The sequence below is a fragment of the Variovorax saccharolyticus genome, assembly GCF_030316765.1.
GTDB classification, from domain to species: domain Bacteria; phylum Pseudomonadota; class Gammaproteobacteria; order Burkholderiales; family Burkholderiaceae_C; genus Variovorax; species Variovorax saccharolyticus.
Map to the genome: position 1 here is coordinate 163,332 of NZ_JASZYT010000011.1, position 106,468 is coordinate 269,799.

At 68.9% G+C, this 106,468-nt stretch carries 100 protein-coding genes, 3 pseudogenes and 1 riboswitch (1 of these 104 running past the window's edge); of the genes and pseudogenes, 56 read left to right on the top strand and 47 right to left on the bottom strand.

The genetic code is table 11. The features are described 5' to 3' along the window. The 4 genes from boxC to QTI45_RS29040 form a co-directional block, all read left to right on the top strand. On the top strand, nt 1–264 hold the 3' end of the coding sequence (gene boxC / locus QTI45_RS29025; RefSeq protein ID WP_286656814.1) for a 2,3-epoxybenzoyl-CoA dihydrolase. The gene continues 1,404 nt to the left of window position 1, outside the view; only the last 264 of its 1,668 coding nucleotides appear in the window; its start codon lies off the left edge, out of view; it ends in the stop codon at nt 262–264. 35 nt (nt 265–299) lie between these two features. Then, nucleotides 300–1,727: a benzoyl-CoA 2,3-epoxidase subunit BoxB gene (gene boxB, locus QTI45_RS29030; RefSeq protein ID WP_286372212.1), complete on the top strand. Its 1,428-nt coding sequence runs from the start codon at nt 300–302 to the stop codon at nt 1,725–1,727. A 129-nt stretch (nt 1,728–1,856) separates the two neighbouring features. After that, nucleotides 1,857–3,134: a benzoyl-CoA 2,3-epoxidase subunit BoxA gene (gene boxA / locus QTI45_RS29035; protein WP_286656815.1), complete on the top strand. Its 1,278-nt coding sequence runs from the start codon at nt 1,857–1,859 to the stop codon at nt 3,132–3,134. Beyond that, nucleotides 3,134–3,574, top strand: a complete 441-nt coding sequence (locus tag QTI45_RS29040) for a MaoC family dehydratase (RefSeq protein WP_286372210.1) — start codon at nt 3,134–3,136, stop codon at nt 3,572–3,574. The genes boxA and QTI45_RS29040 overlap by 1 nt, the downstream gene beginning before the upstream one ends. Before the next feature lie 17 nt (nt 3,575–3,591). Here the strand turns inward: QTI45_RS29040 and QTI45_RS29045 are convergent, their stop codons facing one another. The 13 genes from QTI45_RS29045 to QTI45_RS29105 form a co-directional block, all read right to left on the bottom strand. Then, nucleotides 3,592–4,407 (bottom strand): class I SAM-dependent methyltransferase, encoded by an 816-nt coding sequence (locus QTI45_RS29045; protein WP_286372209.1) that lies wholly within the window; start codon nt 4,405–4,407, stop codon nt 3,592–3,594. Nucleotides 4,408–4,488: 81 nt separating this feature from the next. Beyond that, nucleotides 4,489–5,475, bottom strand: coding sequence for a tripartite tricarboxylate transporter substrate-binding protein (locus QTI45_RS29050; RefSeq protein WP_286372208.1), 987 nt, complete (start codon nt 5,473–5,475; stop codon nt 4,489–4,491). A gap of 53 nt (nt 5,476–5,528) precedes the next feature. Further along, on the bottom strand, nt 5,529–6,287 hold the full coding sequence (gene cnbZ / locus QTI45_RS29055) for a 2-amino-5-chloromuconate deaminase CnbZ (protein ID WP_286372207.1): 759 nt from the start codon (nt 6,285–6,287) through the stop codon (nt 5,529–5,531). Between the two features lie 93 nt (nt 6,288–6,380). Next, complete coding sequence (locus QTI45_RS29060) at nt 6,381–6,812, bottom strand: MarR family winged helix-turn-helix transcriptional regulator (protein ID WP_286372206.1); 432 nt, start codon at nt 6,810–6,812, stop codon at nt 6,381–6,383. Nucleotides 6,813–6,849: 37 nt separating this feature from the next. Next, nucleotides 6,850–8,481: a mechanosensitive ion channel family protein gene (locus QTI45_RS29065; RefSeq protein ID WP_286372205.1), complete on the bottom strand. Its 1,632-nt coding sequence runs from the start codon at nt 8,479–8,481 to the stop codon at nt 6,850–6,852. Nucleotides 8,482–8,501: 20 nt separating this feature from the next. Beyond that, on the bottom strand, nt 8,502–8,654 hold the full coding sequence (locus QTI45_RS29070; RefSeq protein WP_286372204.1) for a hypothetical protein: 153 nt from the start codon (nt 8,652–8,654) through the stop codon (nt 8,502–8,504). Between the two features lie 68 nt (nt 8,655–8,722). Continuing rightward, nucleotides 8,723–10,048, bottom strand: a complete 1,326-nt coding sequence (gene fahA / locus QTI45_RS29075; protein WP_286372203.1) for a fumarylacetoacetase — start codon at nt 10,046–10,048, stop codon at nt 8,723–8,725. An 8-nt stretch (nt 10,049–10,056) separates the two neighbouring features. Then, nucleotides 10,057–10,863 carry a cyclase family protein gene (locus QTI45_RS29080; protein ID WP_286372202.1) on the bottom strand — a complete coding sequence of 269 codons (807 nt, stop codon included), beginning with the start codon at nt 10,861–10,863 and terminating at the stop codon, nt 10,057–10,059. Nucleotides 10,864–10,944: 81 nt separating this feature from the next. Beyond that, the gene (locus tag QTI45_RS29085; RefSeq protein ID WP_286372201.1) at nt 10,945–11,700 is read right to left on the bottom strand and encodes an ABC transporter permease; all 756 of its coding nucleotides are present in this window, start codon (nt 11,698–11,700) and stop codon (nt 10,945–10,947) included. Then, complete coding sequence (locus tag QTI45_RS29090) at nt 11,697–12,416, bottom strand: ABC transporter permease (protein ID WP_286372350.1); 720 nt, start codon at nt 12,414–12,416, stop codon at nt 11,697–11,699. Before QTI45_RS29090 ends, QTI45_RS29085 begins: the two co-directional genes overlap by 4 nt. Nucleotides 12,417–12,549: 133 nt before the next feature. Next, nucleotides 12,550–13,344, bottom strand: coding sequence for an ABC transporter ATP-binding protein (locus QTI45_RS29095; protein WP_444813193.1), 795 nt, complete (start codon nt 13,342–13,344; stop codon nt 12,550–12,552). Further along, entirely contained in the window at nt 13,341–14,285 is a 945-nt protein-coding gene (locus QTI45_RS29100) for an ABC transporter substrate-binding protein (protein ID WP_286372200.1), read from the bottom strand. The genes QTI45_RS29095 and QTI45_RS29100 overlap by 4 nt, the downstream gene beginning before the upstream one ends. Continuing rightward, nucleotides 14,282–15,004 (bottom strand): TetR/AcrR family transcriptional regulator, encoded by a 723-nt coding sequence (locus QTI45_RS29105; protein ID WP_286372199.1) that lies wholly within the window; start codon nt 15,002–15,004, stop codon nt 14,282–14,284. The genes QTI45_RS29100 and QTI45_RS29105 overlap by 4 nt, the downstream gene beginning before the upstream one ends. 99 nt (nt 15,005–15,103) lie before the next feature. On the opposite strand from QTI45_RS29105, the gene QTI45_RS29110 reads away from it, so the two are divergent. Beyond that, nucleotides 15,104–17,128, top strand: coding sequence for an acetoacetate--CoA ligase (locus QTI45_RS29110; protein ID WP_286656816.1), 2,025 nt, complete (start codon nt 15,104–15,106; stop codon nt 17,126–17,128). A gap of 243 nt (nt 17,129–17,371) precedes the next feature. On the opposite strand, the gene QTI45_RS29115 is transcribed toward QTI45_RS29110, so the two are convergent. The 6 genes from QTI45_RS29115 to QTI45_RS29140 all read right to left on the bottom strand — a co-directional run bounded on the left by QTI45_RS29115 (nt 17,372) and on the right by QTI45_RS29140 (nt 22,432). Continuing rightward, nucleotides 17,372–17,770 carry a phage holin family protein gene (locus QTI45_RS29115; RefSeq protein WP_286372197.1) on the bottom strand — a complete coding sequence of 133 codons (399 nt, stop codon included), beginning with the start codon at nt 17,768–17,770 and terminating at the stop codon, nt 17,372–17,374. Nucleotides 17,771–17,835: 65 nt separating this feature from the next. Further along, nucleotides 17,836–18,117, bottom strand: coding sequence for a hypothetical protein (locus QTI45_RS29120; RefSeq protein WP_286656817.1), 282 nt, complete (start codon nt 18,115–18,117; stop codon nt 17,836–17,838). A 108-nt stretch (nt 18,118–18,225) separates the two neighbouring features. Further along, nucleotides 18,226–18,498 (bottom strand): hypothetical protein, encoded by a 273-nt coding sequence (locus QTI45_RS29125; protein WP_286372195.1) that lies wholly within the window; start codon nt 18,496–18,498, stop codon nt 18,226–18,228. Between the two features lie 63 nt (nt 18,499–18,561). Next, complete coding sequence (locus QTI45_RS29130) at nt 18,562–19,980, bottom strand: 8-oxoguanine deaminase (RefSeq protein WP_286372194.1); 1,419 nt, start codon at nt 19,978–19,980, stop codon at nt 18,562–18,564. Nucleotide 19,981: 1 nt separating this feature from the next. After that, nucleotides 19,982–21,397 carry a nucleobase:cation symporter-2 family protein gene (locus tag QTI45_RS29135; RefSeq protein ID WP_286372193.1) on the bottom strand — a complete coding sequence of 472 codons (1,416 nt, stop codon included), beginning with the start codon at nt 21,395–21,397 and terminating at the stop codon, nt 19,982–19,984. Nucleotides 21,398–21,529: 132 nt separating this feature from the next. Beyond that, the gene (locus QTI45_RS29140; protein ID WP_286372191.1) at nt 21,530–22,432 is read right to left on the bottom strand and encodes a LysR family transcriptional regulator; all 903 of its coding nucleotides are present in this window, start codon (nt 22,430–22,432) and stop codon (nt 21,530–21,532) included. An 87-nt stretch (nt 22,433–22,519) separates the two neighbouring features. Between QTI45_RS29140 and QTI45_RS29145 the strand changes: the two genes are divergently transcribed. Continuing rightward, nucleotides 22,520–23,167: a hypothetical protein gene (locus QTI45_RS29145; protein ID WP_286372190.1), complete on the top strand. Its 648-nt coding sequence runs from the start codon at nt 22,520–22,522 to the stop codon at nt 23,165–23,167. Between the two features lie 19 nt (nt 23,168–23,186). Here the strand turns inward: QTI45_RS29145 and QTI45_RS29150 are convergent, their stop codons facing one another. Next, complete coding sequence (locus QTI45_RS29150) at nt 23,187–23,771, bottom strand: hypothetical protein (protein WP_286372189.1); 585 nt, start codon at nt 23,769–23,771, stop codon at nt 23,187–23,189. Between the two features lie 111 nt (nt 23,772–23,882). Next, a complete protein-coding gene (locus QTI45_RS29155) occupies nt 23,883–24,251 on the bottom strand; it encodes a hypothetical protein (RefSeq protein ID WP_286372188.1) in 369 nt (122 codons plus the stop codon). Nucleotides 24,252–24,400: 149 nt separating this feature from the next. Here QTI45_RS29155 and QTI45_RS29160 point away from each other — a divergent pair, with 149 nt between their 5' ends. Beyond that, the gene (locus QTI45_RS29160; RefSeq protein WP_353621339.1) at nt 24,401–25,093 is read left to right on the top strand and encodes a TetR/AcrR family transcriptional regulator; all 693 of its coding nucleotides are present in this window, start codon (nt 24,401–24,403) and stop codon (nt 25,091–25,093) included. Here the strand turns inward: QTI45_RS29160 and QTI45_RS29165 are convergent. Beyond that, nucleotides 24,987–25,949: a LysR substrate-binding domain-containing protein gene (locus QTI45_RS29165; RefSeq protein ID WP_286372186.1), complete on the bottom strand. Its 963-nt coding sequence runs from the start codon at nt 25,947–25,949 to the stop codon at nt 24,987–24,989. The genes QTI45_RS29160 and QTI45_RS29165 overlap by 107 nt on opposite strands. A 173-nt stretch (nt 25,950–26,122) precedes the next feature. On the opposite strand from QTI45_RS29165, the gene QTI45_RS29170 reads away from it, so the two are divergent. From QTI45_RS29170 to treF, 3 genes are read left to right on the top strand one after another with little or no spacing between them, the layout of a single operon-like run. After that, on the top strand, nt 26,123–27,322 hold the full coding sequence (locus tag QTI45_RS29170; protein WP_286372185.1) for an acyl-CoA dehydrogenase: 1,200 nt from the start codon (nt 26,123–26,125) through the stop codon (nt 27,320–27,322). Beyond that, entirely contained in the window at nt 27,322–28,569 is a 1,248-nt protein-coding gene (locus tag QTI45_RS29175) for a CaiB/BaiF CoA transferase family protein (protein WP_286372184.1), read from the top strand. The genes QTI45_RS29170 and QTI45_RS29175 overlap by 1 nt, the downstream gene beginning before the upstream one ends. Further along, on the top strand, nt 28,566–30,233 hold the full coding sequence (gene treF / locus QTI45_RS29180) for an alpha,alpha-trehalase TreF (RefSeq protein ID WP_286372183.1): 1,668 nt from the start codon (nt 28,566–28,568) through the stop codon (nt 30,231–30,233). Before QTI45_RS29175 ends, treF begins: the two co-directional genes overlap by 4 nt. Here the strand turns inward: treF and QTI45_RS29185 are convergent. Continuing rightward, nucleotides 30,151–30,420 (bottom strand): YjiS-like domain-containing protein, encoded by a 270-nt coding sequence (locus QTI45_RS29185; RefSeq protein WP_353621340.1) that lies wholly within the window; start codon nt 30,418–30,420, stop codon nt 30,151–30,153. The genes treF and QTI45_RS29185 overlap by 83 nt on opposite strands. Nucleotides 30,421–30,482: 62 nt before the next feature. Between QTI45_RS29185 and QTI45_RS29190 the strand changes: the two genes are divergently transcribed. Continuing rightward, complete coding sequence (locus QTI45_RS29190; protein WP_286372181.1) at nt 30,483–31,373, top strand: LysR family transcriptional regulator; 891 nt, start codon at nt 30,483–30,485, stop codon at nt 31,371–31,373. A 12-nt stretch (nt 31,374–31,385) separates the two neighbouring features. Here the strand turns inward: QTI45_RS29190 and QTI45_RS29195 are convergent, their stop codons facing one another. From QTI45_RS29195 to QTI45_RS29220, 6 genes are all read right to left on the bottom strand, one after another. Beyond that, nucleotides 31,386–31,850: a CopD family protein gene (locus QTI45_RS29195; protein ID WP_286372180.1), complete on the bottom strand. Its 465-nt coding sequence runs from the start codon at nt 31,848–31,850 to the stop codon at nt 31,386–31,388. Nucleotides 31,851–31,887: 37 nt separating this feature from the next. After that, a complete protein-coding gene (locus tag QTI45_RS29200) occupies nt 31,888–32,370 on the bottom strand; it encodes a hypothetical protein (RefSeq protein ID WP_286372179.1) in 483 nt (160 codons plus the stop codon). A gap of 8 nt (nt 32,371–32,378) precedes the next feature. Continuing rightward, nucleotides 32,379–33,293: a glutaminase gene (locus QTI45_RS29205; RefSeq protein ID WP_286372178.1), complete on the bottom strand. Its 915-nt coding sequence runs from the start codon at nt 33,291–33,293 to the stop codon at nt 32,379–32,381. After that, nucleotides 33,290–34,192, bottom strand: a complete 903-nt coding sequence (locus QTI45_RS29210) for a DMT family transporter (protein WP_286372177.1) — start codon at nt 34,190–34,192, stop codon at nt 33,290–33,292. The genes QTI45_RS29205 and QTI45_RS29210 overlap by 4 nt, the downstream gene beginning before the upstream one ends. 133 nt (nt 34,193–34,325) lie before the next feature. Beyond that, nucleotides 34,326–34,862, bottom strand: a complete 537-nt coding sequence (locus QTI45_RS29215) for a flavin reductase family protein (RefSeq protein ID WP_286372176.1) — start codon at nt 34,860–34,862, stop codon at nt 34,326–34,328. 44 nt (nt 34,863–34,906) lie between these two features. Then, nucleotides 34,907–36,136, bottom strand: coding sequence for a spore maturation protein (locus QTI45_RS29220; protein ID WP_286372175.1), 1,230 nt, complete (start codon nt 36,134–36,136; stop codon nt 34,907–34,909). 55 nt (nt 36,137–36,191) lie between these two features. On the opposite strand from QTI45_RS29220, the gene QTI45_RS29225 reads away from it, so the two are divergent. Beyond that, nucleotides 36,192–37,739 carry an alkaline phosphatase D family protein gene (locus tag QTI45_RS29225; RefSeq protein ID WP_286372174.1) on the top strand — a complete coding sequence of 516 codons (1,548 nt, stop codon included), beginning with the start codon at nt 36,192–36,194 and terminating at the stop codon, nt 37,737–37,739. A 27-nt stretch (nt 37,740–37,766) separates the two neighbouring features. On the opposite strand, the gene QTI45_RS29230 is transcribed toward QTI45_RS29225, so the two are convergent. Then, entirely contained in the window at nt 37,767–38,585 is an 819-nt protein-coding gene (locus QTI45_RS29230) for a metallophosphoesterase (protein WP_286372173.1), read from the bottom strand. Nucleotides 38,586–38,706: 121 nt separating this feature from the next. On the opposite strand from QTI45_RS29230, the gene QTI45_RS29235 reads away from it, so the two are divergent. Continuing rightward, nucleotides 38,707–38,880 carry a hypothetical protein gene (locus tag QTI45_RS29235; RefSeq protein ID WP_286372172.1) on the top strand — a complete coding sequence of 58 codons (174 nt, stop codon included), beginning with the start codon at nt 38,707–38,709 and terminating at the stop codon, nt 38,878–38,880. 3 nt (nt 38,881–38,883) lie between these two features. Here the strand turns inward: QTI45_RS29235 and QTI45_RS29240 are convergent, their stop codons facing one another. Continuing rightward, nucleotides 38,884–39,858 (bottom strand): LysR family transcriptional regulator, encoded by a 975-nt coding sequence (locus QTI45_RS29240; RefSeq protein ID WP_286372171.1) that lies wholly within the window; start codon nt 39,856–39,858, stop codon nt 38,884–38,886. 107 nt (nt 39,859–39,965) lie between these two features. Here QTI45_RS29240 and QTI45_RS29245 point away from each other — a divergent pair, with 107 nt between their 5' ends. Beyond that, nucleotides 39,966–40,511 carry a hypothetical protein gene (locus tag QTI45_RS29245; RefSeq protein WP_286372170.1) on the top strand — a complete coding sequence of 182 codons (546 nt, stop codon included), beginning with the start codon at nt 39,966–39,968 and terminating at the stop codon, nt 40,509–40,511. Between the two features lie 66 nt (nt 40,512–40,577). Here the strand turns inward: QTI45_RS29245 and QTI45_RS29250 are convergent, their stop codons facing one another. After that, complete coding sequence (locus tag QTI45_RS29250; protein WP_286372169.1) at nt 40,578–42,425, bottom strand: phosphoenolpyruvate carboxykinase (GTP); 1,848 nt, start codon at nt 42,423–42,425, stop codon at nt 40,578–40,580. Nucleotides 42,426–42,639: 214 nt separating this feature from the next. Continuing rightward, nucleotides 42,640–42,792: a hypothetical protein gene (locus tag QTI45_RS29255; RefSeq protein ID WP_286372168.1), complete on the bottom strand. Its 153-nt coding sequence runs from the start codon at nt 42,790–42,792 to the stop codon at nt 42,640–42,642. 285 nt (nt 42,793–43,077) lie between these two features. Here QTI45_RS29255 and QTI45_RS29260 point away from each other — a divergent pair, with 285 nt between their 5' ends. Next, complete coding sequence (locus QTI45_RS29260) at nt 43,078–43,422, top strand: hypothetical protein (protein ID WP_286372167.1); 345 nt, start codon at nt 43,078–43,080, stop codon at nt 43,420–43,422. A 545-nt stretch (nt 43,423–43,967) separates the two neighbouring features. On the opposite strand, the gene QTI45_RS29270 is transcribed toward QTI45_RS29260, so the two are convergent. Then, nucleotides 43,968–44,549, bottom strand: coding sequence for a KpsE/RkpR family capsule polysaccharide export protein (locus tag QTI45_RS29270; protein ID WP_286372356.1), 582 nt, complete (start codon nt 44,547–44,549; stop codon nt 43,968–43,970). Between the two features lie 83 nt (nt 44,550–44,632). On the opposite strand from QTI45_RS29270, the gene QTI45_RS29275 reads away from it, so the two are divergent. From QTI45_RS29275 to QTI45_RS29310, 7 genes are all read left to right on the top strand, one after another. Continuing rightward, nucleotides 44,633–45,439 (top strand): helix-hairpin-helix domain-containing protein, encoded by an 807-nt coding sequence (locus tag QTI45_RS29275; protein WP_286372166.1) that lies wholly within the window; start codon nt 44,633–44,635, stop codon nt 45,437–45,439. A 628-nt stretch (nt 45,440–46,067) separates the two neighbouring features. Next, on the top strand, nt 46,068–47,444 hold the full coding sequence (locus QTI45_RS29280) for an AAA family ATPase (RefSeq protein ID WP_286372165.1): 1,377 nt from the start codon (nt 46,068–46,070) through the stop codon (nt 47,442–47,444). A gap of 5 nt (nt 47,445–47,449) precedes the next feature. Continuing rightward, nucleotides 47,450–47,950 carry a hypothetical protein gene (locus tag QTI45_RS29285; RefSeq protein ID WP_286372164.1) on the top strand — a complete coding sequence of 167 codons (501 nt, stop codon included), beginning with the start codon at nt 47,450–47,452 and terminating at the stop codon, nt 47,948–47,950. Then, entirely contained in the window at nt 47,947–48,792 is an 846-nt protein-coding gene (locus tag QTI45_RS29290) for a metallophosphoesterase (RefSeq protein ID WP_286372163.1), read from the top strand. The genes QTI45_RS29285 and QTI45_RS29290 overlap by 4 nt, the downstream gene beginning before the upstream one ends. Continuing rightward, nucleotides 48,789–49,199: a helix-turn-helix domain-containing protein gene (locus tag QTI45_RS29295; RefSeq protein WP_286372162.1), complete on the top strand. Its 411-nt coding sequence runs from the start codon at nt 48,789–48,791 to the stop codon at nt 49,197–49,199. Before QTI45_RS29290 ends, QTI45_RS29295 begins: the two co-directional genes overlap by 4 nt. Before the next feature lie 6 nt (nt 49,200–49,205). After that, nucleotides 49,206–50,243, top strand: coding sequence for a metallophosphoesterase (locus QTI45_RS29300; RefSeq protein WP_353621341.1), 1,038 nt, complete (start codon nt 49,206–49,208; stop codon nt 50,241–50,243). A gap of 162 nt (nt 50,244–50,405) precedes the next feature. After that, entirely contained in the window at nt 50,406–50,663 is a 258-nt protein-coding gene (locus QTI45_RS29310; RefSeq protein WP_286372161.1) for a hypothetical protein, read from the top strand. Nucleotides 50,664–50,725: 62 nt separating this feature from the next. On the opposite strand, the pseudogene QTI45_RS29315 reads toward QTI45_RS29310, so the two are convergent. Then, nucleotides 50,726–51,190, bottom strand: a pseudogene (locus tag QTI45_RS29315) (ATP-dependent DNA ligase); the annotation flags it as partial. Nucleotides 51,191–51,348: 158 nt separating this feature from the next. Then, nucleotides 51,349–52,053, bottom strand: a complete 705-nt coding sequence (locus tag QTI45_RS29320) for an NYN domain-containing protein (RefSeq protein ID WP_286372160.1) — start codon at nt 52,051–52,053, stop codon at nt 51,349–51,351. Nucleotides 52,054–52,341: 288 nt separating this feature from the next. Here QTI45_RS29320 and QTI45_RS29325 point away from each other — a divergent pair, with 288 nt between their 5' ends. After that, nucleotides 52,342–53,031: a YfbU family protein gene (locus QTI45_RS29325; protein ID WP_286372159.1), complete on the top strand. Its 690-nt coding sequence runs from the start codon at nt 52,342–52,344 to the stop codon at nt 53,029–53,031. Here the strand turns inward: QTI45_RS29325 and QTI45_RS29330 are convergent. The 3 genes and pseudogenes from QTI45_RS29330 to QTI45_RS29340 all read right to left on the bottom strand — a co-directional run bounded on the left by QTI45_RS29330 (nt 53,032) and on the right by QTI45_RS29340 (nt 56,625). Further along, nucleotides 53,032–53,965, bottom strand: a pseudogene (locus QTI45_RS29330) (IS481 family transposase). A 639-nt stretch (nt 53,966–54,604) separates the two neighbouring features. After that, entirely contained in the window at nt 54,605–55,141 is a 537-nt protein-coding gene (locus QTI45_RS29335; RefSeq protein ID WP_286372158.1) for a capsular polysaccharide export protein, LipB/KpsS family, read from the bottom strand. Between the two features lie 113 nt (nt 55,142–55,254). Next, nucleotides 55,255–56,625: a threonine ammonia-lyase gene (locus tag QTI45_RS29340; RefSeq protein ID WP_444813192.1), complete on the bottom strand. Its 1,371-nt coding sequence runs from the start codon at nt 56,623–56,625 to the stop codon at nt 55,255–55,257. On the opposite strand from QTI45_RS29340, the gene QTI45_RS29345 reads away from it, so the two are divergent. Both QTI45_RS29345 and QTI45_RS29350 read left to right on the top strand, forming a co-directional pair. Further along, nucleotides 56,575–58,896 (top strand): ATP-binding protein, encoded by a 2,322-nt coding sequence (locus QTI45_RS29345; protein WP_286372157.1) that lies wholly within the window; start codon nt 56,575–56,577, stop codon nt 58,894–58,896. The genes QTI45_RS29340 and QTI45_RS29345 overlap by 51 nt on opposite strands. A 50-nt stretch (nt 58,897–58,946) precedes the next feature. After that, the gene (locus tag QTI45_RS29350; RefSeq protein WP_286372156.1) at nt 58,947–60,509 is read left to right on the top strand and encodes a S41 family peptidase; all 1,563 of its coding nucleotides are present in this window, start codon (nt 58,947–58,949) and stop codon (nt 60,507–60,509) included. Between the two features lie 41 nt (nt 60,510–60,550). On the opposite strand, the gene recQ is transcribed toward QTI45_RS29350, so the two are convergent. Continuing rightward, entirely contained in the window at nt 60,551–62,581 is a 2,031-nt protein-coding gene (recQ, locus tag QTI45_RS29355) for a DNA helicase RecQ (RefSeq protein ID WP_444813321.1), read from the bottom strand. A gap of 223 nt (nt 62,582–62,804) precedes the next feature. Here recQ and QTI45_RS29360 point away from each other — a divergent pair, with 223 nt between their 5' ends. The 13 genes from QTI45_RS29360 (at nt 62,805) to QTI45_RS29420 (ending at nt 77,020) form a co-directional block, all read left to right on the top strand. Next, entirely contained in the window at nt 62,805–63,761 is a 957-nt protein-coding gene (locus QTI45_RS29360) for an ABC transporter substrate-binding protein (RefSeq protein WP_286372155.1), read from the top strand. A gap of 34 nt (nt 63,762–63,795) precedes the next feature. Continuing rightward, nucleotides 63,796–64,638, top strand: coding sequence for an ABC transporter permease (locus QTI45_RS29365; protein WP_286372154.1), 843 nt, complete (start codon nt 63,796–63,798; stop codon nt 64,636–64,638). Beyond that, nucleotides 64,638–65,417 carry an ABC transporter ATP-binding protein gene (locus QTI45_RS29370; RefSeq protein ID WP_286372153.1) on the top strand — a complete coding sequence of 260 codons (780 nt, stop codon included), beginning with the start codon at nt 64,638–64,640 and terminating at the stop codon, nt 65,415–65,417. The genes QTI45_RS29365 and QTI45_RS29370 overlap by 1 nt, the downstream gene beginning before the upstream one ends. A 21-nt stretch (nt 65,418–65,438) precedes the next feature. After that, the gene (hutC, locus tag QTI45_RS29375; RefSeq protein ID WP_286372152.1) at nt 65,439–66,239 is read left to right on the top strand and encodes a histidine utilization transcriptional repressor HutC; all 801 of its coding nucleotides are present in this window, start codon (nt 65,439–65,441) and stop codon (nt 66,237–66,239) included. Between the two features lie 57 nt (nt 66,240–66,296). Beyond that, on the top strand, nt 66,297–67,850 hold the full coding sequence (gene hutH, locus QTI45_RS29380; RefSeq protein WP_286372151.1) for a histidine ammonia-lyase: 1,554 nt from the start codon (nt 66,297–66,299) through the stop codon (nt 67,848–67,850). A gap of 38 nt (nt 67,851–67,888) precedes the next feature. Continuing rightward, nucleotides 67,889–69,607, top strand: coding sequence for a urocanate hydratase (gene hutU / locus QTI45_RS29385; protein WP_286372150.1), 1,719 nt, complete (start codon nt 67,889–67,891; stop codon nt 69,605–69,607). Between the two features lie 25 nt (nt 69,608–69,632). Beyond that, on the top strand, nt 69,633–70,217 hold the full coding sequence (locus QTI45_RS29390) for a HutD/Ves family protein (protein WP_286372345.1): 585 nt from the start codon (nt 69,633–69,635) through the stop codon (nt 70,215–70,217). Between the two features lie 5 nt (nt 70,218–70,222). After that, on the top strand, nt 70,223–71,467 hold the full coding sequence (gene hutI, locus QTI45_RS29395) for an imidazolonepropionase (protein ID WP_286656818.1): 1,245 nt from the start codon (nt 70,223–70,225) through the stop codon (nt 71,465–71,467). A gap of 12 nt (nt 71,468–71,479) precedes the next feature. Beyond that, entirely contained in the window at nt 71,480–72,880 is a 1,401-nt protein-coding gene (locus QTI45_RS29400) for a formimidoylglutamate deiminase (protein WP_286372148.1), read from the top strand. A gap of 5 nt (nt 72,881–72,885) precedes the next feature. Further along, nucleotides 72,886–73,704: an N-formylglutamate deformylase gene (gene hutG, locus QTI45_RS29405; RefSeq protein ID WP_286372147.1), complete on the top strand. Its 819-nt coding sequence runs from the start codon at nt 72,886–72,888 to the stop codon at nt 73,702–73,704. A gap of 38 nt (nt 73,705–73,742) precedes the next feature. After that, nucleotides 73,743–74,873: a histidinol-phosphate transaminase gene (locus QTI45_RS29410; protein ID WP_286372146.1), complete on the top strand. Its 1,131-nt coding sequence runs from the start codon at nt 73,743–73,745 to the stop codon at nt 74,871–74,873. 63 nt (nt 74,874–74,936) lie between these two features. Beyond that, a complete protein-coding gene (locus QTI45_RS29415) occupies nt 74,937–75,983 on the top strand; it encodes a homocysteine S-methyltransferase family protein (RefSeq protein WP_286372145.1) in 1,047 nt (348 codons plus the stop codon). Between the two features lie 155 nt (nt 75,984–76,138). Next, nucleotides 76,139–77,020, top strand: coding sequence for an SH3 domain-containing protein (locus QTI45_RS29420; RefSeq protein ID WP_286372144.1), 882 nt, complete (start codon nt 76,139–76,141; stop codon nt 77,018–77,020). 19 nt (nt 77,021–77,039) lie between these two features. Here the strand turns inward: QTI45_RS29420 and QTI45_RS29425 are convergent, their stop codons facing one another. Continuing rightward, nucleotides 77,040–77,927: a LysR family transcriptional regulator gene (locus QTI45_RS29425; RefSeq protein WP_286372143.1), complete on the bottom strand. Its 888-nt coding sequence runs from the start codon at nt 77,925–77,927 to the stop codon at nt 77,040–77,042. Nucleotides 77,928–78,029: 102 nt separating this feature from the next. Here QTI45_RS29425 and QTI45_RS29430 point away from each other — a divergent pair, with 102 nt between their 5' ends. The 5 genes from QTI45_RS29430 (at nt 78,030) to QTI45_RS29450 (ending at nt 84,546) form a co-directional block, all read left to right on the top strand. Next, nucleotides 78,030–78,467, top strand: coding sequence for a PACE efflux transporter (locus QTI45_RS29430; protein ID WP_286372142.1), 438 nt, complete (start codon nt 78,030–78,032; stop codon nt 78,465–78,467). An 8-nt stretch (nt 78,468–78,475) separates the two neighbouring features. Continuing rightward, a riboswitch (S-adenosyl-L-homocysteine riboswitch) is annotated at nt 78,476–78,568 on the top strand. A 60-nt stretch (nt 78,569–78,628) separates the two neighbouring features. Then, nucleotides 78,629–81,343 carry a methionine synthase gene (gene metH / locus QTI45_RS29435; protein WP_286372141.1) on the top strand — a complete coding sequence of 905 codons (2,715 nt, stop codon included), beginning with the start codon at nt 78,629–78,631 and terminating at the stop codon, nt 81,341–81,343. Between the two features lie 56 nt (nt 81,344–81,399). Beyond that, the gene (locus QTI45_RS29440; protein WP_286372140.1) at nt 81,400–83,211 is read left to right on the top strand and encodes an ArnT family glycosyltransferase; all 1,812 of its coding nucleotides are present in this window, start codon (nt 81,400–81,402) and stop codon (nt 83,209–83,211) included. Then, entirely contained in the window at nt 83,192–84,157 is a 966-nt protein-coding gene (locus QTI45_RS29445) for a glycosyltransferase family 2 protein (RefSeq protein ID WP_286372139.1), read from the top strand. The genes QTI45_RS29440 and QTI45_RS29445 overlap by 20 nt, the downstream gene beginning before the upstream one ends. Next, nucleotides 84,154–84,546 carry a GtrA family protein gene (locus QTI45_RS29450; RefSeq protein WP_286372138.1) on the top strand — a complete coding sequence of 131 codons (393 nt, stop codon included), beginning with the start codon at nt 84,154–84,156 and terminating at the stop codon, nt 84,544–84,546. The genes QTI45_RS29445 and QTI45_RS29450 overlap by 4 nt, the downstream gene beginning before the upstream one ends. 16 nt (nt 84,547–84,562) lie before the next feature. Here QTI45_RS29450 and QTI45_RS29455 read toward each other — a convergent pair whose 3' ends face one another. From QTI45_RS29455 to QTI45_RS29465, 3 genes are read right to left on the bottom strand one after another with little or no spacing between them, the layout of a single operon-like run. Beyond that, a complete protein-coding gene (locus tag QTI45_RS29455; RefSeq protein WP_286372137.1) occupies nt 84,563–85,762 on the bottom strand; it encodes an amidohydrolase family protein in 1,200 nt (399 codons plus the stop codon). Then, nucleotides 85,708–86,484, bottom strand: a complete 777-nt coding sequence (locus QTI45_RS29460; protein ID WP_286372136.1) for a TetR/AcrR family transcriptional regulator — start codon at nt 86,482–86,484, stop codon at nt 85,708–85,710. Before QTI45_RS29460 ends, QTI45_RS29455 begins: the two co-directional genes overlap by 55 nt. Before the next feature lie 13 nt (nt 86,485–86,497). Then, on the bottom strand, nt 86,498–87,271 hold the full coding sequence (locus QTI45_RS29465) for a ferredoxin--NADP reductase (RefSeq protein WP_286372135.1): 774 nt from the start codon (nt 87,269–87,271) through the stop codon (nt 86,498–86,500). A 249-nt stretch (nt 87,272–87,520) separates the two neighbouring features. On the opposite strand from QTI45_RS29465, the gene QTI45_RS29470 reads away from it, so the two are divergent. From QTI45_RS29470 to QTI45_RS29525, 12 genes are read left to right on the top strand one after another with little or no spacing between them, the layout of a single operon-like run. After that, entirely contained in the window at nt 87,521–89,146 is a 1,626-nt protein-coding gene (locus QTI45_RS29470; RefSeq protein WP_286372134.1) for a 6-hydroxynicotinate reductase, read from the top strand. 4 nt (nt 89,147–89,150) lie between these two features. After that, nucleotides 89,151–90,074: a UPF0280 family protein gene (locus QTI45_RS29475; RefSeq protein WP_286372133.1), complete on the top strand. Its 924-nt coding sequence runs from the start codon at nt 89,151–89,153 to the stop codon at nt 90,072–90,074. Between the two features lie 21 nt (nt 90,075–90,095). Beyond that, a complete protein-coding gene (locus tag QTI45_RS29480) occupies nt 90,096–90,737 on the top strand; it encodes an amino acid synthesis family protein (protein WP_286372132.1) in 642 nt (213 codons plus the stop codon). A 33-nt stretch (nt 90,738–90,770) separates the two neighbouring features. Next, nucleotides 90,771–91,355, top strand: coding sequence for an amino acid synthesis family protein (locus QTI45_RS29485; RefSeq protein WP_286372131.1), 585 nt, complete (start codon nt 90,771–90,773; stop codon nt 91,353–91,355). Nucleotides 91,356–91,401: 46 nt separating this feature from the next. Then, complete coding sequence (locus QTI45_RS29490; RefSeq protein WP_286372130.1) at nt 91,402–92,613, top strand: ABC transporter substrate-binding protein; 1,212 nt, start codon at nt 91,402–91,404, stop codon at nt 92,611–92,613. Between the two features lie 19 nt (nt 92,614–92,632). Then, a complete protein-coding gene (locus QTI45_RS29495) occupies nt 92,633–94,549 on the top strand; it encodes an ABC transporter permease (protein ID WP_286372129.1) in 1,917 nt (638 codons plus the stop codon). Beyond that, entirely contained in the window at nt 94,546–95,349 is an 804-nt protein-coding gene (locus QTI45_RS29500) for an ABC transporter ATP-binding protein (RefSeq protein WP_286372128.1), read from the top strand. Before QTI45_RS29495 ends, QTI45_RS29500 begins: the two co-directional genes overlap by 4 nt. Further along, the gene (locus QTI45_RS29505) at nt 95,346–96,080 is read left to right on the top strand and encodes an ABC transporter ATP-binding protein (RefSeq protein ID WP_286372127.1); all 735 of its coding nucleotides are present in this window, start codon (nt 95,346–95,348) and stop codon (nt 96,078–96,080) included. Before QTI45_RS29500 ends, QTI45_RS29505 begins: the two co-directional genes overlap by 4 nt. Before the next feature lie 25 nt (nt 96,081–96,105). Continuing rightward, complete coding sequence (pncA, locus tag QTI45_RS29510) at nt 96,106–96,822, top strand: bifunctional nicotinamidase/pyrazinamidase (protein WP_286372126.1); 717 nt, start codon at nt 96,106–96,108, stop codon at nt 96,820–96,822. Nucleotides 96,823–96,835: 13 nt separating this feature from the next. Beyond that, complete coding sequence (locus QTI45_RS29515) at nt 96,836–97,315, top strand: (2Fe-2S)-binding protein (protein WP_286372125.1); 480 nt, start codon at nt 96,836–96,838, stop codon at nt 97,313–97,315. Then, the gene (locus QTI45_RS29520; protein ID WP_286656819.1) at nt 97,312–101,013 is read left to right on the top strand and encodes a molybdopterin cofactor-binding domain-containing protein; all 3,702 of its coding nucleotides are present in this window, start codon (nt 97,312–97,314) and stop codon (nt 101,011–101,013) included. The genes QTI45_RS29515 and QTI45_RS29520 overlap by 4 nt, the downstream gene beginning before the upstream one ends. A gap of 58 nt (nt 101,014–101,071) precedes the next feature. Then, nucleotides 101,072–102,256 (top strand): fumarylacetoacetate hydrolase family protein, encoded by a 1,185-nt coding sequence (locus QTI45_RS29525; protein WP_286372123.1) that lies wholly within the window; start codon nt 101,072–101,074, stop codon nt 102,254–102,256. A 105-nt stretch (nt 102,257–102,361) separates the two neighbouring features. Here the strand turns inward: QTI45_RS29525 and QTI45_RS29530 are convergent, their stop codons facing one another. From QTI45_RS29530 to QTI45_RS29540, 3 genes are all read right to left on the bottom strand, one after another. Continuing rightward, a complete protein-coding gene (locus tag QTI45_RS29530; RefSeq protein WP_286372122.1) occupies nt 102,362–103,579 on the bottom strand; it encodes an MFS transporter in 1,218 nt (405 codons plus the stop codon). A 46-nt stretch (nt 103,580–103,625) separates the two neighbouring features. After that, complete coding sequence (aqpZ, locus tag QTI45_RS29535) at nt 103,626–104,369, bottom strand: aquaporin Z (protein ID WP_286656820.1); 744 nt, start codon at nt 104,367–104,369, stop codon at nt 103,626–103,628. A gap of 233 nt (nt 104,370–104,602) precedes the next feature. Next, nucleotides 104,603–106,150 (bottom strand): YifB family Mg chelatase-like AAA ATPase, encoded by a 1,548-nt coding sequence (locus tag QTI45_RS29540; protein ID WP_286656821.1) that lies wholly within the window; start codon nt 106,148–106,150, stop codon nt 104,603–104,605. A 163-nt stretch (nt 106,151–106,313) separates the two neighbouring features. Between QTI45_RS29540 and QTI45_RS35540 the strand changes: the two are divergent. Further along, nucleotides 106,314–106,468 (top strand): annotated as a pseudogene (locus tag QTI45_RS35540) (TorF family putative porin); the annotation flags it as partial.

Genomic DNA, 106,468 nt, shown 5'->3' on the forward strand with positions numbered 1-106,468 from the left:
ACCGCCGCACCCGACGACATCGACTGGAACGACGAGATCCGCATGGCGATCGAGGAGCGCGCCGCCATGTCGCCCGACGCGCTGACCGGCCTCGAAGCCAACCTGCGCTTCGCCAGCAAGGAGAACATGAACACCCGCATCTTCGGCCGCCTCACCGCCTGGCAGAACTGGATCTTCAACCGCCCCAACGCGGTCGGTCCCAAGGGCGCGCTGAAGGTCTACGGCTCCGGCGAGAAGGCCGGCTTCGACTTGAACCGCGTCTGATCCCACCCGCTTCGCAACGAACCAAGGACAACCAAATGAGCACGGTCAACTACAGCGAAAAGATCCCCAACAACGTCAACCTCGGCGAAGACCGCACCCTGCAGCGCGCGCTCGAAGGCTGGCAGCCGAACTTCGTCAACTGGTGGGACGATGTCGGCCCGGACGGCTCGACCGCCTACGAGGTCTACCTGCGTACCGCGGTCAGCGTCGACCCGCAGGGCTGGGCCCAGTTCGGCCACGTCAAGATGCGCGACTACCGCTGGGGCATCTTCCTGAACCCAGGCGACGCCAACCGCGAGATCCACTTCGGCGACCACAAGGGCGAGAAGGCCTGGCAGGATGTGCCCGGCGAACACCGCGCCAACCTGCGCCGCATCATCGTGACGCAGGGCGACACCGAGCCGGCCTCGGTCGAGCAGCAGCGCCACCTGGGCCTGACCGCGCCCAGCATGTACGACCTGCGCAACCTCTACCAGATCAACGTGGAAGAGGGCCGCCACCTGTGGGCGATGGTCTACCTGCTGCACAAGCACTTCGGCCGCGATGGCCGCGAAGAAGCCGAGGCGCTGCTGCAGCGCCAGTCGGGCGACCAGGACAACCCGCGCATCCTCGGCGCCTTCAACGAGAAGACGCCCGACTGGCTGGCCTTCTTCATGTTCACCTACTTCACCGACCGCGACGGCAAGTTCCAGCTGTCGGCCCTGGCCGAGAGCGCTTTCGATCCGCTGGCGCGCACCACCAAGTTCATGCTGACCGAAGAGGCCCACCACATGTTCGTGGGCGAGAGCGGCGTCTCGCGCGTGCTGCAGCGCACCGCGCAGGTCATGAACGAGCTCAAGACCGATGATCCGCAGAAGGTGCGTGCGGCCGGCGCCATCGACCTCGGCACCATCCAGCGCTACCTGAACTTCCACTACAGCGTGACCATCGACCTGTTCGGCGCCGACCAGTCGAGCAACGCCGCGATCTTCTACAGCTCGGGCCTCAAGGGCCGCTACGAAGAGGGCAAGCGCACCGACGACCACGTGCTCAAGGGCCAGACCTACAAGGTGCTCGAGGTGGTCAACGGCCAGCTGGTCGAAAAAGACGTGCCGATGCTCAACGCGCTCAACGAAGTGCTGCGCGACGACTTCATCAAGGACTCGGTGGCCGGCGTGCAGCGCTGGAACAAGGTGCTCGAGAAGGCCGGCATCCCGACCCGCCTGACCGTGCCGCACAAGGCCTTCAATCGCCAGATCGGCGCCCTCGCCGGCATCAAGATGTCGCCGGACGGCCGCGTGGTGAACGAGGCCGAATGGGCGGCGAAGAAGAACGAATGGCTGCCGACCCCCGACGACTTCGCTTTCGTGGCATCGTTGATGGGCCGCGTGGTCGATCCGGGCAAGTTCGCCGGCTGGATCGCGCCGCCGGTGATGGGCATCAACCGCCAGCCGGTCGATTTCGAATACGTAAGGTTTGGCTGAATTGTCATAACGCGCCACCAGGAATACCGCGGAACCGGCATTGCCGGGCCGCTGGTATTGCCCCCGGTAGGGGGTGGGCGCTCCGACACGAAGTGCGGAGCAACCTGGGGGCGAGCAAGGAGACTCACGATGGACATGGCAGTCGACGTTTCTGTGATCAGGCAGCACCTGATCGACCCCGAGATCTGCATTCGCTGCAACACCTGCGAAGCCACCTGCCCGGTCAATGCGATCACGCATGACGACCGCAACTACGTCGTCCGCGCCGATGTCTGCAACGGCTGCATGGCCTGCATCTCGCCGTGCCCGACCGGCTCGATCGACAACTGGCGCACCATGCCCGTGGTGCGCGCCTACTCGATCGAGGAGCAGCTGACCTGGGACGAACTCCCGGCCGAGCTCACGCCCGAGCAGTTGGAAGCCGAGGGCGTGGGCGAGCCGCAGGAGGCGCTGCAGCAGGTGCCCGCGGCCTCGCCGCAGCCGCCCGCCGCACCCGGCGAAACCGCCTTCAATTCGGCCCAGTACGGCGCCACCGTGCCGCCCTGGTCGGCGGCCCATGCCTACACCAACCTGCATCCGCCGAAGAGCCCGACCACCGCCACCGTGGTCGGCAACTTCAACTGCACCGAGGCCGGCTACGAGAACCAGACCCACCACATCGTGCTGGACTTCGGCGCCATGCCCTTCCCGGTGCTCGAAGGCCAGTCGATCGGCATCATCCCGCCCGGCACCGATGCCAACGGCAAGGCGCATTTCGCGCGCCAGTACTCGATCGCCAGTCCGCGCAACGGTGAGCGGCCCGGCTACAACAACATCTCGCTGACCGTGAAGCGGGTGTTGCAAGACCACCAGGGCAAGCCGGTGCGCGGCGTCGCCAGCAACTACGTGTGCGACCTCAAGGTCGGCGACAAGGTGCAGGTGATCGGGCCCTTCGGATCGTCGTTCCTGATGCCGAACCACCCGAAGTCGCACATCGTCATGATCTGCACCGGCACCGGCAGCGCACCGATGCGCGCGATGACCGAATGGCGCCGGCGCCTGCGCAAGAGCGGCAAGTTCGAGGGCGGCAAGCTGATGTTGTTCTTCGGCGCCCGCACCCAGCAGGAGCTGCCTTACTTCGGTCCGCTGCAGACCTTGCCGAAGGACTTCATCGACATCAACTTCGCCTTCTCGCGCACGCAGGGCCAGCCCAAGCGCTACGTGCAGGACCTGATGCGCGAACGCGCCGCCGACCTGGCCGAGCTGCTGAAGGATGGCCAGACGCACTTCTACGTCTGCGGCCTGAAGAGCATGGAGGAGGGCGTGGTGCTGGCGCTGCGCGATGTCGCGACCGAGGCCGGGCTGGATTGGGACACGGTCGGCGCTGGGCTCAAGCGCGAAGGGCGCCTGCACCTGGAAACCTACTGATGAAATTCGCGGACTTCCATGAGGGCCAGACCATCGAGGCCGGGCCGTACCTCGTCACCGAGGCGGAAGTCCTGCAGTTCGCCCGGGCCTACGACCCGCAGTGGTTCCACACCGATGCCGAGGCCGCGGCCGAGGGCCCTTTCGGCGGCCTGATCGCGAGCGGCTGGCACACCAGCGCGATCGCGATGCGCCTGGTCACCGATGCCGCGCTGGCGGGCTCCGAGTCCTTCGCTTCGCCCGGGCTGGCCTTCCTCAAGTGGCCGAACCCGGTGCGCCCCGGCGACAGCCTGCGGCTGGTGGCCGACGTCATCGAGGCGCGCCGTTCGGAGAAGCGGCAGCACCTGGGCATCCTGCGCTGGCGCTGGCGCCTGTTCAACCAGCGGGAGCTGCCGGTGCTGGACCTGGAGGCGACCAGCCTGTTCAAGCTGCCGCAGGCCTAGCCGCCGGTCGCCTGCACTCACGGCCTGGTCGCCGCCGTGAGAACCGCGGGCATCGGCACTTCGTAGCCCAGCCCCTTCCTGAACGGCTCCAGCGCCGCGAGGATGGCGTCGTCGATGGCATCACGCACCTCGGCCTGCTGGCGTTGCAGCGCGCCGCGCATGCGCACCGTGCCGGTCTTGACGGTGAGCAGGATCTGCTCGCCCGACGAAGGCCGCCAGGTCTGCGGAACCCGCGTCACGGCGATGTCCTGGAAGCCGGCGCGGGCCATGGCCTGCAGGCTCGACGCTGCATCGGCGAAGAGGAACATGTCGGGGCCGCCCGGCAATCCCACGTCCAGGTCGCCATGGGCGTCGATCGCGCTGAGCACGGCACCGAAGAGCCTGGCCTCGTCGGGGCGCCCCCAGACCGTGAAGGCCAGCCGGCCGCCGTGCTTCAGCACGCGGAAGGCCTCGCGAAGGAAGGCCTCCGGTTCCGGGAAGTGAAGCACGCCGTAGTTGGCCACGACCGCATCGAATGCCGCGCTCGCGAACGGCAGACTGGCGGCGTCGCCTTCGACCAGCGTCGCGGCGGGGAAGCGTTGCCTGGCCAGCCGCACCTGTTCCGCCGAGAAGTCGGTGCCCGTCACCACCGCGCCGCGGGCGAGGGCGGCGCCGGCGGCGTAGCCGGCACCCGTTGCCACGTCCAGCACCAGGCTTCCAGCCTTGACGCCGGCCGCATCCAGCATGGGCGCGATCGATTGGGTCGTGAGGCTCGACAACAAGTCGTCGTAGCTCGCGCAGACGGCGGGGTCGGTCCACCCGTCGTGTTCGAAGTCCCTGAACGCTGAGGCCATGGCGTCCTCCTGCCGATGATCCGTGCGGCCAGAGGATGATCCTTTCGCGGCGCGGCCACAAGCCCTGCGCGGGCGCCCGGCCTACTGCCTGACCCAGTCCGAGGCCGCGATGATCGGCCCCCAGTGCTTGGTCTCGGCGGCAATGCGCTCGCTCAACTCGGCCGGTGTCGAAGCCCTGGGCTCGAACACCAGCCCGGCCATGCGCTGCTGCACCTTGGGCGCGGCCAGCGCCTTGTTCAGCACCGCGTTGAGGCGCTCGACCGTGGGCTTGGGCGTGCCCGCTGGCGCGAACATGCCGACCCAGAAATCGATCCGCATCGGATAGCCCAGCTCGGATGCGGTCGGCACCTCGGGCAGGACGGCCGAACGCCGGTCGCCAACCATCGCGATGACCTTGAGCTTGCCGGCGCGATGGAATTCCAGGAAGTCGCCGAGCGCCGTGATGCCGGCCGTGAGGTGTCCGCCCGCGAGGTCCTGCACCATCGGCACCGAACCGCGGAAGGGCACGCTGGCCAGCGGCACGCCTTGCTTGCGAGCGAGCGCGTCGAGCTGGAACTGCGGCTTGCTGCCGGCGGCCGAGACACCGACGTTTCCTGCCTTGGCGTCGGCCTTGGCCGCGGCCAGCAGCCCCGACATGTCCTTGATGCCGCTGGCCTGGCTGACCGCCAGTGCGCCCGCATAGTTGGCGACCAGTCCGATCGGCGCGAAGTCGCTCGCGACATCGAAGCCCGGCTGGGCCAGCGTGAGCGGGATGATCACGGCCGTGTGGTCGGGCGCGAGCATCAGCGTGCGGCCGTCGGGCGCAGCGCGCTTGAGCGCCTGGGCCGCGAGCTGGCCGCCGGCGCCGGTCGGGTTCTCGACCGTCACGGGCACGCCGAGTTCCTCCCGCATCTGCTCCGCCACCTGGCGCGCCACCACGTCGATGGTGCCGCCGGCCGGAAAGCCGACCAGGATGCGGATCGGGCCGGAGGGAAAGTCGCCGGCGGCCGATGCCGGTGAAGCGGCGGCCGCGAGGGCGAAGGCGACGAGGCCGAACATCCGGCGCCGCATCGTGCTGAAGACTGTCATGGAACGCTCCTGGGAGGGGATGGAAAGTCGGTGCCGGGATGTCGTCGCAAGCCTCAGGCCGGCAGCAGGATCTCGCGCGACACGCTGCGCGCATCGACCTCGATCTCGAGGTCCTGGACCGGCGGGCGCACCCAGTGCCAGCCGAGGCCGCCGGCCAGGGCGCCGCGCTCGGCAAGCTCCCGCTGCATCGCGTGGTGCAGGTCGTGCACGGTGTACAGGCGGGTGTCCGCCACGTCGGCCCAGCCCACGCCCATCAGCGCGAAGCGCGACTCCAGGTCGCCGAGGGCGAAGCGAAGCTTGTCGACGAGCGCGTCGGGCGAGCTTTCGCCCAGGCGCACGATGTTGTCGCGATAGCCGGGGCGGTCCGGGCATTCGGCGGCGCCCGAGGTCACGAAGTCCGCGGCGCCGCGCATCGATGCCGAAGGCAGGGTGTAGCTGAAGGCGTGGAAGCCGGCCTGGCGCGGGGCGTCGAAGGCGGGCACCAGGTTGCATCGCGCGACCGGATTGACGTCGTCCTCGAACAGCCCCCATTCGCCGAGCGGCCCCACGTAGGCGCGGTTGAAGGCGATGAAGGCGGCTTCGTCCATCGGCGCGGGAGAGCGCAGTTCGCAGGCGCACAGCGCAGTCGGCGGCCGGCCGAGCGCGGCCAGATGGGCCCGGATGCGCTCGAAGCCTTCGGCCAGGGGCACCGGCCGCAGGAAGCGCGCGCGCTCGATGACGTGGCCGGGATCGGCGACGACCGCGGCCGAGTACTGGAAGCCGCCGGGCAGATAGCGGTACTGGCCGGCCGGGAAATGGAGGAGCTGAGTCATTGGAAAACCTCAGTTAGTACGTATTCGTAGTATTTAAAAGCGAAACCCCTACGCTCGTTCATGGGGTTTTCCCTTGCAGGGAAGGCGAGGCCGCTAGCGGTCGAAACCCAGCATCTTGCGCAGCAGGCCGATCAGCTGTTCACGCTCGGATGCGCTCAGCCGGCGCGCGACCGCGTCCCGGTACTCGACCGCCTTGCCGGTGCTGTCGACCAGTGCCCGCTCGCCGTCGTCCGTCAGGAAGAGGCAGAAACTGCGTCCATCGACGCTCGAACGCTCGCGCTTGAGCAGGCCCTTCGAGGCGGTGCGCTGCACCAGGTCGCTGCAGGTGTTGAGGTCGAGCCCGATGTCCTGCGCCACCTGGCTCTGGGAGCCGCCGGGCCGCTGGGCGACCGCCACCAGCAGCGCCAGCTGGCGCGAAGTCAGTCCATCCCCGTAGATCGACGGGAACAGGGCGTCGGCTTCGAAGTGGGCCCGTCGCAGCAGGTGGGGCAGGTGCTGCAGCAGCTGGAATTTCGAGATCGTCATGGCCTCGACAGTAGCGCCGAAATCGCGCGTTCGCGGCTCACTCGGCTGGCGCCGGCCGCCAGTCTTCCCGGGCCACCAGCACCGGCGTGGCCGGCTGCAGCACGAAGTTCGGCGACATGATCTGCACGCCGTACTCGTTGAAGACATCCTGGATGTGGCCGTGCAGGATGTTCAGCACGTCGTACTTGGGGGCGCCTGCGCGCATGAAGACATTGAGCTCGTACTCGACGTAGAAGTCCTGCAGCCTCACCTGGCGCACCGTGGGCCGCGGTTCGGCCAGCAGGTCGGGGGTGCGGCCGGCGGCCATCACGAGCATCGCCTGCACCTGCCGCCAGGGGCTGTCGTAGCCGATCGTGACCGAGGTCGACACCGCGATGCCGCCGCCGCTGGTCTTGGTGGTGTCGCTCGAGTTGAGGATCCGGGTCCCGACGACCACCGAATTGGGCAGCGTGACCTCCTGGTCGAGCCGGTTGCGCAGCTTGGTCGACAGCGTCCCGAGCTCCACCACATAGCCTTCGGACTCGCCGATCTGCACGTAGTCGCCCGGCCGCAGCGCGCGCGAATAGATCAGCACGAAGCCCGACATGATCTGCGACACCAGGCCCGAGGAGCCGAGCGTCACGAGCACGCCGAAGAACACGCTCAGGCCCTTGAACGCGTTGGAGTCGGACCCCGGGATGAACGGGTAGGCCACCACCAGCGCAAACAGCCAGACCAGCACCACGGTCAGGCGCCGCGTCGCACCGATGGTGTCGCTCTGCAGCGCCGCCATCTTCACGCCGGTGGCGTGCGCGGCGTTGAAAAGCGCGTGCAGGCCGCGGACCCCCAGGTGCGCCAGCAGGAAGATGAACGCGACCATGGCGAGATCGGGCAGCGCGTGCAGAACGGCGACCGCGACCCGCGAGGCCACGGCGATCAACGAGGCGTCGAGCGTTTCGCCCCAGGGCCGGGTGTAGGGGAAGCGGGTCAGCACGTAGGCCAGCCAGACGTAGACCGCCATCAGCATCAGGGCGAACTTGAACCACTGGACCGCACGGCCCAGCGCCGCCACGCCGATGCGCCGGGGGTCGAAAAGCGGCCGCGCCGCCGCCCGCGAACGCAAGCCCTGCATGCGGGCCTCGACGCGCCGTCCGACCGCCTGCAGTGCCAACAGCACCGCGACCAGCAGGCCGGAGGCGAGCGCCACCCAGCCGAGCGAGCTTGCGAACTGGCGCGTGCTGCTTTGCGACTTCCGGGCCAGCAGCGCCTGATGCAGCCGCGCTGCGGCCTGCCCGGCCACCTGCGCCAGCGCCGGATCGCCGGGCTCCAGGTCGCTGGCGAAGATCGCGAACAGCGTGGCGCCCTCGAGCATCACTGCATAGCCCGGCAGGCCTTCGTGAGCGAAGCTCGCAACCTCGACCGGCGCGCCGAGGCTGGCCGCCGGAATGTCACCGATGCGCTCGGCGGCACGCTGGGCGCGCTGCTGCGGCGAAAGGCCGAACATCGGCACCCGGAAGACGAAGACCGGGCGATTCCAGACCTTGAGGGCGGCGCCGGTGTCCGGAGTCGAAGGCTCCTGGGCCGCGGCGCCTCCAGCCGCCACAGTGAGCAGCAGGGCCAGCAGGCAGGCACCCCGTTGCAGGGTCGACCCGAAAAGCGCGAAGAATCGAAGGAAGCGAAGAAAAACCATCCCGGGGTGCCGCACCAGGCTCAAGCTGCCGGACGTGCCGCGCCCACGGGCGTGGCCAGCTGCAGGGGCGCCGCCTGCGCCTGCGCCTTGGGTTCCTTCGGCTTGGGTTCGCAACCCGCGAGCGCCGCCGCCACGCAGACCAGCGCCAGTGCCAGGCTTCGATATGAGTTCATGCTTGCTCCTTTCAGCTGCGGCCGTCGGAAAGTACACCACGATCGGCAAGCTCAGACAAGGCGCGGATTCAGCCTGGCAGGCGGCAGGCAAGCACCGTGCCGCGGCTCTCGCCGAAGCCGATCCGCGCCGCGCCGGGCTTCTCGCACCAGCCGCGCAGCATCACGGCGTCGCCGTCCTGCAGGAAGCCGCGCGATTCGCCGTTCGCGAGCGCGATCGGCGCCTGTCCGCCGCGCGTCAGCTCGATCATCGCGCCCGCTTCTCCAGGGCCGGGGCCCGAGATGGTGCCGCTGCCGAACAGGTCGCCCGGATTCAGGCTGCAGCCGCCGGCGGTATGGTGCGCGACCATCTGGGCGATGCTCCAGTACTGGTGGCGGAAGCTGGTGCCCGACAGCCGGGTCGGGCCATCCGCTTCGTCGCGGTCGCGCTGGCTCTCCAGCCAGACCTCGAGCCGGATGTCGATCGCGCCGTGCTCCCGATTGCCCTGGCTGTCGAGATAGGGCAATGGCTGCGGATGCTCGGCCGGCCGTGTCCAGGCGCTGCGATAGGGCGCCAGCGCATCCATCGTGACGATCCAGGGCGACACCGTGGTGGCGAAGTTCTTCGCCAGGAAGGGGCCGAGCGGCGCCATCTCCCAGAACTGGATGTCGCGCGCCGACCAGTCGTTGAGCAGGCAGATGCCGAAGACGTGGTCTTCGGCGCGCTCGAGCGGGATGGCTTCGCCCGCCGCGTTGCCCCGGCCGATGTAGATGCCGAGTTCGAGTTCGTAGTCCAGGCGCGCGCAGGGGCCGTAGCTGGGTGCCTTCGCACCCGGCGCCAGGGTCTGCCCCATCGGCCGATGGAACGCCTGTCCGCTGACGCCGAGTGTCGAGACCCGCCCGTGATAGGCGATCGGGATCCACTGGAAGTTCGGCGTGATCGGATCGTCGGGCTTGAGCAGGCGGCCGATGTTCAGCGCGTGATCGATCGACGTGTAGAAGTCGGTGTAGTCGCCGACGCGTGCCGGCAGCGCGAATTCGATCGCCGCCTGGGGCCGCAGGCAGGCGCGCACCGCATCGGCGTCGGCGGCGGGCGCGTCCTCGTTCAGGGCCGCGAACAGGGCATGGCGCAGCGCCCGCCAGGCGGCGGGGCCGAGCGCGAAGAAGTCGTTGAGCACCGGTTGCGCGCAGGCGCGTGCGGCCTGCAGCGCCGGGCCATCGAGCGTTCCGGCAGCGGCCAGCGCCGCGAGGTCCACGACCTGGTCGCCGATCGCCACGCCGCCGCGAAAGGCCTCCTGCGTGCCTGCGAGGCGGAACTCCGCGAACGGCAGGTTCTGGATCGGGAAATCGCAGCCCCCGGCCTGCGCCGAGGCGAGCCAGCTGCGGGCGGCGGGGTCGTGCGTGTGATCGAGCGCCATGGCGGCCTTCACTCGCTGGCCATCAGCGCATCGTCGAAGATCGCGACCGCGCGCGTCCAGCCGGCCGAGGCGCCGCGGATCTTGTGCGGGAAGCAGCTGATGAAGAAGCCGTCGGGCGGCAGCGCCTCGAGGTTGTGCAGCTTCTCGATGTGGCAGTAGCCGATGTCGCGTCCGGCCTTGTGGCCCTCCCAGATCAGCGAGGCGTCCTGGGTCTCGCCGTATTTCTTCGCGGTGTGCACGAAAGGCGCGTCCCAGCTCCAGGCATCGGTGCCGGTCAGGCGAACGCCGCGTTCCAGCAGGTACATCGTCGCCTCGTAGCCCATGCCGGCGCCCGCCGACACGTAGTCGTTGTGGCCGTAGCGCGAGCCGGCGCGGGTATTGACCACCACGATCTCGAGCGGCTTGAGCGTGTGGCCGATGCGCTTGAGCTCGGACTCGACGTCGTTCGCGGTCACCACGTAGCCATCCTCGAAGTGGCGGAAGTCGAGCTTCACGGCCGGCTGGAAGCACCACTCGAGCGGCACCTCGTGGATCGCGATCGCCGGCTTCTTGTGGCCCAGCGCGCGGTCCATGGTGGAGTGGAAGTGGTAGGGGGCGTCGAGGTGCGTGCCGTTGTGGGTCGACAGCTGCACCAGCTCGACGGCCCAGCCTTCGCCGTCGGGCAGGTCCTCTTTCTTCAGGCCGGGGAAGAAGGGCTCGATCTGCTCGTAGGTCTGCTCGTGCGTGAAGTACTGGATCTTCGGCGCGAAGGCGGGCGGGTCGGACATCACGTCGTTCTCGAGGAAGATGGACAGGTCGACGAATTTGCGGGTCATGGGGGCTCCTTCTTAAGGTCTCAGCAAGTTGAGGACAGAGCAAAGATGACTGCGACATTTCCTGGTCTGTCCCGCAAGGTTTCACGAGGACTGCCAGCGCAGCAATCTCTTCTCCGCGAATGCCAGCAGCGCGTTGCTGGCGAAGCCGATCAGGCCCAGCAGCGCGATGCCGGCGAACAGGTCGCTGGCGCGGAAGGCGCGCGCCGCCAGCAGGATGGCCTGGCCCAGTCCGCTCTGCGAGGCGATCATCTCGCCGACCACGGCGACGATCAGCGAGATCGTCATCGACAGGCGCATGCCGGCGAGGATGTCGGGCAGCGCGTTGGGCAGGCCGATCTTCCAGACGAAGGCGGCGCGCGGCAGCTGCAGGCAACGCGCCACTTCGGCCAGGCGCGGCTCGACCGCCGCGAAGCCGTGCACGGTCGCCAGCAGCACCGGCCACATGGCGCCGAAGGCCACCACGAACAGCACCATGCCGGGATTCAGGCCGAAGATCGAGATCGCCAACGGCAGAAGCGCCGAGGCCGGCAGCGGGCGGATGAATTCGAGCGTCGGCTGGACCCAGGCGCGCACCGAAGGCGAAACGCCGATCGCGGCACCCAACACCACGCCGAAGACCGAGGCCAGCAGCCAGCCTTCGAACATGCGGCGCACGGTCGCCAGCGTGTAGCCGAGCAGGTCGCCGCGCAGGCCTTCGGCCAGGCTCGCCGCCGTGGCCTCGGGCGTCGGCAGGAACACACGGCTGACCCAACCCGCGTTGCTGGCGGTCCACCACAGTGCGACCAGCGCCGCGAGCACGGCGGCCGAGCCGAGCCAGCTGCCTGGACGTCCGTTCATGGCGAGGCTCCCATGCGCCGCGCCACGCGCCGCTGCAGCCGCTGCATCGCGGCGTTGATCGCATAGCCGACGATGCCGATCCAGCCCAGCCAGGCCAGCATCAGCGCCGGGTCGAAGCTCTGCTGCGCGATCATCATCGCGTAGCCCATGCCGTTGGGATTGGCCGCGATCTCGACCGTCACCGCGACCACCAGCGCCACCGCCACGCCCAGCCGCAGCGCCACGAACAGCCGCGGCACGATCGCCGGCAGCACGATCTTGAAGGCCCGGTCGCGGCGCGACAGGCCCAGCACCCGGCTGACTTCGAGCAGCCGCGGGTCGACCTGCCGCACCGCCGCCTGCACCAGGATCAGCATCGGCCAGAAGGTGGCGAAGGCGACGATCGCCAGTTCCATGCGCACGCCGAAGCCGAACATCAGCATCGCCAGCGGGATCAGCGCGACCGAGGGCACCGGCCGCAGCACCTCGATCGACAGCAGGCCGAGATCGGCGGCGCGGCGCGAGAGCCCGAGCACGATGCCGCCCCCGATGCCGAGCACGGCGCCGAGCAGCAAGCCGAGCGCCGCGGTGCCGAGCGTGAAGGCGGTGGCCTGCCACAGCGAGCCGTCGAGCGCCGCCGCCACGAAGGCCCGGGCCGCGGCGCTCGGCGGTGCCAGCGCATCGCTGCCCAAAGCGGCGGCGCGGCGCGCGTACCACTCGAAGGCCGCCAGCAGCATTGCGGGCAGCACCCAGGGGCGCAGCACGAAGAAGATGCTGGGACGCTCAGGCCGGCGCCGGGCCGCCCCAAGGCGGCCTGCGGCCCCCTCGGGGGGCAGCGACCCACACGCAGTGGGGGAGCGTGGGGGCCTTTCAGTCATGGCCATGAGCGATGAAGGAGAACAGTTCCCGCCGCAGCCGCAGGAACTCGGGGTGCTCCTTGGTCGTGAGCTGGTCGCGCGGACGCGGGATGTCGACCTCGATCATCCGCGCCAGGCTGGGCCGCCCAGGCCCGGGATCGGCCTGCAGCGCGATCACGCGATCACCGAGGTAGATCGCCTCCTCGAGGTCGTGGGTGACGAAGAGCACCGTGAGCCCGTCCTCGCGCACCAGGCGGGCCAGCTCGTCCTGCAGACCCTGGCGCGTGAGCGCGTCCAGCGCGCCGAAGGGCTCGTCCATCATCATCAGTTCGGGCTTCTGCGCCAGGCAGCGCGCGATCTGCGCCCGCTGCTGCATGCCGCCCGAGAGCTGCATCGGGAACTTGCCGGCATGGCGGGTCAAGCCGACCTTGGCCAGCGCCTCGGCGATGCGCGGCGGCCGCAGTCCCGCGGGCACGCCGGCAGCTTCCAGCGCCAGGCTCACGTTGCCCTCGACTGTGCGCCAGGGCAGCAGCGCGCGGCCGTAGTCCTGGAACACGAAGGCGACCTCGCGCGACGGACCGCTCATCGGCAGGCCGTGGCGCCGCACCTCGCCGGCACTGGCCGCGACCAGTCCGCTGGCGGCGCGCAGCAAGGTCGTCTTGCCGCAGCCGCTGGGGCCGACGATGCACACGAACTCGCCGCGTGCCACCGAGAAAGAGGTCGGCGACAGCACCTCGCGGCCGTCGTAGCGGATGGCGACGCGGTCGACGCAGAGCAGGTCCGCGGCCTGGATGTCGCGTGCGTTCACTTCACGACCAGCTTCGCGACCTCGATCGGGGTCCTGAGCATCTCCTGCTCCTTCATGAGCCCGACCCAGTAGGCGAGCTGCTTCTCGCTCACCACGGCGCCGGGCGGAGAGATCTGCACCTTGGCCAGAACCTCCGGCGGCAGCTTGATGAACTTGCCGATGCTGGCGCGAACCCGGGCATCGTTCCTGGGCTGCTGCATGAAGGCCGCACCCTCCTGCACCGCCTCGCGGAAGCCGCGCGCCGCGGCCGGGTTCTGCTGCGCCCACTCGCGCTTTGCGGCGTGCACGATGGTCTGGTTGCCCTCGGGCAGGAAGGTCGAGTAGTACGAGGCCACGTAGCCGGCGCCGCTGTCGGTGATGCGGCTCATGAACGGGTCCGCCGACACCACGGCATCGACCGAGCCGCCGCGCAGCAGGTCGCCGTGCTGCGGAAACGCGGCCTCGACGAAGTTCACCTTGCGGTAGTCGACGCCGTTGTCCTTCAGGTAGGCGCGGAAGGTCACGTGCAGGAAGGCACCGAGGCCGGGCACGCCGATCTTCTTGCCCACGCAGTCCTGCGCGGTCTTGATGCCCGAGCCCGCGCGCGCCACCAGCCCGAAGCCGGTGATGGTCTTCGACGTCAGGCCGCCGCCCGACACCACCACCAGGTCGAGCCCGCCGTCGACCGCCTGCAGGAACACCGATGGCGTCGGCCCGCCGATCTGCAGCGAGTCGGACTGCAGCGCAGCCGGAATGGTCGAGTTCAGCGGAATGAACTTGAGCTCCACGTCGAGGTTGCGCTTCTTGAAGTAGCCCTCCTCGGCGGCCACGAAGACCGAGGCGAAGTCGGTCACGGCGGTGTAGCCGAACACGATCCGGGTGGCGGCTTGTGCGCGTGCGGGCAGGGCGGCGCCGAGGCCGGCGGCGCCCAGCGCCGACAGCAGGCTGCGTCGTTTCATCATGTCTGTCTCCTGGTGGGGGTTTTCTTCTGGGGGATCCGGGGGCGCGGCAGCGCGGCGCGCAGTCCGCCGACGATGAAGCTCACGAGCATCGGCGCGGCGGCCGGATCGGCGCGCCGGTTCTGGCCGTGCGACAGCCGTTCGATGCGGCTGTCGTTGAGGTGGTGCAGCAGCGCACCCAGCGCGAACTGGTAGCCCCAGGCGACCTGGCCGCGCGTGGCATGGGGCAGGGCGACGTGCAGCGCATCGATGTAGGCCTCGGCCAGGGGGTCGAAGTACCCTCGCAGCACGCGGTCGGCCTCCTCGGTCGCGTGGTAGAGCTCGCGCGCCACCAGCAGCGCGTAGTACTCGCCCTCGGCGCTGGCGCGCAGGGCCAGCACCGGCGCCGTGAAGGCCTCGATGATGCGCGGCAGCGTGCGCGCATCGGCGGGGTCGTTGCGCACCGCGCGCAGGCGCTCGAGCCGCTCCTCGATGGTGTGGCTCCAGTGCGCGAAGATGGCGTGGAAGAGCTCGTGCTTGGGCCCGAAGTAATAGCCCACCAGCGCCAGCGGCACCCCGGCTTCGTCGGCGATCTGGCGGATCGAGACCACGTGGTAGCCGTGCTGGGCGAACAGCTTTTCGGCCGCCAGCAGGATCGCCTGCCGGCGGTCGGGGCGCGGGTCCTCGGGCGCCGCGGCGCTGCGGCGAGGCGATCGGCGAGCAGGCGCGACGCGTTGGACCATGGCGCGATTGAACGAGCGTACAAACTTGTTGAACACTCGTACAAACCCTGTGCTAACCCGCATTGATGCCGAGCGGCCTGCGGGGTTAGGCTATCGAGGGTGAAGACCTCGACACCCGCCCCCTTCGTTCCGCAGATCCGCATCTATCAAGACTGGCTGCAGGCACAGCGCGGGCTGGCCTTCGGCAGCTACGACGCGCTGTGGCGCTGGTCCGTCACCGACCTGCCCGCCTTCTGGCAGAGCATCTGGGACTTCAGCGGCATGCACTCGCCGACGCCCGCCAGCGCGGTGCTGGCCGATGCCCGCATGCCCGGCACCCGCTGGTTCCCGGGCGCCCAGGTGAACTATGCGCGAGAGGTGCTGCGCCATGCCGATGCAGCGCACGCCGCCGGCATGCCGGCCATCGTCAGCGACAACGAGCTCGGCGAAGTGCGCGAGATGTCGTGGCCCGAGCTGCGGCGCCAGGTCCATGCCTTCGCGCTGACGCTGCGCGGGCTCGGCGTCGAGCGCGGCGACCGCGTCGCGGCCTACCTGCCCAACGTCACCGAGACGATGATCGCCTTCCTCGGTTGTTCCAGCATCGGCGCGATCTGGAGCGTCTGCGCGCCCGACATGGGCACCGCCGCGGTGGTCGACCGCTTCCGCCAGATCGAGCCCAAGCTGCTGATCGCCGCCGACGGCGTGCACTACGGCGGCAAGCCCCTGGACCGCAGCACGGTGGTGCAGGAACTGCGCGCCTCCCTGCCCAGCGTGCGCAAGCTGGTGCTGCTCAGGACGCCGTTCGCCAGCCATGCCGTCGAGGCGGATTCCGACTGGACTGCCGCGGTGGCGCGCGACGATGCCGCGGTCGCGGCCTTCGAGCCCGAATGGCTGCCCTTCGACCACCCGATCTGGATCGTCTATTCGAGCGGCACCACCGGGCTGCCGAAGCCGATCGTCCACGGGCAGGGCGGCATCCTCGTCAACATGTATGCCTGCGGCCTGCACCACGACCTCGGCCCGAGCTATGGAGCCAACAATTTCGGCGAGCGCTACCACTGGTACAGCTCGACCGGCTGGGTGATGTGGAACTCGCAGCTCTCGGGGCTGGCCTTCGGCTCGACCATCTGCATCTACGACGGCCACCCGGCCGGCAGCCGCGAGAAGCCCGACTGGGGCGTGCTGTGGCGCTTCGCCGCGCGGCACCGCGTGACCTTCTTCGGCGCCGGCGCAGCCTATTTCACCAACTGCATGAAGGCCGGCCTGGAAGCGAAGGACTGCGGCGACCTCGCGCGCGTGCGGGCGCTCGGCAGCACCGGATCGCCCCTGCCCGAGGAGGTGCAGCGCTGGGGCACGGCTCAGCTGCTGGCGGCCGGCGCCCGCTCGGTCTGGTGGTACAACATTTCGGGCGGCACCGATTTCTGCGGCGGTTTCGTCGGCGGCAACCGCGAACTGCCCGAAGTGCCGGGCCAGATGCAGTGCCGCTACCTCGGTGCCGCGGTCGAGGCCTGGAACGAGGCCGGCGAGCCGGTCGTCGGCGAGGTCGGCGAACTGGTCTGCACGCGGCCGATCCCGTCGATGCCGCTCTATTTCTGGGGTGACGAAGGCAACGCGCGCTACCTGTCGAGCTACTTCGACACCTACCCGGGCGTCTGGCGGCACGGCGACTGGATCAGGATCGGCGCCGACGGCGGCTGCGTGATCTACGGCCGCAGCGATGCCACCATCAACCGCCAGGGCCTGCGCATGGGCACCAGCGAGATCTACAACGCGGTCGAGGCCCTGCCCGAGGTGCTCGACTCGATGGTGGTCGACCTCGAGTACCTGGGCCGCGAGAGCTACATGCCGCTGTTCGTCGTGCTGCGTGCGGGCGCCGTGCTCGACGACGCGATGCGCAGCCGGATCAACAACGCGATCCGCACTTCGCTGTCGCCGCGTTTCCTGCCCGACGACATCTTCCTGGTGGCGGAGATCCCGCGCACGCTGTCGGGCAAGAAGCAGGAGCTGCCGATCAAGAAGCTGCTGCTCGGCCAGCCGATCGACAAGGTGGTGAACCGCGAAGCGATGGCCAATCCGGCCAGCCTCGACTGGTACGTGGCCTTCGTGGAACGACGCTCGCCCCCAGGTCGGGCTCACTGCGTGTAGCCCTCCCACCCCCTGCCGGGGGCGCAGTCAGCGGCCCGGCGAAGCCGGTTCCGCGACTGCTCACCAACAGGCGTGCGCTGCGCGCCGCCGTGGAGCAGCACTCGACCGTTCGCTATTGGCCGGCGCAGCCAGGCCCGTTGCTGAAACACCGCGGAACCGGCTTCGCCGGGCCGCTGGTGTTGCCCCCGGCAGGGGGTGGGCGGCCGGACACGCAGTGCCGGACAACCTGGGGGCGAGCAACAATCACAACCAGTTGCCTGTGCTCGGCATCTGGATCGCGTCGGGGCCGCTGGTGTCGACCAGCGCACCGAGGAATACGCTCAGCAGCGAGATGAAGATGCTCGCGAACAGCGCGGTCCAGAAACCCGAGACCTTGAAGCCGCGCACCAGCGCCGACACCAGCAGGATCATCAGCGCGTTGATCACCAGCAGGAACAGGCCGAAGGTCAGCAAGGTCAGCGGCAGGGTCAGGATGATCAGCAGCGGCTTGACCACCGCGTTGGCGAAGCCCAGCAGCAGCGCGGAGATCACCAGCGAGCCGGTGCTTTCGAACTTGAGTCCCCGGAAGATGTAGCTTGCGACCCAGAGCGAGAGGGCGGTGATGGCCCAGTGCAGCAGGAAGGGCGCCAGGGAATTCAGCATGTCGATGCTCGCGGTTCAGATGGAGCCGCCGATCTTATCGGTGGCGATCGGGGCGCGCCTCGGCCTCAGGCAGGTTGACGCCGGTTCGACAGCTTGGTGAGCAGTTCGTCCGCGACCTCGAGCGCGCGGTGCTCCATCACCGCCACCGGATAGCTGCCGATCCGCATGCGGTCGACGATCACGGTCGCGAAGCGGAACTCGGCGCCGAGTGCGGCCGCCGCATCCTGCAGGCAATCGGCCACCGACGCCAGTCCCTCGCGCGCGTAGCGCCGGGTGCCGTTGCCGATGCCGACGTAAGCGTCGAACTGGCCGTCCTCGCGTTGGATGATCTCGACCTCAGGCTGCATGTCCTACTCTTCCAGGTGGCGTCATTCTTCGGGTCCGCTGGGCGGAACCCTCGAAGATACAAAGAGTGGAGCGCGAGCGCCATCACCGAAAACCGTGAGCGGGCGCTGCTAGAGGTCGGCGAAGCCCGAGCTGCCGCTGTGATCCCTGGACTGCCATTCGGCCAGCCAGAGTTCCACGCGCGTCGCCACCCGGTCGAGCGCCACCTTGCGGTCGCGGTCCAGGTTGGACAGCAGCATGCGGCAGCGCAGGACCCCGTTCTCGTGCAGTTCCGCGACGCCGCCGTGCGCCAGGTCGTCCCCGCGCCTGAGCTGGAGGCTGAAGGTCCAGCCCTCGGGCAGGGTCAGCGAGAGTTCGAGGCTGCAGTCATCTGGTTCGTCCATCATGGTTCCGGTCCGCCCGGGGCGGAACCGGAAAGGATACGCCTTCGGGGACGGAGGCAGCGGTCAATTCACATGCGGGTGGCGCGCCTGCTCGTACAGCGTGCGCGCCAGTTCGCGGTGACGCGCGAGAAGGGGCGCGAGCTCCAGATCGGCGAAGCGGCCGTCCCGGATCCGCACCCGGCCATCGATCACGCTCAGCGCGGCGGCGCCCGGCTGGCAGAACACCAGCGCGGCGACCGGGTCGTGGCCGGCGCCCGCATGCCCGACCCCGCGCAGGTCGAAGGCCACGATGTCGGCCGACATGCCCGGCGCCAGCGCGCCGATGTCGTCGCGCCCGAGCACGCGGGCGCCGCCCAGGGTGGCGATCTCGAGCGCCTCGCGGGCGGTCATCGCGGCCGGGCCGAAGCCCACGCGCTGCAGCAGCATGGCCTGGCGCGCTTCGCCGAGCAGGTGGGCGCCGTCGTTCGAGGCGCTGCCGTCGACGCCGAGCCCGACCGGCACGCCGGCCCGCCGCATCGCGCCGATCGGCGCGATGCCCGAGGCCAGCCGCATGTTCGAGCACGGGCAGTGCGCCACGCCGGTGCCGGTGCGCCCGAACAGCGCGATGCCGGCCTCGTCCAGCTTGACGCAGTGGGCATGCCAGACGTCGCGGCCGACCCAGCCCAGGTCTTCGGCGTACTCGGCCGGCGTCATGCCGAATTTCTCGCGCGAGTAGGCGATGTCGTTGTCGTTCTCGGCCAGGTGGGTGTGGAGCGAGACGCCGCGCTCGCGCGCCAGTTCGGCCGACAGCCGCATCAGGTCGCGCGAGACCGAGAAGGGCGAGCAGGGCGCCAGCACGATGCGGCGCATCGCGTGGCGCGAGGGATCGTGCCAGCGGTCGATCAGGCGCTCGCTGTCGCGCAGGATCGCCTCCTCGGTCTCGACCACCTCGTCGGGCGGCAGGCCGCCCAGGCTCCTGCCCACGCTCATGCTGCCGCGCGCCGCATGGAAGCGCATGCCCATGGCGTCGGCGGCCTCGATCGAGTCGTCGAGCCGTGAGCCGTTCGGGAACAGGTAGAGATGGTCGCTGGTCGTTGTGCAGCCCGACAGCATCAGCTCGGCCATCGCGGTCCGGGTCGAGACCCGGATCATCTCGGGCGTGATGCGGGCCCACAGCAGGTAGAGGTTCGTGAGCCAGCCGAACAGCTCGGCGTCCTGGGCCTCGGGCACGGCGCGGGTCAGGCTCTGGTACATGTGGTGGTGGGTGTTGACCAGCCCGGGCATCGCCACGTGGCCGCGCAGGTCGATTGCCTCCGCCTGGCCGCGTGCCAGGGCCTCGGCGTAGACCGCCGGCAGCTCGGCCGTGGCGCCGACCCAGGCGACGGCCGGGCCCTCGGTCACGACCGCGCCGTCGGGGATCTCGCGCCGGGCGGCGTCCATGGTGACCAGCACGTCGGCGTGCCGGAGGATCAGCGGGCGGGGGGGCGTCGCGGGAGAGCTCATGTCATTCGGTTCCATGTGAAGTGCCGGCGGCCAGCGCGAGGGCGCGCTCCTTCGGCAGCACGCCGTTGTAGAAGAGGTTCAGCAGCACGGCCACGCAAGTTCCGAGCACGATACCGCTGTGCGTGAAGGGATGCGTCCAGGCCGGGAAATGCTGGAAGAAGTTGGGCGACAGCGTCGGCACCAGGCCGAGGCCGATCGAGATCGCGATCACGTGGAGCGCATGGCGGTTCTGGCTGTAGTCGATCGAGCCGAGGATGCGCACCCCGGTCGCCGCCACCATGCCGAACATCACGATGCCCGCGCCACCGAGCACGAAGGTGGGCACCGAGGCCACGATGTGCGCCACCTTCGGCAGCAGCGCCAGCGCGATCAGGAACAGCCCCGCCAGCGCCGCGACGTAGCGCGAACGCACGCCGGTGACGGTCACCAGCCCGACGTTCTGCGAGAAGGAGGTGTAGGGGAAGGTGTTGAAGACGCCGCCGATCACGGTGCCGAGCCCGTCGGCGCGCAGGCCGCGCGTCAGCGCGTCGGGGGTGATGCGACGCCCGGTGATGGCGCCGAGCGCCAGGAACATCCCGGTCGATTCGACCAGCGTGATCATCATGACGATGCACATCGAGACGATGGCGCCGAACTCGAAGCGCGGCAGGCCGAAGTGGAAGGGCGTCGTGATCGCCAGCCAGCCGGCTTCCTCGATGCCGTCGAAGCGCATGCGGCCGAGCGCCAGCGACAGCGCGACGCCGGCCACGATGCCGAGCAGCACCGAGATGTTGGCCACCAGCCCGCGGCCGAAGCGCGACAGGACGATCACCACCGCCAGCACCACGGCGGCGATCGCCAGGTTGGCCGGATCGCCGTAGGCCGGGTTGGCCACCGAATGGCGGACGCCGTCGATCACCGTCGACTGCGTCGGCTGGCCGCCGGCGGCCCAGTGGATCGCCACGCCCATCAGCGAGACGCCGATCAGCGTGATGACGGTGCCGGTCACCAGCGGCGGGAAGACGCCGAGCAGCCGGCCCATCAGCGGCGCCACCGCGATGCCGAAGAGGCCGGCCGCGATGGTCGCGCCGTAGATCGCCGGCAGGCCGAGCGAGGGGTCGACGCCGATCGCGATCATCGGCCCGACCGCCGCGAAGGTGACGCCCATCATCACCGGCAGGCGGATGCCGAAGCACCAGAAGCCCAGCGCCTGCACCAGCGTGGCGATGCCGGCGGCGAGCAGGTCGGCGTTGACGAGAAAGGCGATGTCCGACTTCGACAGCCCCAGCGCGCTGCCGACGATCAGCGGCACGGCGATGGTGCCGGCGTACATCACGAGCACGTGCTGCAGGCTCAGTGCGGCACAGCGGGGAAGCGGGATCTTCTGGTCGACCGCGTCGCTGTCGGGGGCTCGGGTCGTGAATGGCGTGGCAGGCATCAGGGGACCTTTCTGAGGGCGTCGAAGGGCAAGGACGGCCGCAGTCTAGGCAGCGAGGGTGTGCACACGCAAAGTCATTGTTTGGCCCATGGCGTCCACAAAAAGTGGACAGGCCGCGCGGCGAACCGGGCCTCAGGGCGCCAGCAGATCGTCGAGGCAGCGGATCACCAGCTCCGCCAGCAGGGTCGCGGCCGGCTCGGGCTCGCCGCCGGCGCGCATCACGAGCTTGAGCGTCTGCGGCGACAGGCCGGCGTCGCGCAGCGGCACGAAGACCAGCGAGCCGGCGCGGCGCTCCTCGTCGATGTCGAGCCGGTTCAGCAGCGTGATGCCGACGCCCTGCACCACCAGCCGGCGCATCAGCGCGGTCGAGGTGGTCTCGATGATCGGCGCGACGCTGATCGCCGACCGCCGGAAGGCGCCATCGAGGATCGGGCGCAGCGACAGCGACGCCGCCGGCAGGATCAGCGGGTGGCCGACGCATTCCGAGAGCACCGTCGTCGCCTGCGCGGTCAGCGGATGGCCGGGAGGCACGACCGCGCCGATCGGCCATTCGCTGGTGAACAGGGTCCGGAAGCCGGCGCTGTCGGGCACGTCGTAGGCCAGCCCGAGGTCGGCATCGCCGTCGCGCACGCTGCGCAGCACCTCGGCGATCGGCAGGTCGAGCAGCGTCAGCCGGATCCCCGGATGGGCGGCGCGGAAGCGCTGCGTCACGGTGGGAAGGAAGGCGCCGGCCAGGCCGGCCATCGTCGCCAGCGAGGCTTCGCCTTCGCGCAGGCCGCGCACTTCCTCGATGCGCTGGCGCACGGCGTCGAAGTCGCGCAGCGTGCTGCGGGCATGGGCCAGCACGATCTCCCCGACCGGCGTCAGCTTGAGGGTGTTGTGGATGCGCTCGAACAGCGGCGCTCCCAGTTCCTCTTCGAGATTGAGGATCTGCCGATTGACCGCCGTCGGCACCACGTGCAGCTGCTCGGCCGCCTTGCGGATCGAGCCGGCGCGGACCACCTCGACGAAATAGCGGACGACCTTGGCATGCATGCTGGCGCGGATTCTGCACGAGCCGTGCGCGCAGGATTTTTTCGGTCACCCCCTGTTCAGGCCTGCCGCCGCTGCCGATAGATTGGGGTGGACACACGGACGATCCCTCCCACCGGCGAGCCGGGCTATCGCATCCTGATGCGCGAAGGGTGCCGGCTCGTCTATGGCCACATGCCGCTGCCCGAGTTCCTGGCGCTGATGAAGCAGGCCCACGACACCGAGCTGCTGCATGCGGGCATGGCGCGCATGCTGGACGCGACCGCGGTCATCGGCACGCCCGGGGCGCTGGCGCGGCTGCGCCTGCGCGAGACGCCGGCCGCGATCGAGCGCATGCGCGCGCAGCTGGGCCGGGCCGCGCTGCGGCTCGATCCGCAATCGCTGCGCTGGCTGGCGGCCGGCGAGCAGGGGCCGGCCAGCCTGTCGCTGTTCGTCCTGCTGACCGGCGTGCGGCCGCGCCACCATCGCCATCCCGCCCCGCAGCTGCCGCGCGATGCCGGTGCCTTCCGGCGCTGTCGGCTGCTGATCGAGCAGGTGCCCGCGCTGCGCCATGCGCTGCCCCTGCTGGCGCAGCGGGTCGCGGAGCCCGGCGTGGCGGAGTGGGCGGCGCTCGCGCAGGCCTGGGATGACCTCTGCGCCCAGATGGACCACGAAGCGCCGGACTGGCGGCAGGGGGTGGCCGGGGCGGCGGGCCTCACCGCGATGCTGGCCTGCTTCCGGGAGCTCGAGACCGCGTAGGGCGTGCGAACCCGCCGGGTCAGCGCCGTGGCCAGCGGGCGCCGCCGGCGGACGGGCGGCGGGCGAAGAACCAGCGCCGCTTGCGCGTCGGCCGGGGGGCGGCCGCGCGCTCGTCGAAAGCGGCCCATTCGAGCTCCAGCGTCCGGATCAGCGCCGCCAGGTTGGCCTGCTTGTATTGCCAGACGCCAGCCACCACGAAATGACCCATGCGCCGGGTGTCGGGCATCGGCGTGATCAGGATGTGCTCGGCCCCGATCGCCTGCAGCATCGCGGAGCGCTCGGCCGCCAGACGGAATCCTTCGGAGTAGCCTTCGATGTCGCGTGCCAGCGAGATCTGGATCAAGGTCACGCTCGAGAAGTGCTCGGCGATGTAGGCGACCAGTTCGAGCAGCACGACGCGGCCGATCTTGAGCTTCTGCAGGCGCCGGCCGGCTTCGGTGCCGGCCGCCGTGAAATGCTCGATGCGCACCTCGGTGCCGCCCCGGCTGATCGGCACCGGATCGAGCGTCCCGATGAAGGTCTCGCCGTAGTGGGCGAGCATCGGTTCACCCAGAACGCAGGGCCCCATCTCGGGTCCCGTGAAGCGCAGGCTGTGGATGCTCATGGCCGATTGTCGGCCGGCTGCCGCCGTCGGCATCGGTCGAACAGCGATGCATTGGCCGTTCAGTTCGCGGTTGCGCGGTTGCGCGGCTGCGCGGTCCGCGTCGGCCGGCTGCTAGCCGAGGTCGAAGGCCTGGCGGAAGGCGGCACAGAATTCCGGCGTTCCGCTGATCGACAGGCTGACCGTGTGCCGGGCCATGCCGGGCGGTCCCGCCTGCACCCGAAGCTGCGCCGTGGAGGGGTCGAAGTCGATGGCCTCGGGCCGGCTGGTCTCCTGCACGCCCTGCAGGTCGTAGTCCCAGTCGCCGCCGTCGCCGACCGCCGCCCCAGGCTCGCCGAAGCCGGCGTGCGCCCAGGCCAGCACCTGCGCGATCTCGGCATGCACCGCGGCGACCTGGGGCGCGCCGGTGCTCGCCATCGCGTCGAAGACGCCGACGCCCTCGGTGTCCTCGCTGTAGTCGAAATCCAGATAGTCCAATGTCATGCGCGCCTCGCGGGTTTCAGCCGGCCATCATCCCCGATCCCGCAGGCGCTCAAGTAGACTCGCGCCTGCGAATCCAAATTTAAATTCAAACTTCAGCCGCCTCGGCCCACCCTCAGAGCATGCTTGCGCCAGCCAAGAAGAAGTCCCCCGTGCCCGCTGCGCGTTCGCCGCGCCCCGACGGCGATGCCACGCGCGCACTGCTGCTCGAGACGGCCGGACAGGTGTTCGCCGAGCGAGGTTTCGCCGACGGCACCAGCAAGGAGATCTGTGCGCGCGCCGGCACGCCGATGGCCTCGGTGAACTACCACTTCGGCAGCCGCGACGCCTTGTACGAGGCGGTGCTGATCGAGGCTCATCGGCAGGTGATGGCGCTGGACGACCTGCTGGCGCTGACGCAGGGGCAGGGCGACCCGAAGCAGAAGTTGCGCGCGCTGCTCGCGCACCTGATCGGTCTGTCGGCGCGCGGCGCCGCGCCCTGGGGCTTCCGGGTCATGCTGCGCGAGGTGTTGACGCCCTCGGCCGCGGTGCCGGCGCTGATCGAGCAGGCGATGCGGCCCAAGTCCAGGCTGCTGCTGGGGCTGTTGGGCGAGGTTCTGGGCCTGCCGCTGGACCATCCGGCGACCCAGCGCGGCCTGATGTTCGCGCTGCTGCCCTGTCTGGTCATCCTCGTGGCGCCCAAGGAGGTGCCGGCCCGGCTGCTGCCGGCGCTCACCGGCGAGGGCCTGGCCGAAGAGTTCATCCGCTACGCGCTGGCCGGGCTCGAGGCGATGGCGAAGGCGCATCGTGCGGATCAGCCGCCGGGCCCGAAGCCTGCGCGAGCAGCCACTCGCGAAAGAGCCTGAGCGCCGGCCGCTCGTCCTGCGCCGCCGGCGAGACCAGGAAATAGCTGCGCTCTCCGCGCAGCGGCCGGTCGCAAGCCACCACCAGCTCGCCCCGGGCCAGCTCGGCCTCGATCAGCATGCGCGGCATCAGCGCCACCCCGAGCCCGTGCGCCGCGGCGGTCGCGAGCATCGAGAACAGCTCGTAGCGCGGACCGCTGTGCGCGCGCGGCGCATCGACCTGCTGGGCATCGAACCACTGGCGCCAGCCCTCGGGGCGGGTGCTCTGCTGGAGCAGCGGCAATCGGGCCACCGCTGCCGGCGAGAGCTGTGTGCGCGGCGCGATCAGGGCCGGGCTGCAGACCGGCAGCACGTCCTCGTTGAGCAGCGCGGTCGACCGCGTGCCGGCCCAGTTGGCCGCCTGCGCCGGGGTCCCGGTATAGAGCGCGGCGTCGAACGGCGTCTCGTTGAACAGGAAGGGGCGCGTGCGGGTCTCGATATGGACCGTGATGTCGGGGTGGCGGGCCGCGAAATCGGGCAGCCGCGGGATCAGCCAGACCGTCGCGAAGGTCGGCACCGCCGCCAGCTGCAGCGAGCCGCCGAGGCCCTGGCGGGCCATGGCGTCGAGCGTGTCGCGCTCCATCGTGTCGAGCTGCCGGGCGATCTGCCGCGCATAGTCGGCGCCGGCCGGCGTCAGCGCCACGCCATGCCGCGTGCGGCGAAACAGCGCCATGCCCAGGAAGTCCTCGAGGGCGGTGATCTGGCGCGACACCGCGCTCTGGGTCAGGGCGAGCTCCTGCGCGGCACGCGTGTAGCTCTCGTGGCGGGCGGCGGCCTCGAAGCAGATCAGGGCCTGGGTGGAGGGGATCTTTCGGCGCATGGTATGCGGTCGCTACATAGTTGAGGTGGGCCTTGTTCAAGTGATGGCTCCCAGGCACATTGTGCTTTGAAGTGCGTCAAACGCATAACTGGGTGTCGAATCGTCGTTTGCACTGGCTTCCTCCGAAGCTTACGATCACGCCCAACCTCAGCACCTATCCACGGAGACCTCACATGGCCAAGCACGCCGCATTCCAATGGGACGACCCCCTCCTGCTCGACCAGCAGCTCACCGACGACGAGCGCATGGTGCGCGATGCCGCCAACGCCTACTGCCAGGAGCGCCTGGCGCCGCGCGTGATCGAAGGCTTCCGCACCGGTGAAACCGACCCGGCCATCTTCCGCGAGATGGGCGCCCTGGGCCTGTTGGGCCCGACCATCCCCGAGCAGTACGGCGGCCCCGGCCTCAACTACGTCTGCTACGGCCTGATCGCCCGTGAAGTCGAGCGCGTCGACTCCGGCTACCGCTCGATGGCCAGCGTCCAGAGCTCGCTGGTGATGGTCCCGATCAACGAATTCGGCACCGAGGCGCAAAAGCAGAAGTACCTGCCCAAGCTGGCCACCGGCGAATGGATCGGCTGCTTCGGCCTGACCGAGCCCGACCACGGCTCCGACCCCGGCAGCATGGTCACCCGCGCCAAGAAGGTGCCGGGCGGCTACGCGCTCACCGGCGCCAAGATGTGGATCAGCAACAGCCCGATCGCCGACGTCTTCGTGGTCTGGGCCAAGGAAGTCAGCGAAAGCGGCACGGTCGGCCCGATCCGCGGCTTCGTGCTCGAGAAGGGTTTCAAGGGCCTGAGCGCCCCGGCGATCCACGGCAAGGTCGGCCTGCGCGCCTCCATCACCGGCGAGATCGTCATGGACAACGTGTTCTGCCCGGAAGAAAACGCCTTCCCCGAAGTGCAGGGCTTGAAGGGCCCGTTCACCTGCCTCAACAGCGCCCGCTACGGCATCTCCTGGGGTGCGCTCGGCGCCGCAGAGGACTGCTGGCACCGCGCCCGCCAGTACACGCTCGACCGCAAGCAGTTCGGCCGCCCGCTGGCCGCCAACCAGCTGATCCAGAAGAAGCTGGCCGACATGCAGACCGAGATCACGCTGGGCCTGCAGGGCTGCCTGCGCCTGGGCCGCATGAAGGACGAAGGCACGGCCTCGGTCGAGGTGACCTCGCTGCTGAAGCGCAACTCCTGCGGCAAGGCGCTCGACATCGCCCGCCTGGCGCGCGACATGATGGGCGGCAACGGCATCAGCGACGAGTTCGGCGTGGCCCGCCACCTGGTGAACCTCGAGGTGGTCAACACCTACGAAGGCACGCACGACATCCACGCGCTCATCCTGGGCCGCGCGCAGACCGGCATCGCCGCCTTCGCGAACTGATGACCGCCCCCGCCGCCACGCAAGGCGCCCTCGCGGGCCTCAAGGTCCTCGACCTGTCCCGCGTGCTCGCGGGACCGTGGTGCACCCAGATCCTCGCCGACCTGGGCGCCGACGTGATCAAGATCGAGCGGCCGGGGGTCGGCGACGACACCCGCGGCTGGGGCCCGCCCTTCCTGAAGGACGCGGACGGCAACGACACCCACCAGGCCACCTACTTCACGGCCTGCAACCGCAACAAGCGCTCGGTCACGATCGACATGGCGACGCCCGACGGCCAGGCGCTGCTCAAGCGGATGGCGGCCGAGAGCGACATCCTGGTCGAGAACTTCAAGACCGGCGGCCTCAAGCAGTACGGCCTCGACCACGAGAGCCTGCGGGCCGCCAATCCGCGCCTCATCTACTGCAGCGTGACCGGCTTCGGCCACGACGGCCCGCACGCCATGCGCGCCGGCTACGACCTGATGATCCAGGCCACCACCGGCATGATGAGCATCACCGGCCGCCCCGACGACGTGCCCGGCGGCGGACCGCTGCGGGTCGGCGTCGCGCTCACCGACCTGTTCACCGGCGTCTACGCCAGCACCGCGATCCTGGCCGCGATCGAAGTGCGCCACCGCACCGGGGAAGGCCAGCACATCGACATGGCGCTGCTCGACGTCGGCATGGCGATCCTGGCCAACCAGGCCAGCGCCTTCCTCAACACCGGCGTGGCGCCGCAGCGCCAGGGCAACAGCCATCCGAGCCTGGCGCCGTACCAGGACTTCCGCACCGCCGATGGCGCGATGCTGCTGGCGATCGGCAACAACGGCCAGTTCACGCGCTTCTGCGAAGCCGCCGGCCATCCCGAATGGGCCACCGACCCGCGCTTCGCCACCAACACGCTGCGCGTCAAGTACCGCGAGCTGTTGATCCCGCAGATGGAAGCCGTGACCCGTACCCGCAGCACCGCGCAATGGATCGCGCTGCTCGAGGACAAGGCCGTGCCCTGCGGCCCGATCAACGACATCGCCCAGGCCTTCGAGGACGACCAGGTGAAGGCGCGCGGCCTGGCCGTGACCCTGCCGCGGGATGCCGGCGACGGCATCGAACAGATCGTCGGCGTTGCCAGTCCGCTGCGGCTGTCGGCCACGCCGCCGGTGCTGCGCCGCGCGCCGCCGGCGCTGGGCCAGCACACCGACGAGGTGCTGGCCGAACTCGGCATCGACGCCGCGCAGCGCGCGGCATGGCGGGCGGCAGGCGTGCTTTGACCGATCCGGGCACGGCCGCCGCGAAGCGCTCGACGCGCGCGGCGGCCGCGCCCGCACCCGACACGCTGACGCCGGCGGACCGCTACCAGGAGCTGTTCGTCGCGGTCCAGTCGGGCCACGTGTTCGCCGACAGCAAGACCTTCGTCGACTGCGCGCCGCTCGGCGACCCGGACGCCATCGTGGCCGCCTACCGGGCGCGGAGCGCGCAGCCGGGCTTCGATCTCGCCGCCTTCGTGCAGGCGAACTTCCAGCTTTCCGAACCGGCGCCCAGCGACTACGTCTCGGTGCCCGGACAGCCGATCGCCGCGCACATCGAGGATCTCTGGCCGGTGCTGACGCGGCATCCCCAGTCGCATCCGTCGCTGTGCTCGCTGCTGCAACTGCCGCACCCGTACCTGGTGCCCGGCGGCCGCTTCCGCGAGCTCTACTACTGGGACTCCTATTTCACGCTGCTGGGGCTGGCCGCCGAAGACCACCGCCCGCTGGTGCGCGGCATGGTGGAGAACTTCGCCTACCTGATCGACACCTACGGTCACGTGCCCAACGGCACGCGCAGCTACTACCTGGGCCGGTCGCAGCCGCCGGTGTTCGCGCTGATGGTCGAACTCGGGCAGCGCTTCGGCGCGCTCGACGCGGTCGAGTTCCTGCCGCAGCTGCGCCGCGAGCATGCCTGGTGGATGAGCGGCGGCGAGGCGCTGGCCGCGGGCGAGGCAAGCCGGCACGTGGTGCGGCTGCCGGGCGGCGCACGCCTGAATCGCCACTGGGACGAGCGCGACACGCCGCGCGAGGAGTCGTGGATCGAGGACGTGGCCACCGCGCGTGCCTGCACACGTGCGCCGGCCGAGATCTACCGCGAGATCCGCGCCGCCTGCGAGTCCGGATGGGACTTCAGCAGCCGCTGGATGCGCGAAGCGCCGCCGCGCGAATCGCAGCAGCGCGGCCATGTGCGCGCGGCAACGGCCGCGTCGCTCGCTTCGCTGTGCACCACCGACATCCTGCCGGTGGACCTCAACGCCTTTCTGTACAAGCTCGAAAGCACGATCGCCGCCTTGAGCGCGCAGGCCGGCGACGCCCAAGCTGCGCAGGCGTTCGAGCGCCAGGCGAATGCGCGCGGGGCCGCGATCCGCGAACTGTTCTGGGATCCGCAGCAGGGCGCCTTCTTCGACCACGACTGGCGCCTGGGCGCTCGCCGCAGCTGCCTGACAGCGGCCAGCGTCGTGCCCTTGTTCGTCGGGGTCGCGACGCCTGCCCAGGCCGAGGCCTTGGCGCGGACCGTGTCGCAGCGCCTGCTGGCGCACGGCGGCCTCTCGACCACCGAGTGCGGCAGCGACCAGCAATGGGACCGGCCCAACGGCTGGGCGGCGCTGCAGTGGATGGCGGTGCGTGGATTTGCCGACTACGGCCACGAGGCGCTGTCGCGCAGCATCGCCAGGCGCTGGCTCGCGACCGTCGCCGCGCTCTACGAGCGTGAGGGCAAGCTGGTCGAGAAATACGCGCTGCGGCGGGTCGAGCAGGACGACACCGAAGGCGGCGCCGGCGGCGAGTACCCGCTCCAGGACGGCTTCGGCTGGACCAACGGCGTCACCGCAGCACTGCTGGCGGAACACCGCCAGCACACGGCCCATGGCTGCGTCGCGCATGCGGCGGTGCCCCAGCATCGCTGAGCGGCTCCAGCAGCGCCGGGATCTGGCTGCGACCCACACCCAGGTCGCACAAGTCGCGATCGCTCATCGCCCGCAGCAGGCGCTGGTCGCGTCGGCGATGGCCGGCCAGCCGAACCGCCTCCGACAGGCGAATGACGAAGGCGGGCTTTCTCGATGGCATGGCATGGCTCCTTGAACGGGAGTCCATCTTGCAAGCGCGCGTGCTATTGTGGAAGTTGAGAATCCTGTCACTTCCGATCAGCTTTCCTGATGAGACAACTCAACCTCGATCAATTGCGCACGCTGGTCTCGATCGCCGACCTCGGCAGCTTCTCCGCCGCGGCCCGGGCCCTGCACCTCGCGCAGCCGACGGTCAGCCTGCACATCAGCGAACTCGAATCGCGCCTCGGTGCCCGCCTGGTCATGCGCGGAAGTCGCCGGGTCACGCCGACGGCGGCCGGCGCCGCGCTGGTCGAGCGCGCCCGCCAGCTGCTGCGCGACGCCGACGAGGCGGTCGACGCGGTGCGGCGGCAGGCCGAGGGCCGCGTCGGGCGGGTGCGCCTGGGCACCTCCACCGGCGTGGTGGTCGACCTGCTGCCGCAGGTGCTCGAGGCGCTCGAGCAGAGCCATGCCGGCATCGATGTCGAGGTCAGCATCCTGGGCTCCAACGAAGCGATGGCGCGGCTCGCCATGGGCACGATCGACATCGGGCTGGTGGCGATGCCGCAGCCGCCCCTGCGCGATCTGGTCGTGACGCGCTGGCGCAACCAGCCGATGATGGCTTTCGTGCCGCGCAAGTGGAAGTCGCCGCAACGGGCGACACCGAAGTGGCTGGCGCAGCAGCCGCTGATCGCCAACGACAGCAGCACCCACATGTACCGGCTCACGACCGAGTGGTTCGCGGCCGCGGGCGAGGCGCCGCGGCCGCGCATCGAGCTCAACTACGACGCCGCGATGCGCAGCCTGGTGGCCGCGGGCTACGGCGCCGCGGTGCTGCCGGTGCTGCCGGCCAGTGACGATCCGCACGACGAGCGCATGCGCATGCTGCCGCTGCGGCCGCCGCTGGTGCGGCGGCTGGGCATCGCGCATCGGCCGCGCGCGGCGCTCGATGGCGCGACCGAGAGCGTGCTACGGGTGCTGGAGACCTTCAGCCAGCGCTGAGCCGGCGTGCCGTCAAAGCGCGCGGCCGAGCACCGCGATGGCAAAGACGAGCACGCCCAGCACCAAGTTCACGGAGACCAGCTTGCGGACCGTGTTCAGGTTCGCCGCCGCCACCGGCCACTCGCGCGCCGCGACCGCGCGCACCAGGCGTGGGTAGGGCGCGAATCGCAGGTGCAGGAACAGCGCCATCATCACCAGGCCGAGCGTGAACATCGCGTGCACGCTCCAGTGGACCCGCGCGAAGCCGCCATGCAGCCAGACCAGCCCGAGGCCAGTGGCCAGCAGCACGGCGATCGCGGTCGAGACGCCGACGAAGAAGCGCGACAACGCCGCCGCCATGAAGGGCAGGCGCAGCGGCGGCTCCAGGCTGGCGACGGCAGCCGGACGCACCGCGAAGTGCATGGTCGCCATGCCGCCGACCCAGAAGGCGGCGGCGAGCAGGTGGAGGAACAACAGGAGGGCGGGCAGTAGGGGCATGGCGTAGCGTAGACCAGAACGCCGATGACCCGCGGCTTCAGCGGGGCTTCTCGAAGCCGCTTTCGATCCAGGCCTCGGCGCTGGCGGCGCTGAGCCTGAAGTCGGGCTTCACGCGCAGCTCGGCGAGTTCGCTGCCGGATTCGTCGTGCGCCCTCAGCATCGCGTGCGGGTTGTCCTCGTCGGGCACGATCTGCAGCGACACGCGGATGCGTTCCGAACCGGCGCCCACGCTGACGCTCTTGTTCAACTGCGCGTGCAGCTGCTGCTCATGGCGGCGCAGCACTTCGGACGCCGTCTTCACCAGCGTGTGGAAGGCCGGCGCGTCGAGCGGCTTGGGGTTCTTCTTGTCGCGGCCCATGGTCCAGGGGCCGACCAGCGCCGGCTCGGGGTCGCCCTGGCGGGTCATGGCGACGGCCCAGCCGTCGTCGTCTTCGTTCTTGATCACGCGGGCGGTCCAGAGCTCGTCGCTCCAGAGGGTGGCTTCCTGGATCGGGGGGGCGGTGTCTGAGGGTTCTGTCATGGGTGCAATCAAAAGATGGAAAGGCCGGTGCGGGTCGCGAACAGCTCGAGCGCCTTCAGGCCCAGCAGCGAGTTGCCGTTGGCATCGAGCGCCGGCGACCAGACGCACAGCGTCAGCTGGTCGGGAACCACCGCGACGATGCCGCCGCCGACGCCGCTCTTGCAGGGCAGGCCGATCGAGAAGGCGACGTCGCCGGCAGCGTCGTAGGTGCCGCAGGTCAGCATCAGCGCGTTGATGCGGCGCGTATGGCGTTCGGTCGTGACCTCGGGTTCGCCGTCGCTCGGGTGCGCGCCGTCGCGGCACAGGAAGGCGGCGGCGCGCGCCAGCTGGCGGCAGTTCATGCGGATCGCGCACTGGTGGAAGTAGAGGCTCAGCACTTCGCGCACGTCGTTGTCGATCTTGCCGAAGCTCTTCATGAAATTCGCCAGCGCGATGTTGCGGAAGCCGGTCACGGCTTCGGAGGCGGCCACTTCCTCGTCGTAGGCGATCGCCTCGCCGCACAGATCCGACATCAGCGCCAGCAGGTCGGCCTTGGCATGGCCCAGGCTCACGAGTCGGTCGGCGACCGCGATCGCGCCTGCATTGATGAAGGGGTTGCGCGGCACGCCGTGCTCGTGCTCCAGCTGCACCAGCGAGTTGAAGGGATTGCCCGAGGGCTCGCGGCCGATGCGCTCCCACAGCGCATCGCCGAGGCGGCGCATGGCGAGCGTCAGCGTGAACAGCTTCGAGATGCTCTGGATCGAGAACGGCGTGTCGGCGTCGCCGGCGGCCGCTTCATGGCCGTCGCAGGTCCGCAGCGCGATGCCGAACTGCGCTGCCGGCACGCGCGCGAGCGCCGGGATGTAGCTGGCCACCTGGCCCTCGGCGCCGAGCAGCGGGCGAAGCTCGGCGTCGATGGCGTCGAGCACGGGCTGGAAGTTCATGGCTTGGCTCCGGGTCGACGATTCACCAGCACGAGGCCGAACGCCACGCCGGCCAGTGCCAGCACCAGTTGCAGCGTCAGCGGTTCCGACAGCAGCACGACGCCGAACACCAGTGCGAACAGCGGCGTGAGGAAGGTGAAGGACGAGATGCGGGTGGCCGGGTAATGGCGCAGCAGCCACATCCAGGCCAGATAGCTCGCGAAGGCGCCGATCGCGGTCTGCAGCCCGATCGAGAACCAGGCATAGCCCGAATACGCGAAGCCCCAGCGCTCGCCGAGCAGCAGCGACAGCAGCGGCGAGACCGCCGCGGTCACCGCGATCTGATAGAAGAGCGTCTTCTCGGCGCTGGCGGTGGCCAGGCGCGTGGTGCGGATGGTCAGGGTGGTCAGCCCCCACAGCACGCCCGCGGCGAGCGCCAGCGCATCGCCGCGCAATTGCGCCGAGGTGCTGTGGCCGAAGCTCTCGCTGAAGGCCAGCACCACGCCCGCGAAGGCCAGCGCCAGGCCGATCCATTGCAGGCCGCGCAGGCGCTCCGCCGGGACCCAGCGCGGCAGCAGCAGCGCGACCACGAAGGGCGAGGTGTAGAGGAACACCGTAAGCCGCGAGGCGGTCGTCAGCTGCAGGCCGAGGTAGATGCAGGTGAACTCCCCGGCGAACAGCGCACCCGCCAGCAGGCCGCCCGGCAGCGTGCCGTCGCGGTCGAACAGCGGCACGCCGCGCCGCACGCACCAGGCCCACAGCAGCACGACCGCGCCGGTCATGCGGATCGAGGCCTGCCACAGCGGCGGCACTTCGGCCACCGTGGTCTTGATGAGGATCTGCTGCAGGCCCCAGAAGGCGCAGCAGGCGAGCAGCAGGGCGGTCGCGCGGGAGTCGAGGTGTTCCTTGCGTTCGATCATTCGTTGTCTCTGTTCTTCTTGTGTTGCGGCCCGGGGGCCGGGCAAAAGCGATCAGTCGCGTGCGACTGCATGGGGCGGCTGGCCGCGGGTGACGATCATCAGTTCGACGCCAGCAGCACCGCCGGCGTCGCCTTCAAAGCGGATGCTCCGTGTAGAAGCGTCCGCCGTGGAACAGCAGCGGCGACGCGCCCGCGCGGTGCGAGCAGCGCTCGACCTCGCCGACGAAGATCACGTGGTCGCCCTCGTCATAGCGGCTGCGGTTGAAGCACTCGAAGCTGGCCGCCGCGCCCACCAGCACCGGCGCGCCGCCGATGCCCTCGGTGTAGGCGACATCGCGCCAGCGATCGACGTTCTTGGTCGCGAACCGCTCTGCGAGGCTCTTCTGGTCGGCGGCGAGGATGTTGACCGCGTAGTGCGAGCCGGTGCGCAGGGCCGCCATCGAGGCGGCACTGCGCGCCAGGCTCCACAGCACCAGCGGCGGATCGAGCGAGACCGAATTGAAGGAGTTGGCCGTCAGGCCCACCAGCGTGCCGTTGGCGGCCCGTGCGGTGACGATGGTCACGCCGGTCGCGAACATGCCGAGCGATGCGCGGAATTCGCCGATGGAGAAGGAAGGCGGTTGCGCCTGGACGGGAGCGGTCACGGGAAAGCAGTGCAGTTGGAGGCCCATTTTGGCCGATCGGCCGCGCGCCGGTCTGTCGCCGGCTCCGACGCTCAGCCGAAGAACCAGTAGCCGACCCCGATCGCGGCCACGACGCCGGCCAATTCCGCCAGCAGCGCACAGCCCACCGCATGGCGCGCCCGCTGGATGCCGACCGCGCCGAAGTACACGGCCAGCACGTAGAAAGTGGTTTCGGTGCTGCCCTGGATGATGGCCGCCACCAGCGCGGCGAAGCTGTCGACGCCCTGGCTCTGCATGGTCTCGATCAGCATCGCGCGCGCCGCGCTGCCCGAGAAGGGCTTGACCAGCGCGGTCGGCAGCGCGTCGACGAATCGGGTGTCCCAACCGGTCAGCGCCACGGTCCAGCGGATCCCTTCGAGCGCCAGGTCGAGCGCGCCGGAGGCCCGCAGCACGCCGACCGCGCACAGCATCGCGATCAGGTAGGGCAGCAGGTTCTTCGCGACGTCGAAACCTTCTTTCGCGCCCTCGATGAAGCACTCGTAGACCTTGATCCTGCGGATCGCGCCGACCAGCAGGAAGCCGACGATCAGGCCGAACAGCGTCAGGTTGCCGAGCAGCGAAGAGAGCGTGGCCAGCGCCGCGGCCGACAGCGTCGCCAGCAGCGCCATGAAGCCGCCGAGCAGCAGCGCGCCGGGCAGCAGGTAGGCCAGCACCACCGGTTCCCACAGCCGCAGCCGCTGCATGAAGGCCACCGACAGCAGCCCGACCAGCGTCGAGGCGCTGGTCGCCAGCAGGATCGGCAGGAACACCAGCGTCGGATCGGCCGCGCCCTGCTGTGCGCGGTACATGAAGATCGTCACCGGCAGCAGCGTCAGCGAGGAGGCATTGAGCACCAGGAACAGGATCTGCGCGTTGCTGGCCGTGTCCTTGCTCGGGTTGAGGGTCTGCAGCTCGCGCATCGCCTTGAGCCCGATCGGCGTCGCGGCGTTGTCCAGGCCGAGCGCGTTGGCGGCGAAATTGAGCGTGATCAGCCCGAGCGCCGGATGCCCGGCCGGCACCTCGGGCATCAGGCGGCGGAACAGCGGCCCCAGCAGCCGCGCCAGCCGGTCGACGATGCCCGCAGCCTCGGCGATGCGCAGGAAGCCGAGCCACAGCGTGAGCGTGCCGAACAAGAGCACCATCACCTCGACCGAGAGCTTGGCCATCGCGAACAGGCTCTCGACCATGGCGGCGAACACGCTGGCGTCGCCGCCCAGCAGCCAGCGGCCCAGCGCCGCCGCCGCCGCGGTCAGAAAGAAGCCAAGCCACAGTCCGTTGAGCACGCCGATCCCCTGGTTGCGAATGCGCGCCGATCATAGGGGGCGCGACAATGCGCCCATGAATTTGCGTCGCAGGGAGTTGAATCGCGCAGCCTTGTGGCTGGCGCTCGGGGCCTGGGCCGTGCCGCTGACCGGGCGCGCGCAGCCGGCTGGGCGCTGGCGGGCCGATCCCTTCACGCTCGGTGTCGCGAGCGGCCAGCCGCGCCCCGACGGCGTGGTGCTGTGGACCCGCCTGGCGCCCGACGCGGAGGACCTGGACCGCATCGCCGGCACCACCTGCGTCGTGCAGTACGAGATCGCGACCGATGCGGCGCTCCAGCGCGTCGTCGCCCGCGGCGACATCGCGACCGATGCAGCGCGCGGCTTCAGCGTGCACGTCGCCGCGCAAGGCCTGCAGCCGCAGCGCGACTACTGGTATCGCTTTCGCTGCGGCGATGCAGCGAGCGCGGTCGGCCATACCCGCACCGCGCCGGCACCGGACGCGGACGTGCGCCGCCTGCGGCTCGCTCTCGCCTCCTGCCAGCACTACGAACAGGGCTTCTTCGCCGCGCACCGCGATATCGCGGGGCGCGATCTCGACTTCGTGCTTTTCGTCGGCGACTACATCTACGAAGGCAGCAATCCCGCCTATACGCTGCGCCAGCACGGCGCGCCGACGCCGCACACGCTGGCGGCCTACCGCGAGCGGCATGCGCTCTACAAGCGCGACCCCGACCTGCAGGCCGCCCATGCCGCGCATCCGTGGATCCTGACCTGGGACGACCACGAGGTGGTCAACGACTACACCGGCGACCGCGAGCCGGCGCACGACGACGCGGCGCGATTCCTTCGCCGCCGTGCCGCGGCCTACCAGGCCTATTTCGAGCACATGCCGCTGGCCGTGCCGCCGCAGGGTGCCGCCATGCGCATCCACGAGCGCTTCGCCTGGGGCCGGCTGGCCGAGCTGTGGACCCTCGATTGCCGCCAGCATCGCAGCCACCATGCCTGCCCCGATCCGGCGCACGACGCCGGGCGCAGCGTGACTGGCTGCGCCGAGCTGGCCGATCCCGCGCGGACGATGCTCGGCGCCGGGCAGGAGCGCTGGCTGGCCGATGGCTTGGCCGGCGCCAAGCGGCGCTGGAACCTGCTCGGCCAGTCCAGCCAGATGAGCGCCACCGGCATCGACTCGCCCGAGGGACGCCGGACCTGGACCGACGGCTGGGACGGCTACCCCGAAGCGCGACGCCGGCTGCTGCAGGGCGCGGTCGATGCCGGCGTGGGCAACCTCGTGGTGCTGGGCGGCGACGTCCATCGCCACGTGGCGGCCGACTTGCGGGTGCGACCCAACGACCCGGACTCGCCGGTCATGGCCAGCGAATTCGTGGGCGGGTCGGTCACTTCGCGCGGCGCCGGCGCGGCCGCCATGGCCCGCCTGCGGCGAGACAATCCCGATGTGATCCACGCGCGCGGCGACCGCCGCGGCCATGCGCTGATCGAGCTCACGCCCGCCGCGCTGCGCTGCGAATTCCGCACCACCGCCCACCCGGTGCCGGCCGAGGCGCGCTTCGAGACCGAGGTCCGTTTCGAGGTCGAGGCCGGCCGCGCCGGCGTGCACCCGGCGGGGTGAAAGCCCGGCGGAACCTGTGCCCCTGCGTCAGCGCCGTCGGGGGGGTACCTCGATGAGCAAGTCCGGATCGAAGTCGTCCTGCTCCCCCTTGCCCAGGTAGCCCAGCGGATTGGCGACCACGCGGCAGCCGTCCTTCACATAGTCGAACTGGCAGTGCAGGTGGCCGTGCAGCCAGAGATCGGCCTGCGGCAGCAGATCGTCGAGGCTGTTGCAGAAGCCCGCCGTCCCCGGGCTCAGGCCGTAGCGCGGATCGGCGCTCGCCAGGGTCGGCGCGAAGTGCGTGATCGCCACGGTCGTGCCTTCGAAGGGCTGGGCCAGTGCCTCGCGCAGCCAAGCCTGACATGTCAGTGAGTGCTCCCTCAGTTCTTCGGCCAGGAAGATCTTGCCAGCGCGCTGGGTGGCGGCTTTCTGCAAGTAGAAGTTGGCGGCGCGCATCGCCTTGCCGCGCTTCCTGAGCGCGTCGGCCAGGCCGTCGCCAGCCTCGACCAGGGCGTCGAAGTCGGCCCACAGCGTGGTGCCGACGAAGCGCACGCCGTCGATGACGAGGGTCTCGCGCTCCAGCCATTGAATGTCCAGCACCTCGCAGGTCTCGCGCAGCCGGTGGTGCACCGCGTCGAAATCGGCGTTGTCGTACTCGTGGTTTCCCGGCACATAGATCACGGGCGTCGGCCAGCCGCGGCGCGGCGAGAAGCGGGCCAGCCCGAAATCCGGCTCGACCAGCGACGACCCCTCCTGGTAGGAGCCGATGTCGCCCGCCAGCACCAGCAGGTCGGCGCCGGCCGCGGGTGCGATCTGAAGGTGCGGATGCACCTCGATATGGAGGTCCGAAAGCAGTTGAAGCTTCATGGATGCAGTCTAGAGGATACGGTTATGCCTTTTGTGCATGACGTCTCGCTTGAAAGATTGGGGAAAACCCTTAATCTTGGTGCATCGTCACTCCGCGCCGCCTCGTGGGCAGCGCACCATCATGTTTCACCTCATCGCCCTCGTGGCCCGCTTTTTCCGCCCGACCGACAAGGCCATCGATGCCAGCCCGGCCGCCATCCTGATGCAGAACGCCGACAGCCGTGCCGGCCTCGACGCCCACCACGCCCAGGAACTGCGCGCCGCCGCCAGCGCCTGGCTGTCGGTCGTCCGCTGATCCTCAGGCTGCCGGCTCCGGCAGCGATACCGCGAACGCCTCTTCGGCCGATCGCAGCAAGGCCTGCCGCAGCCAGCCGTGCGCATGCGCATGCTGGGCGCGCCGATGCCAGAGCGCATCCACGTGCACCAGCGGCTGGTCGAACGGAAGCTCGCGCAGCACCAGGTGGTCGTCGATGCCGGTCACGCGCGCGAAATGCCGCGGCATCACGGTCAGCAGGTCCGAATTGGCGACCACCCGGCCGGCCGTGAAGAACTGGTTCACCGTGATCACGATGCGCCGCTCCCGGCCCAGGGCGCCCAGCGTCTGGTCGATGAAGCCGTAGGGCCGGCCCGAGAAGCTCACCAGCAGGTGCCGCGCGGCGCAGAAGCTGTCGAGCGTCAGCGGCGCGTCCGCCAGCGGATGGCCGCGGCGCATCACGCACACGTACTGCCCCACATACAGCCGCTGGGTCTCGAAGGGTTCGCCGACGCCGGACTGTCCGCGCGCCGCCAGGCTCGCGATCACGGCCGGAAAGTAGCCGATCGCGACATCGACCTCTTCCTGTTCCAGCATGCGGCGCGGATCCCGCGTGGTCAGCGGCAACACCCGCAGCGAGACGGCACGGGCCTCCCGCTCGACGATCCGGATCAGGCCCGGCATCAATTCGGCCGCGGTGGCATCGGCCATGGCCAGCAGGAAGGTGGTGTCGGCGATCCCGGCATCGAACTCGCCCGGTGCCAGCGTGTGCTGGAGCTGCCGCAACGCGTCGCGCACGGTGGGCCAGAGCGCCAGCGCCCGCGGCGTCGGTTCCACGCCGGCCCCGGCCCGGCGCACCAGCTCGTCGCCGAGCACTTCGCGCAGCCGCCGCAGCGCATTGCTCACCCCCGGCTGCGTGATCGACAGGTTCCGGGCGGCTCGCGTGAGGTTGCGCTCCGCCATCACCTCGTCGAAGACGCGGAGCAGGTTCAGGTCGAGCGTGCGAAAGTTGACATCCATAAGTCCTGTGAATGATAAACATCAGTAAGATAAAGTGGCAAAACACTAGGGTAACCCCTAATATCACCCCATCGGCTTCGGCCACTTGTCCTTTCAGGAGGAACACCATGACCAGTTTCATCCACGTTGAAAAGCCCGTCACCCACCCCGGCATCGTTCGTGCCGAGGCCGTGATCGATCGCGTCCGCGCCGCCCGCCGCGGTCTGGATGGCGCCCGTGGCCTGGCAGCGTTGCTGCTGGCAGCCATCGTGTCGTCCCTGCTCGTCGTCGCCGACCGGCTGATGTCGAACATCGACGAAGGCGGCCTGCTGCTCGCCTGGGTCGTGCTGTGGGGCGTGGCCTTTGTCGGCCTGGCGCTGTTCGCCGGTACCGCGCGCTCGCTGGCTGTCCGTGCCGCGGCGTCTGCCCGCAATGTCGCCAAGCGCCGCGCGGCTGCTCGCGCTGACGAGAAGTTCCTGGCCTATGCCAAGTACGACCCGCGCATCATGAACGAGCTCAGCATCATCGCCACGCACCAGCAAGTGGCCGACGCCGAGCCGCAGGTCACTGCCAAGGAACAGTCGCTGGCGCTGGTCGCGAAGCGCACCGCCGACGTCCGCATCCCGACGGTCTACGAAGCGATGCGCCGCGTCAACCTCGGCCAGTACTATTGATCCTGCCCTCGGGCATGACGCAAAAAAGCCGCCCTCGGGCGGCTTTTTCGTGGGCGCTCGCCGGGCTCAGGCCGCGAGGCGCTTCTCGATCGCTGCCTTCGTCGCCGGCAACTCCTGCGGCAGCCGGTGCGACAGTTGCTCGAACAGCTCCGCGTGCAGCTTGAGCTCGGCCTGCCAGGCGGCCTTGTCGATGCTGGTCACGGTGTCGAACTGCTTGGCGCTGAAATCGAGGCCCGTCCAGTTGAGGTCCTCGTAGCGCGGGCTGACGCCGAACACGTGCTCGGTGCCATCGGCCTTCTGCTCGATGCGGTCGATCATCCACTTGAGCACGCGCATGTTCTCGCCGTAGCCGGGCCAGACGAACTTGCCGTCCTCGCCCTTGCGGAACCAGTTGGTGGTGTAGATCTTCGGCAGCTTCGCGCCCGAGGCCTCGAGCTTCTTGCCGAGGTCCAGCCAGTGCTGGAAGTAGTCGCTCATGTTGTAGCCGGCGAAGGGCAGCATCGCGAACGGATCGCGTCGCACCACGCCCTGCTGGCCGCCGGCCGCAGCGGTGGTTTCCGAGCCCATGGTCGCGGCCATGTAGACGCCTTCCACCCAGTTGCGGGCTTCGGTCACCAGCGGCACGGTGGTCGAGCGGCGGCCGCCGAAGATGAAGGCATCGATGGCCACGCCCTTCGGGTCGTCCCAGGCGTCGTCGAGCGCCGGGTTGTTGGTGGCACCGACCGTGAAGCGGGCATTCGGGTGCGCGGCCTTGGCGCCGGTCTCCTTGGCGATCGCCGGCGTCCAGTCCTTGCCTTGCCAGTCGATCGCGTGCGCCGGCGCGTCGCCCATGCCTTCCCACCAGACGTCGCCATCGTCGGTCAGCGCGACGTTGGTGAAGATCACGTCGCGGTCGAGGCTGGCCATGCAGTTCGGGTTGGTCTGCATGTTGGTGCCGGGCGCCACGCCGAAGTAGCCGGCCTCGGGGTTGATGGCGTGAAGCTTGCCGTCGGCACCGGGCTTGATCCAGGCGATGTCGTCGCCGATGGTCGTGACCTTCCAGCCGTCGAAGCCGGCCGGCGGGATCAGCATCGCGAAATTGGTCTTGCCGCAGGCGCTCGGGAAGGCGGCCGCCACGTGGTACTTCTTGCCGGCCGGGTTGGTCACGCCGAGGATCAGCATGTGCTCGGCCAGCCAGCCTTCGTCGCGGCCCATGTTGGACGCGATGCGCAGGGCGAAGCACTTCTTGCCCAGCAGCGCGTTGCCGCCGTAGCCCGAGCCGTAGCTCCAGATCTCGCGCGTCTCGGGGTAGTGGACGATGTACTTGGTCTTGTTGCAGGGCCAGGCGACATCCTTCTGGCCGGCTTCCAGCGGCGCGCCGACCGTGTGGACGCAGGGCACGAACTCGCCGTCGTCGCCGAGCACGTCGAACACCGCACGGCCCATGCGGGTCATGATCTTCATGTTGACCGCCACGTACGGGCTGTCGGACAGTTCGATGCCGATATGGGCGATCGGCGAGCCCAGCGGGCCCATGCTGAAGGGGACGACGTACATCGTGCGGCCCTTCATGCAGCCGTCGAACAGGGGCTGCAGCGTGGCGCGCATCTCGGCCGGTGCCATCCAGTTGTTGGTCGGGCCGGCTTCGTCCTTGCTGGCGGAGCAGATGTAGGTGCGGTCTTCGACGCGGGCGACGTCGCTCGGGTCGGAGGTGGCGAGGAAGGAGTTGGGGCGCTTGGCCGGATTGAGCTTCTTGAAGGTGCCGGCGTCGACCATCAACTGGCAGAGGCGGTCGTATTCTTCCTGGCTGCCGTCGCACCAGTAGATGCGTTCGGGCTTGCACAGAGCGGCCATCTCGGCCACCCACGCGATCAGTTTCGCGTTCTTGACGTAGGAGGGCGCCTGCATGGCGAGACCCTTCAGCGGTGCGTTCATCGTTCTATCTCCTAAGTTGAAAACCGTCTTTTCGAACGGGACGCGACGCCGGGAGGCGGTCGAGATCCGTTGGAGAAAACGCTTCCGTATAGGGATGAGGTCGGATGGAAGCCCGTTTGAACCGGGAGGAGGTCGTCGTGGCGACGACCGGCTCGGGCGTGGCAGGTCACGACCCGCAGGCGGCACGCAGTGCGCCCACGGTCGAGATGCCGGTTCAGGCCATGTAGATGGCGATCGAAGCCAGGAGGAGCATGAGCACCCCGCCGACCAGCGGCAGCACCAGGGGCATCAGGGGAACGATCGACTCGACCGCGTCTTGTTCGACGGCGGCGGCATGGCCGGGTTCGATGGGGGTGGGGTTGGACATGGGAATTCCTTGGGTTCGCAAGACTGGGGCCATTTTACCGGCTGGTACGCAGGCTGCGGTCTAGGGGGTTGCCAGAGCCTCGGGCCCGTCCGCCGGAATCCTGCGGGGCATCGATCATGGACGAAGATGTGGTGCGCCAGAGACATGGCCCGGCGCATCGGAAGTTTCGTCATCAATTCCGGAAATGGCCCATCGGTTGGGGCGGGCGCGGACGACATACAGAAGCCGGGGCGCGACCTAACCTCGCCTCCCATGAGTTACTTAGACAACGGTCGGGCGGAAACCATGAGTATCACCGAGGCTGGCGAAGCCGCCCCGGCGTGCGCGCGCGCCCGCGGCCAGGCACCCGCCGCCGGTGCCGCCAAGCGACGCAAGATCCTCAACTACCCGGGCCCCGGCTTCCTGCACATGACCAAGGAAGAGTGGCGCCGGCTGCCGCGCAACTGCAAGGGGTCTTGGCTCGAAGGCCTGGGCGTGCCGGGCCATGCCGCGCACCGGGTGCGCATCGCCGTGGCGGACAGCGCATCGCTGTCGCCGGTCTACATCGTCGACGCGACTCGCATCGATCCGTCCTGGCCTCCTGCGCGAGCCTCATCCCTCCCGACTCCATCGCTCACCACGCAACACTGACCCTGCCCTTGCCACTGCGCTCCGGTTCGGGCTCGATGTCCGCTCCCTGAGCGACAGACACGGCTCCCGAATCGCCTGGACCCAGAGATCCAGGGCGGCCTCCCGCGGAGAGTGCCGAGGCGCTACCAATCCCGTCCCCCCATGCCCGACTGCCCGATCAGCTCGCGCATCGGATGCGAACGGCCCCGCCACCGATGCCTTTCCCTTGATGAACTTCGTGCTTAGTTTTCGCCGTTTGGCCGTCTTGGCCCTGCTGGCAGTTTCTTTCCCGGGGCTTGCCTCCGCGCAAGGTTTGAACCGGAGTGCCGCTGCCGCTGGTTCGACCGACTTCGCCGGCGACTCCGTCATCTTCGACGCGGTCGAGCCATGCAGAGTGCGGCGCCGGCCCGCGGCCCCACGGCCGCTGCGCCAGCCCCGGTCCCGCAGGTGGTGCCGACCACTCCGCAGGGTCTGGACTATCGCGCCAATCTCCAGAGCGACGTCTTCGGGACGCAGCTCTTTACCGGGGCCTTCGCCAATGCGGGCGCCACCCAGTTCAATCCCGACTACCTGGTGGCCGGCGGCGACAGCCTGCAGGTGCGCCTGTGGGGCGCCTTCGAGTTCGATTCGGCGCTCACCGTCGATCCGCAGGGGAACAGGCTCGGGCTCTGCAGCACCGAGATCTTCTTGAGCGTGCGGCCCACCTCGATGCGCCCTTTCTCCAGCCCGACCAGTGAAGTCCGGTACACGTCCTGCGCGAACGTCGACTCGAGTTCCAGCCGCTGGTACTCCTCGACCCTGCTGTTCAGCGTGCTGCCCTGGGGCGCCGCGAGCCGCTTCTGCTCCGCGCCAAGTTGCCGCTCGAGAGCGCCGATCTGAAGATCGATCTGCGCCACGTCAGGCGCCTGCGGGCTGAGGTAGCCGAGCATTGCGGCCTTGCGTGCCTTGAGCTCGGAAATCTGCCCCTCGAGGCGCGCCCCGATCGCGACCAGGCTCCCGGCCTTCGCTTGGGGGGAGATCAGGCCGGTCTTGTTCTGGAAGTCCAGCAGCGCGCGCCGCGCGACCAGGGCGCGCTCGCCGCTTTGCGCAACCTGCTGTTCGAGAAACGCGACTTGCTCGCGCGCCAGGCGGTGGCCCATCTCGTTCATGAAGGCCTCTCCTTCCTCGAGCAGGGCCTTGGCGATGGCCTGCGCGGTGGACGGGTCGAACGCCTGGGGTCGTCGTGCGCCCGGTGGACGTGACGATCAGCGAATGGGACTCGACCTTGGAGGAGCCCGTGCAGGGCGCAGCCTCGGCTCGCTGGGACAGCACCTACGAGCAACCGCTGCGCGCGGTACGCCTGGGCTTGGGTCGAATCAACGGCATGCGTGAGGAGGCGGTGCAGCGCATCGTCGCGGCGCGTGTGCAGAAGTCTTTCGCTAGCGTCGAGGACCTGGCGATGCGTGCGCAACTCGATGCCCACGACCTCAAGTGCCTGTCGAGCGCAGATGCGCTGCTCGGCTTGGCCGGTCGCCAGCCCGACGCGGTGTGGGCCGCCAAGGGCGTGGACACGCGGCCGACCAAGATGCTGCGCCAAGCGCGCACCTTCGAAGAGGAGATTCAGTTCCCGACGCCCGAGGAGGGGTCCGAGATCGCCGACGACTACGGATCCGTGGGTCTGAGCCTGCGCCGGCATCCGCTTGCGATCATTCGGCCCCAGCTCACCGAATGGGGCATCAAGAGCTCTGAGGACTTGCGGGTTCGCGCGAAGGATCGCCAGAAGGTGCGCGCCAGCGGGATCGTCACGCACCGGCAACGGCCGAGCACGGCCAATGGCGTCGTCTTCGCCACGCTCGAGGACGAGACCGGCACGGTCAACATCATCGTGTGGCCACAGGTAGCGGAAGAACAGCGCACGGTCCTGCTCGGCGCCAAGCTCCTGAGCGTCGAGGGCACCTGGCAGAGCGAGAAGGGCGTCCAGTCGCTGGTGGCCACGAAGCTGGTCGACCACACGTCGTTGCTCGGGACGCTTCGGACATCCAGCAGAGACTTTCGCTGACCTTCGAGAGGTTGCGACGGTCCTGCCTCTACCCCCTTCACGCACTCCGAAGTACCCAGTGGCGCCGCGCCGAGATGATGCTTCACACTATGACGATGCAAAGCACAAACCACCTTCGCCAAATTTCGCTTAGCGTCGATGAGCCGGAACCCGGTTTGTTCCATTGGATTTTGATGGAGTCAACCGAGGACGCCAGCGTATGGGGAGAACTCGACGCATCAGAGCAGTCCTTCAGCACTTGGACCGCTGCGTTCGAGGCGGGGTGCGCCGCTCTCTCTACAGGCTCGTCCCTGATGAACGCGTTGGCCCTCGGACTCAGGGTGATACCGCAGACGTTACGCGAACCTAGACCGAGTGTTGGCTTTTGCCGACGTTGGAAGTTGCCGCGCCCAGATGCTCAGCGATAAGATTGTTTGGCAATCCAAGCCCTTAAGACCTTCGTCATGTTGAGCTCAACCGCCACCACCATTCGCGTCGCTATCGACGCGCGCATGGCTGTGCGCATGACGATTTGCACCGGTTCGTCGACCCGTGCCTCGAATCAGGCAGTAGCGGCGACATCGCCTCTCCTCCACCTCGTTTCCCCGTCTTAAGGAGCTGACCGATCGGCTCCGCCAAGGAGTCCAGAATGGTCAGCAAGAAGAGCGAAAAGAGAAAAATCAACGCCCCCGCCGGGTACGGCATTCACGCCGATCACGGCGACGTCGCCGGCGAGTTTTGCAAGCCGTTCCTTCTTCCAAACTCGCTCCTCGAGCAACTCGAGGTTGAAACGCTCGAACGCGAGCGACTGGCGTTCGAAGAGGCTGAGCGCAAGAGAGCCGAAGACGACGCTGCCTACAGAGCGCGGGTGAAGGCGGCGGAAGAGGAGCGCCTGTCGAAGCCCGCACCTCCACCTCCGCCCATCACTCGCAGTTTCCAGACGCCATTGCAGGCTGCGCAGGCCCTGACCGTCCCGGACGAGTTGCCGCCGGCGCCGCCGGGCACAGTCGCAGTCTTCGACTGGGATGCAGCACGCAAGCGGTTTGAGTCGCTGAAGAAGAACCCGGCGACGGCGGACAAAGAGATCATCACGCGAGATCTGCGGCACTTTGCCAAGGCGATGGGCAACGGACCGTGGCGCTCGATCGCGAGGCCGCGGGCGTGGAGGGAAGATCTGCAGCAGCTCGCCGCGGAAATGCCTCACTTCGCTATGGTTGTCGACACAATTCAGCGTGCCATGGCACTAGCCGACCTCTCAGGTCGACCGCCGACGCTGCAGCCGATCTTGCTGTTGGGCGCGCCGGGTGTTGGCAAGACGCACTTCACGCATCGCCTAGCGGAGATTCTCCAGACGGCGATCCATCGGCAGTCGTTCGACAACGCACAGTCCAATTCTCCCCTTAGAGGTTCGGACCGGCACTGGGCCAACTCGTCCGTGGGCGCCCTGTGGGAACTCATCGTCCTGGGGGAAAGGGCAAACCCCGTTGTCCTGCTAGATGAGGTCGACAAATGCGCCAATGAAGGCAGTCACCGTCCGGTAGACGCGTTGCTCTCCTTGCTCGAGCCGGTGACGGCATCGAGGGTCAAGGACGTCAGCATCGACTTTGAGTTCGACGCGAGCCACGTGGTGTACATAGCCACGGCAAACGACGCTGGCCGGATTGCCGCACCGGTGCGCTCGCGCTTTCTTGAGTTCTTCATCGAGGAGCCGGACATCGACGGGCGCCTGGTGCTTGCGCACAGCATTTTTCAGTCGACGCTCGAACGGATGCTGCCGTCGGAGGAGGTGCGCGCGACGTTCGCACGTCCGACGGACCTCCAGATCTGCCGTCTGGCATGGATGACGCCGCGCCAGATTCGCATGGCCACCGAGCGGGCCCTGGGCGCAGCCGCCTACGAGGGGCGTCGTCATTTCGAGGATCGTGACTTCGATGCGCCGAAGCCGCACGCGCAGGTTGCGACGACGTCCCGCCAGCCGAAAGACGGCGGCGGTGACGAGATTTCCGTCTTCGTGGTCAGGAGCTGATGGAGATGAACGCCAGCACGCCACCCGTCCTGCGGCGAATGAAGCCTCTCGCGCTCATCGTGACGGGCTCCGGTCCGTTGATCACCCTGGCCGCCGGCGCAGCGCTCGACGCCCTTTTTATCCCCGGCTTGCCGGTGATCATTCCCGATATGGTCCAGTTCGAGGTCATTCGTGACCTCGACAAGCCGGGCGCACGAGAGGTGACCGACTGGATCCGCGCAAACGAACTTCGCGTGCGGATCGCGAGCACCGAAGTGTTCGAGGAGTTCGAGGGTCTGCGCGGGGCGAACCCTCTGGCCAAAACGAAGGATCGCGGCGAGCAAGCGGCCGCAGAGGTTCTGGCTCGGGAGCTTGAGAATGCTGACTTCGGCGTCCTCCTCGTGTTCGAGGACAGCATGGCTCGCAAGCAGAACTTCCTGGTTCCATTGCCCGAGGGCGTCGTGGTCACATCGACGTCGGAGCTTCTCGACGGTTTCAACGGCCCAGCCGCTCAAGTGAAGCCATGAAGTTGCTGATCCTGTCCGACCTGCACCTCGAGTTCGAGCCCTTCGAACCGCCGCAGGCGCTCGAATTCGACGTCGTGGTCCTCGCCGGAGACATCCATTCTCCTGGCCGGCGCGCCGTCCAGTGGGCCGAGGCGCGTTTCGCCGGCAGGCCGGTGATCTACGTGCCTGGCAATCATGAGTACTACGACAGTCGGATGGACCTGGCCCTGTCCGAGGCACGCGCCGCGGCCGTTGGTGGCCAGGTGCGTCTACTCGATGGCGACGAACTGGTGATCGACGGTGTGCGTTTCCTCGGCGCGACGCTCTGGACCGATTTCGAGCTCGCAATTGACACACCAGGTGGTCGGCGTAGCGACGCAGCTGTGAGCATGGGGAAGGCAACGAACCTCATGAATGACTACGCTCTGATCCGAGCTGCCGACGAGCTCGCAGAGCCAGATACTTGGCGCGCTCGCCACGGACGAAAGCTCAAGGCCGAGGAGACGCGCCAAATTCACCTGAACCAGCGCAGATGGCTGAGCCAGAAGCTCTCAGAGCCGTTCGATGGGCCCACTGTGGTCGTCACCCACCATGCGCCGCATCGCGGCTCGCTCGCGCAGCGATACGCCAACGACTGGGTGTCGGGCGCCTTCGTGAACGAGCTGCCGGAGGCGTTCTTCGATGTGCCGGTGCTTTGGGTGCACGGCCACACGCACCAGAGTTTTGACTATCGGGTGGGTTCTTGCCGCGTCGTGAGCAACCCCCGCGGCTACGTGAACTGGAGCGGCAGAACGGAAAACCAGACATTTGATCCTGGTCTGGTGCTCCAATTGCCAGATTGCAAAGATGGACTTGTGGCATGACCAAGGATCTCTACGGCACGGTCGCAGAGACTGCAGCTTTGCTTCGTGAGGGCGAAAAGTACCGCCACGAACGCCTCCGAGCGGCCGACATGATCTCCGTCTCTGAGGCTGCCTCGCTCCTGAACGTGGATGCTTCGACGATCGCCACGTGGATCAGTGGCGGCCGGTGTATTGGCATTGCCGGCCCCGACGGAACGCTGAGGATTCCCCGTTGGCAGTTTGAGCCGTCTGCCTGGTCAGCAATTCAGCTCGTCGGCAGAGCTCTGGGCACGCAGGAGCCGTGGCTGATCCTCGTCTTCCTTGAGACGCCGGCAGCCGCACTGGACGGCTTGACACCGCGAGTGGCGCTCGAACGAGGTACGGCGATAGAGCGTGTCCTCGCCGCAGCCATCAGCGACGCGCACTGATCGAAGATGAAGCTCCTGATCCTTTCTGACCTTCATGCCGAATTCGAGACCTTCGAGCTACCGAAGGGCCTGGACTACGACGTGGCCATCCTGGCGGGCGACATCGTCGCGCCTGGCCGATTGATCGCGCGCTGGCTTCGAAACCCAGAGCGTTTTGGCGACAAACCCATCGTTCACGTCGCCGGCAATCATGAGTACTACGAGTCCGTGCTGGATCAGGAAGAGGCGGAGATGCGCCGCCAGGCGAAGGAGCAGGGTGTTCACTTCCTTGATTGCGATGAGGTCGTGATCGCCGGCGTGCGCTTCCTGGGCTGCACGTTGTGGACCGACTTCAGCCTGCGCATCGACAACCCCGGCTTTGCTGGGCAGCCAGTGCGCCTGCTGTCGGACCGATATCGCTCGATGACCGAAAGCGCGCGCTACCTGGCCGACTACTCTGCCATCCGCGTCGAGGACCCGAACACCTCGAATTCGCGTGGCACGCGGCGCCTGGTGCCGATGGACACACTCCAAATCCACCGGCGGCACCGCTCCTGGCTGCGCAGGAAGCTCGCTGAGCCGTTCGATGGGCCCACGGTGGTGGTGACCCACCACGCGCCGCATCGGAAGTCCCTGGCGCCCCGATTCGCTGAGGACTGGTCCTCTGGCGGCTTCGTCAACGAGATGCTTCCTGAGTTCTTCAAGGTGCCGGTCCTGTGGGTGCACGGGCACACACATAACAGCTTCGACTACCAGGTGGACGGCTGTCGCGTGCTCTCCAATCCGCGCGGCTACATGAACTGGCACGGGGAGTTCGAGAACAAGGATTTCAACGCTGGACTGGTGGTACAGATCGGGACGTCGGCACCGGAGATCGACCTGGATAAGTTAGAGCAGGACTTGCCGACGCTTGCTGCTCAGGTGTTCGGAGCACATGCGCAGATGTGGTTGAGCAAGCCGCATGAGCTTCTTCAAGGCCAATCGCCAGCAGAGTTCGCTGCCCGGGGTGGGTTGGAGAAGGTACGCTCGATTCTCAACATGATTCGACACGGCGGTGTTGCCTGATGGGGGCTGCCAAGGCGTTCATGGAAGGGGTGTGGGACCGTCCCACACCCCCTTTGAGTCCTCCGACTCGGATAGCGTGATGACCCGCGACCACGAAGAGATCCTCTGGAAAGCTCGGTTGCAACGCTATGCACCACGCCTCCCTGTGGGAAACTGGGAACCATGACAGACGTTGCCACCAAGCCCTCGCAGGTCAAGCGCAAGCTGCCGACGACGTCGCGAGCTTCCGCCTCCCCCCCGAAAGTCAAAGGCTTGGTGCTCTCATCCTCTGGCGTCTTTGCGGCGGCGCGCGACAAGTTGAACAACTCCACGGCACCATCCCAGGGCGCTCGCAAGATCACGCCAGCTGATGTGGTCAAGGCTGCAAAACGCGCTGGGATCTTTACGGCCACTGGGAACCTGTCCCGCAAGTACAAGTGAGCGGCGGGTGCTGATGGACCGTCCATCACCCCTATAGAGAGCTGGGAAGCGGCCTGCTGCAACTAGCGGCCCTTGCGCTTGAAGCGCTCCGGCGGCACGGCACCCTTGCGCTTCACCTTCACCCAGTCGGCTGACCTCACGCCCGGTACGTAAAGGCTGTCGACTCGCTTGGCGACCAGGCCCTCCAGCTTCAGGCCGAGGACGGCCTCATTGAAGACGCGTTCGATGTCGACTTCGAAGTAGCCGACCGCCAGGACGTTGTCGGGACATGGGTCGAGCCGCTCGGCCAGGAGCGCCTTGCGCTGCAGGAGCGTCTGACCTGTGACATCTATGCCGTGATCGACCATCAGGTCGAAGATGGCGTAACCGACGGGGTCGCCGCCGTCGACCCAGCGTCTGCGCTGCGCCCGGGTCTGGAGTCGGTCGAAGTCGCTGCGCCCGAGGTCATCGAAAACGCAAACCTCCCCGTCGGTGATGTAGGGACCACCCGGGACGCGGGCCAGACTTTTGCTTACCTCTGGGAACCACCGGGTCGCATCGGCGCCCCCGCAGCGACGTCTTCTTTGGAGGGCGCCAGGGGCATCCCCCGGGGGGACCTCAGTGCCTCCCGGGGAGGGCTAGAAAGGCGCCAGGGGGAGGCCCAAAGGGCCCCCGGTCTCCCCGATTTTTTGCATTTTCCACCAGATCACCAGTGCTCGGGCTTGCGGATCGGCTTCTTCTTCGTCGGCACGCGCGGCGGCAGCTGCGCAGCCTCGAGCTCGCCGTCGAGCAGGTACCGACGCGTCCAGTGCGCATGCTTCGAGAGCGAGGCGCTGACGCCGCGGGGCGCGCCCTTCGCAGGATCTGGCGGCGGTACCGGGGTGACGACGCCAATCAGTAAATCTGGGAAGTCCTCCCGCAGGGCCTTGAGCACTGGCTCGGCGTCCGAGTCGTTCGAGCAGAGCACGACATGGTCATAGAGGCCTTTGGCGGCATCGCGGTACATCGCCATGGCCAAGTTCACGTCGGTCTGCTTCTCTTCGATCTTCCAGACCCGGACCCGATCGTTTCGGTTGTAGGGCACGCCAGGCCGAACGGCCGGCAACAGTGCGCCTGTCCTGTCCATGCTGTGGGTGCCAAGGGTGATGGCGAAGCGATCGGGATAGAGCGTCTCCAGAGCCCGGTGGTAGCTCTGCTGCGCGGTGATCGATGCCTCCCCGTGTGACGCGAAGCGGGCGAGGGCGTGAGCGCTGAAGAACTTGACCATCTGGACGGGCGGCACGCCGTCTTGGATCCTCAGGAGGTCTTCGAACAGCCGCACCAGGTCCAGCCACTTGTACGCGGTCCCTCGCAGCCGGCCGTAATAGAGGTTGTAGCCATCGATGTAGACGGCTGTTTTCTTGGTCTCCACGGCGGTCCTGGAAAGCGAGCGGGCATGAAAAAACCGCCCTGGGGCGGTCTTTTCGTCCAAAGCCGGGAGCCAACTTAATGACGCGGCAGAGGAGGAGTGGTGACGCATATGGTACCTGAAAACCAGGTACCGAGCAACCGACCGGAGTGAGGCTGGCTGCTTCCCGGCTCTATCCGATAGGGGGTGATGGACGGTCCATCACCTTCCTCGATCACTTGACGAACATAGCCGTACTACCGTACATTTGTACGTAAGTCCGGTATTTCACCGGATACCCGGGGATTTACCATGGCAAAAGCCGAACGACTTGAACTGCGACTCGACGACGAACTCGTCGATCGCATCGACACCTGGATGAATGAGACGGGGCAAGCCAGCTCCCGCTCCGACGCTGTTCGCCAGCTAGTAGACATCGGGCTCGGCACGGTGACGGGCAAGAGCATTCAGCTCACGGACGGCGACAAGCTGAACTTCATGATGCTGCGAGACATCATGAAGCACCTGAAGATCAAGGACGCCGAAACGGATGTCGATTTGGTCGCCGAGACCATCTACGGCGGTCACTACTGGGCTCCGACGTGGGAGATGCAGGGTCTCTTCCATAAGCACGCAGACCGCCCCGCAGACGTCAATCTGGTGGTCGACACGCTGGAAATGTGGGACTTCATCGAAGGATGCATCGAGAAGCTGAAGCCCGAAGAGAGCGAGCGCCTGAAGGAGGCGAACCATGGCTACCTGCCCAAGTTCGCGGGCTTCGACGGCAACAACGAGAGCTCGTTGATGAGCATCGCCCGCTTCATTGTCGAGAAGATGGATCGCTTCTCCCGCTTCAAGAAGCGCGACTTCAACTCGCACGCCCCGACCGCGGCGCGCTATCGCCGCATGACCACGGCGTTCGAGCCGATCCGGGCGACCCTGGGCCTCGGCCGCGACCTCGGTGTTGACCAGATCATCGAGTTGCTCAAGGTCGAGCGCTGATTAGGTGTTGAGTTGCAATAGGTTGTTCCCGGCGAGCCGGGATGCTGGCGGCTGGTAGCCCAGGGCCGAGTGAGGCCGGCGGGCGTTGTAGTAGGCCAAGAACGTGGGTAACCAGGTGGTTCGCTCTTCGCTGTGGGCCCAGATGCGTCCATAGGCCCATTCGCGTAGGCAAGTTTGGATGAAGCGTTCTGCCTTGCCGTTGGTCTGCGGTCGATAGTGGCGGGTGAACGTGTGCTTGATGCCCAAGGCTTGGCAGGTGCGCGCGAACAGCTGCGATCGATAGGCTGGGCCGTTGTCGGTGATCAAGCGCTTGATTGTCACGCCCAAGGCCTTGTAGTGCGCCACGGTGGCCTCCAGGAAGGCCCGAGGGCCTCTTCTCGTCCGGGTGCATCTGCACGAATCCCACGCGCGAGTGGTCGTCGATGGCCACGTGCGCCACCTCCCAGCCGACCCCGCGGGTGTGGTCGCGAGGATCTCCCGTGACGCGATGGCCTGGCGCGGCGATACGCCCGAGCTTTTTCATGTCCATGTGCAGCAGATCGCCAGGCGCCTCGTGTTCGTAGCGCACCACGGGCTCCTTGGGGTCGAGCGCCTTGAGGCTCGACAGGCCCAGTTGTGCGAGCACACGGCTGATGGTGGCGACGCTGCGGCCCACGACCTGGGCGATGCGGCGCATGGGCATGCGTTTACGCCGCAGCCGTTCGATACGTTGAGCCAACTCGGCATCGACAGTGCTGCGCGTGCGCACAGGCCGGGAAGTCCGATCGATCAAACCCTCGAACCCGAGCAGTTCAAAGCGATTGCACCACTTGTTGGCTGTTCGGCGGCTGATGCCTGCGGCCTCGGCCGCAGGCATCAGCCCCATGACCGCTATGCGTTCAATCAGCAGCTTTCGCCCTTCGAAGGTGAGTCTGGCATTCTTATGGCTGTTCATCCGGCGGGATTCCTCTGTGATCCTGAAGCGTGGTAACTCCAGTTTCCCAGACCTGTCCGGGTGAACAACCTATTGAAACATCACAATTAGGGCCACCGAGCAAGCCCGCCCACGTGCGGGCCTGCATCGGTATTGACGTCTGCACCCTAACCAGTACCTCTCGAACATTCCGGACTGGGTTTGCATACAGCCAACTGCTATCATGTAAACAACGACTGAGCGCATACGCATTGGAGTCGCCCGTCCATGTGGAGGCGGTGCTGCCGATAAAGCTCAGAAGTCGAGCCCTCTGCAAGGAGGGCTTTGGCGGTGGAGGGGTTGGGTGCGCCTAAGTCCCTCCCATCAGCCAAGTTCCTCTGCTGACATTTGCTAATTCGGATCGCACAAGCTGCTGAGCTTGTCGCCCCAAACTCCGCGCCGACTCGGCGCTTCATACACCGACCCCTGCGATATAGCTTCAACATGGGAGGTTGATCTGCCCTAGACGGCGGCCTTTGATGCTTAAGCCTCGCTCGCCCTGAATGCTCTGGCCCGCCATGTGCGGGCCTTTTCATTTCTGATTTCATGCTTGTCCGCAACGACAAGCCCCAGCCGGTTGACTCGCAAGAGCAGCCGGCTTTTTTTTGCCCGGAAGGGCTTCTAACCCTCGACACACCATGCGCAAGCTTCAAAAGCTGCTGGAGTGGATCTTCGTGATGATCGACCTCTACGGTCTGATCGACATTCCTCGCGGTGCCGGCTGAACATCACGCCCACCTGGTCGCGTTTGAGGCCGACAGCATCGCGCACGTAGGCCAGATCGACGGTGGCCCCTTGGGCTGCGTTGACGGTGGTCGCGTAGCCTTCCTCGAACACGCCGACTTCCAGCCCGCGCTTCGCCGCCACTTGTCGCGCCGCCGCGTGGATCGGCCGGCAGTCGCCGAACAGCAGCAGCACATCGATGTCCAGCCGCTCGAGCAGGGCTTCGAGCCAGGCCGGCCATTCGGCCATCGTGCCCTTGAACGAGAAGGCGGGCCGCCGGTAGAACAGGCAGTCCCCGGCATTGAAATTGACCTTGAACACGGTGGCCCCCGCCAATTCGAGGTCGTGTGCGAGACGGCTGAAAAAAGGCCCTACCGGGCCTTGCAACAAGAGGACGCCTTTTCCTCGGAAGGCGTGGATGCCGCGTTCGATCATGAGGGCCGCGAGGCTAATGCCGAACCGGCCCCGAACAGCCGGGCTCCCTGCGAGGCAGCCCGTTCCGGCTGCCAAGATAGAAACGCCCTACAGATGGAAGCGAAAGGCCGCGCTCAGCGCTGCTCCACAGCCTCGAAGCCCGCCCCCCGCAAGGCCTCCAGCACCGCCGCCAGGTGTTCCCGCCCGCGCGTCTGCAGGACGAGCTCCACATCCACGTTCTGCGCCGCCAGCATGGTGAAGGCGCGCTGGTGGTGCACCTCGTCGATGTTGGCGCCCGCTTCCGCCACGGTGGCCGTGATATGGGCCAGCGAGCCGGGCACGTCGCGTGCGCTCACCCGCACGCGGGCCAGCCGGCCGGCGCGCACCATGCCGCGCTCGATGATCGCCGCCAGCAGCAGCGGATCGATGTTGCCGCCCGACAGCACGAGCCCGACGCGCTGGCCCCGGAACTGCTCGGGATGCCGGATCAGCGCCGCGAGCCCGGCCGCGCCCGCGCCTTCGACCAGGGTCTTCTCGATCTCGAGCAGCATCAGCACCGCCTGCTCGATGTCGCCTTCGTCCACCAGCAGCAGGTCGTCGACTTCGCGGGCGATGATCTCGCGGGTCAGCACGCCCGGCGTGCCGACGGCGATGCCTTCGGCGATCGTGCTCGTGCCCTGGGGATGGTGGGTGCCCTGCACCGCGTTCACCATGGCCGGAAAACGCGAGGTCTGGACTCCGACGATGCGAATGTCCGGCTTGCGCGCCTTGGCGGCGATCGCCATGCCGGCGATCAGCCCGCCGCCGCCGACCGACACCACCAGCACGTCGAGGTCGGGCACCGCATCCAGCATCTCGAGCGCCACCGTGCCCTGCCCGGCGATGATCGCCTCGTCATCGTAAGGGTGAACGAAGGCCAGCCCCTCTCGTTCCGCCAGCGCCAGGGCATGCGCGCGGGCGGCATCGAGGGTGTCGCCGTGGAGCACCACTTCGGCGCCGAAGCCGCGCGTGCGTTCGATCTTCACGCCCGGCGTGAAGCGCGGCATGACGATCGTCGCCCGCAGCCCCAGGCGCTGGGCGTGGTAGGCGACGCCCTGGGCGTGGTTGCCGGCCGACATGGCGATCACGCCATGGGCGCCGCCCTCGGAAAGATCGACGAGTTTGTTACATGCGCCGCGTTCCTTGAACGAGGCGGTGAACTGCAGGTTCTCGAACTTGAGGAAAACCTGGGCGCCGACGATCTCGGACAGAGTGCGCGATTCGACGCAGGGGGTGTCCAGCAGTTGCCCGCGGAGGCGCTCGGCAGCGCGTTCGATAGCTTCGATTCCAATCATCGGCGGGATTGTGGACGGATTTGCAACATCCAGGTATTTCGTGTCCGCAGGCTTCCCGAAGCCAAAACTCTGCGTTATGGTCGCTTCCAGTTTCACCTTCTCATACCTGGGGGTTGTCCGATGGTCAAGCGTTCCGGTGTCGATGCAATGGCTGCGGCTTCCCGCGGCCATGCACTGCCATCGCCCGGACTCAAGGAAGCGCCGGTGCTCGAGCTCATGTGTTCGCACTTCGTGCTGACGCTGGCGGCCAAGCAGGGCCCGCGCTTCAACGTGCGCCGCGACCTCAACGGACTGCTGTCGCTGACCGGGCGCCACCTGGTCTGGCCGCTGCCGGTATTGCAACGGTTGCGCGAGTTTCTTGCCCGGCGTTGTCTCGGCAACGAGGTCTGGAAGGGCGTCGAGGACTTCGATGGCCGCACGCTGCTCGATCGCCACGGCATCTGGCGCGGCCCCTACGAGGAAGGCACGCTGTTCTTCTACCTGGATGAATACGCCAAGGACCAGCCCAAGGACCTGCTGTCGGTGCTGTCCGTCACGCGCGACTGGCTCACCCATGCGCTGCGCAAGCAGTCGACCCTGGTCGAGAAGAACATCGAAGCGCTGGCCGGCCTGCTGCAGCTCAACAAGGCCGAGCGCGCGCTGCTGCTCTACGGCACGCTGGCACGCTACCAGCGCGACCTGCGCTCGCTGCTGGTGGAGTTCAAGGTCAACAACGCGCCCGAGGCCTATGCCGCGATCGCCGAGGTGGCCGGCGTCAACGCCAGCGAGGTCGGCGAGGCGCTGCGTGCCGGCTCGCGCCTCGAGCGCATCGGGCTGGTCGAGAACCTGATCTCCGAGCACAACATCACCGACCTGGCCGACCTCATGAAGGTCAGCGAGAAGCTGCCGCCGGTGCTGATGCGCGAGTACCGCGACCGCAACGAATTGATGGCCGTCTTCACGCGGCCGTCCGCCAAGAGCAACCTGTCGGTGCAGGACTTCTCCTTTGTCGAGGACGATGCCCAGATGCTGGTGACGCTGCTGCGTGCGGCGGTGGCGCGCAAGGAGCCGGGCGTCAACGTGCTGCTCTACGGCCCGCCCGGCACCGGCAAGACCGAACTCGCCAAGGTGGTGGCGCAGGCCGCGGGCCTGGAATTGTTCGAGGTCGAATATGCCGACCGCGACGGCAACTCGCTGTCGGGCCGCGACCGCTATCGTTCGCTGCAGATCGCCCAGGTGTTCCTGAAGGGCAGCGAGCAGTCGGCGCTGCTGTTCGATGAGGTCGAGGACGTGTTCCCGCCGATCAGCACCGAGGCGGCCCAGTTGATGGCACGCGCCGAGCAGATTCCGTCGCCCGCCAGCGGCAGCGTGAGCGGCAAGGCCTGGGTCAACCAGATTCTCGAATCGAACGCGGTGCCGACCTTGTGGGTCACCAATCGCATCGAGCAGATCGACCCGGCGTTCCGGCGCCGCTTCGCCTATCACCTCGAACTCAAGTCGCCGCCTCCCGGTGCGCGCGAGCAGCTGGTGCGCAAGACGCTCGAAGGCGTTTCGGTGTCGGAGGCCTTCACCGCCAAGCTGGCCGGGCGCAAGGGCCTGACGCCGGCGCAGATCCGCACCGCGGTGCGCTTCGCCGAGCTGGCCATGACCGAGGGCGGCTCGGTCGAGAGCCTGATCGAGCGGCAGCTCAAGAACGCCGATCTCGCGCTCGGCACGCCCGACGGCCCGGGCGCACGCCGCAGCGTCACGACCTACGACCTCGACATGCTCAATGTCGAGACCCGATTCGAGATCCCGCGCATCGTCGAGGCGCTGAAGGCGCGCGGCCACGGCACCCTGTGTTTCTACGGCGCACCGGGCACCGGCAAGACCGCGCTGGCCGAGCACATCGCCAAGGCCATCGGCCGACCGCTGATCGTCAAGCAGGCGAGCGACCTGATGAGCAAGTACGTCGGCGAGACCGAGCAGAACATGGCGGCCATGTTCAAGGAGGCCGAGGCCGAGAAGGCGGTGCTGCTGCTCGACGAGGCCGACAGCTTCCTGCAGGATCGCCGCGGCGCCCAGCGCACCTACGAGGTGACCGAAGTCAACGAGATGCTGCAAGGCATGGAGCGTTTCGACGGCATCTTCGTGTGCACCACCAACCTGCTCGACCGGCTCGACCAGGCGGCGCTGCGCCGCTTCACCTTCAAGATCAAGTTCATGCCGCTGACCGCGCAGCAGCGCGAGCGGATGTTCGTCACAGAGGCGCTGGCCGGCGATGCCGGCTTGCTGACCCCCGAGATCACGCAGCGCCTGGTACGGCTGCCGCAGTTGTGTCCGGGGGACTTCGCTGCCGTCAAGCGCCAGACCGACATCCTGGCGGTCGAGTTCTCGGCCGCCGAGTTTCTCGATCAGCTCGAAGCAGAGCACCGGATCAAGCCCGAAGTGCGCGAATCGCGCGGCATCGGCTTCGTCCAGTAACAACCCACACAAGAAGAGCGCGGCTGGCCGCGCGCGAGGGAGAGCGTTCGATGAGGAGTGTCCGGCAGAAGGGCGCGGCGCGGTGCGCCCTGGGCTTTGCGGCTGCGGCGGCGCTGTGCGTGCTGGCCGCGTGCGGCGGGGGTGGTGGCGGCGGCGGTGGTGCGGCATTGCCGCTGGGCGCGGTGCCGGCGCTGCCCGCGGCGCCTGGGGGCGAGCCGATCGGCTCGTCTGCCAGCCTTGCCGGCCGATGCGCTTCGCCGCGCCTGGGCGTCGATCCGGACACCGGGGCCGCGTTCCCCGACCAGGTCGGCTCGGTGGCAGCGGAGAAGAACTGGGTCCGGGCCTGGATCGACGAGTCCTACCTCTGGTACTCCGAAGTGCCGGTGCTGTCGGCTGCCGACTACGCCACCCCGATCGCGTACTTCGACGTGCTCAAGACACCGAAGCTGACCGCGTCGGGCCGGCCCAAGGACCGCTTTCACTTCGCCGCCGATACCTCGGCCTACCGCGAGCAGTCGCAGGCCGGCACCCAGGTCGGCTACGGTGTCGAATTCGCCTTCCTGAGCGCTGCGCCGCCGCGCGATATTCGCGTCGCCTACACCGAGCCGGGCTCGCCGGCCGCGCAAGCCGCGCTCGATCGCGGGCTGAAGCTGATCGGGATCGACGGCATCGATGTCGTGGCCGGCACCGAGGTCGCCGCACTCAATGCCGCCCTGGCGCCGACGCGGGCCGGGCAGACGCACAGCTTCAGGCTGCAGTCCGGCGACGGCAGCGTGCGCGCCGTCACCCTGAGCTCGACCCAGGTCGCGCGCATGCCGGTGCAGAACGTGAAGACCATCGCCACGGCCACCGGTGCCGTCGGCTACCTCTTGTTCAACGACCATGTGGGCGCGGCGGAAGGGCCATTGATCGCGGCGGTCAATGCGCTCAAGGCGGCGTCCGTCAGCGACCTCGTGATCGACATGCGCTACAACGGCGGCGGCCTGCTCGAAGTGGCGAGCGAGCTGGCCTTCATGGTCGCCACGCCCGAGGCCACGAACGGCACCGTGTTCGAGCGGTTGAAGTTCAACGACAGGAACCCGTTCGGCCTCAGGAACAACGAGATGAACCTGCCCTTCTACGGGACCACGCGCGGCTACACCACGACCGCAGGGGACCCGCTGCCCCAGCTGGGCCTGTCGCGCGTCACGGTGCTGGCCGGGCCGGACACCTGCTCGGCCAGCGAATCGGTCGTCAACGGACTGCGCGGCGTCGGCATCACCGTGAACCTGGTCGGCGCCGGCACCTGCGGCAAGCCCTACGGATTCTTTCCGCAGGACAACTGCGGAACGACCTATTTCGCGATCCAGTTCCAGGGCGTGAACCAGCTGGGCTTCGGCGACTACGGCGATGGCTTCGCGCCGACCTGCGCGGTGGCCGATGACTTCGATCATGCGCTGGGCGATCCGGCCGAGGCCCGGCTGGCTGCGGCGCTGGCGCTGCGCAGCACCGGCGCCTGCCCGGCGGCCCCGGTGAGCAAGTCGGCACAGGCGCTCGGCAAGGCCGAGGCCGCCGGCATCGGCTACCTGCTGCGTCCGCCGGCGCGGGAGAGCCGCATCCTCGCCCGCCCCTAGTGCGGTTCGGTGCGGTCCGGCGGCGAGGCGCTGCGGGGCCGCTAGAACGCGCTGCAGACGCGCAGCACGTCGTCGCCGTAGGCGTCGAGCTTCTTGCTGCCGATGCCGCTGATGCCCTGCAGGTCTTCGAGCGTCGCCGGGCCGCGCTCGGCGATCGCGGCCAGCGTGGCGTCGTGGAAGATCACGTAGGCCGGCAGGTTGTGCTCGCGCGCGACTTCGGCGCGCCAGGCCTTGAGCGCCGTGAAGCGGGCCTGGCCGACGGCGTCGAGCGCCGCAGCGGCCGGCGAGGGTGCGCCGCGTGCGGTCTTCTCGCGGCGTGACTTGCGATCGGCCGGGGAAGAGACCGACTCGCGCAGCATCACCTGCACCTCGCCCTTGAGCACCGCGCGCGAGCCGTCGGTGAGCTGCAGCGTGTTGTACGCCTGGGCGTCGACCGCCAGCGCGCCGATGGCGATCAACTGGCGCAGCACGCCGCGCAGCTGCGCCTCGCTGAAGTCCGCGCCGATGCCGAAGGTGCTGAGCGAGGCATGGCCGAACTGCGTGACCTTCTCGGTCGTCTTGCCGCGCAGGATGTCCATGATGTGGCCGGCGCCGAAGCTGATGCCGCTCAGCTGCTGCACGCGGTAGATGGTGGAGAGCAGCTTGCGCGCGGCGTCGGTGCCGTCCCATACCTGCGGCGGCGTGATGCAGTTGTCGCAGTTGCCGCAGGCCGAGCTCTGCTCGCCGAAGTAGCCCAGCAGCCGCACGCGCCGGCAATCGCTGGCCTCGGCCAGCGACAGCAGGGCGTCGAGCTTGCCGCGCATCACCTGCTTGAACTCCTCGCCGGCGGGGCTTTCGTCGATCATGCGGCGCTGGTTGACGACGTCCTGCAGGCCGTAGGCCATCCAGGCGTCGGCCGCTGCGCCGTCGCGGCCGGCGCGGCCGGTTTCCTGGTAGTAGCCCTCGATGTTCTTCGGCATGTCGAGGTGGGCGACGAAGCGCACGTCGGGCTTGTCGATGCCCATGCCGAAGGCGATGGTGGCGACCATCACGATGCCTTCGTCGCGCAGGAAGCGGTCCTGGTGCTTCTGGCGCACCGCGGCATCGAGGCCCGCGTGATAGGGCAGGGCGTTGATGCCGGCGTCGCGCAGCGTCTGCGCCACGTCCTCGACCCGCTTGCGCGACTGGCAATAGACCACGCCCGCATCGCCCTCGTGCTCGCGCTCGATGAAGCGCAGCAGCTGCGTGGTGGCTTCCTTCTTCTCGACGATGGTGTAGCGGATGTTCGGCCGGTCGAAGCTGGAGACGAACTGGCGCGCCTCCTCGAGCTGCAGGCGCTCGACGATGTCGGCCCGCGTGAGGGCATCGGCCGTGGCGGTGAGTGCGATGCGCGGCACGCCGGCATAGCGCTCGTGCAGCACCGTGAGCGCGCGGTATTCGGGGCGGAAGTCGTGGCCCCACTGGCTCACGCAATGGGCCTCGTCGATCGCGAACAGCGCCAGCTTGCCGCGCTCCCTGAGCGAATCGAGCTGCGACAGGAAGCGCGGCGTGTTGACGCGCTCGGGCGCCGCATACAGCAGCGTGATCTCGCCGCGCAGCATGCGGCGCTCGACCTCCTGGGTCTGCTCCCAGTCGAGCGTCGAATTGAGGAAGGCGGCGTCGACGCCGGCCTCGTGCAGGGCGCCGACCTGGTCGTGCATCAGCGCGATCAGCGGCGACACCACCACCGTCACGCCATGGCCGGCGCGCTGGCGGGCGATGGCGGGGATCTGGTAGCACAGCGACTTGCCGCCGCCGGTGGGCATCAGCACCAGCGCATCGCCGCCGGCCACGACGTGATCGACGATCGCCTGCTGGGGACCGCGGAACTGCGGGTAGCCGAAGATCTCGTGAAGGATCTGCGCCGGCGCAGTGGCGAGGGATTCGGAGGGCTGGGCTGACAAGGGAATTGCTCTGGTTTTGGGAATGCGCCGCAGCCCGCCATCGGTCCAGCCGCCGCCGTTCTGCCGGGACGCAGCGCGCACCTCCCGTGCGCGCGACGGCCATTGTCTCCGAAGGCGGCGGCGCGGGCTGGCACAGCGCTTGCAACTCATACGTTTCGTTGCGAGATTCCCTGTATAGACATCTTTTTGGTGCAGAAAACCCCTTGGCGCGCATCGGCGCAGGGCGAGAAGCACTTGATCCGGGACCGTGTTCCGGGTTAACCTGTATATACAGGACTAACGCTGCGATTGAAACTCGGCGCCGTGCTGGATCCCGCACTTCACGCGGACTGGCGAGCCGAGAACTTCTTTGAAACGCAACAGGAGAACCTTGATGGTCAAGACGGTAGCAAGAATCGCCTCGCTGGCAGTCGCAGGCGCGTGCATCGCGGCGAGCGCCCACGCCCAGGAAACCAAGATCACCCTCGGCATGTCCGGCTGGACGGGCTTCGCGCCGCTGACGCTGGCCGACAAGGCCGGCATCTTCAAGAAGAACGGCCTCGAGGTCGACCTGCGCATGATCCCGCAGAAGGACCGCCACCTGGCGCTGGCCTCGGGCGCGATCCAGTGCGCGGCCACCACGGTGGAGACCCATGTCGCCTGGAACGCCAACGGCGTGCCGATCGTGCAGATCTTCCAGATGGACAAGTCCTACGGCGCCGACGGCATCGCAGTGCGCAACGACATCAAGAACTTCGCCGACCTCAAGGGCAAGTCGATCGGCGTCAGCGCCCCGGGCACCGCGCCGTACTTCGGCCTGGCCTGGATGCTCAGCAAGAACGGCATGGGCATGAAGGACGTCAAGCTGGTCTCGCTCGAGCCGCAGCCCGCCGCACAGGCCTTCGTGGCCGGCCAGAACGACGCCGCCATGACCTACGAACCCTATCTGTCGACCGTGCGCGCCAACCCTGCCGCCGGCAAGATCCTCGCCACCACGCTCGACTACCCGATGGTGATGGACACCGTGGGCTGCGCGCCGACCTGGCTCAAGGCCAACGCCAAGGCCGCCCAGGCGCTGACCAATTCGTACTTCGAGGCGCTCGAGATGATCAAGGCCGACCCGGCCAAGGCGAACGAGATCATGGGCGCGGCGGTCAAGCAGACCGGCGAGCAGTTCGCCAAGTCGTCGTCCAACCTGCGCTGGTCGGACAAGGCGGCCAACCAGAAGTTCTTCGCCAACGACCTCGTGCCCTTCATGAAGGACGCGCAGGTGATCCTGCTGGAGTCGGGCGTGATCCGCAAGGCGCCGGACGACCTGAACGCGACCTTCGACACCAGCTTCATCAAGTAAGCAGAGCGAGATCACCATGAGCGCGACGCCTGTCATGACCTCATCCAAGCCGGTGCAAGCAGCGGTGCCGGCCGCATCGACGGCGCCGCGGCGGCGCCGTGCGCTGGCGCCGCTGGAGCCCGTCGGCGCGCGGGCGCGCTGGCTGCTCGGCGTCGGTTTCTTCGTGCTGTTCGTCGCGGTCTGGGCCTTCTTCACGCTCGGCGGCTTCGTGTCGCCGACCTTCCTGGCCAGCCCGGTCACGATGGTCAAGGAAGCGGTGCTGCTCTTCACCGAGTACAACTTCAGCCACGACATCGGCATGACCGTCTGGCGGGTGTTCGGCGGCTTCGTGCTGGCCACCGTGGTGGCGGTGCCGCTGGGCATCGCGATGGGCACCTGGAAGGGCGTCGAGGCCTTCTTCGAGCCCTTCGTCTCGTTCTGCCGCTACCTGCCGGCCTCGGCCTTCATTCCGCTGCTGATCCTGTGGGCCGGCATCGGCGAGACGCAGAAGCTGCTGGTGATCTTCATCGGCTCGGTGTTCCAGATCACGCTGATGGTGGCGGTCACGGTGGGCAGCGCGCGGCGCGACCTGGTCGAGGCCGCCTACACGCTGGGGGCCAACAGCCGCGGCATCGTGCTGCGGGTGCTGATCCCGGGCGCCGCCCCGGGCATCGCCGAGACTCTGCGCCTGGTGCTGGGCTGGGCCTGGACCTATGTGATCGTGGCCGAGCTGATCGGCTCGTCGTCGGGCATCGGCCACATGATCACCGACAGCCAGGCGCTGCTCAATACCGGCCAGATCATCTTCGGCATCATCGTCATCGGCATCATCGGGCTGATCTCCGACTTTGCCTTCAAGGCGCTCAACCGCCGACTCTTCGCCTGGAGCACGATCTGATGAACCAGCTTTCCATTCGCGGCGTCTCGCGCACCTTCACCGGCACCCGCGGCCAGACCACGCAGGCGCTGCTGCCGATCGACTTCGAGGTGCGCGAGAACGACTTCGTCACCATCCTCGGCCCCTCGGGCTGCGGCAAGTCGACCTTGCTGCGCATCGTCGCCGGCCTCGACTACCCGACCGAAGGCCGCGTGCTGCTCGACGGCCAGACCGTCGAGGGCCCGGGCGCGGACCGCGGCGTGGTGTTCCAGAGCTACACGCTGTTCCCCTGGCTCACGATCGCGCAGAACATCCGCTTCGGCCTGCGCGAGCGCGGCATGAGCGAGGCCGACCAGAAGGAGCGCAGCGATTTCTTCATCGCCAAGGTCGGCCTGCGCGGCTTCGAGAACCATTTCCCCAAGCAGCTGTCGGGCGGCATGCAGCAGCGCACCGCGATTGCGCGCGCCCTGGCCAACGACCCCAAGATGCTGCTGCTCGACGAGCCCTTCGGCGCGCTCGACAACCAGACCCGCGTGCTGATGCAGGAGCTTCTGCTCGGCATCTGGGAGTCGGCCCGCAAGACGGTGCTGTTCGTCACGCACGACATCGACGAGGCGATCTTCATGGCCAACCGCGTGGCGGTGTTCAGCGCCCGGCCGGGCCGCATCAAGACCGAGATCCCGGTCGACTTCGGCCATCCGCGCCACTACACGATCAAGACCTCGCCCGAGTTCATGGACATCAAGGCGCGCCTCACGGAAGAGATCCGCGCCGAATCCATGGCCGCCGCCGAACACTGACCCGCACACCCGAAAGACCGCATGACCGCCGCCTCCCTTCGCAAAGCCTCCGACGTCCGCCCGCCCGTCTTCAAGACGGCGGCGCCGGCGGGCGGCGCTCCGGCGCTGGCGCTCTACGAGCAGGTCAAGGTCTTCATCACCCACAAGATCCAGGACGGCTCCTGGCCGGCCGGCCACAAGCTGCCGTCGGAGAGCGAACTGGTGGCGCAGTTCGGCGTGGCCCGCATGACGGTCAACCGCGCGCTGCGCGAACTGGTGGAGCAGGGACGCATCGTGCGCGCGGCCGGCGTCGGCAGCTTCGTCGCCGAGGACAAGCCGCAGTCGACGCTGCTGCAGATCGCCAACATCGCGAGCGAGATCCGCGCGCGCGGCCACGACTACCGCTGCGAGTTCCTGGTGGCCGAGCGGGTCGCGGCCTCGCCCGATGTCGCGGTGTGGCTCGACCTCCGGCCCGGCGAGTCGGTGTTCCACGCGGTCTGCCTGCACCTGGAGAACGAAGTCCCGGTGCAGCTCGAAGACCGCTACGTCAATCCACGCGTGGTGCCCGACTTCCTCGACCAGGATTTCTCCGTGCTGCCGCCCAGCGAGTACCTGGTGCGCAACGTTCCCTTCGACCAGATCGAGCACGTGGTCGACGCGGTGCTGCCCAGCGCCGAGCAGGCCGAGCGGCTCGACATGGCGGCGAGCGACCCCTGCCTGCTCCTGACCCGCCGCACCTGGACCCGCGGCGTGCCGGTGACCGTGGTGCGCTGCCTGCACCCCGCCTCGCGCTACCGACTGGGCAGCCGCTTCCGATCCGACGGCAACCCCACCTTTGGCTGAGCGCACGAGGCGCCCCCGATTTTCGACGGACCTACTTGTATAGACAGGATGACTGACATGAGCCACGCAACTTCCACCTCCGACGCACCCCTCGTGCTCACGCCGGGCGAGGTCGATCTCGCGGCGCTGCGCCGCGTGCACGCGGGCGGCGTGCAACTGGCGCTGGACCCCGCCTCGCGTGCCGGCCTGCTGGCCGCCCAGGCCACGGTGCGCCGCATCGTCGATGCCGGCGCGGTGGTCTACGGCATCAACACCGGCTTCGGCAAGCTGGCCCAGACCACGATCCCGGCCGAACGTCTGGCCGAACTGCAGCGCAACCTGGTGCTGTCGCACAGCGCCGGCACCGGCGAGCCGCTGCCAGCCGGCGTCGTGCGGCTGGTGCTGGCGACCAAGGCCGTGAGCCTGGCGCGCGGCCATTCCGGCGTGCGGCCCGAGCTGGTCGAAACGCTGCTGGCGCTGCACAACGCCGGGCTGCTGCCGCGCATTCCCTCCAAGGGCTCGGTCGGCGCCTCTGGCGACCTCGCGCCGCTCGCCCACCTGGCCTGCGTGCTGATCGGCGAGGGCGAGGTCACGGCGCCCGACGGCGAGGTCATCGGCGGCGCTGACGCGCTGCGCCGCATCGGCCTCGAGCCCTTCGTGCTCGGTCCCAAGGAAGGGCTGGCGCTGTTGAACGGCACGCAGGTGTCGACCGCGCTGGCGCTGGCCGGCCTGTTCGGCGCCGAGGACGTGTTCGCGGCCGGCCTCATGGCGGGTGCGCTGTCGCTCGAGGCGATCCAGGGCTCGATCAAGCCCTTCGATGCCCGCATCCACGCGGCGCGCGGCCAGCCGGGGCAGATCGCGGTGGCCGGTGCGGTGCGCGAGCTGCTGGAGGGCAGCGAGATCGTTCCCTCGCATGCCGACTGCGGCCGCGTGCAGGACCCGTACTCGATCCGCTGCGTGCCGCAGGTGATGGGCGCCTGCCTCGACAACCTCGCGCATGCCGCGCGCGTGCTGCGCATCGAGGCCAACGCGGCCTCCGACAACCCGCTGGTCTTCGACAACGGCGACGTCATTTCCGGCGGCAACTTCCACGCCGAGCCGGTGGCCTTCGCGGCCGACATCATCGCGCTGTCGATCAGCGAGATCGGCGCGATCTCCGAACGCCGCATGGCGCTGCTGCTCGACAGCGGCCTGTCGGGCCTGCCGCCCTTCCTGGTGCGCGACGGCGGCGTCAACTCCGGCTTCATGATCGCGCAGGTCACGGCCGCGGCGCTGGCGTCGGAGAACAAGTCGCTGGCCCATCCGGCCAGCGTCGACAGCCTGCCGACATCCGCCAACCAGGAGGACCATGTGTCGATGGCCACCTTCGCGGGCCGGCGCCTGGCCGAGATGGTCGAGAACACCGCGGTGGTCGTGGGCATCGAGGCGATGGCGGCCGCGCAAGGCATCGAACTCAAGCGCGGCCCGAAGAGCTCGAAAACCCTGGAAGCCGAATTCGCCGCCATCCGCGAGCGCGTTCCCTTCATCGATCAGGACATCTTCTTCGCACCGACCATCGAAGCCATGCGCACCTGGGCGCGCCAGAGCCGGTGGCCCGATGCCGTGCGATCCATCCTCCCCAGCCACGCCTGATTCAACGATCAAGTTCCGACATCGAAAGGACACTCGCCATGAACGCACCCGACAAATTCCTCGCCGCCAAGAACGACCCCCGCCATGACGCGAGCCGTGTGATCCGCTCGCCCCGCGGCAGCACGCTGACCTGCAAGAGCTGGCTCACCGAGGCGCCGTTCCGCATGCTGCAGAACAACCTCGATCCCGAGGTGGCGGAGCGCCCGCAGGATCTGGTGGTGTACGGCGGCATCGGCCGCGCGGCGCGCGACTGGGCCTGCTTCGACCAGATCCTCGCCTCGCTCAAGGAACTCGAAGACGACGAGACGCTGCTCATCCAGTCGGGCAAGCCCGTGGGTGTCTTCAAGACGCACGAGAACGCGCCGCGCGTGCTGCTCGCGAACTCGAACCTCGTGCCCAAGTGGGCCACCTGGGAGCACTTCAGCGAACTCGACCGCAAGGGCCTGATGATGTACGGCCAGATGACCGCGGGAAGCTGGATCTACATCGGCAGCCAGGGCATCGTGCAGGGCACCTTCGAGACCTTCGTCGAGGCCGGCCGCCAGCACTACGGCAACGACCTCGCGGGCAAGTGGATCCTGACCGCCGGCCTCGGCGGCATGGGCGGTGCACAGCCGCTCGCGGCCACGCTCGCGGGTGCGGTGTCGCTCAACATCGAATGCCAGCAGGCCAGCATCGACTTCCGCCTGCGCACGCGCTACCTCGACAAGCAGGCCAAGGACATCGACGACGCGATCGCGCTGATCAAGCAGCACACGGACGCCAAGGAAGCGGTGTCGATCGGCCTGCTGGGCAACGCGGCCGAGATCCTTCCCGAACTGGTGAAGCGCGCCAAGGCTGGCGGCATCAAGCCCGACCTCGTGACCGACCAGACCTCCGCGCACGACCTCGCCAGCGGCTACCTGCCGATCGGCTGGACGCTGGCGCAATGGGAAGCCGCGAAGGCCGACACGACGCAGCATCCGACATTGCGCCGCGCGGCGGCCAAGTCCTGCGCGGTGCACGTGCAGGCCATGCTCGACTTCCAGGCGATGGGCATCCCGACCGTCGACTACGGCAACAACATCCGCCAGGTCGCGTTCGACGAGGGCGTGAAGAACGCCTTCGACTTCCCCGGCTTCGTGCCGGCCTACATCCGCCCGCTGTTCTGCGAAGGCAAGGGCCCGTTCCGCTGGGTGGCGCTGTCGGGCGATCCGGAAGACATCTACAAGACCGACGCCAAGATCAAGGAGCTGTTCCCCGAGAACAAGCACACGCACCGCTGGCTCGACATGGCGCGCGAGCGCATCGCCTTCCAGGGCCTGCCGGCGCGCATCTGCTGGCTGGGCCTGGGCGAGCGCCACAAGGCCGGTCTGGCGTTCAACGAGATGGTGAAGAACGGCGAACTGAAGGGCCCGATCGTGATCGGCCGCGACCACCTGGACACCGGCTCGGTTGCCAGCCCCAACCGCGAGACCGAGTCGATGAAGGACGGCAGCGACGCCGTCTCCGACTGGCCGCTGCTCAACGCGCTGCTGAACACCGCGGGCGGCGCGACCTGGGTCAGCCTGCACCACGGCGGCGGCGTCGGCATGGGCTATTCGCAGCACTCCGGCGTGGTGATCGTCTGCGACGGCACCGATGCGGCAGCCAAGCGCGTCGAACGCGTGCTGTGGAACGATCCGGCCACCGGCGTGATGCGCCATGCCGATGCCGGCTACGACATCGCGGTGGCGACGGCGAAGAAGCAGGGCCTGAACCTGCCGATGATCAAGTAGGCCGCGCGAGGCGCCGGAAGTGACATTGCATCGCTTCGACATCGTCTCGCTGTCCGCCGCCCCGTGGAAGAACGGTGGCGGCGTGACGCGCGAGATCGTCTGCTCGCCGCCGGGCGCGGGCATGGACGGCTTCGACTGGCGCGTCAGCATCGCGACCATCGACAAGCCCGGGCCGTTCTCGGCCTTTGCCGGCGTGGACCGCGTGATCATGCTGCTGGACGGCGCCGGCGTCCGTCTTCGTTCGCAGGACGGGCGCATCGACCACCGGCTCGAAGTCCCGCATGCGCCCTTCGCCTTCGGCGGCGATGTGGCGCTGGATTGCGAACTGCTCGGCGGCCCGTCGACGGACTTCAATGTGATGTCGCGACACGGCCGCCTGCGCGCCGACCTGCGCGTGCTGCACGAGGGCGGGGACATCGCGCCGGTCGAGCGCGGCCTGCTGCTGGCACTGCACGGCCGCTGGCAATTGAACGGCATCGATTGCGCGCCGGCCACCGGCCTCTGGTGGGACGGCGAGACACGGGCATGGCAAGCGACCACCCTCGACACCGGCGCTGCCTTGGTCGCGGTGCGGCTCGAACCCTCGACAAACACAAGCTGCGGCGACTGAAGACCATGACTCATTCCGAACTCCCCTCCGCCGACGGTGTCTGGGAACACCTGCGCATCGCTCCCGGTGCCTTGGCCGACGATCGCGCGATCGATGCCGATGCGGCGATCGTCGTGGCCGATGGAAGGATTGCATGGATCGGCGCCGGCGTTGCCTTGCCGGGCGACTTCGCCGGGCTGCCGCGCTTCGACGGCGCGGATGCGCTCGCGACGCCGGGCCTCGTCGATTGCCACACGCACCTGGTCTACGGCGGCCAGCGCGCCAACGAGTTCGCGATGCGGCTGGCCGGCGCGACCTATGAAGAAGTCGCGAAAGCGGGCGGCGGCATCGTCTCGTCGGTGCGCGCCACGCGCGATGCGGACGAAGACACGCTCTACGCGCAAGCCGCTCGGCGCCTCGAACAGCTGCTGGCCGACGGCGTGTGCGCCATCGAGATCAAGTCCGGCTACGGCCTCGCGCTCGAACACGAGCGCAAGCAGTTGCGCGTGGCGCGGCGGCTGGGCGAGACGCATGGCGTCACGGTGCGCACCACCTTCCTCGGCGCGCACGCCCTGCCGCCCGAATACGCGGGCCGCAGCGGCGACTACATCGACCTCGTCTGCAACGAGATGCTGCCCGCGCTGGCCGCCGAAAGGCTGGTCGATGCGGTCGACGTGTTCTGCGAGCGCATCGCCTTCTCGCTGGCCGAGACCGAGCGCGTGTTCCAGGCCGCCGGGGCCCTCGGCCTGCCGGTGAAGCTCCACGCCGAGCAACTCTCGGACATGGGCGGCGCGGCGCTGGCGGCGCGCTACGGTGCGCTGTCCTGCGATCACATCGAGCACCTCTCGGCCGAAGGCATCGCCGCGATGCGCGAGGCCGGCACGGTGGCGGTGCTGCTGCCCGGCGCCTACTACACGCTGCGCGACACGCACCTGCCGCCGATCGAGGCGCTGCGCGCGGCGGGCGTGCCGATGGCCGTGTCCACCGACCACAACCCCGGCACCTCGCCCGCGCTGAGCCTGCTGCTGATGGTCAACATGGCCTGCACGCTGTTCCGCCTGACGGTGCCCGAGGCGCTGGCCGGCGTGACCCGCCATGCCGCACGTGCGCTGGACCTGCAGGACACGCACGGCACGCTGGCCGTCGGCCGGCCCGCTGACTTCGTGCTGTGGCAGCTTCGCGAGAGCGCCGAGCTGGCGTACTGGTTTGGCCAGCGGCCGGCGCGCACCATCGTCCGGCAGGGGCGCATCGCATCCATGTCCCAACCCTGAGCCGTGCGAACCATGCCATTGCCCGATACCCGTCAATCCCTTTTCGCTGCCGATGCCTTGCTGCCCGCAGGCTGGGCCCGCAACGTGCTGCTCGAGTGGAATGCTGCGGGCCAGCTGACCGCGGTGACGCCCGACAGCCAGCCAGCCGGCGACACGCCGCGCGCCGCCGGGCCCGTGCTGCCCGGCATGCCCAACCTGCATTCGCACGCCTTCCAGCGCGCCTTCGGCGGCCTGACCGAATTCCGCGGCGCGGCGCAGGACAGCTTCTGGAGCTGGCGCACGCTCATGTACCGCTTCGCCGCGAAGATCTCGCCCGAGCAGCTCGAAGCGATCGCGACCTGGCTCTACATCGAGATGCTCGAAGCCGGCTACACCTCGGTGTGCGAGTTCCACTACCTCCACCACGACGCCGACGGAACGCCCTATGCGGACGACGCGACGCTGGCGCTGGCCCTGCTGCGCGCCGCGCGGCGTGCCGGCATCGGCATCACGCTGCTGCCGGTGCTCTACCAGAGCAGCGGCTTCGGCGCGCTGCCGCCCGGCGAGGGCCAGCGGCGCTTCATCCGGTCGACCGATTCGATGCTGCGCCTGCTGGAGCGGCTGCATCCCTTGTGCAAGGCGCAGGGCGCGCGGCTCGGCCTGGCGCCGCATTCGCTGCGCGCGGTTCCGCCCGAGGGGCTGCGCGATGCGCTCGCGGGCCTGGACGCGATCGACGCGAGCGCGCCGATCCACATCCACATCGCCGAACAGACGGCCGAGGTCGATGCCTGTCTTGCATGGAGCGGCCAGCGCCCGGTCGCGTGGCTGCTCGACCATGCGGCGGTCGATGGGCGCTGGTGCCTGGTGCATGCCACGCACATGGATGCGGACGAATACCGGCGCGCCGCGGCCAGCGGCGCCATCGCCGGCCTGTGCCCGACGACCGAAGCCAACCTGGGCGACGGCATCTTCGATTTCAATGCCTGGCGCGCGGCAGGGGGCCGCTGGGGCATCGGCTCCGACAGCCATGCCTGCGTCAACGCGGCCGAGGAACTGCTGATGCTGGAGTACGGCCAGCGCCTGGTGACGCGGCAGCGCAACGTGGGGGCCGATGCGGCGCATCGCGAGGTCGCAACCGCGCTCATGCTGGGCGCGGTCGAGGGCGGCGCACGGGCCGCAGGCCGCACCATCGCCGGCCTCGCCGCAGGCCAGCAAGCCGATTTCGTCGTGCTCGATGCGGCGCACCTGGCGCTGCAGGGCCTGGCAGCGCCGGAGATGCTTTCGTCGCACGTGTTCGCGAGTCATCGCACTTCCGCCATCGATGGCGCATGGGTCGCGGGCCAGCCGCGCATCGCCGCTGCCCGCCACGCTTTGCACGACGAGGCCGCGGCCGCTTTCGTGGCGGCGCGCAGCCAACTTCTATCCAAGGATTGAGCCCCATGTCTTTCACGACCACCGAGCCTCCCTTCCGTTTTCGCCGCGGCACGCGCCCCTTGCTGATCTCGATGCCGCACGTCGGCACCCATGTGCCGCCGCAGCTCGCGGCACGCCTGAGCGACGAGGCGCGTCATGTGCCCGACACCGACTGGCATCTGGAGCGGCTCTACGATTTCGCCGATGAACTCGGCGCCTCGGTGCTGGTCGCGACGCATTCGCGCTACGTGGTCGACCTCAACCGTCCGCCCGATGGCGCGAGCCTCTATCCGGGGCAGAGCGTCACCGGCCTGTGCCCGGTCGACAGCTTCGACGACACGCCGCTCTATCCCGCCGGCGATGTGCCCGACGATGCCGAGATCGCTGCGCGCCGCGAGGCGATCTGGCAGCCCTACCACCGGCAGCTGGCCGACGAACTCGCGCGCATCAAGGCGCAGCACGGCATCGCCGCGCTGTGGGACGCGCATTCGATCCGCTCCGTGCTGCCGCGCTTCTTCGAAGGCCGGCTCACCGACCTCAACCTGGGCACGGCCCAGGGCGCCAGTTGCGATCCGGCGCTGGCGCAGGCGCTGCTGGGCGTTGCCAGAGAGGCGACCGGCTTCACGAGCGTGCTCAACGGCCGCTTCACCGGCGGCTACATCACGCGCCACCACGGACAGCCCGCGCAGGGCGTGCATGCCGTGCAGCTCGAAATGACGCAGTGCAGCTACATGCAGGAGGCCTTGCCCTTCGACTACCTGCCCGAGGTGGCGGCGCGGGTGCAGCCGCATGTGCGGCGCATGCTCGCGACTGTGCTCGACTTCGTCGAATCGCGCCGCGGCTGAGCGGCATCATCCATCTCTTCCGGGAAGGCTTTCGGTCCATGAACGCAGCCGCCATCCGCGAACTCGTGCGCCCCGAGGTGCCCGCGCTTGCGCCCTACAACGCGGGCCTGTCGTCGCAGGCCGTGCGCTCGCGCTACGGCGTCGAGCAGATCGCGCGTCTCGCGAGCAACGAGAACCCCTTCGGCGCCAGCCCCGCGGTTGCGCAGGCGCTGGCGGGCCTGGCCTTGCGCGTGGGCACCTACCCGGATGCGAACTGCACCGCGCTGCGGGCTGCCATTGCCGAGCGCACTGGCGCGAGCGCAGAGCAGGTCGTGATCGGCAATGGCTCCGAGTCCATCCTCCAGATGCTCTGCCAGGCCTTTCTCTCGCCCGGCGACCGCGTGCTCACGCAGCGGCCCGCCTTCGGGCTGCACGAGATCTATCCGCGGATGATGGGCGCCCAGGTCGAGCTGCTGGCACTCACGCCGGCGCTCGAATTCGACCTTGGTGCCTGGTGCGAAGCGCTGGCGCGCGGGCCGAAGATCGCGATGCTCGCCAATCCGTCGAATCCGGTGGGCTGCATGTTCGAGCGCCAAGGCTTCGCGCGGCTGCTCGAGGCCACGCCGGCCGGGACCTTGCTGGTGATCGACGAGGCCTACTACGAGTACGCGCAGCGCGCCCGCGGCTTCCCCGATGCCCTGGCCGCACTGCGCGCGCAGCAGCGTCCCTGGATCGTGCTGCGCACCTTCTCGAAGGCCTGGGGGCTGGCTGGCCTGCGCGTCGGCTACGGCATTGCGTCGGACGCCTCGCTGGTCCAGTGGCTGGACCGGGTGCGCACGCCCTTCAACGTCAACGAGGCCGCGCAGGCGGCCGCGCTGGCCGCCTGGGGCGACGAGGCCTTCATGGCCCAGACCGTCGCGCAGACCGTGACGCAGCGCGAGTGGCTGGTGCAGCAGTTGCGCGCGTTGGCGCTGCCGGGGCTGCGCATCGCGCCATCGGCGGCCAATTTCCTGTTCATCGACCTGGCGCGGCCGAACGGTCCGGTCAATGAGGCGCTGCTGGCGCGCGGCATCATCGTCAAGCCCTGGAAGGAGGCCGGTTTCGAGAGCTTCATCCGCGTGTCGATCGGCACCGCCGAGGACAACGCGCGCTTCCTGGGTGCGCTGGGCGAGATCCTCGGCGGCCACTGAAAGTCGGCGCGGCGACAAGACCCGCCGCCGCCGAGGGCCCGCGCCGCTTTCTACAATCGGCGCATGAAGCCCGTCGTCTACACCCGCGCCCAGCAACTTCCCGCCATCCTGGCGCAACGCATCGCCATCCTCGATGGCGCCATGGGCACGATGATCCAGCGCTTCAGGCTGAGCGAGGAACAGTACCGCGGCGAGCGCTTCAAGGACTTCCCGCGCGACGTCAAGGGCAACAACGAACTGCTCTCGCTGACCCGGCCCGATGTCATCCGCGACATCCACGAGGGCTATCTCGCAGCCGGCGCCGACCTGGTCGAGACCAACACCTTCGGCGCCACCCGGATCGCGCAGGAGGACTACAAGATGGCCGACCTGGCGCGCGAGATGAACCTCGAATCGGCCCGGATCGCGCGGGCCGCCTGCGACAAGTTCAGCACGCCCGACAAGCCCCGCTTCGTGGCCGGCGCGCTCGGCCCGACGCCCAAGACCGCCAGCATCAGCCCCGACGTCAACGACCCCGGCGCGCGCAACGTGAGCTTCGAGGAATTGCGCGCCTCGTACTACGAGCAGGTCGAGGCGCTGGTCGAAGGCGGGGCCGACGTGCTGCTGGTCGAGACCATCTTCGACACGCTGAACGCCAAGGCCGCGCTGTTCGCGGTCGACGAGTACTTCGAGGCCAGCGGCGAGCGGCTGCCGCTGATCATCAGCGGCACCGTGACCGACGCCTCGGGCCGCATCCTGAGCGGCCAGACCGTGACCGCCTTCTGGCACAGCGTGCGCCACGCGCGGCCGCTGGCCATCGGCCTGAATTGCGCGCTGGGCGCCGCGCTGATGCGGCCCTACATCCAGGAACTGGCGCGCGTCGCCGACGACACCTTCATCAGCTGCTATCCCAACGCCGGCCTGCCCAACCCGATGAGCGAGACCGGCTTCGACGAGACGCCCGACGTCACTTCGCGCCTGCTGCACGAGTTCGCCGCCGAAGGGCTGGTCAACATCGTCGGCGGCTGCTGCGGCACGACGCCCGAGCACATCGCGGCGATCGGCCAGGCGGTCGCGCCGCTGCCCGGCCGCAGCCTGCATCGCGCCGCCTTCTACAGCGAAGCGGCCTGATGGCCCCATCCCGGCGCATGTGAAGCCGGGATGAAGAAGCTCTCCAAACGTTCCTGGCGTGCGCGAACGCGCGCGCTGAAGCGTTCTTTGCTGAAGGCGCCCGCTGATTGACAGCCCGCCGAAGGCCCCTACCCTGGACTGCAAAGGAAATCTCCATGAACAACAAGGCTATGCGCTGGTGCGGCCTCGGCGCGATGGCGCTGATGCTGCCGCTGGCGGCCACGGCCCAGCAGGCATTCACCCGCGGTCCGGTCAATCTTCGCGCCGGTCCCGGCGACACCTATCCGCTGGTGGCCTCGCTGGCGCCCGGACAACCGCTGCAGGTGATGGGCTGCACCGCCGGCTACGGCTGGTGCGACGTGGTGCTGCCCGACGGCCTGCGGGGCTGGTCCTATGCGGCGAGCCTCGAGTACGCCTACCAGGAGGAAAGGGTGCCGCTCGCCACCTACGGCGCGGTGATCGGCGTGCCGCTCGTGACCTTCGCGATCGGCAACTACTGGTCGAACTACTACCGCGACCGCCCCTGGTACGGCCAGTCGCGCTGGTGGGGTGGCCGCCCGCCGCCGCCGCCGGTGCCCGGCTGGCGCCCGCCGCCGCCGCCGGTCCCGGGCTGGCGGCCCAATCCCTGGCCGGGCTACGCGCCGCATCCGCCGGGCTTCCGGCCGCCCTCGGCGCCGGGCTTCGGACCGCCGTCGTCTCCCGGCTTCCGGCCGCCGCCGTCACCGGGCTTCCGGCCTCCGCCGCCCCAAAACGTGCGGCCGCCGCACGGCGGCGGCCCACGGCCGCCGGATGCGCGCCCGCCCGGCCAGGGCTTCCAGACCGGCGGCAGGCCGCCGGGGCAGGGCGGCGGGCGCGGTGACGGCGGCCAGCGCGGTGGGCGCGGCGATGGCGGACATGACCGCGGCCAGGGCGGAGGCGGCGGACACGACCGCGGCCATGGCGGCGGTGGCGGTGGCGGCCAAGGCAACCAAGGCGGTGGCCACGGCGGCGGCCATGGCGGAGGCCACGGAGGCGGGCGCGGCGGCGACCGGCACTGAGCGCCGCCTCCGCGCCAGGTCACTCCTTCTTGCGGGCGATCAGCGCCACGAAGCGCTGGGCGCCCAGGCCCAGCGGCCGCTCGCGCGACCACACCACGTCGACCCACAGGTCCAGCCCGTTCGACAGGTTCTCGAACGGGATCTCGACCAGCGCGCCGGTCGCCACGTGCGGCCGCGCGAAGTTGCGCGGCAGCCAGCCCCAGCCCAGGCCGGCGGTGATCAGGCTCAGCGCGGCCAGCGCGTTGTCGGTCCGCCAGACGTGCCGCGCGAAGACGAAGCGCGGGTCGCTGGTGGCGAGGTCGCGCCCGGCGACCACGATCTGCCGCGTGGTCGTCAGGTGCTCTTCGCGCAGCCGTCCGCCGGCCGCGGCCAGCACCGGATGGTCGGGCGCCATCACGGCCACCATGGTGTCGCTGGCCACCTCCTGGAAACCCTCCCGCCCGTCCAGGCTCGGGCGCTCGAAGACCAGCGCCAGGTGGGCCCGGCCGCTGTGCAGCAGCGCCAGCGCGTCGGCCTGCGGCGCGGCCAGCACCTCGACCTCCAGCAGCGGGTACTCGGCCGCCAGGGCGGCCAGCGGGCCGCTCCAGGGCGCGGCCAGCAATTCGGGCGCGATGGCCAGCGTCAGGCGGTTCTCCAGGCCCTGGGTCAGTGCCAGCGCCTGCACCTGAAGCTGCCTGAGCTGCGCCGCCAGCAGCCTCGCCTGCGGTTCCAGCGAACGCGCCGCGGCGGTGGGCTGCGGCTCCCGGCCGCCGCGGTCGAACAGCGAGAGGTCGAGCTCGGCCTCCAGGTTGGCGATCGCCATGCTGATGGCCGAGGGCACCCGGCCCAGGGCCCTGGCCGCCGCCGAGAAGGAGCCGTGGTCGATGACCGCGAGGAAAACAGCCACGCTGTCACTGGAAAAGCTCATGACGGCCTCAATCTATCAATTTTTCTGAAAGAAGATAACTTTATATATCAGCCTGGCACACATAAAGTCCGGTTCCACGCCAACCAACACAGGATCGATTTCATGCAAGGGCTCAAGCGCCGCGTCGTCTACATCAGCCTCTACGAGGGCATCGCCATTGTGGCCGCCAGCGCGGGGCTGGCACTGATGTCGGGCCAGGGGCTCGGACATTCGGGCGTGCTGGCGGTCATCGCCTCGGTCATCGCGGTGCTCTGGAACCTCAGCTTCAATGCCTTGTTCGAGCGCTGGGAGTCCCGCCAGGCGGTGCGCGGGCGCAGCCTGCGCCGCCGGGTCGCCCATGCGATCGGCTTCGAAGGCGGGCTGATCGCCTTCCTGGTGCCGGTCTTCGCCTGGTGGCTCGGGGTGAGCCTCTGGGAGGCGCTGGTGATGGACCTCGGCCTGGTGGTTTTCTTCCTGGTCTACACCTTCGTATTCAATTGGGCCTTCGACGCCGTCTTCGGCTTGCCCGCATCGGCCGCCGCCGTCGCCCAGCCGGCGTAAAATCCGCGGCTCCCAAGGAGCGTTGCAGCGCCGCCGGCCTTCAGGCCGGCCGCGTCAGGCTTGGGCTTCCAGCCACTGGAGTGCAACGACGCTCGCCTGACCCCGCATCCACAGGTGAGCCCATGCCAACCGATACGCCCGCATCCCCGAATCCGCCCCCGATGAAGTTGTCCGGCCTCGAGCCGGTGCTGATCGGCGAGGGCGCCCTGTTCGTCAACATCGGCGAACGCACCAACGTCACCGGCTCCAAGGCCTTCGCCCGCATGATCCTCAACGGCCAGTTCGAGGAAGCGCTGGCGGTGGCGCGCCAGCAGGTCGAGAACGGCGCCCAGGTCATCGACATCAACATGGACGAGGCCATGCTCGACAGCAAGGCCGCGATGGTGCGCTTCCTGAACCTGATCGCCAGCGAGCCCGACATCGCCCGCGTGCCGATCATGGTCGACAGCTCGAAGTGGGACGTCATCGAGGCCGGCCTGCGCTGCATCCAGGGCAAGGGCATCGTCAACTCGATCAGCATGAAGGAGGGCGAGGACCAGTTCCGCCACCAGGCCCGCCTGCTGCGCCGCTACGGTGCGGCCGCGGTGGTCATGGCCTTCGACGAGAAGGGCCAGGCCGACACCTACGAGCGCAAGATCGAGATCTGCGAGCGCGCCTACCGCATCCTGGTCGACGAGATCGGCTTCCCGCCCGAGGACATCATCTTCGACCCGAACATCTTCGCGATCGCCACCGGCATCGAGGAGCACAACAACTACGCGGTCGACTTCATCAACGCGGTGCGCTGGATCAAGCAGAACCTGCCGGGCGCCAAGGTGTCGGGCGGGGTGTCGAACGTCAGCTTCAGCTTCCGCGGCAACGACCCGGTGCGCGAGGCGATCCACACCGTCTTCCTGTACCACGCGATCAAGGCCGGCATGGACATGGGCATCGTCAACGCCGGCATGGTCGGCGTCTACGACGACCTCGAGCCCGAGCTGCGCGAGCGCGTGGAAGACGTGGTGCTGAACCGCCGCCCCGACGCCGGCGAGCGCCTGGTGGAAGTCGCCGAGACCGCCAAGAGCGGTGCCAAGGACGAGAGCAAGAAGCTCGAATGGCGCGGCACGGCCGAGCACCCGGTGCACGTGAACCAGCGGCTGTCGCATGCGATGGTGCACGGCATCACCGACTTCATCGTGGAAGACACGGAAGAGGCCTACCAGCAGATCCTGGCCACCGGCGGGCGTCCGCTGCATGTGATCGAAGGCCCGCTGATGGCCGGCATGAACATCGTCGGCGACCTGTTCGGCCAGGGCAAGATGTTCCTGCCGCAGGTGGTGAAGTCAGCCCGCGTGATGAAGTCCGCGGTGGCCCACCTGATCCCCTACATCGAGGAAGAAAAGCGCCAGGACGAGGCCGCCGGCCGCGACGTCCGCACCAAGGGCAAGATCGTCATCGCCACGGTCAAGGGCGACGTCCACGACATCGGCAAGAACATCGTCACGGTGGTGCTCCAGTGCAACAACTTCGAGGTCGTGAACATGGGCGTGATGGTGCCCTGCCACGAGATCCTGGCGCGCGCCAAGGTCGAGGGCGCCGACATCGTCGGCCTCTCGGGCCTGATCACGCCCAGCCTCGAGGAGATGCAGTACGTGGCCGGCGAGATGCAGAAGGACGAGCACTTCCGGATCAAGAAGATCCCGCTCCTGATCGGCGGCGCCACCACCAGCCGCGTGCACACGGCCGTCAAGATCGCGCCGCACTACGAAGGCCCGGTGGTCTACGTGCCCGATGCCTCGCGCAGCGTGAGCGTGGCGCAGTCGCTGCTGTCGGAGCAGGCGGCGAGCTACATCGACGAGATCAACGCCGACTACGACAAGGTGCGCCACCAGCACGCCAACAAGAAGCAGACGCCGCTGTGGCCGCTGGCCAAGGCGCGCGCCAACAAGACGCCGATTTCCTGGTCGGACTACCTGCCGCCGGTGCCCAAGTTCATCGGCCGGCGCGTGTTCAGGAACTTCGACCTGACGGAACTCGCGAAGTACATCGACTGGGGCCCGTTCTTCCAGACCTGGGACCTGGCGGGGCCGTTCCCCGCGATCCTCAAGGACGAGATCGTCGGGACCGAGGCGGTGCGCGTGTACGCCGATGGCCAACGCATGCTCAAGCGCCTGATCGAGGGGCGCTGGCTCACCGCCAGCGGCGTGATCGGCTTCTGGCCGGCCAACACGGTCGACGACGACGACATCGCGCTCTACACCGACGAGTCGCGCAGCGAGGTCGCGCTGACCTGGTACGGCATGCGCCAGCAGACCGAGAAGCAGGCGATCGAGGGCGTCATGCGGCCGAGCCGCTGCCTGGCCGACTTCGTGGCGCCGCGCGACAGCGGCGTGAAGGACTACGTGGGCATGTTCGCGGTCACCGCCGGCCTCGGCGTCGAGAAGAAGGAGAAGTACTTCATCGACGACCTCGACGACTACTCGGCGATCATGCTGAAGGCCCTGGCCGACCGCCTGGCCGAAGCCTTCGCCGAGGCGCTGCACCATCGCGTGCGCGCCGACCTCTGGGGCTATGCGGCCGACGAAGCCCTCAGCAACGAGGACATGATCGGCGAGAAGTACCGCGGCATCCGGCCGGCGCCCGGCTACCCGGCCTGCCCGGACCACAGCGTGAAGCGGCCGATGTTCGACCTGCTGAACTGCGCGGACATCGGGATGACGCTGACCGACAGCCTCGCTATGATGCCCGCCGCCAGCGTGAGCGGCTTCTACCTGAGCCACCCCGAGGCGACCTACTTCAACGTCGGCAAGATCGGGCACGACCAGTTGCAGGACCAGGCGGCGCGCCGCCAGGAGAGCGAGGCGGATCTCGAGCGCTTGCTGGCGCCGAATCTTTGATACCAACAGGCCGTGGCCAGTAGGCGCGGCGAGCGGGAGTTCCTATTCAGAAGCTGATGTTCGGGGTCGCCCACTATGCGGCGGCAGCGGTCTTCGCGGTCGCTTGCTGGGGTTTCGGCCGGGCGCTGCTGTCGCGCATCGGCATGCCGCCGCGCCGCGACCGGAGCCTGGAGACCGCCATGGCCGCCGCGGCCGGCCTCGGTCTTTTCGTCTGCATCTTCCAGGCGATCGCGATCGCCGGGCTGTTCGGCCGGGCCACGGTGATCGGCGCGGTCGCGCTCGGCCTGCTGGCGGCCGCGCTGCAGGCGCCGGCCTGGCTGCGCGAACTGCGGTCGCGCGAGCGAGCCGCGGCGCCCTTCAGTTTCGTCGAGAAGCTGGCCGTCGCGGTGCTGGTGCTGACCGCGCTGCCGGCGCTGGTCGAGCCGCTGGCGCCGCCGGCCGTCTTCGACGAGTTGATGTACCACCTGCCCTATGCGCGCGAAGTGGCGCAGAGCGGCCGGCTCGGCGTCCACGAGTGGCTGCGCTATCCCTGGTTCCCCTACAACTACAACCTGATCCATGCCGGCGCGCTGCTGCTCGGCGACGACGTGCTGCCGCACCTGCTGAGTGGGCTGGCGGGCTGGCTGTCGGTGTGGATGGTCTACCGGCTCGGCGTGCAGCATGCGAGCCGGCTCACCGGTCTCATCGCCGCCGCTGTCTGGCTCGGGATCGCCGACTTCGAGAGCGCGCTGATCGACATCAGCGTCGCGCTCTTCGTGCTGGCCGCCTGCACCGCCCTGTGGTGGTGGCGCGAGTCCGAAGAGCCCGGCCCGTCCGGCCAGTCCGTCGACAAGGCGCGCGGGCCGCGCTGGCTGGCGCTCGCGGCTTTCTTCCTCGGCGTCGCGGCGGGCTCCAAGTACCAGGCGCTGACCGTGCTGCCGCTGGTGGCGCTGTTCGTGGTGCGTCGCGAGCGCAGGCTCAAGGTCTGGGGCGTGGCGCTCCTGTGCTTCCTGCTGCCCTGCATCTACTGGTATGCACGCAACGCCATCACCACCGGCGATCCGTTCAACCCGATCGGCGCCCGCCTGTTCGGCTTCACCAACTGGAACGCGGCCGACTACAAAAACCAGTTCGACGATGTGAGAGCGCATGCCGGATGGCCCAACGGCTTTCTCTGGGGCGTGCTGTTCGCGCCGTTCGCTCTGGCCTGGAAGCGGTCGGCCGCGGTGCGCGCGGCGACGGTCTTCAGCGTCTATTCGCTGTTCGTCTGGGCGCTGACCTCGCGCTATCCGCGCTACCTGGCGGCCTCGGTGCCCCTGATCGCACTGGTCTCGGTGGTGGGTTGGCAGGCGCTGCTGGGCGGCCTGGCGGACTGGCTGCGCCGCGTGCTGCCGGGCTGGAACCAGAGCGGCGCGCTCGACCGCGGCGGACGCTGGCTGGGCGTGCTGGTGGTGGCGATCGGGGTCGGCGGCTCCTTCTACATGGCGCGGCGCAGCGTCGCGGCGATCGCGACCACGCCGGCCGAGCGCACCGCCTTCCTCGAGGCGCAGGTGCCCGGCTATGCGGTCATGAACTACCTGCGCGAGCACGTGACGACCGGCCGGGTCTACCAGATCGCGCTCAGCGAAACCATCTACTACGGACCGGCGCCGGTATGGGGCGATGCGATCGGGCCCTGGCGCTACTCCGACTTCATCGTGCTGCCGCCGGCGGAATTCGCGCGCAAGCTGCGCGGCCTGGGCTTCGAGGCGATCGCGGTGGGTGCCAGCGCGGTGCCGATGCTCGAGTCGCAGCCGGGCTTTCTTGACCATTTCGCCCTGATGTACGACAAAGCAGGCGCCAAGGCGTACCGTATCCTGCCTCCCAAGAATGAACGAACGCAGCCCTGACCCCCGCCCCTTGCGCATCGCCGCCGTGATCCCGTGCTTCAACGAGGCACTCGCCATCACGCAGGTGGTGGAGGAGTTCCGCGCGGCCTTGCCCGAGGCCGAGATCCACGTCTTCGACAACAACTCGACCGACGACACCGCGGCCGTGGCGCGGGCTGCCGGTGCGACCGTGACCCACGTCGCACTGCGCGGCAAGGGCAATGTGGCGCGGCGCATGTTCGCGGACGTCGAGGCCGATGTCTACGTGATGGTCGACGGCGACGCCACCTACGACGTCGGCGAAGTGCGGCGCCTGATCGGCCTTTTGGTCGAGGGCAACCTCGACATGGTGGTGGGATCGCGCGTGGACGACGGCGCCGACCAGCAGACCTACCGGCGCGGCCACCGCTTCGGCAACGCGCTGCTGACCGGGGCCGTGGCCAAGCTCTTCGGCGGCCACCTGAGCGACATGCTGTCCGGCTACCGGGTGTTCTCCCGGCGCTATGCGAAGTCCTTTCCGGCCGTGTCGGAGGGCTTCGAGATCGAGACCGAACTGACCGTACACGCGCTCGAACTCCGCATGCCCTTCGCCGAGGTGCCGGTGCCGTACCGCTCGCGGCCGGAGGGTTCGGAGAGCAAGCTGTCGACCTACCGCGACGGCTGGCGCATCCTCAAGACGATCTGCAAGCTGTTCGTGAGCGAGCGGCCGCTGCAGTTCTTCTCGGGCATCGCGGGCTTGCTGGTGCTGGTGTCGCTGATCCTTGCGGAGCCGCTGATCGTCACCTACCTGGACACCGGCCTGGTGCCGCGGCTGCCGACCGCGGTGCTGGCCACCGGCTTGATGCTGATCGCGATGCTGTCCTTCGTCTGCGGCGTGGTGCTGCACACCGTGACCATCGGCCGCCAGGAGGCCAAGCGGCTGTGCTACCTGGCCATCCCCGGCGTGCGATCCCACGGCGAGCCGTGAAGATCGGAAGAGAGTTCCTGTCGTTCGCGGTGGTCGGCACGATCGGCTTCTGCGTCGACCTCGGCGTGCTCTACCTGGTGGCGCCGGCGCTCGGCTGGTATGGCGGGCGGGTGGTCTCGTTCCTGGCCGCGGCGACCGTCACCTGGGCGCTGAACCGGGTCTACACCTTCGCCGGGCGCCGCTCGGGCGGGTCGATCGCGCGCGAATACCTGCGCTATCTGCTGACCATGCTGGCCGGGGCGCTGGTCAACTACCTGACCTATGTGCTGACCCTGCACTGGCTCGAAGGCCCGCTGGCGCCGGCGCTGGGCGTCGGCTTCGGCAGCATCGCCGGGTTGATGGTCAACTTCCTGACGGCGCGCTTCCTGGTGTTCGGTTCGGCGCGCTGACGCGGAGCCCGCGCGCTCAGTGCGCGCCGGACACCACCACCGGCACTTCGGTCGCCGGCGGCGTGTTGCGGCTTCGCCCGCAGCGCACGATGCCGTCGATCATGACCATCCCGACGCCCGGGATGTCGCCGAGCTGCACGCTCTCCAGCAGGGTCTTGCCCGAGGTGTGCTGGGCGCGGTCCATGAACACGAAGTCCGCATCGCGGCCCGGCTCGATCAGCCCGCAGTTCAGGTTGCGCATGCGCGCCGTGTTGCCGGTCGCAAAGCAGAAGACCGACTCGGCCGGGATGTTCGCGAACGACGACAGCAGCGACACCATCCGCAGGATGCCGAGCGGCTGCACGCCCGAGCCTGCAGGCCCGTCGGTGCCGAGGATCACCCGGTGCGGGCACTTCAGCTCGATCGCCGCCCTGGCCGCCGCGACGGCGGTGCGCTCGTTGCCGTTGTGCACGATCTCGATGCCGCGCGTGCTCTTCTCGCACAGCTCGCACACATGCGCCTCCGGCAGCGAGGTATGGCCGCCGTTGATGTGGCCGATGATGTCGGCGTCGGCCTCCAGCACCGTGTCCTTGTCGATGTAGCCCGAGCCCGGCACCGACGGTCCGCCGGTGTGGATGGTGCTCTGGATGCCGTACTTGCGCGCCCAGGCAACCATCTCCTTGGCCTCGTAGCCGGCCTTCACCGTCCCCAGGCCCACCTCTCCGAGCAGGCCCACGCCGGCTTCCGCGAGCTCCTTGAAGTCGCTCTCGACCATGCCCTTCTCGATCACCGGCGCGCCGGCCAGCACCTTGACGCCACCCGGGCGGAAGGCGTCGAAGGCGCGCTGCGCCGTGATGGCCAGCGCCTTCAGGCCCACGATGTCCTTGGGCCGGCCGGGGTAGTGCACTTCGCCGGCGGAGATCATGGTGGTGACGCCGCCGTTCATGCTCGACTCGATCCAGTTGAGCTGGCTCTGGCGCGGCGTCCAGTCGCCTGCGACCGGGTGCACGTGGCTGTCGATCAGGCCCGGCGCGACACAGGTCTTCTTGCAGTCGATGACGGTCTTCGCGCCTTCGAGGTCGCAGTCCTTCTCCTTGCCGACCGCGACGATCAGCCCGTCGTTGACGACGATGGTGTCGGCGTCCAGGATGGGCTTGTCGATGTCGCCCGAGAGCAGCAGGCCTATGTTCCGGATGACGACCTTGCCCGACTTGGCGCCGGTTGCGACTTCTGCCATTTCTTGACCTCGTGGGGTTGTGTAGTGTCTTCGTCGGAAGCGCCCGCATCGACCGTGCGCAGCACGGTCTCGATGACGAAATCTTCCCAGTGCGCGACCGCCTCCGTCGACTCCAGGGGCTCGCCCAGGAACGCGGTCAGTGTGTGCCGGTTCGATGTATAGAAGTAGCCGGTCGACGCGATCAGCAGGTAGAGGTCGCGCGGCGCGACGCCCTCGCGGAACAGCCCCTGGGCGACGCCCGCGGCGACGATCTCGCTGATGATCGATATCGCCCGCGACGAATATTCGCGGGCCCGCAGCGACTTCGCGATGTGCCGGCCCTTGTGCAGGTTCTCGGTGTTGAGCAGCGTGACGAACTCGGGGTTCTTGCGGTAGTAGCCGAGCACGAAGCGGATCAGCGCGGTCAGCGATTCGACCGGCCGCGTGGCGTCGAGGTCGAGTGCGGCCTCGGCGTCGTCCATGCGCCGGTAGATGCCTTCGAGCACCGCGATGAACAGGCCTTCCTTGCTGCCGAAGTAGTAGTAGATCATGCGGTCGTACGACTTCGCGGCCTTCGAGATCTTCTCGACGCTGCCGCCGTCGTAGCCGTACTTCGCGAACACCTTGGTGGCCGCGCGCAGGATGCTCTCGCGCGTGGCCTGCGCCGCCGCCTCGCGCACGCCGGTGCGGCGCGTGGCGGGCTTGGGCGCGCTCCTGCGCGCGGCTGCCTTGGGCTCGGCCATCGCGGCTTGCCGCCTACTTTTCAGCGAAGGCGCGTTCGACGACGAAGTCGCCCGGCGTCGACGTGTTGCCTTCCTTGAAGCCGCGCGCCTCGAGGATGTGCTTCAGGTCGACCAGCAGGCCCGGGCTGCCGCACAGCATCACGCGGTCTTCGGCGGCATTGAGCGGCGGCAGGCCGAGGTCGTCGGTGAGCTTGTTGCTCTCGATCAGCTCGGTGATGCGGCCCATGTTGCGGAACTCCTCGCGCGTCACGGTCGGGTAGTAGAGCAGCTGCTTCTCGATCATCTCGCCGAGGATCTCGTGCTTGGGCAGGTGGTCGGTGACCAGGTCGTGGTAGGCCAGCTCGTCGATCTGGCGCACGCCGTGCACCAGGATCACCTGCTCGAACTTCTCGTAGGTGTCGGGGTCGCGAATGATGCTCATGAACGGCGCCAGACCCGTGCCGGTGCCGAACAGGTACAGCCGCTTGCCCGGCAGCGTGTAGTCGATCAGCAGCGTGCCGGTGGGCTTGCGGCCCACGATGATCGTGTCGCCGACCTGGATGTGCTGCAGCTTCGAGGTCAGGGGGCCTTCCTCGACCTTGATGCTGAGGAACTCCAGGTGTTCCTCGTAATTGGGGCTGACGATGCTGTAGGCCCGCAGCAGGGGCTTGTTGTTGACCTTCAGGCCGATCATCGTGAAGTGGCCGTTCGAGAAGCGCAGGGCCGGATCGCGGGTGGTGGTGAAGGTGAACAGGCGGTCGGTCCAGTGGTGGACGCTCAGCACGCGTTCTTCGCTGAATGCACTCATAAGGGTCAGGAATGGTTATGAACGAAAAAGGGATGCACCAATTGTCGGCGATGCGGGAGGAAACACCATTGCAAGCATCGGGCCCGTTTGCTACATTGATCCAGGAAATGTAGTGTTCACCACATGAAAGTGTAGGGAATGCTACACAAACGTCAGTTCCAGCACAAGTGAAGCTGCAGGCGGGGTCCCGGCACAGATGTTGCACTCCGCCAAGCCTTCCCTCACAAGATTGCCACGAGGTTTCCCGCGATGACCGAACACACCAAGACAGACGGATTGCCCGGCATGGATATGCCGGTACTGCCCGAGGCCACCGGCCGCGCGCCGCTGCGCAACGAGCGCATGAATGCCGCCAAGGTCGAGTGCAATGCCTGTCCCGTGCTGTGCCAGATCTCCGATGGCCGCACCGGTGCCTGCGACCGCTACGCCAATCGCGCCGGCGTGCTGGTGCGGGTCGACCCGGTGGTGCTGCTGCGGCGCGAACTGGCCAGCGAATCGCCCGCGCTGGTGCCCTTCGCCCGCGGCGCCGACGAGGCGGTCGAAGGGGCCGCAGATGCCGCTGCCACTGTCGACGCCGACTGGCGCGGAGATCTCCTTCTCGCTGACGAGGTCTTCGTGACCGGCGTGGGCTCGTCCACCACCTACCCCGACTACAAGCCGGCGCCCTTCATCGTGGCCTCGAAAGCCCAGGGCGTCGACATGGTGACCGTGGTGACCGAAGGTATCTTCAGTTACTGCAGTTTCAAGGTGAAGATCGACACCGACCGCTTCCTCGGCGCCGAGCAGGCCAACGTGCGCTACCGCGGCGAGGTGGTGGGCCACGTCACCACCGCCGAGTACGGCTCGCAGATGCTGTCGCTGGGCGGCGTGCATCACCTCACGGGCGGCAGCAAGAAAGAAGGCCGCATGACCTGCGAGCTGATGCAACTGCTGGGCAACAAGAAGGCGGTCGAGTGCGTGATCGATGGCGGCGCCAGCATGGTGATCCAGGCCGGCCGCGCGCCGATCGTCAACGGCGTCGAGGAAAAGCGCATGCGAGTGGGCTGCGGCTCGGCGGCGGTCGGCATCTTCGCGCGCCAGCTGTTCGGCCACGCCGACGAGGTGGTGGTGGTCGACGACCACATCACCGGCGTGCTGACCGAGCACCAGGCCGGGCGCTGTCTCGACATGGCGCCCTCGGGCATCCAGATGCGCGGGCGCAAGTCGACGCCGGGGCGCTACTTCCAGGTCGCGAATCCCGGCAACGGCTGGGGCGGCACCGACATCGACGATCCGCTCTCGATCATCGAGGGCTGGGAGGAGGGCGTGGCGCGGCCGGGCCTGCGCCTGCTCATGACCTCCACCACCGGCGAGCACGCGCAGTGGTACATGCTGGACGACGCGCTGCAGCCGGTCGAGCAGCCGATGCCCGCCGAAGTGCGCCGCATCGTCGAGCGCATCGGCGAGAACTGCGAGCCCTCGCTGTGCACCGTGCTGTTCCTCGGCGGCGCCGGCGGCTCCCTGCGCGCCGGCGTGACCGAGAACCCGGTGCTGCTCACGCGGGCCATCAAGCGCGCGCTGGTCAACGTGACCTGCGGCGGCGCGCCGGCCTATGTCTGGCCCGGCGGCGGCATCACCGTGATGGCCGACGTGCTGCGCATGCCCGACAACAGCTTCGGCACGGTGCCGACGCCGGCCATCGTCGCGCCGATCGAATTCAGCATGCGGCGCGAGGACTACGCCGCGCTCGGTGGCCACATGGAGCATGTGTTCTCGCTGGAGCAGGCGCTGGCGCGCGGCGCCTGGCAGGACGACGGTGCGCCGCTCGCGCGCCAGTGGCTGCGCATGGATGCGGCCAACCCGTGGCCGCTGGGCCAGCCACCGATGCTGGGGTAGTTCCATGTCCGCACAACGCACGGCGCTCGACGGCGGCCGCTGGCACCTCAACCACGGCCCGATCGACCTCATCGCCGAAGCCCACGGCGATGCGGTCGAGGTCGCGGTCGCGCACGAGCATGTCTGGCGGCGCTTCGGCGCGGTGCTCGAGGAACTGGTGGCCGAGCTGCCCCTGCTGCGGCAGCCGGTCGGCGCCGACTGCGCGCTTCGGGGCCCGATCGCGCGCCGCATGTGGGAGGCCTGCGCACCGTTCCGCCAGAGCTTCATCACGCCGATGGCCGCGGTCGCCGGCGCCGTGGCGCAGGAACTCATCGCCTGCTACCACCGCCCGGGCATCGAGCGCGCCTGGATCAACAACGGCGGCGACATCGCGCTGCACCTGGCGCCGGGGCAGTCGGCGCGCGTCGGGCTGTTCGCCGACCTCGCGCGCTTCGACCTGCGCGACCTCGGGCCGCTCAGCACCGACGGCCGGTTCGAGCTTCGTGCCGAGCATCCGGTGCGCGGCGTCGCCACCAGCGGATGGCGCGGCCGTAGCTTTTCCCTTGGCATCGCCGACAGCGTCACGGTGCTGGCCGCGACCGCGGCCCAGGCCGACGCCGCGGCCACCGTGATCGCCAATGCGGTCGATGCCGACGATGCCGGCATCCGGCGCCGCCCCGCGAGCGAATGCAAGGACGACAGCGACCTCGGCGACATCCCGGTCACGGTCGACGTCGCCCTGCTGGCGCCCGCGGTCGTGCAGTGCGCACTGGATGCGGGCGTCGAACGCGCCGAGGCCCTGCAGCGCCTCGGACTGGTGTGGTCGGCGGTGCTGGTCTGCCAGGGGCAATGGCGGGTCGTGCAGCCCTTAAGCTCCGGGCTTCCGGCGGCGCCGCCGCAAAGCGCGGGCAGCATCGCCGCCGATGCAGTTGGTTCAGTATTTGCTTAACGAAAAGCAGGACATCCTTTCATGATCGATATACGTCGCGTCTTCACCCATGTCGAGCACATCCACCACGAGTTCGGGCCACGCGCCGCAACGCCGCTGGTGCGGGGCGCCATCGGCGCGGTGCTGACCAATCCCTTCGCGGGCCGCTACGAGCCCGACATCCTGCCGATGATGGCGCTGCTCGATCCGGTGGGCGTCGACATGGCGCATCGCCTGCGCGCCGCGATGGACGTTCCGGTGGAGCAGATCGCCACCTACGGCAAGGGCGCGATCGTCGGCGCCGCCGGCGAGCTCGAGCACGGCGCGCTGTGGCACGTGCCCGGCGGCTATGCAATGCGCGAGCTGCTCGGCTGGAAGGGCGACCGCGAGGCCTATCGCAAGGGCCAGGCCGAAGAAAAGACCGGCCAGCCCGGCAACGCGCTGTCGATCGTGCCGTCGACCAAGAAGGTCGGACCGCCGGGCGCCGCGCTCGACGTGCCGCTGACCAACATCAACGCCAGCTATGTGCGCGGCCAGTTCGACGCCATCGAAGTCCGCGTGCCGGGCGCGCCGGCGGCCGACGAGATCGTCTTCATTCTCGCGATGAGCACCGGCTACCGCGTGCATGATCGCGTCGGCGGCTTGCGGGCCGAGAACATCAGCAAATGGGACGGCCTGCGCTAGGCCTCGAACGCATCCAGAGACAAGGAACAAACCATGAGTGCAAACATCCGCAAGCTCGTCGTCCAGGTCGACGAGACCCGCAAGGAAATGGGCCAGGCCATCGATCCGCCGACGCGCCGTGCGGTCGCGATCGCCGTGATCGACAACCCCTACGCCGGCCGCTACAGCGAATCGCTCGACGAGCTGATCGCCATCGGTGAAGAGCTCGGCGCGCTGCTGGGCCGCAAGGCCGTGGCCGCGCTCGGCATCGAGCCCGGCCAGGCGCAGAGCTACGGCAAGGCCGCGATCGTCGGCGAGGCCGGCGAGCTCGAGCATGCCGCCGCGATCCTGCATCCCAAGCTCGGCGCGCCGCTGCGGGTGGAGGTCGAGAAGGGCGCCGCGCTGGTGCCCTCGAGCAAGAAGCGCGGCACGCTCGGCACCGCCATCGACGTGCCGCTGGGCCACAAGGACGCCGCCTTCGTGCGCAGCCATTTCGACGCCATCGAGGCCCGCGTGTCCGACGCGCCGCGCGCCAACGAGATCGTGGTCGCGGTCGCGGTCACCGACAGCGGCCGTCCCCTGCCGCGCATCGGCGGCCTGCAGGCATCAGAGATCAAGGGCGAAGACGGCCTGCGCTGAACGCCGCCGCCAACGAGTTTTTTCTGTTCGATCCCAAGGAGTCCCCATGAATCCCATGCGCCTAGCCTTCACCGCGGCCGCCGTCGCCACGCTCGTCACCGCACTCGTCCCCGCGCATGCGCAGGGCGTGATCAAGATCGGCGAGATCAACAGCTACAAGGCGCAGCCCGCCTTCCTCGAGCCCTACAAGAAGGGCATGGAACTCGCGGTCGACGAGATCAATGCCGCCGGCGGCGTCAACGGCCGGAAGATCGAGCTGATCACGCGCGACGACAACGCCAACCCGGGCGACGCGGTGCGCGTGGCCGAGGAACTCGTGTCGCGCGAGAAGGTCGACATCCTGGCCGGTACTTTCCTGTCGAACACCGGCATGGCGGTGGCCGACTTCGCCAAGCAGAAGAAGTTCTTCTTCCTGGCCGGCGAACCGCTCACCGACAAGCTCACCTGGCAGGGCGGCAACGCCTACACCGTGCGCCTGCGCCCCGGCACCTACATGCAGGCCGCGATGCTGGTGCCCGAGGCGGCCAAGCTCAAGAAGAAGCGCTGGGCCGTGGTCTACCCCAACTACGAGTACGGACAGTCGGCCGTGGCCGCCTTCAAGCAGCTGCTCAAGGCCGCGCAGCCCGACGTGGAGTTCGTCGCCGAGCAGGCCACGCCGCTGGGCAAGGTCGACGCCGGCAGCGTGGTGCAGGCACTGGCTGATGCCAAGCCCGACGCGATCTTCAACGTGCTCTTCGGTGCCGACCTGTCGAAGTTCGTGCGCGAAGGCAACACCCGCGGCCTGTTCAAGGACCGCGAGGTGGTGAGCGTGCTGACCGGCGAGCCCGAGTACATGGACCCGCTCAAGGACGAGGCGCCCAACGGCTGGATCGTCACCGGCTACCCCTGGTACGGCATCACGACCGCCGATCACAAGAAGTTCGAGCAGGCCTACCAGGCCAAGTTCAAGGACTACCCGCGCCTGGGCTCGGTGGTCGGCTACAGCATGATCAAGTCGGCTGCCGCGGGCATCGCGAAGGCCAAGAGCACCGACACAGAGAAGGTGGTCGCGGCCTTCAAGGGCCTGCAGGTCGACACGCCCTTCGGCAAGATCACCTACCGCCCCGAGGACAACCAGTCGACTATGGGCGCCTTCGTGGGCCGCACCAAGAACGACGGCGGCAAGGGCGTGATGGTCGACTACGTGTACCTCGACGGCGCCGACGCCAAGTACCAGCCTTCCGCTGCCGAGATCAAGAAGTCCCGCGCTGCGGACTAAGCCAAGGAACGAACGGGCCATGAGCTTCTCAGGTTTCATCGTCCAGCTGCTCAACGGGCTGGCGAGCGCGTCCTCGCTGTTCCTCGTGGCAGCCGGGTTGTCGCTGATCTTCGGCGTCACGCGCATCGTGAACTTCGCCCATGGTTCGTTCTTCATGGTCGGCATCTACGTCGCCTACACGCTGGTCGACCGGCTGGGCACCGGCTTCGGCTTCTGGCCGGCGCTGGTGATGGCGGCGCTGGCGGTCGGCGTGCTCGGCGCCCTGATCGAGGTGGTGCTGCTGCGGCGCATCTACAAGGCGCCCGAACTCTTCCAGCTGCTGGCGACCTTCGCGCTGGTGCTGGTCATCAAGGACGCGGTGCTGTGGCTCTGGGGTCCGGACGAACTGCTCGGCCCGCGTGCGCCCGGCCTGTCGGGCTCGGTCACGATCCTCGGCCGGCAGTTCCCCTCCTATGACCTGTTCCTGATCGTGGTCGGGCCGGTGGTGCTCGGGCTGGTCTGGCTGCTGCTCACGCGCACCCGCTTCGGCACCCTGGTGCGCGCCGCCACGCAAGACCGCGAGATGGTCAGCGCGCTGGGCGTCAACCAGGCCTGGCTGTTCACCGCGGTGTTCGCGCTCGGCGCGCTGCTCGCGGGCCTCGGCGGCGCCCTGCAGCTGCCGCGCGAGCCCGCCACGCTAGAGATGGACCTCAACACCATCGGCGCCGCCTTCGTGGTGGTGGTGGTCGGCGGCATGGGCTCGATCCCGGGCGCTTACGCCGCCGCGCTGCTGATCGCCGAGATCAAGGCGATCTGCATCTGGCTCGGCGTGGTCGATGTCTTCGGCATTCCGGTCTCGTTCTCCAAGCTCACGCTGGTGGTCGACTTCCTCGTGATGGCCGTGGTGCTGGTCTGGCGCCCCTGGGGCCTGTTCGGCAAGCCGCAGGCACCGAGCCGCTATGTCGGCATGCAGGAAGAACCGCTGCGCCGTCCGGGCCGCACCTACCTGGTTGCAGTGGGCCTGTTCGGCCTGGTGCTGGTCGCGATGCCCCTGCTCACTGCCGGATCGCCCTACACCACCGTGCTGCTGATCGACCTGCTGATCGCGGCGCTGTTCGCGGCCAGCCTGCACTTCATCATGGGTCCGGCCGGCATGCACTCCTTCGGCCACGCGGCCTACTTCGGGCTCGGTGCCTACGGCGCCGCGCTGCTGGTGCGCTCCAGCGGCATGCCGATGGAACTGGCGCTGGTGGTCGCGCCGCTGGTGGCAGCGGCGGGCGCCTTCGTCTACGGCTGGTTCGCGGTGCGGCTCTCGGGCGTGTACCTCGCGATGCTGACCCTGGCCTTCGCGCAGATCACCTGGGCCGTCACCTACCAGTGGGACAGCTTCACCGGCGGCAGCAACGGCCTCACCGGCGTCTGGCCTTCCGACTGGCTGGCCGACAAGCGCGCCTACTACTGGGTCACGCTGGCCCTGGTCGGGCTGGGCGTCTGGTGGCTGCGGCGCGTGCTGTTCTCGCCCTTCGGCTATGCGCTGCGCGCGGGCCGCGATTCGCAGCTGCGTGCCGACGCCATCGGCATCGACGTCAAGCGCATGCAGTGGGCCGCGTTCGTGATCGCCGGCACCGCGGCCGGCCTGGCCGGTGCGCTCTACGCTTTCTCGAAGGGCAGCATCTCGCCCGAATCGCTCAGCGTCGGCAAGTCGGTCGACGGCCTCGTGATGGTGCTGCTCGGCGGCATCCAGACGCTGGCCGGCCCGGTGGTCGGCGCGGTCACCTTCACCTGGCTGCACGACACCGTGGCGCGCAACACCGACTACTGGCGCGCGATGCTGGGCGGCATCATCCTCTTGCTGGTGCTGCTGTTCCCGCAGGGCATCGCGGGCTTCGCCAAGCAGCTCTTCGACCGGCGCCGCCACACGGGCGACGCGGTCGATCTCAAGGAAGTCAAAGCATGAGCCTGTTGAAAGTCAACGAGCTGGGCAAGTCCTTCGGCGGCGTCAAGGCGGTCGACGGCATCAGCTTCGATCTCGCGGCCGGCGAACTGCTGGCGCTGATCGGCCCCAACGGGGCCGGCAAGTCCACCACCTTCAACATGGTCAACGGCCAGCTCAAGGCCGACCGCGGCTCGATCCTGCTCGACGGCCAGGAGCTCGTGGATCGCAAGCCGCGCGAGATCTGGCGCCTGGGCGTGGGACGCACCTTCCAGATCGCCGAGACCTTCGCCTCGCTCACCGTGGCCGAGAACGTGCAGATGGCCTTGCTCTCGCACGACCACAAGCTGTTCTCGACCTGGCGCCGCGCCGCCGACCACAAGCGCGACGAGGCACTGTCGCTGCTCGACCAGGTCGGCATGAAGCCGCAGGCCGACCGGCCCTGCAGCGTGCTGGCCTATGGCGACGTCAAGCGCGTCGAACTCGCGATCGCGATGGCCAACAGCCCGAAGCTGCTGCTGATGGACGAACCCACCGCCGGCATGGCGCCCAAGGAGCGCAACTCGCTGATGGCGCTGACCAAGCAGCTCGTGATCGACCGCGGCATGGCGGTGCTGTTCACCGAACACAGCATGGACGTGGTGTTCGCCTATGCCGACCGCATGATCGTGCTGGCCCGCGGGCGCCTGATCGCGCAGGGCAAGCCGCTCGAGATCCGAGACCATCCGAAGGTGCAGGAGGTGTACTTCGGCAGCGGCAAGACTTTCGAGAAGATCGCAGAGAAAGCCGCCGCGGTGAACGCGGCGGTCGGGGAGCACGCATGAGTTCGCATGAGACCTTGCTCGAAGCCAAGGCCCTGTGCGCCTGGTACGGCGCGGCACAGATCCTCTACGACGTCGATCTCGAGGTCCGGCGTGGCGAAGTGGTGGCGCTGATGGGCCGCAACGGCGCCGGCAAGTCGACCACGCTCAAGGCGCTGATCGGCATGCTGGCCAAGCGCCGCGGCGCGGTGCGCTTCCTCGGCCACGACATCTCGAAGAGCGAGCCGCATGTGGCGGCCCGGCTGGGCCTGGGCTTCGTGCCCGAGGACCGGCGCGTGTTCACCGACCTCAGCGTGATGGAGAACCTCGCTGTCGGCAAGCAGCCGGCCCGGCGCTGGAACGACGGCACCGATGCGCCGCTGTGGACCCCCGAGCGCCTGTTCAAGCTGTTCCCGAACCTCGGCGAGATGCCGAACCGCCCGGGCGGCCGCATGAGTGGCGGCGAGCAGCAGATGCTGACCGTGGCGCGCACGCTGATGGGCAATCCCTACCTGGTGCTGCTCGACGAACCCTCCGAGGGCGTGGCGCCGGTGATCGTCGAGCAGATGGCCAACATGATCCTGGAGCTCAAGGCGCAGGGCGTGAGCATCCTGCTGTCGGAGCAGAACATGCACTTCGCCGAGCTGGTGTCCGACCGGGCCTATGTGCTCGAGAAGGGGCAGATCCGCTACCAGGCATCGATGGCGGAACTGGCGGCCAACGACGAAGTGCGCCGTGCCTACCTGAGCGTCTGATTTCATCAACCGAGGAGCCTCCAGCATGCACAACACCCGCAGAACCCTCCTGAAATCCACCGCCGCGCTCGGCCTGCTCGGGCTCGGCGCCGCGCCCCTGTTCGCCGCCCCGAAGATCAAGCCGGCCGCCAACGCGGCGCTGATCGTGGTCGATGTGCAGAACTGCTTCATCGAAGGCGGCACGCTGCCGGTCAAGGGCGGCGCCGAGGTGGTGCCGGTCATCAACAAGCTGGCCGAGGCCTTCGACAACATCGTGGTCACGCAGGACTGGCACACGCCGGGCCATGCCTCGTTCGCCAGCACCCATTCGGGCAAGAAGCCCTTCGAGACCACCAAGCTCAGCTACGGCAACCAGGTGCTGTGGCCCGACCACTGCGTGCAGGGCAGCGACGACGCCGGCCTGCACAAGGAGCTCAAGCTGCCGACCGCGCAGCTGATCATCCGCAAGGGCTATCACAAGGGCATGGACAGCTATTCGGCCTTCGAGGAGGCCGACCACAAGACCCCCACCGGCCTGGCCGGCTACCTCAAGGCGCGCGGCGTCAAGACCGTGTTCGTCACCGGGCTGGCCACCGACTTCTGCGTTGCCTGGACCGCGATGGACGCGCGCAAGGCCGGCTTCGAGGTCTACGTGATCGAGGACGCCACGCGCGCCATCGACCTCAACGGCTCGCTCGCGGCGGCCTGGAAGCAGATGGCGGCCAAGGGCGTGAAGCGCATCCAGTCGAGCGACATCGTCTAGGCCGCCGCAAGAGATGCCGGGGTTCGCACTGAAGGTCAACGGTCGCAGCGTCGAACTCGCGGCGTCGCACGAGGCCTCGCTGCTGCATGTGCTGCGCAACGACCTGGGCCTCAACGGCCCCAAGTACGGATGCGGCCTCGGCCAGTGCGGCGCCTGCACGGTGCACGTGGACGGCGTGGCGGCGCGCTCCTGCGTGATCCCCGCCCATGGCGTGGCGGGCCGCGAGATCACGACCCTCGAAGGACTGGGCTCGCGCGACTGCTGGCACCCGGTACAGCAGGGTTTCGAGGACGCCCAGGCCGCGCAGTGCGGCTACTGCCTCAACGGCATGGTGATGCAGGCCGCGGCACTGCTGGCGCGCGAGCCGAATCCGGGCGAGGCGCGCATCCGCAGCGAGCTGTCGGGCAACCTGTGCCGTTGCGGCACCCACATCGAGATCCTGGCCGCGGTGCAGCGCGCGGCGCTGCGGATCGCGGAAGGCGCCGGCACGTGACGCGCCGCGCCGACCTGCCCCGCACGCGCAGCGATTTCCTCCAGGCCGACGGCGTCCTCGTCGTCGTGCGCGAGACGCCGCCGGCGCCGCCGCCATCGCCGGGCCAGCCCGCGCTGGTGTCGGGCAATCCCGCGGAGGGCCCGGAGGTCCTGCTCGCGGTCTGGGACGACGGCAGCGTGACCGCGCTCAACGGCCACGTCGACCTGGGGACCGGCATCCAGACCGCGCTGTCGCAGATCGTGGCCGAAGACCTCGACGTGCCGATGGCCCGGGTCCGGATGGTGCTCGGCGACACCGCGCGCGCGCCCAACCAGGGCGCGACCATCGCCAGCGCTTCGATCCAGATCCACGCGGCGCCGCTGCGGCTGGCGGCGGCGCAGGCGCGCGGCTGGCTGCTGGCGCAGGCGGCCGAGCACTTCGGCGTGCAGCAGTCGCTGCTCACGGTGCGCGAGGGGCGGGTCCACGCCGGCGACGACCCGGCCTTCAGCATCGGCATCGGCGAACTGGTGGCGGGCGGCCGTGCCCTGCTGCAACTCGATGCCGGGCAGCGGCTCAAGGACCCGGCCGACTACCGCATCGTCGGCCGCTCGCAGCCGCGCGTCGACATCCCCGCCAAGCTCGCCGGCGACACGGTCTTCGTGCACGACATGCGGCTGCCCGGCATGCTGCACGGCCGCGTCGTGCGGCCGCCCTACGCGGGCGCCGACCACGGCGACTACATCGGCAACACGCTGGAGTCGGTCGACGAGGCGTCGATCGCGCACATCCCCGGCATCCGCGCGGTGGTCGTGATCCGGGACTTCGTCGGCATCGTCGCCGAGCGCGAGGAGCATGCCGAACAGGCGCTGCGCGAGCTGCGCGTGCGCTGGAAGGCCTGGCCCGGCCTGCCCGCGCTCGACGATCTCGAAGCCGCGATCAGCGCCAACCCGTCGACGCAGCGCCTGCTGGTCGACGAAGGCGATGTCGATGCGGCGCTGGCCGCGGCGGCGCAGCCGATGCCCCGCACCTACGTCTGGCCCTACCAGATGCATGCGTCGATCGGGCCTTCCTGCGCGCTCGCGCACTGGCAGCCGGGCGAGGGCATGGGACTGAGGGTCTGGGCCGGCTCGCAGAACCCGCACGTGCTGCGCGCCGATCTCGCCAGGCTCATGGGCCTCGACGACATCGCGGTCGACGTGGTGCGCATGGAGGCGGCCGGCTGCTACGGCCGCAACGGCGCCGACGACGTCGCGGCCGACGCGGCGCTGCTGGCGCGCGCGGTCGGCGCGCCGGTGCGGGTGCAGCTCACGCGCGAGCAGGAGCAGCTGTGGGAGCCCAAGGGCGCCGCGCAGCTGATGAAGATCAACGGCGGGCTCGACGGCGCGGGCGGCGTGGCCGGCTACGACTTCGAGACCTCCTATCCGTCGAACGGCGCGCCGACGCTGGCGCTGCTGCTGACGCGCACCGTCGAGCCGGTGGCCCAGGCCTTCGAGATGGGCGACCGCACCGCGCGGCCGCCCTATGGCTACGGCAACCTGCGCGTGAAGGTCAACGACATGGCGCCGATCGTGCGCGCCTCGTGGCTGCGCGGGGTCTCGGCGCTGCCGAGTTCGTTCGCGCACGAGTCCTACGTCGACGAACTCGCGACCGCCGCGGGCGTCGACCCGGTGGCCTTCCGGCTGCGCCATCTGCCCGACCCGCGCGCCGCCGAGCTGGTGCGGGAGACCGCGCAGAAGGCCGGCTGGCGCATGCGCACCGGGCCGCAGGAGAACTCTGATGGTGGCCTGGGCCCCGGCGGCGACATCCTGTTCGGCCAGGGCTTCGCCTACGCGCGCTACGTGCACAGCAAGTGGCCGGGCTTCGGCGCCGCCTGGTCGGCCTGGGTGGCCGACGTCGAGGTCAACCGCAAGACCGGCGAAGTGCATGTGCGCCGCGTCGTCGTCGGACACGACGCCGGGCTGATGGTCAACCCGGCCGGTGTCGAGCACCAGATCCACGGCAACGTGGTGCAGACCACCAGCCGCGCGCTCAAGGAGCAGGTGCGCTTCGCACCGCAGCGCCCGTCCGGGAGCGGCGACCTGCTGCCCGGCGTGCCGCCCTCGGGCGTGGTCGCCAGCCGCGAGTGGGGCAGCTACCCGATCATCAACTTCCGCGAAGTGCCGGTGATCGAGGTGCTGCACATGCAGCGCCCCGGCGAGCCGCCGCTGGGCGCGGGCGAGTCGTCCTCGGTGCCGGGCACCGCCGCCATCGCCAATGCGATCTTCGATGCCACCGGCGTGCGCTTCCGGGCCCCGCCGTTCACGCCCGAGGTGGTGCGGGCGGCGCTGAATCCGCTGCCGGCGCCGGCCGGGTCCGAAGCCGCGCCGGTCGCGGCGAAGCAGGCGCTGCCCGCCACCGCGCCATGGCCGAGGCGGCGTGGCCTCTGGGCCGGCGCCGGGGCGCTGATCGTCGGCGGCATCGGCGTGGTCGCGGGCCTCGCGGGCTGGCGCTCGGCGATCGCGCCGGTGAGCTTCAGCGCGCCGGCCTACAGCGAGGCCACGGTCGAGCGCGGGCGCGTGCTCGCCCGGCTCGGCGACTGCGCGGTCTGCCACACCGCGCCGGGCGGCACGCCCAACGCCGGCGGCCGCGCGATGGAGACGCCCTTCGGCACCATCCACACCACCAACCTCACGCCCGATGCGGACACCGGCCTCGGCCGCTGGTCCTTCACGGCCTTCCAGCGCGCGATGCGCGAGGGCATCTCGCGCGACGGCCATCACCTGTACCCGGCCTTTCCGTACACCGCCTTCGCCAAGACCAGTGACGACGACCTGCAGGCGCTCTATGCCTATTTCATGTCGCTGCCGCCGGTGCGCGCGCAGACGCCGCCGGCCGAGCTCAAGTTCCCGTTCGGCCTGCGTCCGCTGATGGCCGGCTGGAACGCCTTGTTCCATGACCCGAAGCCCTACCAGCCGGTGGCGCTGCAGAGCGCCGAATGGAACCGCGGTGCCTATCTGGTCAACGGCCTCGGCCACTGCGGCGCCTGCCACACGCCGCGCAACGCGCTCGGTGCGGAGCAGGGCGGCAGCGCCTTCCTGTCGGGCGCCATGATCGACGGCTGGGAGGCGCCCGCGCTGACCGGGCTGTCCGGCGCGGCGGTGCCGTGGACCGCCGAGGCGCTCTACGGCTACCTGCGCCACGGCCATGCGCAGCAGCATGGCATCGCCGGCGGCCCGATGGCCGAGGTGGTGCGCGAGCTGGCGGCGGTGCCGGACGCCGACATCCGCGCCATGGCCAGCTATCTGGCGTCCTTCAACCCGGCGACGACGCCGCAGGCCGCCGAGATCCAGGCCCAGCGCGCGGTCGCCACGGCGGCGGTGCAGCAGGGCCGGCTGCTCGGCCCCGCGCAGCGCATGTTCGACAGTGCCTGCGCCGCCTGCCACCACGACGGCGACGGCCCGACACTGCTCGGGGTCAACACGCCGCTGGCGCTCAACAGCAACCTCACTAGCGCGCGGCCCGACAACCTGCTGCGCACCATCCTCGACGGCGTGCGCGAGCCGGCTTCGCGCGACATCGGCTTCATGCCGGCCTTTCGCGAGGCGCTGGACGATGCGCAGATCGTCGAGCTGGCCGGCTACATGCGAGCCCGCTTCGCGCCGCAGGAACCGCCGTGGCGGGAGCTGGCGCAGGACGTGGCGCGGCTGCGGGCCGCGGGACCGAACGCCGGCCTGCGCTGAGACCCCTTAGGATCCGCGATGCAGAGGCCGACTCACCGGCCCGCTTCGGAGACCTCCCATGACCTCGATCCTTACGCCCGCCCAGTCCCTGCCTCGCGATGCCGAGCGCGCCACCCTGGTCGGACGCCTCTGGCTGCCCGACGTCGGACCCGTGCTGGTCGCGGTCCACGAGGGCGGCCTGCACGACCTGTCGCGCGTGGCCGCCACCGCCAGCCAGCTGCTGGAGCTCGACGACCCGGTCGGCGCGGTGCGCGAGGCTCTGCGCGACGAGCGCACGCAGCGCGTCGCCTCGCTCGAACAGGCGCTCGCCAACAGCGACGAGAACCGCCGCGACCGGCAGCATCCGTGGCTGCTCGCGCCCTGCGACCTGCAGGCCGTGAAGGCCAGCGGCGTGACCTTCATCGCCAGCCTGCTCGAGCGCGTGATCGAGGAGCAGGCACGCGGTGATGCCTCCAAGGCCGACGCCGTCCGCGCGGCGCTCAGCGACGTGCTGGGCGACAACCTCGCGGGCATCGTGCCGGGCTCGGAGCAGGCGGCCAAGGTCAAGGAGGTGCTGATCGCGCAGGGCGCCTGGTCGCAGTACCTCGAGGTCGGCATCGGGCCCGACGCCGAGATCTTCACCAAGGCGCCGGTGCTGGCTGCCGTGGGCACCGGCGCCGACGTCGGCATCCATTCGGCTTCGGTCTGGAACAACCCCGAGCCCGAGGTGGTGCTGGCGGTCGACAGCCGCGGCCGCACGCTGGGCGCCGCCTTGGGCAACGACGTCAACCTGCGCGACTTCGAAGGCCGCAGCGCGCTGCTGCTGGGCAAGGCGAAGGACAACAACGCATCCTGCTCGATCGGCCCCTTCATCCGCCTGTTCGACGCGCACTTCGGCATCGACGACGTGCGCCGCATCACGGTGGCGCTGCGGGTGCTCGGCCCCGAGGGCTTCACGCTCGACGGCGCCAGTTCGCTGTCGCAGATCAGCCGCGATCCGCTCGACCTGGTGGCGCAGGCCATCGGCCCGCACCATGCCTATCCGGATGGCCTGATGCTGTTCCTCGGCACCATGTTCGCGCCGACCCAGGACCGCCACGGCCCAGGCCAGGGCTTCACCCACGTGGTCGGCGACCAGGTGACGATCTCGGCGCCCGAACTCGGCGCGCTGCACAACCGCGTGGTGCACGCCGACCAGGCGCCGCGCTGGACCTTCGGCATCGGTGCGCTGATGCGCAACCTGGCCGGCCGCGGGATTATTTGACTCGCCCCCAGGTTGCCCGGCACTTCGTGTCCGGGCGCCCACCCCCTGCCGGGGGCAACACCAGCGGCCCGGCAAAGCCGGTTCCGCGGTGTTTCACGAAAGGGCCTAGCTGCGCCGGCCATGGCGTTGCGCGGCGAGCAGCGACAGGACGGCGAGCAGGCTGGCCGCCAGCAGGACCCACAGTCCCGCGGTGTAGCCCTCGCCCGGCGTCCACAGCAGCCCCAGCATCAGCGGCGCGAGGGCGCGGGCGATTGCGCTTGGCAGGCCGAGCGCGCCGTTGAGCGTGGCCACGTGCTCGCGGTTCACGTACTGGGCGATCGCGGTGCCCTTGACGATCGTGAGCATGCCGTTGCCCATGCCGTAGAACAGCACGAAGGCCAGCGCCGCCGACGGATGGCCGGCGCCGGCCAGCAGGGTCGCGAGGCCGATCGGGATCAGGCAGGGGATCAGCCGGTTCGCCAGATGCAGATCGAAGTGATGCTCGAAGAAATAGAGCAGGGCGCGGCCGAACACCTGCACGATGCCGATCGCGGCCGGCACCGCGATGGCCCAGGTCTCCGACAGCCCGGCGCCGCGCAGCAGGCTCACCATGTGCGGCGGCAGCGCCGCGGTCACCGCCATCAGCAGCACGGTGAAGACCGCGATCAACAGGAAGGGGGCGCTGCGCAGGTAGTGGCCGACCGGCCGCTGCGTGGCTGCCGTGCCCGCGGCCGGCGCGACGATGCTGCGCCTGGGCGCCTGCCGCAGGATCGATGCATGCAGCGGCGCGCACACGAGCAGGTGGATCGCGGCCAGCACCCACAGCGCATGGCGCCAGCCGAGCTGCGCGATCAACCAGGCGCCGAGCGGGATGAAGACCGTGCTGGCCAGCCCGCCGAGGAAGGTCAGCGTGATGATCGCGCGCCGGAAGTCGTTCGGAAAGCGGCGCGTCACGACCGCGAAGGCCGGCGTGTAGAGCGTGGCCGAGAGCGCCGCGCCGAGCAGCAGCCAGGCGGTGTAGAAGCCCGCCGCGCTGTGCACCACGCTGTGCAGCAGCAGACCGGCGGCGATCAGTAGCGAGCCGCCGGTCATCACGGCGCGCTCGTGGCCGCGGTCGATCCAGCGGCCCACCGTCCAGGCCATCGCGCCTTCGGCCAGCAGTGCGAGGCTGAAGCCCAGCGAGGCTTGCGCCCGGCTCAGGCCGAGTTCGCGCTCGACCGGCTCCAGCAGCAGTGCGAAGGTGTAGAAGACGCTGCCCCAGGTGATCAGCTGGCCGACCGAGAGCCAGGCGACGAGGCGGCGGTCGTAGGGAGCGGGGCGCGGAAGCGATACGGGAGTGCCCATCCGCCCCGACTCTAACGGGCCCGGGTGCCCGGGCTGGGCCGCCGCTTCAGTTGGCGGCGTTGAGGGCCGGCGCCGTGGCGCGAGCCGTTGCGGCGGGCGAAGCCAGCAGCAGCCTGTAGATCAACGCACCGATGATCGCGCCCGCGATCGGCGCCACCCAGAACAGCCACAGCTGGTCCACCGCGATGGCCGGCCCGAACAGCGCCGGCCCGGTGCTGCGCGCCGGATTGACCGAGGTGTTGGTGACGGGAGTCGAGATCAGGTGGATCAGCGTCAGGCACAGCCCGATCGCCAGCCCGCCGAAGCCCGCGGCGCTGTGCTTGGCGGTGGCGCCGAGGATGACGATCAGGAAGACCGCGGTCAGCACGACCTCGGTCACCAGTGCCGACGCCAGGTTGAAGCCACCGGGCGAATGCTCGCCGAAGCCGTTGGTGGCGAAGCCGCCGATCTCGGCGCCGGCCTTGCCGGTGGCGATCACATAGAGCACGAAGGCCGCGGCGATGGCGCCGAGCACCTGCGCGACGATGTAGCCGGGCAGCTCGGCGGCGCGGAAACGCCCGCCGACCACCAGGCCGACCGACACCGCCGGATTGAAGTGGCCGCCCGAGATCGGGCCGAGCGCATAGGCGCCGGTCAGAACCGTGAGGCCGAAGGCCAGCGAGACACCGACGAAGCCGATGCCCAGGCCTGGAAAGGCGGCAGCCAGTACTGCACTGCCGCATCCTCCGAAAACGAGCCAGAACGTGCCGATGAATTCGGCCGACAGCTTCTTGAAGGTACTGTGTTCCATTTTTTTGTTCCCTGAATCTTCATGTGTGACAAACATGCCGCCGACCGGAGCCGAGGGCGGGCGGATTCTAGGGAGCGCGCAGCAAGATGGCCGGCAGCGCCGCGGGGCAGGTCGCGGCGATGCGGCGTTGTTCACGAAAGCGGCGGCTTTCTTCGGGAGCGGGAGCCTGCGCGCGCTGCAAAAGCCCCCCGGTCTTGAAACACTGTGTTAAGAAATGTAATGGGCGGCGCGATTCAATCCGTCGCCTGCAGCGCCCGCCGGTACTGCATGGCCTCCGCCACCTGCGCGGCTTCGACCGCCTCGGTGCCGGCCAGGTCGGCGATGGTCCGCGCCACCTTGAGCGCCCGGTGCGTGCTGCGTGCCGACCAGCCCAGCCGCGCCGCCGCCGTGTGCAGGAACTGCATCGCCGCCGGCTCCAGCATCGCGCGCCGGTCGATCTCGCCGCCCTCCAGCCCCTGGTTCGGCTTGCCCTGCCGGGCCACGGCGCGCTCCCGCGCCGCCACGGCCCGGCTCCGGATCGTCCCGGTGGCCTCGCCTGCGGGCGCCTGCAGCAGTTGCTGTGCCGATACCCCGGGCACCTCGATGTGCAGGTCGATGCGGTCGAGCAGCGGGCCGCTGAGCTTGCCCTGGTAGCGCGTCACCTGGTCCGGGGTGCAGCGGCAGGCCCTGGCGGTCGAGCCGCGCCAGCCGCAAGGGCAGGGGTTCATGGCCGCGATGAGCTGGAAGCGGGCCGGGAACTCGGAGCGCCGTGCGGCGCGCGAGATCGTGATGGTCCCGGTCTCGAGCGGCTCGCGCAGCGCCTCCAGCGCCGAACGCGTGAACTCGGGGAACTCGTCGAGGAACAGCACGCCATGGTGGGCCAGCGAGATCTCCCCTGGCCGCGGCGGCGATCCGCCGCCCACCATCGCCACCGCGCTGGCCGTGTGGTGCGGGCTGGCGGTCGGGCGGCGCATCCATTGCGCCGTCTCGAAGCGGCCGCCCAGGCTCGCGACCGCCGCGCTCTCCAGCGCCTCGTCGACGCTCATCGCCGGCAGCAGCCCGGCGAAGCGATGGGCCAGCATCGACTTGCCCGAGCCGGGCGGGCCGACCATTAGCAGGCTGTGGCCACCAGCCGCGGCGATTTCCAGCGCCCGCTTGGCGCCCGCGTGCCCCTTCACGTCGGCCAGGTCGGGATGCTGCACCGCTTCGCCGGGCGGCGTCGCCAGCACGCGCGCCCAGCCGTCCCCGGCGGCCTCGCCGGCCTCGCCGCCCGGCACGGCGCCGTCCGGCAGGAACTGCCGCACCACATCGAGCAGGTGCCGGGCGCCATAGACCTCGGCGCCCGGCACCAGAGCGGCCTCCCGGGCGCTCTCGGCCGGCAGCACCAGCCGGGTGGCGATGCCGCGCACGTGCAGCGCCAGCGCCATCGCCAATGCACCACGCACGGGACGCAGTTGCCCCGACAAGGAGAGTTCGCCCGCGAATTCGTGGCCGGCCAGCCGGTCGGCCTCGATCTGGCCGCTGGCGGCGAGGATGCCGAGCGCGATCGGCAGGTCGAAGCGGCCGGAATCCTTCGGCAGGTCGGCCGGCGCCAGATTGACCGTGATGCGCTTGTTGTTCGGGAATTCGAGCCCGGCGTTCTGGATCGCGCAGCGAACCCGCTCGCGGGCTTCCCGGACCTCCACATCGACCAGGCCGACCAGCGTGAAGCTGGGCAAACCGTTGGCCAGATGCACCTCAACCGTGACATTCGCCGCTTCGAGGCCCAGCAAGGCGCGGCTCTGCACCAAAGACAGACTCATTTCGCTCCCTTTCACCAAGATGGTGCGTTCCATCTCTTGTTCTTCATTGTGACCAAGTGCTTCGGGTCCGGAACCTGCCTCCTGGAGAGGATGCGCTTTGGCACGCTCCCTGCTTTGACAAGGATTCCCAACCACTTTCAAAACACGAGGAGTCCGCTCGATGATGCACCGTAAATCCGTCCAGGTCCTGGCTGTTGGCGCGCTCGCCGCCCTGCCGCTGATCGCCAGCGCGCAAGCCGCAGCCGAACCCGCAGCGGCGCCGAATCTCACGGGCAACGTCGCGATCACGACCAACTACAAGTTCCGCGGCCAGGACCA

Excerpts from the sequence above, each read along its gene's own strand:
- QTI45_RS29335 (WP_286372158.1), bottom strand. The coding sequence starts at position 55,141 with ATGATCGAACGCGGCATCCACGCCTTCCGAGGAAAAGGCGTCCTCTTG.
- QTI45_RS29135 (WP_286372193.1), bottom strand. The coding sequence starts at position 21,397 with ATGCCTGCCACGCCATTCACGACCCGAGCCCCCGACAGCGACGCGGTC.
- QTI45_RS29285 (WP_286372164.1), top strand. The coding sequence starts at position 47,450 with ATGAACGCCAGCACGCCACCCGTCCTGCGGCGAATGAAGCCTCTCGCG.
- boxA (WP_286656815.1), top strand. The coding sequence starts at position 1,857 with ATGGACATGGCAGTCGACGTTTCTGTGATCAGGCAGCACCTGATCGAC.
- hutG (WP_286372147.1), top strand. The coding sequence starts at position 72,886 with ATGTCTTTCACGACCACCGAGCCTCCCTTCCGTTTTCGCCGCGGCACG.
- QTI45_RS29280 (WP_286372165.1), top strand. The coding sequence starts at position 46,068 with ATGGTCAGCAAGAAGAGCGAAAAGAGAAAAATCAACGCCCCCGCCGGG.
- QTI45_RS29080 (WP_286372202.1), bottom strand. The coding sequence starts at position 10,863 with ATGACCCGCAAATTCGTCGACCTGTCCATCTTCCTCGAGAACGACGTG.
- QTI45_RS29235 (WP_286372172.1), top strand. The coding sequence starts at position 38,707 with ATGTTTCACCTCATCGCCCTCGTGGCCCGCTTTTTCCGCCCGACCGAC.
- QTI45_RS29295 (WP_286372162.1), top strand. The coding sequence starts at position 48,789 with ATGACCAAGGATCTCTACGGCACGGTCGCAGAGACTGCAGCTTTGCTT.
- QTI45_RS29485 (WP_286372131.1), top strand. The coding sequence starts at position 90,771 with ATGAGTGCAAACATCCGCAAGCTCGTCGTCCAGGTCGACGAGACCCGC.
- QTI45_RS29195 (WP_286372180.1), bottom strand. The coding sequence starts at position 31,850 with ATGCCCCTACTGCCCGCCCTCCTGTTGTTCCTCCACCTGCTCGCCGCC.
- QTI45_RS29400 (WP_286372148.1), top strand. The coding sequence starts at position 71,480 with ATGCCATTGCCCGATACCCGTCAATCCCTTTTCGCTGCCGATGCCTTG.
- QTI45_RS29125 (WP_286372195.1), bottom strand. The coding sequence starts at position 18,498 with ATGGACGAACCAGATGACTGCAGCCTCGAACTCTCGCTGACCCTGCCC.
- hutC (WP_286372152.1), top strand. The coding sequence starts at position 65,439 with ATGACCGCCGCCTCCCTTCGCAAAGCCTCCGACGTCCGCCCGCCCGTC.
- QTI45_RS29410 (WP_286372146.1), top strand. The coding sequence starts at position 73,743 with ATGAACGCAGCCGCCATCCGCGAACTCGTGCGCCCCGAGGTGCCCGCG.
- QTI45_RS29090 (WP_286372350.1), bottom strand. The coding sequence starts at position 12,416 with ATGCTGCTGGCGGCCTTCGAGTGGTACGCGCGCCGCGCCGCCGCTTTG.
- QTI45_RS29480 (WP_286372132.1), top strand. The coding sequence starts at position 90,096 with ATGATCGATATACGTCGCGTCTTCACCCATGTCGAGCACATCCACCAC.
- QTI45_RS29505 (WP_286372127.1), top strand. The coding sequence starts at position 95,346 with ATGAGTTCGCATGAGACCTTGCTCGAAGCCAAGGCCCTGTGCGCCTGG.
- QTI45_RS29260 (WP_286372167.1), top strand. The coding sequence starts at position 43,078 with ATGAGTATCACCGAGGCTGGCGAAGCCGCCCCGGCGTGCGCGCGCGCC.
- hutU (WP_286372150.1), top strand. The coding sequence starts at position 67,889 with ATGAACGCACCCGACAAATTCCTCGCCGCCAAGAACGACCCCCGCCAT.
- QTI45_RS29325 (WP_286372159.1), top strand. The coding sequence starts at position 52,342 with ATGGCAAAAGCCGAACGACTTGAACTGCGACTCGACGACGAACTCGTC.
- QTI45_RS29455 (WP_286372137.1), bottom strand. The coding sequence starts at position 85,762 with ATGGCAGAAGTCGCAACCGGCGCCAAGTCGGGCAAGGTCGTCATCCGG.
- cnbZ (WP_286372207.1), bottom strand. The coding sequence starts at position 6,287 with ATGACTCAGCTCCTCCATTTCCCGGCCGGCCAGTACCGCTATCTGCCC.
- pncA (WP_286372126.1), top strand. The coding sequence starts at position 96,106 with ATGCACAACACCCGCAGAACCCTCCTGAAATCCACCGCCGCGCTCGGC.
- QTI45_RS29060 (WP_286372206.1), bottom strand. The coding sequence starts at position 6,812 with ATGACGATCTCGAAATTCCAGCTGCTGCAGCACCTGCCCCACCTGCTG.
- boxB (WP_286372212.1), top strand. The coding sequence starts at position 300 with ATGAGCACGGTCAACTACAGCGAAAAGATCCCCAACAACGTCAACCTC.
- QTI45_RS29140 (WP_286372191.1), bottom strand. The coding sequence starts at position 22,432 with ATGCATGCCAAGGTCGTCCGCTATTTCGTCGAGGTGGTCCGCGCCGGC.
- QTI45_RS29205 (WP_286372178.1), bottom strand. The coding sequence starts at position 33,293 with ATGAACTTCCAGCCCGTGCTCGACGCCATCGACGCCGAGCTTCGCCCG.
- QTI45_RS29100 (WP_286372200.1), bottom strand. The coding sequence starts at position 14,285 with ATGATGAAACGACGCAGCCTGCTGTCGGCGCTGGGCGCCGCCGGCCTC.
- QTI45_RS29225 (WP_286372174.1), top strand. The coding sequence starts at position 36,192 with ATGAATTTGCGTCGCAGGGAGTTGAATCGCGCAGCCTTGTGGCTGGCG.
- QTI45_RS29255 (WP_286372168.1), bottom strand. The coding sequence starts at position 42,792 with ATGTCCAACCCCACCCCCATCGAACCCGGCCATGCCGCCGCCGTCGAA.
- QTI45_RS29425 (WP_286372143.1), bottom strand. The coding sequence starts at position 77,927 with ATGAGCTTTTCCAGTGACAGCGTGGCTGTTTTCCTCGCGGTCATCGAC.
- QTI45_RS29115 (WP_286372197.1), bottom strand. The coding sequence starts at position 17,770 with ATGCTGAATTCCCTGGCGCCCTTCCTGCTGCACTGGGCCATCACCGCC.
- metH (WP_286372141.1), top strand. The coding sequence starts at position 78,629 with ATGAAGTTGTCCGGCCTCGAGCCGGTGCTGATCGGCGAGGGCGCCCTG.
- QTI45_RS29540 (WP_286656821.1), bottom strand. The coding sequence starts at position 106,150 with ATGAGTCTGTCTTTGGTGCAGAGCCGCGCCTTGCTGGGCCTCGAAGCG.
- QTI45_RS29415 (WP_286372145.1), top strand. The coding sequence starts at position 74,937 with ATGAAGCCCGTCGTCTACACCCGCGCCCAGCAACTTCCCGCCATCCTG.
- QTI45_RS29495 (WP_286372129.1), top strand. The coding sequence starts at position 92,633 with ATGAGCTTCTCAGGTTTCATCGTCCAGCTGCTCAACGGGCTGGCGAGC.
- QTI45_RS29290 (WP_286372163.1), top strand. The coding sequence starts at position 47,947 with ATGAAGTTGCTGATCCTGTCCGACCTGCACCTCGAGTTCGAGCCCTTC.
- hutI (WP_286656818.1), top strand. The coding sequence starts at position 70,223 with ATGACTCATTCCGAACTCCCCTCCGCCGACGGTGTCTGGGAACACCTG.
- QTI45_RS29530 (WP_286372122.1), bottom strand. The coding sequence starts at position 103,579 with ATGGGCACTCCCGTATCGCTTCCGCGCCCCGCTCCCTACGACCGCCGC.
- QTI45_RS29475 (WP_286372133.1), top strand. The coding sequence starts at position 89,151 with ATGTCCGCACAACGCACGGCGCTCGACGGCGGCCGCTGGCACCTCAAC.
- QTI45_RS29470 (WP_286372134.1), top strand. The coding sequence starts at position 87,521 with ATGACCGAACACACCAAGACAGACGGATTGCCCGGCATGGATATGCCG.
- QTI45_RS29300 (WP_353621341.1), top strand. The coding sequence starts at position 49,206 with ATGAAGCTCCTGATCCTTTCTGACCTTCATGCCGAATTCGAGACCTTC.
- QTI45_RS29250 (WP_286372169.1), bottom strand. The coding sequence starts at position 42,425 with ATGAACGCACCGCTGAAGGGTCTCGCCATGCAGGCGCCCTCCTACGTC.
- QTI45_RS29175 (WP_286372184.1), top strand. The coding sequence starts at position 27,322 with ATGACCGCCCCCGCCGCCACGCAAGGCGCCCTCGCGGGCCTCAAGGTC.
- fahA (WP_286372203.1), bottom strand. The coding sequence starts at position 10,048 with ATGGCGCTCGATCACACGCACGACCCCGCCGCCCGCAGCTGGCTCGCC.
- QTI45_RS29445 (WP_286372139.1), top strand. The coding sequence starts at position 83,192 with ATGAACGAACGCAGCCCTGACCCCCGCCCCTTGCGCATCGCCGCCGTG.
- QTI45_RS29190 (WP_286372181.1), top strand. The coding sequence starts at position 30,483 with ATGAGACAACTCAACCTCGATCAATTGCGCACGCTGGTCTCGATCGCC.
- QTI45_RS29070 (WP_286372204.1), bottom strand. The coding sequence starts at position 8,654 with ATGAACTCATATCGAAGCCTGGCACTGGCGCTGGTCTGCGTGGCGGCG.
- QTI45_RS29085 (WP_286372201.1), bottom strand. The coding sequence starts at position 11,700 with ATGAACGGACGTCCAGGCAGCTGGCTCGGCTCGGCCGCCGTGCTCGCG.
- QTI45_RS29350 (WP_286372156.1), top strand. The coding sequence starts at position 58,947 with ATGAGGAGTGTCCGGCAGAAGGGCGCGGCGCGGTGCGCCCTGGGCTTT.
- QTI45_RS29245 (WP_286372170.1), top strand. The coding sequence starts at position 39,966 with ATGACCAGTTTCATCCACGTTGAAAAGCCCGTCACCCACCCCGGCATC.
- aqpZ (WP_286656820.1), bottom strand. The coding sequence starts at position 104,369 with ATGGAACACAGTACCTTCAAGAAGCTGTCGGCCGAATTCATCGGCACG.
- QTI45_RS29465 (WP_286372135.1), bottom strand. The coding sequence starts at position 87,271 with ATGAGTGCATTCAGCGAAGAACGCGTGCTGAGCGTCCACCACTGGACC.
- QTI45_RS29430 (WP_286372142.1), top strand. The coding sequence starts at position 78,030 with ATGCAAGGGCTCAAGCGCCGCGTCGTCTACATCAGCCTCTACGAGGGC.
- QTI45_RS29120 (WP_286656817.1), bottom strand. The coding sequence starts at position 18,117 with ATGCAGCCTGAGGTCGAGATCATCCAACGCGAGGACGGCCAGTTCGAC.
- QTI45_RS29345 (WP_286372157.1), top strand. The coding sequence starts at position 56,575 with ATGGTCAAGCGTTCCGGTGTCGATGCAATGGCTGCGGCTTCCCGCGGC.
- QTI45_RS29340 (WP_444813192.1), bottom strand. The coding sequence starts at position 56,625 with ATGGCCGCGGGAAGCCGCAGCCATTGCATCGACACCGGAACGCTTGAC.
- recQ (WP_444813321.1), bottom strand. The coding sequence starts at position 62,581 with ATGAGTTGCAAGCGCTGTGCCAGCCCGCGCCGCCGCCTTCGGAGACAA.
- QTI45_RS29365 (WP_286372154.1), top strand. The coding sequence starts at position 63,796 with ATGACCTCATCCAAGCCGGTGCAAGCAGCGGTGCCGGCCGCATCGACG.
- QTI45_RS29185 (WP_353621340.1), bottom strand. The coding sequence starts at position 30,420 with ATGGACTCCCGTTCAAGGAGCCATGCCATGCCATCGAGAAAGCCCGCC.
- QTI45_RS29515 (WP_286372125.1), top strand. The coding sequence starts at position 96,836 with ATGCCGGGGTTCGCACTGAAGGTCAACGGTCGCAGCGTCGAACTCGCG.
- QTI45_RS29525 (WP_286372123.1), top strand. The coding sequence starts at position 101,072 with ATGACCTCGATCCTTACGCCCGCCCAGTCCCTGCCTCGCGATGCCGAG.
- QTI45_RS29105 (WP_286372199.1), bottom strand. The coding sequence starts at position 15,004 with ATGGTCCAACGCGTCGCGCCTGCTCGCCGATCGCCTCGCCGCAGCGCC.
- QTI45_RS29240 (WP_286372171.1), bottom strand. The coding sequence starts at position 39,858 with ATGGATGTCAACTTTCGCACGCTCGACCTGAACCTGCTCCGCGTCTTC.
- QTI45_RS29420 (WP_286372144.1), top strand. The coding sequence starts at position 76,139 with ATGAACAACAAGGCTATGCGCTGGTGCGGCCTCGGCGCGATGGCGCTG.
- QTI45_RS29440 (WP_286372140.1), top strand. The coding sequence starts at position 81,400 with ATGTTCGGGGTCGCCCACTATGCGGCGGCAGCGGTCTTCGCGGTCGCT.
- QTI45_RS29065 (WP_286372205.1), bottom strand. The coding sequence starts at position 8,481 with ATGGTTTTTCTTCGCTTCCTTCGATTCTTCGCGCTTTTCGGGTCGACC.
- QTI45_RS29360 (WP_286372155.1), top strand. The coding sequence starts at position 62,805 with ATGGTCAAGACGGTAGCAAGAATCGCCTCGCTGGCAGTCGCAGGCGCG.
- QTI45_RS29230 (WP_286372173.1), bottom strand. The coding sequence starts at position 38,585 with ATGAAGCTTCAACTGCTTTCGGACCTCCATATCGAGGTGCATCCGCAC.
- QTI45_RS29210 (WP_286372177.1), bottom strand. The coding sequence starts at position 34,192 with ATGATCGAACGCAAGGAACACCTCGACTCCCGCGCGACCGCCCTGCTG.
- QTI45_RS29150 (WP_286372189.1), bottom strand. The coding sequence starts at position 23,771 with ATGAGCATCCACAGCCTGCGCTTCACGGGACCCGAGATGGGGCCCTGC.
- QTI45_RS29215 (WP_286372176.1), bottom strand. The coding sequence starts at position 34,862 with ATGGGCCTCCAACTGCACTGCTTTCCCGTGACCGCTCCCGTCCAGGCG.
- QTI45_RS29490 (WP_286372130.1), top strand. The coding sequence starts at position 91,402 with ATGAATCCCATGCGCCTAGCCTTCACCGCGGCCGCCGTCGCCACGCTC.
- QTI45_RS29310 (WP_286372161.1), top strand. The coding sequence starts at position 50,406 with ATGACAGACGTTGCCACCAAGCCCTCGCAGGTCAAGCGCAAGCTGCCG.
- QTI45_RS29155 (WP_286372188.1), bottom strand. The coding sequence starts at position 24,251 with ATGACATTGGACTATCTGGATTTCGACTACAGCGAGGACACCGAGGGC.
- QTI45_RS29130 (WP_286372194.1), bottom strand. The coding sequence starts at position 19,980 with ATGAGCTCTCCCGCGACGCCCCCCCGCCCGCTGATCCTCCGGCACGCC.
- QTI45_RS29270 (WP_286372356.1), bottom strand. The coding sequence starts at position 44,549 with ATGAACGAGATGGGCCACCGCCTGGCGCGCGAGCAAGTCGCGTTTCTC.
- hutH (WP_286372151.1), top strand. The coding sequence starts at position 66,297 with ATGAGCCACGCAACTTCCACCTCCGACGCACCCCTCGTGCTCACGCCG.
- QTI45_RS29500 (WP_286372128.1), top strand. The coding sequence starts at position 94,546 with ATGAGCCTGTTGAAAGTCAACGAGCTGGGCAAGTCCTTCGGCGGCGTC.
- QTI45_RS29045 (WP_286372209.1), bottom strand. The coding sequence starts at position 4,407 with ATGGCCTCAGCGTTCAGGGACTTCGAACACGACGGGTGGACCGACCCC.
- QTI45_RS29170 (WP_286372185.1), top strand. The coding sequence starts at position 26,123 with ATGGCCAAGCACGCCGCATTCCAATGGGACGACCCCCTCCTGCTCGAC.
- QTI45_RS29460 (WP_286372136.1), bottom strand. The coding sequence starts at position 86,484 with ATGGCCGAGCCCAAGGCAGCCGCGCGCAGGAGCGCGCCCAAGCCCGCC.
- QTI45_RS29050 (WP_286372208.1), bottom strand. The coding sequence starts at position 5,475 with ATGACAGTCTTCAGCACGATGCGGCGCCGGATGTTCGGCCTCGTCGCC.
- QTI45_RS29370 (WP_286372153.1), top strand. The coding sequence starts at position 64,638 with ATGAACCAGCTTTCCATTCGCGGCGTCTCGCGCACCTTCACCGGCACC.
- QTI45_RS29165 (WP_286372186.1), bottom strand. The coding sequence starts at position 25,949 with ATGCGCCGAAAGATCCCCTCCACCCAGGCCCTGATCTGCTTCGAGGCC.
- QTI45_RS29200 (WP_286372179.1), bottom strand. The coding sequence starts at position 32,370 with ATGACAGAACCCTCAGACACCGCCCCCCCGATCCAGGAAGCCACCCTC.
- QTI45_RS29040 (WP_286372210.1), top strand. The coding sequence starts at position 3,134 with ATGAAATTCGCGGACTTCCATGAGGGCCAGACCATCGAGGCCGGGCCG.